109 protein-coding genes and 1 tRNA gene (2 of these 110 cut by a window edge) are annotated in these 115,343 nt (G+C 39.1%); 58 read left to right on the top strand and 52 right to left on the bottom strand.

The window, feature by feature from the left end; all coding sequences use genetic code 11:
- The 6 genes from purE to RB215_RS07625 all read left to right on the top strand — a co-directional run.
- Positions 1 to 162 carry the final stretch of a 5-(carboxyamino)imidazole ribonucleotide mutase gene (gene purE / locus RB215_RS07650; RefSeq protein WP_011328251.1) on the top strand. 321 nt of this gene lie to the left of the window's left edge, so the window shows 162 of its 483 coding nt (coding positions 322-483); its start codon lies beyond the left edge, outside the window; it ends in the stop codon at positions 160 to 162.
- A 2-nt stretch (positions 163 to 164) separates the two neighbouring features.
- Entirely contained in the window at positions 165 to 1,313 is a 1,149-nt protein-coding gene (locus RB215_RS07645; protein WP_309216141.1) for a 5-(carboxyamino)imidazole ribonucleotide synthase, read from the top strand.
- A gap of 57 nt (positions 1,314 to 1,370) precedes the next feature.
- Positions 1,371 to 1,595: a DUF2798 domain-containing protein gene (locus RB215_RS07640; protein WP_309216139.1), complete on the top strand. Its 225-nt coding sequence runs from the start codon at positions 1,371 to 1,373 to the stop codon at positions 1,593 to 1,595.
- Between the two features lie 6 nt (positions 1,596 to 1,601).
- Positions 1,602 to 2,528, top strand: a complete 927-nt coding sequence (locus RB215_RS07635) for a YeiH family protein (RefSeq protein WP_011328248.1) — start codon at positions 1,602 to 1,604, stop codon at positions 2,526 to 2,528.
- Positions 2,528 to 3,700 carry an endonuclease/exonuclease/phosphatase family protein gene (locus RB215_RS07630; RefSeq protein ID WP_197182059.1) on the top strand — a complete coding sequence of 391 codons (1,173 nt, stop codon included), beginning with the start codon at positions 2,528 to 2,530 and terminating at the stop codon, positions 3,698 to 3,700. The genes RB215_RS07635 and RB215_RS07630 overlap by 1 nt, the downstream gene beginning before the upstream one ends.
- 102 nt (positions 3,701 to 3,802) lie before the next feature.
- Positions 3,803 to 6,307, top strand: coding sequence for a prolyl oligopeptidase family serine peptidase (locus tag RB215_RS07625; protein WP_197107947.1), 2,505 nt, complete (start codon positions 3,803 to 3,805; stop codon positions 6,305 to 6,307).
- 55 nt (positions 6,308 to 6,362) lie between these two features.
- Here RB215_RS07625 and rrtA read toward each other — a convergent pair whose 3' ends face one another.
- A complete protein-coding gene (gene rrtA, locus RB215_RS07620) occupies positions 6,363 to 6,947 on the bottom strand; it encodes a rhombosortase (protein ID WP_309216137.1) in 585 nt (194 codons plus the stop codon).
- Positions 6,948 to 7,041: 94 nt separating this feature from the next.
- Between rrtA and ggt the strand changes: the two genes are divergently transcribed.
- From ggt to RB215_RS07605, 3 genes are all read left to right on the top strand, one after another.
- On the top strand, positions 7,042 to 8,820 hold the full coding sequence (gene ggt / locus RB215_RS07615) for a gamma-glutamyltransferase (protein WP_309217146.1): 1,779 nt from the start codon (positions 7,042 to 7,044) through the stop codon (positions 8,818 to 8,820).
- Between the two features lie 151 nt (positions 8,821 to 8,971).
- Complete coding sequence (locus RB215_RS07610; protein ID WP_011328243.1) at positions 8,972 to 10,666, top strand: NAD-dependent malic enzyme; 1,695 nt, start codon at positions 8,972 to 8,974, stop codon at positions 10,664 to 10,666.
- Positions 10,667 to 10,883: 217 nt separating this feature from the next.
- Complete coding sequence (locus tag RB215_RS07605; RefSeq protein WP_309217144.1) at positions 10,884 to 11,594, top strand: SIMPL domain-containing protein; 711 nt, start codon at positions 10,884 to 10,886, stop codon at positions 11,592 to 11,594.
- Between the two features lie 9 nt (positions 11,595 to 11,603).
- Here the strand turns inward: RB215_RS07605 and RB215_RS07600 are convergent, their stop codons facing one another.
- A complete protein-coding gene (locus tag RB215_RS07600) occupies positions 11,604 to 12,950 on the bottom strand; it encodes a DUF2254 domain-containing protein (protein ID WP_309217143.1) in 1,347 nt (448 codons plus the stop codon).
- 121 nt (positions 12,951 to 13,071) lie between these two features.
- On the opposite strand from RB215_RS07600, the gene RB215_RS07595 reads away from it, so the two are divergent.
- The 4 genes from RB215_RS07595 (at position 13,072) to RB215_RS07580 (ending at position 15,274) form a co-directional block, all read left to right on the top strand.
- On the top strand, positions 13,072 to 13,446 hold the full coding sequence (locus tag RB215_RS07595; RefSeq protein ID WP_011328240.1) for an MAPEG family protein: 375 nt from the start codon (positions 13,072 to 13,074) through the stop codon (positions 13,444 to 13,446).
- 8 nt (positions 13,447 to 13,454) lie between these two features.
- Positions 13,455 to 14,087 (top strand): sulfotransferase, encoded by a 633-nt coding sequence (locus RB215_RS07590; protein WP_086996941.1) that lies wholly within the window; start codon positions 13,455 to 13,457, stop codon positions 14,085 to 14,087.
- 87 nt (positions 14,088 to 14,174) lie between these two features.
- Complete coding sequence (locus RB215_RS07585; RefSeq protein ID WP_011328238.1) at positions 14,175 to 14,747, top strand: tRNA-(ms[2]io[6]A)-hydroxylase; 573 nt, start codon at positions 14,175 to 14,177, stop codon at positions 14,745 to 14,747.
- 107 nt (positions 14,748 to 14,854) lie between these two features.
- Complete coding sequence (locus tag RB215_RS07580; RefSeq protein WP_309217141.1) at positions 14,855 to 15,274, top strand: DUF1090 domain-containing protein; 420 nt, start codon at positions 14,855 to 14,857, stop codon at positions 15,272 to 15,274.
- A 1,652-nt stretch (positions 15,275 to 16,926) separates the two neighbouring features.
- Here RB215_RS07580 and RB215_RS07575 read toward each other — a convergent pair.
- Complete coding sequence (locus tag RB215_RS07575; RefSeq protein WP_086994123.1) at positions 16,927 to 17,886, bottom strand: sugar-binding transcriptional regulator; 960 nt, start codon at positions 17,884 to 17,886, stop codon at positions 16,927 to 16,929.
- 237 nt (positions 17,887 to 18,123) lie between these two features.
- On the bottom strand, positions 18,124 to 18,867 hold the full coding sequence (locus RB215_RS07570; protein WP_011328181.1) for a hypothetical protein: 744 nt from the start codon (positions 18,865 to 18,867) through the stop codon (positions 18,124 to 18,126).
- A 426-nt stretch (positions 18,868 to 19,293) separates the two neighbouring features.
- On the opposite strand from RB215_RS07570, the gene RB215_RS07565 reads away from it, so the two are divergent.
- From RB215_RS07565 to RB215_RS07545, 5 genes are read left to right on the top strand one after another with little or no spacing between them, the layout of a single operon-like run.
- A complete protein-coding gene (locus tag RB215_RS07565; RefSeq protein WP_086994129.1) occupies positions 19,294 to 19,677 on the top strand; it encodes a response regulator in 384 nt (127 codons plus the stop codon).
- A 13-nt stretch (positions 19,678 to 19,690) separates the two neighbouring features.
- The gene (locus tag RB215_RS07560) at positions 19,691 to 20,596 is read left to right on the top strand and encodes a MoxR family ATPase (protein ID WP_309217140.1); all 906 of its coding nucleotides are present in this window, start codon (positions 19,691 to 19,693) and stop codon (positions 20,594 to 20,596) included.
- Positions 20,597 to 20,601: 5 nt separating this feature from the next.
- Positions 20,602 to 21,591, top strand: a complete 990-nt coding sequence (locus RB215_RS07555; protein WP_192531917.1) for a DUF58 domain-containing protein — start codon at positions 20,602 to 20,604, stop codon at positions 21,589 to 21,591.
- Positions 21,588 to 23,570, top strand: a complete 1,983-nt coding sequence (locus tag RB215_RS07550) for a DUF3488 and transglutaminase-like domain-containing protein (RefSeq protein WP_309217139.1) — start codon at positions 21,588 to 21,590, stop codon at positions 23,568 to 23,570. The genes RB215_RS07555 and RB215_RS07550 overlap by 4 nt, the downstream gene beginning before the upstream one ends.
- Entirely contained in the window at positions 23,567 to 24,889 is a 1,323-nt protein-coding gene (locus RB215_RS07545; RefSeq protein WP_041454421.1) for a Na+/H+ antiporter family protein, read from the top strand. The genes RB215_RS07550 and RB215_RS07545 overlap by 4 nt, the downstream gene beginning before the upstream one ends.
- Before the next feature lie 198 nt (positions 24,890 to 25,087).
- Here RB215_RS07545 and RB215_RS07540 read toward each other — a convergent pair whose 3' ends face one another.
- From RB215_RS07540 to RB215_RS07530, 3 genes are read right to left on the bottom strand one after another with little or no spacing between them, the layout of a single operon-like run.
- Complete coding sequence (locus tag RB215_RS07540) at positions 25,088 to 25,522, bottom strand: acyl-CoA thioesterase (RefSeq protein WP_011328175.1); 435 nt, start codon at positions 25,520 to 25,522, stop codon at positions 25,088 to 25,090.
- Between the two features lie 5 nt (positions 25,523 to 25,527).
- The gene (locus RB215_RS07535; RefSeq protein WP_182676700.1) at positions 25,528 to 26,346 is read right to left on the bottom strand and encodes a M23 family metallopeptidase; all 819 of its coding nucleotides are present in this window, start codon (positions 26,344 to 26,346) and stop codon (positions 25,528 to 25,530) included.
- Positions 26,339 to 27,196, bottom strand: a complete 858-nt coding sequence (locus RB215_RS07530) for a 6-carboxytetrahydropterin synthase (RefSeq protein ID WP_179807056.1) — start codon at positions 27,194 to 27,196, stop codon at positions 26,339 to 26,341. The genes RB215_RS07535 and RB215_RS07530 overlap by 8 nt, the downstream gene beginning before the upstream one ends.
- A 203-nt stretch (positions 27,197 to 27,399) precedes the next feature.
- On the opposite strand from RB215_RS07530, the gene fabA reads away from it, so the two are divergent.
- Entirely contained in the window at positions 27,400 to 27,915 is a 516-nt protein-coding gene (fabA, locus tag RB215_RS07525; RefSeq protein ID WP_011328171.1) for a bifunctional 3-hydroxydecanoyl-ACP dehydratase/trans-2-decenoyl-ACP isomerase, read from the top strand.
- A 76-nt stretch (positions 27,916 to 27,991) separates the two neighbouring features.
- Here fabA and rmf read toward each other — a convergent pair whose 3' ends face one another.
- Positions 27,992 to 28,162, bottom strand: a complete 171-nt coding sequence (gene rmf, locus RB215_RS07520; protein ID WP_011328170.1) for a ribosome modulation factor — start codon at positions 28,160 to 28,162, stop codon at positions 27,992 to 27,994.
- A gap of 386 nt (positions 28,163 to 28,548) precedes the next feature.
- Here rmf and RB215_RS07515 point away from each other — a divergent pair, with 386 nt between their 5' ends.
- The 3 genes from RB215_RS07515 (at position 28,549) to RB215_RS07505 (ending at position 30,713) form a co-directional block, all read left to right on the top strand.
- The gene (locus RB215_RS07515; protein WP_041454420.1) at positions 28,549 to 29,184 is read left to right on the top strand and encodes a TetR/AcrR family transcriptional regulator; all 636 of its coding nucleotides are present in this window, start codon (positions 28,549 to 28,551) and stop codon (positions 29,182 to 29,184) included.
- Between the two features lie 47 nt (positions 29,185 to 29,231).
- Entirely contained in the window at positions 29,232 to 30,224 is a 993-nt protein-coding gene (locus RB215_RS07510) for an MDR family oxidoreductase (RefSeq protein ID WP_306288027.1), read from the top strand.
- Between the two features lie 72 nt (positions 30,225 to 30,296).
- On the top strand, positions 30,297 to 30,713 hold the full coding sequence (locus RB215_RS07505; protein ID WP_011328167.1) for a VF530 family DNA-binding protein: 417 nt from the start codon (positions 30,297 to 30,299) through the stop codon (positions 30,711 to 30,713).
- Between the two features lie 103 nt (positions 30,714 to 30,816).
- Here RB215_RS07505 and RB215_RS07500 read toward each other — a convergent pair whose 3' ends face one another.
- On the bottom strand, positions 30,817 to 31,260 hold the full coding sequence (locus RB215_RS07500) for a DUF3859 domain-containing protein (RefSeq protein ID WP_011328166.1): 444 nt from the start codon (positions 31,258 to 31,260) through the stop codon (positions 30,817 to 30,819).
- 61 nt (positions 31,261 to 31,321) lie between these two features.
- Positions 31,322 to 33,136, bottom strand: a complete 1,815-nt coding sequence (locus tag RB215_RS07495) for a serine/threonine protein kinase (RefSeq protein WP_309217138.1) — start codon at positions 33,134 to 33,136, stop codon at positions 31,322 to 31,324.
- 214 nt (positions 33,137 to 33,350) lie between these two features.
- Between RB215_RS07495 and RB215_RS07490 the strand changes: the two genes are divergently transcribed.
- Positions 33,351 to 34,868, top strand: coding sequence for a leucyl aminopeptidase (locus RB215_RS07490; RefSeq protein ID WP_309217137.1), 1,518 nt, complete (start codon positions 33,351 to 33,353; stop codon positions 34,866 to 34,868).
- Between the two features lie 119 nt (positions 34,869 to 34,987).
- On the opposite strand, the gene RB215_RS07485 is transcribed toward RB215_RS07490, so the two are convergent.
- Positions 34,988 to 35,341, bottom strand: a complete 354-nt coding sequence (locus RB215_RS07485) for a TM2 domain-containing protein (RefSeq protein WP_011328163.1) — start codon at positions 35,339 to 35,341, stop codon at positions 34,988 to 34,990.
- A 351-nt stretch (positions 35,342 to 35,692) separates the two neighbouring features.
- Between RB215_RS07485 and RB215_RS07480 the strand changes: the two genes are divergently transcribed.
- Entirely contained in the window at positions 35,693 to 36,352 is a 660-nt protein-coding gene (locus tag RB215_RS07480; protein WP_306288030.1) for an SCO family protein, read from the top strand.
- Positions 36,353 to 36,638: 286 nt separating this feature from the next.
- The gene (locus RB215_RS07475; RefSeq protein WP_309217136.1) at positions 36,639 to 37,892 is read left to right on the top strand and encodes a YeeE/YedE family protein; all 1,254 of its coding nucleotides are present in this window, start codon (positions 36,639 to 36,641) and stop codon (positions 37,890 to 37,892) included.
- Between the two features lie 56 nt (positions 37,893 to 37,948).
- On the opposite strand, the gene RB215_RS07470 is transcribed toward RB215_RS07475, so the two are convergent.
- The 3 genes from RB215_RS07470 to RB215_RS07460 all read right to left on the bottom strand — a co-directional run bounded on the left by RB215_RS07470 (position 37,949) and on the right by RB215_RS07460 (position 40,329).
- Entirely contained in the window at positions 37,949 to 38,497 is a 549-nt protein-coding gene (locus RB215_RS07470) for a cytochrome b (protein ID WP_011328160.1), read from the bottom strand.
- A gap of 349 nt (positions 38,498 to 38,846) precedes the next feature.
- Positions 38,847 to 39,656 (bottom strand): hypothetical protein, encoded by an 810-nt coding sequence (locus RB215_RS07465; RefSeq protein ID WP_309217135.1) that lies wholly within the window; start codon positions 39,654 to 39,656, stop codon positions 38,847 to 38,849.
- Between the two features lie 199 nt (positions 39,657 to 39,855).
- A complete protein-coding gene (locus tag RB215_RS07460) occupies positions 39,856 to 40,329 on the bottom strand; it encodes a hypothetical protein (RefSeq protein ID WP_089368262.1) in 474 nt (157 codons plus the stop codon).
- A 260-nt stretch (positions 40,330 to 40,589) separates the two neighbouring features.
- On the opposite strand from RB215_RS07460, the gene nirK reads away from it, so the two are divergent.
- The 3 genes from nirK to RB215_RS07445 are packed head-to-tail and all read left to right on the top strand — an operon-like array spanning position 40,590 to position 43,344.
- On the top strand, positions 40,590 to 41,993 hold the full coding sequence (nirK, locus tag RB215_RS07455; RefSeq protein ID WP_011328157.1) for a copper-containing nitrite reductase: 1,404 nt from the start codon (positions 40,590 to 40,592) through the stop codon (positions 41,991 to 41,993).
- Between the two features lies 1 nt (position 41,994).
- A complete protein-coding gene (locus RB215_RS07450) occupies positions 41,995 to 42,753 on the top strand; it encodes a formylglycine-generating enzyme family protein (RefSeq protein WP_309217133.1) in 759 nt (252 codons plus the stop codon).
- 3 nt (positions 42,754 to 42,756) lie between these two features.
- Positions 42,757 to 43,344 carry an SCO family protein gene (locus tag RB215_RS07445; RefSeq protein ID WP_309217132.1) on the top strand — a complete coding sequence of 196 codons (588 nt, stop codon included), beginning with the start codon at positions 42,757 to 42,759 and terminating at the stop codon, positions 43,342 to 43,344.
- 413 nt (positions 43,345 to 43,757) lie between these two features.
- Here RB215_RS07445 and RB215_RS07440 read toward each other — a convergent pair whose 3' ends face one another.
- The 3 genes from RB215_RS07440 to RB215_RS07430 all read right to left on the bottom strand — a co-directional run bounded on the left by RB215_RS07440 (position 43,758) and on the right by RB215_RS07430 (position 45,903).
- Positions 43,758 to 44,756, bottom strand: a complete 999-nt coding sequence (locus RB215_RS07440) for a transposase (RefSeq protein WP_309217130.1) — start codon at positions 44,754 to 44,756, stop codon at positions 43,758 to 43,760.
- Positions 44,757 to 44,900: 144 nt separating this feature from the next.
- Positions 44,901 to 45,251, bottom strand: coding sequence for a hypothetical protein (locus RB215_RS07435; RefSeq protein WP_309217129.1), 351 nt, complete (start codon positions 45,249 to 45,251; stop codon positions 44,901 to 44,903).
- 337 nt (positions 45,252 to 45,588) lie between these two features.
- On the bottom strand, positions 45,589 to 45,903 hold the full coding sequence (locus RB215_RS07430; protein ID WP_011328152.1) for a DUF6693 family protein: 315 nt from the start codon (positions 45,901 to 45,903) through the stop codon (positions 45,589 to 45,591).
- Positions 45,904 to 46,423: 520 nt separating this feature from the next.
- Here RB215_RS07430 and RB215_RS07425 point away from each other — a divergent pair.
- Positions 46,424 to 47,398 (top strand): DUF1852 domain-containing protein, encoded by a 975-nt coding sequence (locus RB215_RS07425; protein WP_011328151.1) that lies wholly within the window; start codon positions 46,424 to 46,426, stop codon positions 47,396 to 47,398.
- Positions 47,399 to 47,468: 70 nt separating this feature from the next.
- Positions 47,469 to 48,518 carry a methionine synthase gene (locus RB215_RS07420; RefSeq protein WP_011328150.1) on the top strand — a complete coding sequence of 350 codons (1,050 nt, stop codon included), beginning with the start codon at positions 47,469 to 47,471 and terminating at the stop codon, positions 48,516 to 48,518.
- Positions 48,519 to 48,645: 127 nt separating this feature from the next.
- Here RB215_RS07420 and RB215_RS07415 read toward each other — a convergent pair whose 3' ends face one another.
- Complete coding sequence (locus RB215_RS07415) at positions 48,646 to 49,476, bottom strand: sulfite exporter TauE/SafE family protein (RefSeq protein WP_309217128.1); 831 nt, start codon at positions 49,474 to 49,476, stop codon at positions 48,646 to 48,648.
- A gap of 271 nt (positions 49,477 to 49,747) precedes the next feature.
- Here RB215_RS07415 and RB215_RS07410 point away from each other — a divergent pair, with 271 nt between their 5' ends.
- The gene (locus RB215_RS07410) at positions 49,748 to 50,632 is read left to right on the top strand and encodes a LysR family transcriptional regulator (RefSeq protein ID WP_011328148.1); all 885 of its coding nucleotides are present in this window, start codon (positions 49,748 to 49,750) and stop codon (positions 50,630 to 50,632) included.
- Between the two features lie 359 nt (positions 50,633 to 50,991).
- Here the strand turns inward: RB215_RS07410 and RB215_RS07405 are convergent, their stop codons facing one another.
- Together RB215_RS07405 and RB215_RS07400 are read right to left on the bottom strand one after the other, a co-directional pair.
- Positions 50,992 to 52,011: a hypothetical protein gene (locus RB215_RS07405; RefSeq protein ID WP_192532755.1), complete on the bottom strand. Its 1,020-nt coding sequence runs from the start codon at positions 52,009 to 52,011 to the stop codon at positions 50,992 to 50,994.
- 115 nt (positions 52,012 to 52,126) lie between these two features.
- Positions 52,127 to 52,369 carry a hypothetical protein gene (locus tag RB215_RS07400; RefSeq protein WP_089368251.1) on the bottom strand — a complete coding sequence of 81 codons (243 nt, stop codon included), beginning with the start codon at positions 52,367 to 52,369 and terminating at the stop codon, positions 52,127 to 52,129.
- A gap of 488 nt (positions 52,370 to 52,857) precedes the next feature.
- On the opposite strand from RB215_RS07400, the gene RB215_RS07395 reads away from it, so the two are divergent.
- The gene (locus tag RB215_RS07395; RefSeq protein WP_309217126.1) at positions 52,858 to 53,268 is read left to right on the top strand and encodes a hypothetical protein; all 411 of its coding nucleotides are present in this window, start codon (positions 52,858 to 52,860) and stop codon (positions 53,266 to 53,268) included.
- A gap of 69 nt (positions 53,269 to 53,337) precedes the next feature.
- On the opposite strand, the gene RB215_RS07390 is transcribed toward RB215_RS07395, so the two are convergent.
- Positions 53,338 to 53,979: an AbiV family abortive infection protein gene (locus RB215_RS07390; RefSeq protein WP_309217125.1), complete on the bottom strand. Its 642-nt coding sequence runs from the start codon at positions 53,977 to 53,979 to the stop codon at positions 53,338 to 53,340.
- A gap of 422 nt (positions 53,980 to 54,401) precedes the next feature.
- Between RB215_RS07390 and RB215_RS07385 the strand changes: the two genes are divergently transcribed.
- Together RB215_RS07385 and RB215_RS07380 are read left to right on the top strand one after the other, a co-directional pair.
- Positions 54,402 to 55,064 (top strand): transposase, encoded by a 663-nt coding sequence (locus RB215_RS07385; protein WP_375144259.1) that lies wholly within the window; start codon positions 54,402 to 54,404, stop codon positions 55,062 to 55,064.
- Positions 55,010 to 55,555 carry a transposase gene (locus RB215_RS07380; RefSeq protein ID WP_309217123.1) on the top strand — a complete coding sequence of 182 codons (546 nt, stop codon included), beginning with the start codon at positions 55,010 to 55,012 and terminating at the stop codon, positions 55,553 to 55,555. Before RB215_RS07385 ends, RB215_RS07380 begins: the two co-directional genes overlap by 55 nt.
- A gap of 40 nt (positions 55,556 to 55,595) precedes the next feature.
- Here the strand turns inward: RB215_RS07380 and RB215_RS07375 are convergent, their stop codons facing one another.
- The 9 genes from RB215_RS07375 to RB215_RS07335 form a co-directional block, all read right to left on the bottom strand.
- The gene (locus RB215_RS07375; protein ID WP_309217122.1) at positions 55,596 to 56,105 is read right to left on the bottom strand and encodes a hypothetical protein; all 510 of its coding nucleotides are present in this window, start codon (positions 56,103 to 56,105) and stop codon (positions 55,596 to 55,598) included.
- A 135-nt stretch (positions 56,106 to 56,240) separates the two neighbouring features.
- Complete coding sequence (locus RB215_RS07370; RefSeq protein WP_309217121.1) at positions 56,241 to 56,486, bottom strand: hypothetical protein; 246 nt, start codon at positions 56,484 to 56,486, stop codon at positions 56,241 to 56,243.
- A gap of 421 nt (positions 56,487 to 56,907) precedes the next feature.
- A complete protein-coding gene (locus tag RB215_RS07365) occupies positions 56,908 to 57,678 on the bottom strand; it encodes an SDR family oxidoreductase (protein WP_089368245.1) in 771 nt (256 codons plus the stop codon).
- Positions 57,679 to 57,687: 9 nt separating this feature from the next.
- Positions 57,688 to 58,578, bottom strand: a complete 891-nt coding sequence (gene mmsB, locus RB215_RS07360) for a 3-hydroxyisobutyrate dehydrogenase (protein ID WP_086996141.1) — start codon at positions 58,576 to 58,578, stop codon at positions 57,688 to 57,690.
- 4 nt (positions 58,579 to 58,582) lie between these two features.
- A complete protein-coding gene (locus RB215_RS07355; protein WP_011328138.1) occupies positions 58,583 to 59,725 on the bottom strand; it encodes an enoyl-CoA hydratase/isomerase family protein in 1,143 nt (380 codons plus the stop codon).
- Positions 59,725 to 60,522 carry an enoyl-CoA hydratase gene (locus RB215_RS07350; protein ID WP_011328137.1) on the bottom strand — a complete coding sequence of 266 codons (798 nt, stop codon included), beginning with the start codon at positions 60,520 to 60,522 and terminating at the stop codon, positions 59,725 to 59,727. The genes RB215_RS07355 and RB215_RS07350 overlap by 1 nt, the downstream gene beginning before the upstream one ends.
- Before the next feature lie 10 nt (positions 60,523 to 60,532).
- On the bottom strand, positions 60,533 to 61,690 hold the full coding sequence (locus tag RB215_RS07345) for an acyl-CoA dehydrogenase family protein (RefSeq protein WP_011328136.1): 1,158 nt from the start codon (positions 61,688 to 61,690) through the stop codon (positions 60,533 to 60,535).
- Positions 61,691 to 61,817: 127 nt separating this feature from the next.
- Complete coding sequence (locus RB215_RS07340) at positions 61,818 to 63,308, bottom strand: CoA-acylating methylmalonate-semialdehyde dehydrogenase (RefSeq protein WP_011328135.1); 1,491 nt, start codon at positions 63,306 to 63,308, stop codon at positions 61,818 to 61,820.
- An 84-nt stretch (positions 63,309 to 63,392) separates the two neighbouring features.
- Positions 63,393 to 64,574: an acetyl-CoA C-acyltransferase gene (locus tag RB215_RS07335; RefSeq protein ID WP_309217120.1), complete on the bottom strand. Its 1,182-nt coding sequence runs from the start codon at positions 64,572 to 64,574 to the stop codon at positions 63,393 to 63,395.
- 330 nt (positions 64,575 to 64,904) lie between these two features.
- Here RB215_RS07335 and RB215_RS07330 point away from each other — a divergent pair, with 330 nt between their 5' ends.
- The 9 genes from RB215_RS07330 to RB215_RS07290 all read left to right on the top strand — a co-directional run bounded on the left by RB215_RS07330 (position 64,905) and on the right by RB215_RS07290 (position 74,519).
- Positions 64,905 to 65,339, top strand: a complete 435-nt coding sequence (locus tag RB215_RS07330) for a MerR family DNA-binding transcriptional regulator (RefSeq protein WP_011328133.1) — start codon at positions 64,905 to 64,907, stop codon at positions 65,337 to 65,339.
- 39 nt (positions 65,340 to 65,378) lie between these two features.
- Entirely contained in the window at positions 65,379 to 66,554 is a 1,176-nt protein-coding gene (locus RB215_RS07325; RefSeq protein WP_011328132.1) for an isovaleryl-CoA dehydrogenase, read from the top strand.
- A 10-nt stretch (positions 66,555 to 66,564) separates the two neighbouring features.
- Positions 66,565 to 68,172 (top strand): carboxyl transferase domain-containing protein, encoded by a 1,608-nt coding sequence (locus RB215_RS07320; protein ID WP_309217118.1) that lies wholly within the window; start codon positions 66,565 to 66,567, stop codon positions 68,170 to 68,172.
- A 12-nt stretch (positions 68,173 to 68,184) separates the two neighbouring features.
- Positions 68,185 to 68,955 (top strand): enoyl-CoA hydratase/isomerase family protein, encoded by a 771-nt coding sequence (locus RB215_RS07315; RefSeq protein ID WP_011328130.1) that lies wholly within the window; start codon positions 68,185 to 68,187, stop codon positions 68,953 to 68,955.
- An 8-nt stretch (positions 68,956 to 68,963) separates the two neighbouring features.
- Positions 68,964 to 70,970 (top strand): acetyl/propionyl/methylcrotonyl-CoA carboxylase subunit alpha, encoded by a 2,007-nt coding sequence (locus RB215_RS07310; protein ID WP_309217117.1) that lies wholly within the window; start codon positions 68,964 to 68,966, stop codon positions 70,968 to 70,970.
- On the top strand, positions 70,970 to 71,866 hold the full coding sequence (locus tag RB215_RS07305; RefSeq protein ID WP_309217116.1) for a hydroxymethylglutaryl-CoA lyase: 897 nt from the start codon (positions 70,970 to 70,972) through the stop codon (positions 71,864 to 71,866). The genes RB215_RS07310 and RB215_RS07305 overlap by 1 nt, the downstream gene beginning before the upstream one ends.
- An 88-nt stretch (positions 71,867 to 71,954) precedes the next feature.
- Positions 71,955 to 72,653, top strand: a complete 699-nt coding sequence (locus RB215_RS07300) for a CoA transferase subunit A (protein WP_011328127.1) — start codon at positions 71,955 to 71,957, stop codon at positions 72,651 to 72,653.
- A 17-nt stretch (positions 72,654 to 72,670) separates the two neighbouring features.
- Positions 72,671 to 73,327: a 3-oxoacid CoA-transferase subunit B gene (locus RB215_RS07295; RefSeq protein ID WP_011328126.1), complete on the top strand. Its 657-nt coding sequence runs from the start codon at positions 72,671 to 72,673 to the stop codon at positions 73,325 to 73,327.
- 298 nt (positions 73,328 to 73,625) lie between these two features.
- The gene (locus RB215_RS07290; protein ID WP_309217115.1) at positions 73,626 to 74,519 is read left to right on the top strand and encodes a LysR substrate-binding domain-containing protein; all 894 of its coding nucleotides are present in this window, start codon (positions 73,626 to 73,628) and stop codon (positions 74,517 to 74,519) included.
- Between the two features lie 327 nt (positions 74,520 to 74,846).
- Here the strand turns inward: RB215_RS07290 and msrA are convergent, their stop codons facing one another.
- Positions 74,847 to 76,130 carry a peptide-methionine (S)-S-oxide reductase MsrA gene (gene msrA, locus RB215_RS07285; RefSeq protein WP_309217114.1) on the bottom strand — a complete coding sequence of 428 codons (1,284 nt, stop codon included), beginning with the start codon at positions 76,128 to 76,130 and terminating at the stop codon, positions 74,847 to 74,849.
- Positions 76,131 to 76,381: 251 nt separating this feature from the next.
- Here msrA and pxpB point away from each other — a divergent pair, with 251 nt between their 5' ends.
- The 6 genes from pxpB (at position 76,382) to RB215_RS07255 (ending at position 81,417) form a co-directional block, all read left to right on the top strand.
- Positions 76,382 to 77,044, top strand: coding sequence for a 5-oxoprolinase subunit PxpB (gene pxpB, locus RB215_RS07280; protein WP_309217113.1), 663 nt, complete (start codon positions 76,382 to 76,384; stop codon positions 77,042 to 77,044).
- On the top strand, positions 77,041 to 77,979 hold the full coding sequence (locus tag RB215_RS07275) for a biotin-dependent carboxyltransferase family protein (RefSeq protein ID WP_309217112.1): 939 nt from the start codon (positions 77,041 to 77,043) through the stop codon (positions 77,977 to 77,979). Before pxpB ends, RB215_RS07275 begins: the two co-directional genes overlap by 4 nt.
- A gap of 42 nt (positions 77,980 to 78,021) precedes the next feature.
- Complete coding sequence (locus RB215_RS07270; protein WP_303394021.1) at positions 78,022 to 78,102, top strand: hypothetical protein; 81 nt, start codon at positions 78,022 to 78,024, stop codon at positions 78,100 to 78,102.
- On the top strand, positions 78,095 to 78,763 hold the full coding sequence (gene pcp / locus RB215_RS07265; RefSeq protein ID WP_309217111.1) for a pyroglutamyl-peptidase I: 669 nt from the start codon (positions 78,095 to 78,097) through the stop codon (positions 78,761 to 78,763). The genes RB215_RS07270 and pcp overlap by 8 nt, the downstream gene beginning before the upstream one ends.
- Before the next feature lie 157 nt (positions 78,764 to 78,920).
- On the top strand, positions 78,921 to 80,594 hold the full coding sequence (asnB, locus tag RB215_RS07260) for an asparagine synthase B (RefSeq protein ID WP_208834341.1): 1,674 nt from the start codon (positions 78,921 to 78,923) through the stop codon (positions 80,592 to 80,594).
- A complete protein-coding gene (locus RB215_RS07255) occupies positions 80,578 to 81,417 on the top strand; it encodes a PhzF family phenazine biosynthesis protein (RefSeq protein WP_309217110.1) in 840 nt (279 codons plus the stop codon). Before asnB ends, RB215_RS07255 begins: the two co-directional genes overlap by 17 nt.
- 4 nt (positions 81,418 to 81,421) lie before the next feature.
- Here RB215_RS07255 and egtD read toward each other — a convergent pair whose 3' ends face one another.
- Both egtD and egtB read right to left on the bottom strand, forming a co-directional pair.
- A complete protein-coding gene (gene egtD, locus RB215_RS07250; protein WP_086996097.1) occupies positions 81,422 to 82,408 on the bottom strand; it encodes an L-histidine N(alpha)-methyltransferase in 987 nt (328 codons plus the stop codon).
- The gene (gene egtB, locus RB215_RS07245) at positions 82,405 to 83,679 is read right to left on the bottom strand and encodes an ergothioneine biosynthesis protein EgtB (RefSeq protein ID WP_309217109.1); all 1,275 of its coding nucleotides are present in this window, start codon (positions 83,677 to 83,679) and stop codon (positions 82,405 to 82,407) included. The genes egtD and egtB overlap by 4 nt, the downstream gene beginning before the upstream one ends.
- A gap of 496 nt (positions 83,680 to 84,175) precedes the next feature.
- On the opposite strand from egtB, the gene RB215_RS07240 reads away from it, so the two are divergent.
- Entirely contained in the window at positions 84,176 to 85,756 is a 1,581-nt protein-coding gene (locus tag RB215_RS07240; protein ID WP_011328116.1) for a BCCT family transporter, read from the top strand.
- 91 nt (positions 85,757 to 85,847) lie between these two features.
- Here RB215_RS07240 and RB215_RS07235 read toward each other — a convergent pair whose 3' ends face one another.
- The 3 genes from RB215_RS07235 to RB215_RS07225 all read right to left on the bottom strand — a co-directional run bounded on the left by RB215_RS07235 (position 85,848) and on the right by RB215_RS07225 (position 89,626).
- Positions 85,848 to 86,558, bottom strand: a complete 711-nt coding sequence (locus RB215_RS07235; protein ID WP_011328115.1) for a 3'-5' exonuclease — start codon at positions 86,556 to 86,558, stop codon at positions 85,848 to 85,850.
- Positions 86,559 to 86,565: 7 nt separating this feature from the next.
- The gene (locus RB215_RS07230) at positions 86,566 to 88,461 is read right to left on the bottom strand and encodes a putative nucleotidyltransferase substrate binding domain-containing protein (RefSeq protein ID WP_011328114.1); all 1,896 of its coding nucleotides are present in this window, start codon (positions 88,459 to 88,461) and stop codon (positions 86,566 to 86,568) included.
- Between the two features lie 157 nt (positions 88,462 to 88,618).
- Positions 88,619 to 89,626 carry a rhodanese-related sulfurtransferase gene (locus RB215_RS07225; RefSeq protein ID WP_011328113.1) on the bottom strand — a complete coding sequence of 336 codons (1,008 nt, stop codon included), beginning with the start codon at positions 89,624 to 89,626 and terminating at the stop codon, positions 88,619 to 88,621.
- A gap of 196 nt (positions 89,627 to 89,822) precedes the next feature.
- On the opposite strand from RB215_RS07225, the gene RB215_RS07220 reads away from it, so the two are divergent.
- Together RB215_RS07220 and RB215_RS07215 are read left to right on the top strand one after the other, a co-directional pair.
- On the top strand, positions 89,823 to 91,145 hold the full coding sequence (locus RB215_RS07220) for a DEAD/DEAH box helicase (protein WP_011328112.1): 1,323 nt from the start codon (positions 89,823 to 89,825) through the stop codon (positions 91,143 to 91,145).
- A 2-nt stretch (positions 91,146 to 91,147) separates the two neighbouring features.
- On the top strand, positions 91,148 to 91,978 hold the full coding sequence (locus RB215_RS07215) for a S1 RNA-binding domain-containing protein (RefSeq protein ID WP_058373336.1): 831 nt from the start codon (positions 91,148 to 91,150) through the stop codon (positions 91,976 to 91,978).
- 65 nt (positions 91,979 to 92,043) lie between these two features.
- Here the strand turns inward: RB215_RS07215 and RB215_RS07210 are convergent, their stop codons facing one another.
- From RB215_RS07210 to gyrA, 10 genes are all read right to left on the bottom strand, one after another.
- Complete coding sequence (locus RB215_RS07210) at positions 92,044 to 92,418, bottom strand: hypothetical protein (RefSeq protein ID WP_309217108.1); 375 nt, start codon at positions 92,416 to 92,418, stop codon at positions 92,044 to 92,046.
- A 93-nt stretch (positions 92,419 to 92,511) separates the two neighbouring features.
- Positions 92,512 to 93,216, bottom strand: a complete 705-nt coding sequence (pyrF, locus tag RB215_RS07205) for an orotidine-5'-phosphate decarboxylase (protein WP_208834333.1) — start codon at positions 93,214 to 93,216, stop codon at positions 92,512 to 92,514.
- A 45-nt stretch (positions 93,217 to 93,261) separates the two neighbouring features.
- Positions 93,262 to 94,398, bottom strand: a complete 1,137-nt coding sequence (gene lapB / locus RB215_RS07200; protein WP_086996072.1) for a lipopolysaccharide assembly protein LapB — start codon at positions 94,396 to 94,398, stop codon at positions 93,262 to 93,264.
- A 2-nt stretch (positions 94,399 to 94,400) separates the two neighbouring features.
- A complete protein-coding gene (locus tag RB215_RS07195) occupies positions 94,401 to 94,682 on the bottom strand; it encodes a lipopolysaccharide assembly protein LapA domain-containing protein (protein ID WP_011328107.1) in 282 nt (93 codons plus the stop codon).
- 22 nt (positions 94,683 to 94,704) lie between these two features.
- Positions 94,705 to 94,992, bottom strand: a complete 288-nt coding sequence (ihfB, locus tag RB215_RS07190) for an integration host factor subunit beta (RefSeq protein WP_011328106.1) — start codon at positions 94,990 to 94,992, stop codon at positions 94,705 to 94,707.
- Between the two features lie 63 nt (positions 94,993 to 95,055).
- Positions 95,056 to 96,723: a 30S ribosomal protein S1 gene (rpsA, locus tag RB215_RS07185; RefSeq protein ID WP_011328105.1), complete on the bottom strand. Its 1,668-nt coding sequence runs from the start codon at positions 96,721 to 96,723 to the stop codon at positions 95,056 to 95,058.
- A 95-nt stretch (positions 96,724 to 96,818) separates the two neighbouring features.
- Positions 96,819 to 97,529 (bottom strand): (d)CMP kinase, encoded by a 711-nt coding sequence (gene cmk / locus RB215_RS07180; protein WP_011328104.1) that lies wholly within the window; start codon positions 97,527 to 97,529, stop codon positions 96,819 to 96,821.
- Between the two features lie 105 nt (positions 97,530 to 97,634).
- On the bottom strand, positions 97,635 to 98,912 hold the full coding sequence (gene aroA, locus RB215_RS07175; protein WP_011328103.1) for a 3-phosphoshikimate 1-carboxyvinyltransferase: 1,278 nt from the start codon (positions 98,910 to 98,912) through the stop codon (positions 97,635 to 97,637).
- Positions 98,912 to 99,994 carry a 3-phosphoserine/phosphohydroxythreonine transaminase gene (gene serC, locus RB215_RS07170; protein ID WP_011328102.1) on the bottom strand — a complete coding sequence of 361 codons (1,083 nt, stop codon included), beginning with the start codon at positions 99,992 to 99,994 and terminating at the stop codon, positions 98,912 to 98,914. The genes aroA and serC overlap by 1 nt, the downstream gene beginning before the upstream one ends.
- A 323-nt stretch (positions 99,995 to 100,317) precedes the next feature.
- Positions 100,318 to 103,017 (bottom strand): DNA topoisomerase (ATP-hydrolyzing) subunit A, encoded by a 2,700-nt coding sequence (gene gyrA / locus RB215_RS07165; RefSeq protein ID WP_011328101.1) that lies wholly within the window; start codon positions 103,015 to 103,017, stop codon positions 100,318 to 100,320.
- A gap of 177 nt (positions 103,018 to 103,194) precedes the next feature.
- On the opposite strand from gyrA, the gene ubiG reads away from it, so the two are divergent.
- From ubiG to RB215_RS07135, 6 genes are all read left to right on the top strand, one after another.
- Positions 103,195 to 103,905 carry a bifunctional 2-polyprenyl-6-hydroxyphenol methylase/3-demethylubiquinol 3-O-methyltransferase UbiG gene (ubiG, locus tag RB215_RS07160; RefSeq protein ID WP_086996055.1) on the top strand — a complete coding sequence of 237 codons (711 nt, stop codon included), beginning with the start codon at positions 103,195 to 103,197 and terminating at the stop codon, positions 103,903 to 103,905.
- Positions 103,905 to 104,585, top strand: a complete 681-nt coding sequence (locus RB215_RS07155; protein ID WP_309217106.1) for an HAD-IA family hydrolase — start codon at positions 103,905 to 103,907, stop codon at positions 104,583 to 104,585. The genes ubiG and RB215_RS07155 overlap by 1 nt, the downstream gene beginning before the upstream one ends.
- 412 nt (positions 104,586 to 104,997) lie before the next feature.
- Positions 104,998 to 107,280 carry a class 1a ribonucleoside-diphosphate reductase subunit alpha gene (nrdA, locus tag RB215_RS07150; RefSeq protein WP_011328098.1) on the top strand — a complete coding sequence of 761 codons (2,283 nt, stop codon included), beginning with the start codon at positions 104,998 to 105,000 and terminating at the stop codon, positions 107,278 to 107,280.
- A gap of 67 nt (positions 107,281 to 107,347) precedes the next feature.
- Entirely contained in the window at positions 107,348 to 108,478 is a 1,131-nt protein-coding gene (gene nrdB / locus RB215_RS07145; protein ID WP_011328097.1) for a class Ia ribonucleoside-diphosphate reductase subunit beta, read from the top strand.
- The gene (gene yfaE, locus RB215_RS07140) at positions 108,478 to 108,747 is read left to right on the top strand and encodes a class I ribonucleotide reductase maintenance protein YfaE (protein ID WP_011328096.1); all 270 of its coding nucleotides are present in this window, start codon (positions 108,478 to 108,480) and stop codon (positions 108,745 to 108,747) included. The genes nrdB and yfaE overlap by 1 nt, the downstream gene beginning before the upstream one ends.
- Positions 108,748 to 109,020: 273 nt before the next feature.
- Positions 109,021 to 111,387, top strand: coding sequence for a TonB-dependent receptor domain-containing protein (locus RB215_RS07135; protein ID WP_179806587.1), 2,367 nt, complete (start codon positions 109,021 to 109,023; stop codon positions 111,385 to 111,387).
- Between the two features lie 239 nt (positions 111,388 to 111,626).
- Here the strand turns inward: RB215_RS07135 and RB215_RS07130 are convergent, their stop codons facing one another.
- From RB215_RS07130 to RB215_RS07105, 6 genes are all read right to left on the bottom strand, one after another.
- Positions 111,627 to 112,247 carry an FKBP-type peptidyl-prolyl cis-trans isomerase gene (locus RB215_RS07130; RefSeq protein WP_011328094.1) on the bottom strand — a complete coding sequence of 207 codons (621 nt, stop codon included), beginning with the start codon at positions 112,245 to 112,247 and terminating at the stop codon, positions 111,627 to 111,629.
- A 69-nt stretch (positions 112,248 to 112,316) separates the two neighbouring features.
- Positions 112,317 to 112,703, bottom strand: a complete 387-nt coding sequence (locus RB215_RS07125) for a hypothetical protein (protein ID WP_182677654.1) — start codon at positions 112,701 to 112,703, stop codon at positions 112,317 to 112,319.
- 50 nt (positions 112,704 to 112,753) lie between these two features.
- Positions 112,754 to 112,844, bottom strand: a tRNA-Ser gene (locus RB215_RS07120).
- Between the two features lie 151 nt (positions 112,845 to 112,995).
- Positions 112,996 to 113,373 carry a hypothetical protein gene (locus RB215_RS07115; protein ID WP_306288054.1) on the bottom strand — a complete coding sequence of 126 codons (378 nt, stop codon included), beginning with the start codon at positions 113,371 to 113,373 and terminating at the stop codon, positions 112,996 to 112,998.
- Between the two features lie 324 nt (positions 113,374 to 113,697).
- On the bottom strand, positions 113,698 to 114,246 hold the full coding sequence (locus RB215_RS07110) for an NAD(P)H nitroreductase (RefSeq protein WP_089368956.1): 549 nt from the start codon (positions 114,244 to 114,246) through the stop codon (positions 113,698 to 113,700).
- 220 nt (positions 114,247 to 114,466) lie between these two features.
- On the bottom strand, positions 114,467 to 115,343 hold the 3' end of the coding sequence (locus RB215_RS07105) for an FAD-dependent oxidoreductase (protein ID WP_309217101.1). Its footprint extends 1,085 nt past the window's final position; 877 of the gene's 1,962 nt are visible here — the last part of the coding sequence; the start codon falls outside the window, past its right edge — the gene reads right to left on this strand; its stop codon occupies positions 114,467 to 114,469.

The raw sequence follows: 115,343 nt of genomic DNA, 5'->3' as shown, positions 1-115,343 counted from the left end.
GCGGTAGGGACATTAGCTATTGGTGAGCCTGGCGCTGCTAATGCAGGTTTACTTGCAGCGCAAATTTTAGGGTGTCAAAATCCTGAAATATTCGCAAAAATTGAAGCGTTTCGTAAAGAACAAACCGACACTATTTTAGCTAACCCTAATCCTGCAGAGTAATAATGACTATTTTAATTTTAGGTGCAGGGCAATTAGCACGCATGATGAGCCTTGCTGGCGCGCCACTTAATTTAAACGTGGTTGCGTACGATGTAGGCAGCCAAAAAATTGTGCACCCACTCACAGGCGAAGTTTACTCAACCACATTAGAGCAAGCCATAGCAAACGCGGATGCAATTACTGCTGAGTTTGAGCATATACCTGACGATGTATTAAAACTTTGTTGTAATAGCAATAAGTTTTATCCGGGTAAAGCGGCCATTAAAACCGGTGGCGATCGCCAAATCGAAAAAGCACTACTAGATAAAACAGCTGTAGCGTGCGCACCGTATCAACTTATTACTGAAAAAGCGCACCTTGAGCTTGCGGTTAAAAACCTAGGTAAACCTTTAGTTATTAAAACCTGTCAAGCAGGCTACGATGGTAAAGGCCAATGGCGATTAAAGTCTGACGATCAAATTGATGAAATTTGGGCTCAAATGTCTGATTTCATTGCCTCAGGCACAGCACATGCACCTCATACTATTATTGCTGAAAAAATGATTCCGTTCGATCGTGAAGTATCTATTATTGGTGCACGCGATAAACACGGTAATGTTGCAATTTATCCGTTAACCGAAAACCAGCACACCAGTGGTGTATTAACCTTATCGGTAGCAGGTTTAAATAATAGCCATGTAGAGCAGCAAGCTATTGATGCCTTCACTAAATTAGCGAATGAGCTTAATTATGTGGGTGTATTAGCAATTGAGTTTTTTGACGTTAAAGGCACTTTACTGGTAAACGAAATTGCCCCGCGTGTACACAACTCAGGCCACTGGACACAGCAAGGTTGCCATTGCTCGCAGTTTGAAAACCATATGCGTGCGGTTGCAGGGCTGCCTCTGGGTAATACTGAGCTTAAACACGCCACTGCGATGATAAATGTGCTTGGCCAAGCCAGTATTCCTACTGCAGTTTTAGAAGTGACTGATGTCACTAGTCATTGGTACGGTAAAACAGTAAAACCAGGGCGTAAAATGGGGCATATTAATGTCTCAGCTCAAAGTCTACATCAACTAGGTGAACGCTTAGCTGAACTTAGCGAGTGTTTACCAGAACAAGCCTACCCAGGTATTTTAGCCACGAGTACATCTTTGATACTCAACTAAAAATAAGCAATAAATTGGGACATCTCAATTTATTGCTTAACGCCAAAGGCTACACCTATGTTTAACCCTAAATACCGCAATGTTGTGTTTGCATTTTTAATGGCACTATTAATGTCGGGCTTTATGTCTTTTGTGATCTCATTATTTAACGTGGGAATGGTCGATAATATTATAACTATATGGCTCAAAGCATGGGTATTTGCATTTTCTATTGCATTTCCTACAGTTATTCTAGTTGCACCTTTAGTACACAAGTTAACTAATAAAATAATTCGAGCGTAATACAGCATGCCATTAACACTCAAAAAGCCATTGTTTTTAATTCTTTTAGCATTATGTATCACTCCTTTTATTGGCGCTGGTAGTGCACTGGTAATAGGCGCTGCTTTTGCTATGACATTAGGTAATCCGTTTGCCGAGCTTTCGCAAAAAGCCAGTAAGTGGATGTTAAAAGCAGCGGTGGTCGGGCTTGGTTTTGCCGTTGACTTTAATCAGGTAATTGAAGTGGGTAGCAGCTCTTTAGTGCTCACTATTGTGAGTATTACCGCAATAATTGGCTTAGGTGAAATACTTACCCAAGTATTTAAACTTAACCGCAATACCGGCGTATTAATTTCATTTGGCACTGCTATTTGTGGTGGCAGTGCTATTGCAGCTATGGCACCGGTAATTAAAGCAAAAGATCATGAAGTGGCTGTGGCACTTGGCGTAGTATTTATGCTCAATGGCGTGGGCTTACTGTTGTTTCCGGCCATTGGCCATTATTTTAATTTAACCGAGCAGCAATTTGGCATGTGGGCTGCTTTAGCTATTCACGATACCAGCAGTGTTGTAGGTGCATCCGCTACTTATGGCGCTGTGGCACTAAGCATTGCCACCACAGTAAAATTAACCCGCGCTATGTGGATCATTCCTTATACTGCGCTTGCTGGGGTGTTTTTACGCTCAGATGAAAAAGCCAGTATTCCACTATTTATTGTTGGCTTTGTACTCGCCGCACTTATTAATACTTATTTGCCACAGTTTTCACCTGTATGGAGCGTTATTAATATAGTTGCTAAACAATTGCTTATAGTTACATTATTTTTAATTGGTAGTGGCCTATCATTAGCAGTACTAAAACAAGCCGGACTTAAGCCCTTTATAATGGCAATTTTATTATGGATAGTGGTAAGTAGTGTTATTTTATTATTAATTTTAGATGGGTTGATATAATGAAAGGTAATTTAAGTAGTATTACTTTGGGTAGTACGTTGTTTTGTTTACTGCTAAGCAACTACGTTGCAGCGGCGCAACTGCGTGTTGCCACCTTTAATGTAAGTATGGATGCAACTAACTATACACCAAGAAAAACCCCTGTAAAAAGCGATTCTTTGGTTAGCGCGCTTAAAGCAGAGCACTCACAAATTAAGAATATTGCCGAAATAATTCAACGTGTTCGTCCCGATATAATACTATTAAACGAGTTTGACTATGTGCCAAAAGAGCAGGGTATAGCGTACTTTAAAAGCCATTATTTAAACGTGAGTCAAAATAATCAAGCGGCAATAGACTATCCTTATTTTTATATTGCGCCAGTTAATACCGGTTTAGCCACTGAGTTTGATTTAGATAACGACGGTAAAAAAACAGGAATAATGGGCGACGCTCACGGTTTTGGTTTTTTTGAAGGCCATTACGGTATGGCCGTTTTATCTCGTTATCCAATCGATTTAGATAAAGTACGAACGCTGCAAACTTTTAAATATAAAGATATGCCTAATGCGCAAATGCCTATCGATCCAACCACAGGCAAAAACTGGTATAACGAGCAAGAATGGCAAAACATTCGTTTGAGCTCAAAATCTTTTTGGGATTTACCCATATCAGTTAATAATAAAACAGTACATATACTTGCATCGCACCCAACCCCGCCGGTTTTTGATGGCTTAGAGGACAGAAACGGTAAGCGTAACCATGATGAAGTAAGGTTAGTTGCAGACTACATTAATAATGCCGATTATATTTATGACGATAAAGGTAAAAAAGGCGGTTTAAATGCTCAGTCTCGGTTTGTTATTTTAGGTGACTTAAATGCCGCCCCTGAGGGTGATAAACAGCGAACTATAACTACAGATCAGCTACTTAAGCATCCGCTTGTAAACGCCAGTTTTATACCGCAAAGTGCTGGCGCAAAAGAGCAATATCCACAGCACAGCCATGCTAAAAATTACAGTGCAAGTTGGCAAGCACGGGTTGACTATGTTTTGCCATCGCATTATGGGTTAAAAATTATTGATGGTGGGGTATTTTGGCCAACTAAAAATAGCCAGCTAAACCGCTTAATTAAAGACAGAAATGCGTCGAGTGATCATCGACTAGTTTGGCTAGATTTACGCTTAGAATAAGCAACCTAACTCAGTTACACCGGCGTTTGTCTTAAAAAATTGCAATCACCAAAGTGCTTCTGCTTAAATACGGCTTAATTATAATTACCGTTAAGAAGCACTATGATTTTTAATATCTCATCGTCCAAAACATTAATAGCACTGGCTGTTGCCTCAAGTGTTTTTTTAGCAGGGTGTCAAGCAACTGCATCATCTTCAACAGCTACGCAAAATAATGTAACAACGTCTCCTGTTGCTGCCGTTGTTAATACCCCCGCCGATATGGGCTCTACTAAAATAACGTTAGAGCAAGCTATGGCCCATCCCGATTGGCTTGGACGTCAACCAGAGCGCGCATTTTGGGGCAGTGATTCTGCTACCATTATTTATGCACGTAAAGAGCAAGGTAATGAGTTACGTAACTTATTTAGCCAATCAATTACAAGCCAAAGCGCAGAGCAAATAGCACTTAATAAACTGCACACTGTAGGTGCAAATAAAGCTGTTTATTCAAAAAATAAAGCCCTGCAAGCCTATGTATTTGAGGGTAATATATTTGTAAAAAGCGTTACAACAGGTGCAATTCAACAAGTAACGCATACCTCTAGCACTGAATCTAAACCACAATTTTTAAATGATGGCAGCTTAGCTTATCGTCAAGGTAATACATTTTTTAAAGTTGACTTAAGCTCAGGCTTAACCACTGAAATTGCTAATTTAAAACTGGCAGATAAGCCCCAAGGCATTACAGAGCCAAGCAGTTATATTGCTAAAGAGCAGCACAAACTTATTGATTACATAGCGCTAACGCATAAAAACAATAAAGATAAACAAGCACGCAAAGCACAGCTTAAGCAGCAAAATAGCTCAATTGCTAATACTGAGTTTTATTTAGGCAAAGGTAATAGTGTAAAAGACGTGCAGTTATCGCCAAATGGTGATGCTTTATTAGTGGTAGTGCAAGAGCAAAGAGATTGGCGCGATGATAGCGATATAATGCCAAATTATATTACCGATGATGCCCGCATTGAACCTAAAAAAGCGCGCCGCCGAGTAGCTGACGAAAAGTCGCAAACCTCAGAGCTGGTATACATTAATTTAAACGATAAAAGTCAAAATACCTTAAGCTTTGATACCCTACCGGGCTTTGATGAAGACGTATTAGCAGCGGTTAAAAAAGAAAACTATGCCCGTGATGGTAAAACGTATAAGTCTAAAAAATCGCCGCGTGGTATAAATTTAATTAGCGATTGGGGCTGGGATCAAAGCCCTATAATTTGGAACGACGACGGCTCAAACGTAGCAATAATGCTAGAAGCGTGGGATAACAAAGATCGCTGGTTAGCAACCGTCGATTTTAAAAATAATAAGTTAGTGTCGCAACATCGTTTACATGACGACGCTTGGATAGCCTATGCTTTTAACGATTTTGGCTGGCTACACAACTCTAACACCTTATATTATTTATCAGAGCAGTCGGGTTACAGTCAGCTTTATAAAAAGCCGTTAAATGGTAAAGCAACAGCGCTAACAACAGGTAAGTTTGAAGTATCTAACCTTACGCTTACCGACGATAACAGTGCTATTTATTATAAGGCTAACGTTGAACACCCAGGCCTATACGAAATTTACCGTGTAAATCCACTAACCGGTAAAAACGAGCAAGTAACCGACCTTAACGGTATGACCGACTATACACTTAGCCCTGATCAAACCAAGCTGTTGTTAAAGCACTCAACAATTATGTTACCAACTGAGTTGTATGTGGCTGATGCAAAAGCAAACACACAGGTTACCCGGTTAACACATACGGTTTCGGATGAGTTTTTAGCTAAAAAGCTAACAGCCCCTAAAATAATTGCAGTGCCATCTAGCCATACTGATCAACCGATTTACGCAAAAGTGTACTATCCGGCTGATTATGTAGAGGGCGAAGTGGGTAAAAAGCGTAAAGCGGTTATTTTTAACCACGGTGCAGGTTACTTACAAAACTCGCACTTGGGCTGGTCTGGGTATTTTCGTGAGTTTATGTTTCATTCGTTATTAGCTGACGAAGGTTATGTAGTAATGGATATGGATTACCGCGCATCTAAAGGCTATGGACGTGATTGGCGTACGGCAATTTATCGTCAAATGGGTACACCCGAAACCCAAGATTTAGCTGATGGGGTTAAATGGATGGCAGAAAATGCCAACGTAAATACGCAAGCTGTAGGCACGTATGGCGGCTCTTATGGCGGCTTTATGACCTTTATGGCGTTATTTACCGCGCCAGAATTGTTTCAAGCGGGTGCTGCACTTCGCCCCGTTACCGATTGGGCTCATTATAATGCGCCGTACACGGCAAATATATTAAATCATCCGGATGTTGATCCAATTGCATATGAGCGCAGTTCGCCTATTTACTATGCTGAGGGTTTAAACAAACGCTTATTAATTAATGCGCCTATGGTTGACGACAACGTGTTTTTTCAAGATACGGTTAGATTAGTACAGCGTTTAATTGAGCTTGAAAAAGAAAACTTTGAAACGGCTATTTTTCCGGTAGAGCCGCACGGTTTTGTGCAGCCATCGAGCTGGTTAGATGAATATCGCCGTATTTATAAACTGTTTAAAGAAACCCTGTAACGATTAATAACAAGTTACACCTAAAAACGCCACTTTTAAGTGGCGTTTTTTATATTTAGTTTTTGTTTTTAATGTAGTTAACTAATAAAGGTGCAGCTAACAAAGTACCACCAATAGCACCAATTAAGTGCGCGTCAATTGCAACGGTTGAGTTTATAAGCTTACCAATATCGGCATTAGGACCATTTAGCTGCTCAAATATTATTTTAAGCCACACCCCAATAAACAATAAATAGCCCGACTTAAGCTCAAGTGTTGTATCTTTAACTGCGCCCCAAATAATAACGCCATGTAACAGTGCGCTTAGCCCAGTGTAAATATAAATACTGGGGCAAAACCAGTAAACACCTAAGCCGCACCACAGAGCCAATAAGCTAATATTAATAGCGTAGCGTTTAGGCGACGTATATTCGCCATGTAGTAACCAAATTAAAATAATACCGCCGCAGTTTAGCGCCAAATGTGCCCAGTTAGCATGAACAAATTGGCTGCTAAAAACTCGCCACAATTCGCCCTGACTAACTAAATCGCGATTAAATTCGAGTAAGTCATTTAAATCAAAAGTAGCAAAAGTAACGCTTAGCAGCATTAAAAATAAAGGAGGGAGTAAATAACGAGGTTGCACTGGTAAATTAAGCATTTAATTGTAATTTTTAGTATTAATTTTTGCATATTGTGCCTGTTTAACTTTAAGATGCCAATTAACTCCTGATAATTTAGGTTATTTACTCTTTATGAACTTTAAACATCACGCATTACTTGCTATCACATTATGTGCAACGTCTTTTCCTTTATTTGCACAACCCCTTACTCAAATTGAAACGCGCGAGCCAGAAGCCGCAACCGGCTTAGTACATAAACAAGCCGTGAGCGGCAATAAATATATGGTGGTTGCAGCTAACCCGTATGCATCTCGTGCTGGGCAGCAAATATTAGCGCAAGGCGGCAGCGCTGTTGATGCTGCAATAGCAACGCAACTGGTACTGACTTTAGTAGAACCACAATCGTCAGGTATTGGTGGCGGCACCTTTATGCTGTACTACAACAAAGTAAACAACAAATTAACCAGTTTTGATGGCCGTGAAACTGCACCAGAAAACGCCGACGAAACATTGTTTTTAGATAAGCATGGCAAAGCCGTGAAGTGGATTGAAGCCATAGTAGGTGGACGCTCAGTAGGTGTGCCAGGGGTTTTACATGCCTTTGCTAACGCACATAAACAATACGGTAAACTACCTTGGGCTGATTTATTTAAACCAGCCATTGAGCTTGCAGAGCAAGGCTTTGAGGTTTCGCCGCGATTACACGGTTTACTGCAGCGCCAATTAAACCCTGGCGTAATGAGCATGCCAGTAATTAACGACTACTTTTTCCCAAACGGTAAATTAATTGCGATAGGTAGCATCAAAAAAAACCAGCCATTAGCTAATTTATACAAAGAGATTGCTAGTAATGGTATTGATGCATTTTATAAGGGCGCTAATGCCAAACAAATGGTTAATGCGGTACAGCACTCTAAAATAGCGCCTGGCAAATTAAATGAGCAAGATCTGGCTAATTACACTAGCAAAGAGCGCGAGGCGGTATGTATTGAGTACCGTGTTTATAATGTATGTTCTATGGCACCACCCAGTAGCGGCGGGGTAGCTGTGCTGCAAATGCTTGGCTTATTAGAGCATAAAAACATGGGCGCACTGCCAGCAAATGGTGAGCAAGCACTGCATTACTTTAGCCAAGCATCAAGAATTGCGTTTGCCGATAGGGATGTTTACATGGGCGATCCCGATTTTACCCAAGTACCGACCAAGGAATTATTAAATAAAAACTATATAGCCACACGTGCAAAACTAATTACCGAGCAAGATATAACAGCCGTTGCTGGTAACCCAGTTGATTACTTAAGTTATGCCAAAGATGACTCGTTCGAATTGCCATCAACCAGCCATGTGTCGATTGTAGATAGCCAAGGTAATGCAGTGTCTATGACCAGTTCAATAGAAATGGCTTTTGGCTCAACGGTAATGGTAAATGGTTTTATTTTAAATAATCAGCTGACTGACTTTTCATTATCGCCGCGTAAAAACGGCCAGCTTGTAGCAAACCGAGTTGAAGCTGGCAAGCGCCCGCGCAGCTCTATGTCGCCAGTAATGGTATTTAATAAAGATGGAAGTTTACGTTTGGTTGTCGGATCTCCTGGCGGAAGCCGTATTATTAGTTACGTTGCGCAAGTGGTAATTGGCGTGCTTGATTGGGATTTATCTGTTCAAGAAGCAATTAATCTACCACGTACTACTAATCGTAACGACTACACTAGCCTTGAAAAAGGCACTGCGCTTGAAGCATTAGCGCCAGCACTTAGCAAGCGTGGTCATAATGTTAGAATTTTAGATTTAAATTCTGGTTTACATGCAGTTGAAGTAAAAAACAACACATTAATAGGCGGCGCCGATCCTCGCCGTGAAGGGGTGGCTTTGTCTGATTTAACTGATAAAAGCGCCACTTTAAAATTCTAAATTATGTATAATACAAATGCGCTAAGCTAGTGTTTAAAATTAGCGCATTTATATATTCTCAATGGTCTGACAAGGTTAAATAGCATTGCAATTTAGCCTTTAACACCGATAATGGCAGATCATAACTTAAGACTAAGTAAAGCTTGGAAATATGACTACAAATACCGATCCAAATTATCTTTATATTCATCATTCTGGCCCCGGCCTTCTTGAAACGCCATTACTCAATAAAGGCAGTGCATTTAGCCAAAAAGAACGCGAAAACTTTAATATTGCGGGTTTACTGCCTCCTCGTTATGAAACAATCGAAGAGCAGGTAGAGCGTTGTTACCAGCAGTATTCTAGTTTTACCGACAATCTTAATAAGCATATTTATTTACGTGCAATTCAAGATAATAACGAAACACTTTATTATCGTTTAGTGCGTGATCATATTGAAGAAATGATGCCAATAATTTACACCCCAACAGTGGGTGATGCCTGTGAAAAATTCTCAGATATATATCGCAGCGCACGTGGATTATTTATTTCATATGAAAATCGTTTTCAAATAGACGACATTTTACGCAATGCCACCAAAGGTAAAGTAAAAGTAATTGTGGTAACCGATGGTGAACGCATTTTAGGCTTAGGTGACCAAGGTATTGGTGGCATGGGTATTCCTATTGGTAAGCTATCTTTGTATACCGCATGTGGTGGCATTAGCCCTGCGTATACATTACCGGTAATGCTAGATGTGGGTACAAATAACGAGAAGCTATTAAACGATCCTATGTATATGGGGGCGCGTCATAAGCGTATTACTCAAGATGAGTACGATGAGTTTTTAGACTTATTTATTAAAGCAATCAAGCGTCGCTGGCCAAATGTATTATTACAGTTTGAAGACTTTGCTCAGCCAAATGCGATGCCACTGCTGAAACGTTACCGCAATGAAATTTGTAGTTTTAATGACGACATTCAAGGCACAGCTGCAGTAACTGTTGGCTCATTGCTTGCTGCGTGTAGAGTTAAAAACGAACGCCTAGCAGATCAAAAAGTAGTATTTGTTGGTGCTGGCTCTGCGGGTTGTGGTATTGCTGAGCAAATTGTAAGCCAAATGGTTTTTGAAGGTATTAGCGAAGCGCAAGCACGCAGCCAGGTATTTATGGTTGACCGCTTTGGTTTGTTATCGGAAGGTATGGAAGGTCTACGCGACTTTCAGCAAGTTTTAGCGCAACCACAAGCTCGTTTGAGTGAATGGACGTACAGCGGCGAATTTGCGTCATTACTTGATGTAATGCATTGCTCTAAACCCGATATTTTAATTGGTGTTTCGGGCCAACCTGGTTTATTTACCGAACAAGTAATACGCGCTATGTATTCAGGTTGTGCACAACCTATTATTTTCCCATTAAGTAACCCATCAAAACAGGTAGAAGCACACCCAATAGATATTATTAACTGGACCGAAGGTAAAGCACTTGTTGCTACAGGTAGCCCATTTGCCCCAGTTGAATATAATGGTGAGCTTTTCCCAATTCCGCAGTGTAACAACAGTTATATTTTCCCGGGAATTGGTTTAGGGGTTATAGCTGCAAAAGCAACGCGTATTACAGATGCTATGTTAAGTGTTTCTAGCGAAATGCTGGCTGAATCATCGCCGCGTGCAAACACAGGTAAAGGGAGTTTATTGCCGGCACTTACAGAAATTGAAACCCTAAGTAAACGTATTGCATTCGCTGTAGGCAAAAAAGCGATTGAAGAGGGCGTTGCTCTTGATATTTCTGACGACGCACTATGGGCTGCTATCGATAAAAACTACTGGTTACCTAAGTACCGTAACTATAAGCGCAGTAGCATTTAAAGCTGCAACTTAGTATTTAGTAATAATTAAAAAACAGGCTACGGCCTGTTTTTTGTACTTGTTCATCTGTAATTAACCACTTAAAGTGTTTAATAAGCTTAATATATAGCAAGCTGTAAATACTTTTTGTATTAAATTAGTGACCAATAAAGGATTGCGAATTTAATAAAGTTAGTAATATAACCAGTTGTTACGGTTAATATAAAAGGATTCACTTATGAAAACGTTTACTTTATTTTTAGGTGCAGCACTGAGCTTTAATGCATTTGCTGCGGCCACACCCGATACACCGCATATTTATGTTAAAGGTGAGGCAACAATTACCACCATGCCAGACCATGTATTATTAAATGTTGGCATTACCGAAATAGATAAAGATTTAATTGCTGCAAAAAATAAAACCGATATAACCATGGCTAAGGCAATAAAATTAGTAACAGCATTAGGTGTAAGTGATGCAGATATTAATGCCGGGCAAATATCAATAAACCGAGAAAGCCAATATAATCGTGAAAGCGGTGAGCAACAATTTAAAGGTTTTAGGGTTAGCAGATCTTTAACGGTTAAGCTTAATGCCATTAATAAATATCCCGAGTTACTACAAAACTTAGTAAACAATGGTATTAACGAAATTAACCATACGCGTTTTTTAGCAAGCAATTACGATGAACTCTACAAAAAAGCGCAAAAACTGGCTATAAAAGATACTCGCGATGCAGCTAAAGAATTTAGCAGTGAGTTTGGCGTAGAGTTAAAAGGCTTATATAGCGCATCTATGCAGCCATTAAATGTGCAATCAGCCCCTTATATGCGCGCCGAAAAAGGGATGCTCTCAGATAGTACACCGAGTAATTATGTACCCGATGCCTATCATGCAGGTGAAATCATTATAACTGCATCTAGTTATGCAGTTTATTATATAGATTAAGTTTATACATTACTGGCGCTTAAAACGTGCCAGTAATGTATCACCTTGTTGCTTACTAATACGGGCAATTGATTTAAGCATATTATTAATTTCCTGCCTGTCGTACTCATTCGTTACGTGCTCGTTAATGTCATCAACAATAGCATTTAAATAATTAAATAAACTTTCCCTCGCCGCTGAATTTTCGTGAGCAACAAATAAAATATTTTTAAATGCTTCTAACACATTAGTCATTACGTACGCATCGCCTTTAGCGTAATTACGTAGCGGGGTAAAATTATCATGTAGTAATTCATCAAAGCGGGTTTCGTGTATATATAATAATGGCGTATCTTTGCTGTGTTTAAAGCTGTAATTAATATCACTTATTGAAAGTCGTTTAATTAATAAAATACTTAACATATCAATGGCTTTAACTGCTGTACCCGGATCGTTTATGCCTGGGCTCATCGCTTTAACGGCTATTTCTGATATTTGCGTTAAACCATAACGATAATGGTCGCTAATATACTCTTCTATATAAAAAATAAAACAGCTTAAAATTTTAGTAATTAACTCATCATTACTTGAAATATCTTTATTACACTTTAAAAATGGATAACCTTTAACTGTAAAATAACCTTGTTTAACAGTGATATAAAGCTCAATTTCTTCTGCAGATAATAAGGCGCAAAGCTTATCGGTGTGCACTCCTTTGTAGTAGCCTTCAGTTTGACTATTTATAGAATGCCAATCAGTAAAGTCGGGAATATTTTTAAGCGGCGCTTCTTGCTGACTTTTAATAATGGTTTTAATTTCACTTTTTGTTTGGCTAAATAAACCATTTAAAACATTATCTACTTGAATAGCCCGAGATATAGAGTGAATAAAAAATACGAATAGCCCTAACGAAATCAAACCAAAAATAAGCGCAAATAATACCCCAAGTGCCGGTATAGCCATGGCGCCATTCTCGAGTTTATTAATATTTATGAGCATAATTACTGAGTAAATAATACTGCCTAAATAAAAACCTAATACCAGTTGGTGAGATTTCCGGGTTATTAATCCAGGTACTACACGCGGCGATAAACTGGCACTGGCTGAGTTTAATACCACCATTACCATTGAAAAACTAAACACAGTTAACGAAATAATACTGCCGGCTAAGGTACTTAAAACAGTTCGCGCATTTTCGGCGCTATCTACTAATACTACAGATATAAACGACTTTAGCTTTTCAATAATGGGCATATATTCAACCGACATCGTAATAACCGCAAAGGTTAAAAATGCAATTGAAAGTAAAGAAGGGTAAAAGCCAATACTATTTATCATTTCTCGATAACTGTCGGCTACTTTGCGAGGTACAAACATAAAATCCTTATGCTTTATTGTATAAGAGTATTATTAATACTTTAGCATAGTTGTAAACTAAACTTCTGATAATGAACGTTAACTTGTGTGTTATTATTGCCAAAAATATTAGGATAATACTGTGATCATTTCAACATACGCTGCATTACTTGCATTTTACTATATTTACTTAAGCTTTAACGTAATAAACGTGCGCAGGGCAGCGCAAATATCACTTGGTGAAGGCGAAAATCCACAGTTGCAACGGGCAATTCGTGCCCATGGTAATTTTATGGAATATGTACCGTTTGCTATTATTTTGCTTTTTTTAGCAGAATATCAGGGGTTAGCGAGTCATTATTGCCATGCACTTGGTGCAATGCTACTTATAGGCCGCGTTTTTCATAATTTTGGCATAGTAGAAAAAAACCTAAAGTACCGCCAAATTGGTGTTATAGCTACATTTTTAACTATGCTTATAAGTGCTTTAGTTATTTTATTAACCCGCTTTAGTTAAATTTAATTATGAATAACAAAATATTTATTATTGGTTTACCGCGTACAGGCACTACAAGTGTTTGCCATGCTTTTTTAGAGTTTGGTATACCAACAGCGCATACTGCTTACACAAACAATTGTTTTGATAACGCCCATGCAATTGCCGATACGCCAATTTTTAATGATTATAAAGCCCTCGATAAGTATTATCCGGATGCAAAATTTATTTATTTAGAGCGTGAGCTTAACGTATGGCTACCATCAATAAAGCAATTATTATTACGTATGCATACTAATTTAACACGCACTGATGGTGGCTTTAATATTCATATAAAGCATTGTTATTTAAATACATTTAGTAATTTAACAATTGATAATATAAACGATGATAGTTACTTAACGCATTGTTATAACACGCATATCAATGACGCTAAAAATTATTTTAAACACCAAGAGCAACGCTTTTTATCAATAAATATAGCAAAACCGCAAAGCTACAAAATGCTCTGTGATTTTTTAGCGATTAAAAGTAATAAAACAGATTTTGAAAAAATGAATATGGGCGGCAAAGTTACTGCCTGGAACGATATAAAACATCCGCTAAAAGTTGAATCAACAGCAAAAGGGCGCATAGATAAACTGTTACGCTACAAGGTTTAACTTTACAGGCTTAGGAGCATGATTTTTTGCCTAATATACGCTAAAATCTGCGCATTATTTTACACCTTGTTATAAGTAGTACAGAGCATGTTTGAATTAAAATACCACACTCCATTTGAATGGACCGAAGTTGTACTTGATGACTTCGATACTTTTTTACAAGACCACGCCGCAGCCGAAAAAAAAGCATCGGGTATGGCCATGTCTATGCTGTCGCATTACCCCGATAAACGTAAACTGGTTACAGCTATGGCAGACTTAGCACTTGAAGAAATGATTCATTTTAAAGAAGTGCTGAAAATTTTAATTTCACGTGATGTAAATTTAGGTGATGACAAAAAAGACCCTTATATAAAGCAAATACGTGCTTTATTTAGACACGGCCGCGACGGTTTTTTAATGGATCGATTATTAGTCGGTGGGGTTATTGAGGCAAGAGGGCACGAACGTTTTTCACTAGTGGCGCAAGCGTTACCAGAGGGCAAAGAAAAAGAGTTTTACATTGCGATTGCCGAATCAGAAGAAAAACATAAAAACTTATTTGTAGAACTAGCGTATGAGTATTTTGATAAAGAAGAAGTAGACATACGCCTAGAAGAGCTACTAATAGCGGAAGCTAAAATCTGTGAAAGCATTCCGTTTACTGCGGCACTGCATTAATTTAAGCTGTTAATGCAATACTCTAAAAGCGCTAAATTTATATTTGGCGCTTTTTTGTTTGTAACAATTACGCATAATTTAATAATTATTATGTTTGGACAAAGCTGATGATTAATATATTTTCAAAATATAAAGTAATACCAACAACTACAGGTATTCTATTTATGCTGTCATCTACATCGGTTGCTGCATCATTAGCGTGTAGTGATTTGACTGGCTGTGAAAAAAAATTTTGCGAGATAGAAAGCCAGCTTGCCATAGCTAAGGAACATGGCAATAAATACAAGATTGAAGGGTTAAAAAAGGCATTACATGCAGCAAAAGCTAATTGCAGCGAAAAAATATTGAAAGAAGATTTAATAGAAAAAATAAACGATGCTAACAATGATATTGCTGAATATGAAGAAGATCTGCTAGATGCTAAACAAGCAGGTAAAAGTGATAAAGTTAGTAAGTATCAAAAAAAGATTACAGCAGAAAAGCTTAAACTAAAACATCTGAAAGATGAGCTTGGCAAAATTAATTAAATCACCAGTGGCTACTTGTTGTTAACGCTTTAGGTTATCGTTAACAGCAAGTGTACTGCGAATATTATCGGATTAACCATCATATTTAATTACATTATTACGCAACAATAACTATATACAGTGCAGGGCACTTCAATCTTTAAAACTAGCCTAATTAAAATACACTTAAAAATTATACTTAAAAAGTCATACTACAAATAGCAATCAAACATTATGGGGAAGCGCGTTTCCATTACTCTGTTTTATACCAGCTGTCTTTCAACAACTTAGAAGTTCATAGTTAAAACCACTATCAGCAGGGAGTTTTAGTTAAATAACCAAGCGCATTACTGTGATAAACATAATCACACCACAATTTAACATAATTTAAATGACTAATAATTAAACCAAATATAACTAAAACTGAAAATTAAAACCCTACATAATAGGCTATTTAAAGCACCTGCTTATAAAACGAACTAAACCAGCTGATTTATTACTGTTAATAGCGTGATTTTGTAAAACTAGCTATGTAAATACAGGTAAAACCCATGTGTGTAACAGTGATAAACCAGATCTTTTTGAGGTTTATTTATAAAAAACTATTACAACTGATAGCCAAAGTATAAGCATATGGTATATCAATTCAAATATTATGGCCGGATTGTTACTCATAAAGAGTAATAAAACAGCATGGGATTGAAATAGAAATGTTAGTTAGCTATTGGAATAGAAGATAAAATAAAGCGATTAACTAGGTTAAAGACTTAAGCTTATTTATAGGCGTTAATTATGTAGTAAGTTATGGCGCAAATTTAATTGAATTATCACTTAGTTAAAATCACAGTAAGGCTGCTAGTAAATTTATAGATATAAGTTAAATAATAAAGAGAGCAAAGATGTGCATATAGAGATTTATAAGTAACGTGTAGGTATGAAATAGTAGCTGAATATTACCTAAGTTAAATTCGTGATTTATGCATAGCCAAAAAAAGTAATGCTTTAAGGGGCCTGATTCATTAAGCTAGATAAGATAATAATTGCAACATAAGTGTTTATATACAAAGAGTATAAGAAGCCACATAAATAGTAAGCAGCAAAATTCAGTTCTTTGAATTGAAAATATAGCAAAGGCATAACAATATACTTGCAGACTGGTTAGTTATAGATAGGTGCGCTTTATAAACAAGGAGAACTTTAACCGCTAAATTATCAGCGGACTTGCTTTATAGGGCTCATGTAAGTAAAGCATCCATATTTAAAGTTATGTATTCGTAGTAGTAGGAAAGCAGCTGTATTGAATTTACTTAAAAACGTAAAATACACTTAATACACTTAATAATCTCGTAACGAGAAGGCTTACAACACACATAGTTATACTGAATAGCTTATTGCAAACCCTATTTAACATAATATAAATTATAGGAAGTGATATATGTATTAATAAGGATTGTCATATACTCTCTTATTAGCCCTGTAATGTCCAATACTAGACGGTATCGGACATTAAAGAGGTTTTTATCTAAGTTAGTTATTCTCAGTTTGGTACATTTAAATTTAATTAATATTCTCTAATGTATGTAATCTAATGTATGTAATCTAATGTATGTAATCTAATGTATGTAATCTAATGCATGGAATATTATATTTCAGGTTTTCATTTAAAATATAAGTTACTCAATACTTAGTAAACGCTCGGCCGTGTATTCGTTAGTAATAAGCCCACTAATCATTTTAGATCTTAGCGCACCTAAAATGGCTAATACTTTTTCTTCTCCGGCAGCTATGGCAAAAATTTGTTTATCTGAATTAACTTTTAATGGCGTACTTGCTACTCGTTGATTAACATTACAATCTAATAACTTACCATTTTTATCAAACACCCAGCTTATCATTTCTCCTACAGCACCTTGCTGTTGTAACTCTTGGAGTTCGTCAAGGCTTACAAAACCGTCTTTATGAAGTGGCGAATTTAATCCTAAATTACCAACGCCTACAAATGTAACATCTGCATTCGTGGCTAATTTTAAATTACTAGCAACATTCTGCTGTGAATGCAGTTGCTGCTTTTCCTCAATGGTGCGTGGCAAAACTGGTAATGGCATAGGGTAATGTTTGGCATTTATATGTTCCGCCATTCTTACTACTACATCGTATGGCGATGCTGATCCGTCTAATGCCATATTGCCTAACATGGCAACTATTTTATGTTGTTGGCAATCTTGTGTTCGCAGCTCATCTACGCATGCGCGTAAAACTCGCCCAGTTCCCATTGCAATAACTTTTGGTTGTGGTGATTTTAAATGGCGTTCTATTTCAGCCGCACCAGCTTGTGCCAAACCTAATGTAGATGAAGGTTCTGACGGATCACTAGGGACTACATCACAAGAGAGCAAACCAAAACGTGTTTTAATTTGTTCAGCCAAATCCATACATTTAGCAATAGGATGATCGAGTCTTACTTTTATTAATCCTTGGCTAACAGATAGCGCTACCATTCTTTGTGCCGATTGGCGTGAGGTATTAAGCTTTTTAGCTATTTCGTCTTGTGTTTTACCTGCAACATAATACAACCACCCTGCTCTTGCTGCGTCATCGAGTTTTCTAATTTCTGTATTAGATAGCTTGGCCACTGAAACCTCTTAAAATCAAAATAAATAGACTATTAAAATTGATTAACAGCAAAATATTTTTGTTAATTGAACGAATTATTTAATTGTTATTAGCCCTCTAAATATACCATTCATTTAATAAAAGTGTCGAATTTTCATGTTATTGCACTAATAGAAATCAAGTTAACGCTTTCTAATTTCTCACAACATATTTTTTCTATTACAGCTAAGTGCAAGTTATGGCCACAGCTATAAAAATTATAAAAACGTAAATGCGACCTGTAATGCACCTTTATTTTGCGCGGGGTTCCACATAGCTGTTGCCGATATAGGAAAATTATACTCTAGTATTTGTAAGCTCTTGGAGTAAGTAAAACCTAAGTTAACTATATTAGCGTTATCATCATAAAAGTTTTGCTGATCTAAAAAAGAAAAAGCACCACCAATAAATACAGAGACTTGCTCATCTAAGTCATTACCCTTCCACACGGGCATGCTAGCTTCGAGATAGTTAGTGTAAGCTTGTTTGTTTTTTCCTGAACTTTCATCTAAATAGGTATCTATCCCTTGAACTATTACTGAGTAGTAAAGTGATAATGGCATTTCGCCCGCAAAGGTGTAACCAAGGCCGACATCAATAAAGTTTCCGGTTTTATCCGGATCGCTTGAATAGTCAAAAATATCTACATTATTAATCGACGAGTGGTTCCCATGATTAACAATTTCAATGAACAGCTGCTTTGAAAACTTATAAGAAGCAAAATAAGTAAACTCCTGATACTCACCATCAAAAGAGGTCCCACCCCATAAACCTAAGGTGATTTTATTATCCGCCGTTTTATAAGTTAATTCACCAGCAACCATTGGGCCTGGCGTTACAATTGAGCCATGCCATAAGTGATTTGTTTTAAATTCTAACCCTAAATTAAAATCGTTGCTGTGTACCTGGCTACTATAAGTCGCTATTGCTGCCGTTAGTGTTAATACATGTTTAGCTTTCATAAATATGCTTCTTTGGTTGTATAAGCTCTGCGTTTGGCTTGAGTTATATAGTGCTAAATTACAGTGTGGGCATAAGCCCTTCTTGTGGTCATAATCCCAGTAAGAAGTTCGTACGTCAACTATTTAAATAACAAAAAATTCACAATGCGTTGCCTTTCAATAATAAGTCAATTATATCAGTAGGTTAAAACACCATAATTGTTAATTTGTTTTTTATTAATTAAACGTAAATCACTTGCAACGTAAATTTTTACAATATTAAAGGATAAGTAATGCGCGGAGGTTATTTAATAAAACGACAAAGTAGCTAAAAATTATTTAAATCAGTTATTAATGACTGTTTTTTAGTTACTATCTTGAGCTTATGAGGTGGTTAGCTTAGTATTGAAAGTACTCAAATGGTATTAACAATAGAAGTAACAACATATGGAATTTGTGCACCCACTAGAACCTATTTTAATCATTGATGATACAAAAAACAGTCGCGACTATCTAAACCAAATTTTAACGGATCTTGGTTATGAAGATATTCTTGAGTGTGAAGATTTTGATTGTGCAAAACCGCTGCTTAGCGAAAAGTCCCCAAAGGTTATATTTTTAGATGTCGAAATACCTGACTCTGAAGGTAGTGATATTTTAACTTATATAAATAATTGCTATCCGCATATTCATGTTGTTATTTGCTTTGGCCATAACAGTTTCGAAAATGTAGAAAATACGTGGGAACTTGGTGCTAAAGGGGTTATAGCAAAACCGTTTAATGTACAAAAAGTAGATACAGTAATGAAGCGTTTAGAGCTCATTGAATAATAATAAGGTTAGTATGCAAAGTTCTGTTAGTACAATTATCGATGATTTATCTAATGTTATTTTTGGTAAAAAACAACAAATAAAGCTCGCGCTCACCTGCTTATTTAGTGAAGGCCATTTACTAATTGAAGATTTACCTGGCATGGGTAAAACAACGTTATCGCATGCCTTAGCAGCCGTTTTAGGCTTGTCGTATCAACGGATACAATTTACCAGCGACTTACTCCCAGCCGACATATTAGGTACTAATGTATTTAATAGTAATGAACACAGTTTTAGCTTTCATAAAGGGCCTATTTTTAGCCAAGTTGTTTTAGCAGACGAAATAAACAGAGCGGGACCTAAAACACAAAGCGCATTACTAGAAGCAATGGAAGAACAACAAGTTACTGTTGATGGTAAAAAGTATTCTCTTCCTACCCCATTTTTTGTTATTGCTACACAAAATCCATTACATCAATCAGGTACTTACCCTTTACCTGAGTCGCAGCTGGATCGTTTTTTAATGCGTATTAGCCTTGGTTTTCCGCCAAAAGAAGCCGAAAAAAGGCTGTTACTAAATATGCAAAAGCGTGACTACACCCAGCTACCACAACGTATTACTGAGCAACAATTAGCTCAAATTCAAACTGAAATTAGCAATATTATACTAAGTAATCCTGTAATTGATTATATTATTGAATTGGTAAATTATACACGCGAAAGTAATAATTTTGCTGCATCGTTATCGCCACGCGCTAGCATGGCATTAGCAAAAGCTGCTAAATCATGGGCTTATATTGACGGTCGTGACTTTGTTATGCCTGAAGATGTGCAAGCAGTTTTTGCCAGTGTTTGTCAGCACCGTTTAGGGTTACACAATGAGTCGGGCGAAGCGCAAGTTATGCAAATATTAAAAGCTGTTATGGTTCCGGTATAGCATTTATGCCAAATAAAAAAGCTAAGCGCCCTGCTTTATTTAAGTCATTTAAACGTGCCATATTTAATAAATTATTAAAAAATAAACATTTAAAACAGTCAATTACACTTGAACACAAAACTATTTATGTTTTTCCATCAGCCCTTGGCTGCTACTTTATTAGTGTAGCTATTTTAAATTTTGTGATGGGGATTAACTATCAAAACAACTTAATTTTGATCATGGCTTATTTAATGTTTGTGGTAATGATTATTGCTGTACTACTGGGTTACAGCAATGCAAAAGGCCTAACTGTTACTTTTAAAAATTCACTTTCGAGCTTTGCACCACAAAATCCACAAGTTCAGTTTGCTGTACAAAGCCCCTCGATTTGCCAATCTGTGATGCTAATTTATCAAGGCGATCAACAAACGCAAATTAATCATGATGAAATAACCAATACAGCCCAAATGCTAAGCTTACCACTACCCTATAACAAACGCGGATGTTACTCACTACAGCGAATAAAAATTGCCAGTAATTATCCCTTTGGCTTGATCACTGTTTGGAGCTACATTCAACTACAATCAAGTGTTTATATTTACCCTTCACTTGAAAAGGTGTTTAGTGACGCTCAGATAAATAGTCTAGCCGATCAAGCCGAAAACAGTATTGCCAAACAACTCGGTAGTGAAGAGTTTGAAACATTAATACCGCACTTGCCTGAAATGGGATTGCAAAGAATTTCTTGGAAACATTTTGCTAAAACACAGGAGTTATTAGTTAAAGAGTTTGTTGATTTTAAAGCTGCTGATGCATTATTTGATTTTGATTTAATGCATGGCGATACCGAGCAACGCTTAAACCAGCTGTGCTTTTTAGTATGTGAAGCAACAGAGAATAACACCCCCTTTATGTTAAAACTACCAAGTAAAATAATAGCTACCAACGTAGGTGTGCAACATAAAACACTTTGTTTAGAATCACTTAGTACATTTAATGGTTATACAAAGTGACGGCAATAAAAAACATAAAAGTAATAAATTATTCACTGTGTTTTATATACAGCTGCTTAGTCGTGTTTTTTATTGCTCACTTACCAATTGTATTTATTAGTGTACTAGCGCTACTTTGTGCGTGGAACTTTTATGTAACCATAAGTAATAAAACTAAACCTAATGCCTGGTTGGCTAACGCTTTAGCAGCACTTGCTTTAGGGTTAATGCTTTTTAGTGTGGGATTTAGCGACACGGTTATTTTATTTGTGGCTATGTTGTTGCTTTCAAGCTTATTTAAGTTGTTACAGGCGAAAACTAAAAAGCATTATCATGTAATAACTACGCTGACATTTTTTTCGCTTTCGGCGGTTTATTTATTTAACCAAAGTATTTTAACTACTTTAGTAGTGAGTAGTTTGTACATTTTAAATTTTGCCGTACTAGGCTTGTTAGAATCAAAACATAATTTAAAAGTCGCATCTAAACAAAGCGGTAAATTACTATTATTGGCATTACCGCTGGCGGTATTTTTATTAATATTTTTACCAAAAATGCCGGCATTTTGGCAACTACCTGGGCCAAAGTTAGCTAAAACAGGTTTGTCTGAGCAAATAGATCCGTTTGATATTGCCAAGTTATCTAATTCAGATGAACTGGTGTTTAGAGCTAAATTTAATGATCTAGCACCTAAAGCTCCCCTGTATTGGCGAGCCTTAGTACACGATGAGTTTAACGGAAATGCGTGGCTCACTTCCAATTTATTAAAGCATAACAGCGTAACTCAAACTAAAACGCAACAAGTTAGTAGTTTAACAAAATACGACTATTCGATTATTGCCGAGCCCTCGAGTCAAAAGTGGTTATATGGGCTCAACTTTGCAAGCAGTAATAACGATAACGTAGAGAGTGACTCACTGGGCTTACTGCGTAAAAAAAATTACCAAGCTAAAAGTGTGCAATACACAGCAAGCAGCTCTGCACTAACAAATGCTCCTTTATTACAGTGGCAAACTAAGCACTACAAACATTTAGTAAATAACGACAATAACAAAGCAAGTGCTCTTGCCTATAATTTAAAACAAAACTTAACCAGCGACCGTGATTTTTACAATGCATTACTACAGTACTTTATAGACAAAAAATTTAGTTATACGCTTAACCCGACGCCAATGAGCGGCAACAATACTATTGATCAGTTTATGTTTGAGCAACAACGTGGGTTTTGTGGCCACTATGCCAGTGCCGCAGCTTATATTTTTAGAAGTGCGGGTATACCGGCAAGAGTTGTCAGTGGCTATTTAGGTGGTGAGCTTAATACTGATAATAATACTTTATCTGTTCGCCAATATGATGCACATGCATGGGTAGAAGTGTATTTAGATAATGAAGGCTGGCAAATATTTGATGCCACAGCGGTGGTTGCTCCCGATAGGCTTACAGGATCGCTTTCACAAAATAATGAATTAAATAATGAGTTTAAAAGCAATCTCGACTTTGGTTTGGTCAGTTTAAGTAACTTTGCAGCTATTAATTGGCTAAGATTAGAGCTAGAAAACTTAGATTATAATTGGTCTAGCTGGGTACTTGGTTTTGATGATGAAAAACAAAACGACTTTTTAAAGTCTATTTTTGGCAGCAAAAATATTTGGCTGGTACCGCTGGCTGTAATTGTTATTTTAGGGCTAACTTTTGTTAGTTATTTTGTTTATTTAAATTGGCCTAAGCCCGCTACTAAATTAGCTCCTATGGTTAAAGAGTTTGAACAATTAATAAATTGGGCTAAAAAACGTAAACTTAAGATAGCCGATCATTTAACGCCTACTCAACAATTACAACACTTAGCATCGCAAGCGCCGCATGTTGAGCAACAATTACTCGAGTTTAGTCAGTTATTTAACCAAGTACGTTATGCTAAAAAACCATTTAATAAAGAACGTAAAACTCAGGCAAAATATCTGATAAAATTAATTAAATCTACGAAACAGAGAAATCTATGAATGCGGTTGTTATAGGCGTTTTATTAATGCTTGGGCTTACCTTGGTCCGCGTAAATGTTATTGTTGCAATGATAATAAGTGCCCTTGTTGCTGGTTTAACCGCTGGTTTGGGCTTAAAAGAAAGTATAGACGCCTTTAATTCGGGATTGTCGGCAGGTGCTGAAATAGCACTAAGTTATGCCATGTTAGGTGCTTTTGCAGTGGCTATTTCTAAATCAGGTTTAACACGTATTTTAGCCGCAAAATTATTAGCTAAAGTTAATGCACAAAAAAGTGGCAGTGAAACCCTGCTCAGTTATTTTATTTTATTTATAATAATGATCTGCGCCATTTCATCGCAAAACTTAGTGCCGGTTCATATCGCCTTTATTCCTATTCTTATTCCACCGCTGCTGGTAATTTTTAATAAACTTAGGCTGGATAGACGTGCAATAGCTTGTATTTTAACTTTTGGTTTAGCTACTTCTTATATGGTACTACCGTATGGTTTTGGTGGTATTTACTTATATTCAATACTCCATAAAAATTTAGTGGATAACGGTTTAGAAATAATAAATACCCAAGTGCCTATGGCAATGATAATTCCGGCTTTGGGCATGTTTGCAGGTTTATTAATTGCAATATTTTTTAGTTACAGAAAACGTCGCGACTACGCAGCGCTTCCGCTTACCATAGAAAGTAAAGAAACCACGGTAGAAAACCCAAAAAAGGTAATGTTAGTTGGCCTGTTTGCTGTACTTGCTTCACTTATTGCGCAAAACGCTAGCGGTTCAATGATTTTAGGCGGCTTAGTGGGTGTAATGATTTTTAGCGTTTTCGGTATCGTTAAATGGGAAGATAATGGCGACGTATTTAGTAAAGGCGTCGCTATGATGGCAATGATTGGTTTTATAATGATTTCTGCTCAAGGATTTGCAGCTGTTATGCAAGCTACAGGTCATGTGGCTAGTTTAGTACACAGTGGCGCTGAGTTATTTGCTGGGAATAAACCCATTGCGGCAGCGGTTATTTTATTAGTTGGATTGTTTATTACCATGGGTATAGGTAGCTCATTTTCAACCGTGCCAATTATAGCTACTTTATTTGTTCCTTTATGTTTAGAGCTGGGCTTTTCGGTTATGGCCACTGCTGCTTTAGTGGGTACGGCCGGTGCGTTAGGTGATGCAGGCTCCCCCGCTTCTGACTCTACACTTGGGCCAACTTCCGGGCTAAATGCTGATGGCCAGCACGACCACATTTGGGATTCAGTAGTGCCTACCTTTATTCACTTTAATATACCGTTATTAATATTTGGCTGGATAGCCGCCATGGTGCTTTAACCTAATTAATGTAAAACGATAACCTAATAATAGATTAGGTTATCGACCTCCCACCTTGATAATTTTTATTAAAATTGACTCTGCTGTTTAGTTATATCTTTTATAACTAACTAGTATGATGTGTTCTTTAGTGGTATTTAAATAAGCACTACTTAAAGTGCTTATTTTTAATAACATTAAAATACTTTATTCTAATGTTTACTTGTCAAAACCATAAATCATTTTATCGCAAACCACAGGAGTTGGTCGGTGATCATCATTTACTGCAACAAAGGTAAAGCTGCCACTAATAGCAGAATGCTTGTTGTCATTATGCATAGTTTCTAGAAGTATATCGACATCAACCTTTAAACTGGTATTACCTACATGCACTACTTTTGCTATAAGTTCAGCAAAAGTACCTGCAGGAATAGCTTCTTTAAAGTCTACTCGATCTGATGAAATGGTAACTAAAGGCTTACGGCAAAAACGCGTTGCCGCTATAAAAGCAACCTCGTCCATCCAAGCTAAAGCGTCGCCACCAAATAAAGTGTTGTGGTGATTAGTTCGCCCCGGAAACACTGTTTTAGTTACCGATGTGGTGGAATCTTTAATACGTTGCGCGATAATAGCATCGCGCTCTACTTGTGTCATAGTATCTACTTTTTATTAGCTAATTTGTTTTGCATTAATAAGGCCGGATCAAGGCGTTCACCTTGCCAGTTAAAACGCCAATCTAAATGTGGGCCTGTTACCCGCCCTGTTGCACCTATTTCAGCTATTTTACTACCTTGCTCAATTTTATCGCCCAGCTTTACATCAAGCTTACTTAAATGAATATAAGTAGAGGTAACGCCGTGGCCATGGTCTAAAATAAGTGTGCCACCTGAATAATAAATATCCGGCTGCGAAAACACCACTGTACCACTTATAGGTGCATACACAGGTGTCCCCGTTTTATTGGCTATATCTAAGCCAAAATGTGGTCTGCGTGGCTCGCCATTAAAATAACGTTGGCTACCATACACACCAGATATACGCCCTTGTGCAGGTTTTAGCACAGGATCTAAAAAGTACAATAGGTCAGAATTAACCTGGCGCGCAGCTCTAATCGCAGCAGCCTCTTTACTTATACGTGCGCTGAGTTCTTTAGCCGGCGATACATATTTTTTAGCAACGCCGGTAATTTTATCAATTTGATAGTCGCGCTTAGTAATTACTAGGCTTTCACTGTGCTCAACACCAGCTTTATCAACCCATTTAAGTGTGTGATTTGTTGGTGCATCGCGGCCAAAGCCAAATACAAAATCACCCTTACTCGAAAGCTTAAGTGTTTTGTCGTTAAAGCTAACCGACTGCGCGTTGCTAATATTACCGGTTACTAAACCGCCTTGAGTTAATTGCCCTTTTAGCTCAAGTGCCATTGCACTTAAGCTAGTAGAGGAAATTAACACGGCTGCTAATAATGTTTTAAGCATGGCTAATAGACCCTTTGCCTACTCCTTCGTAGGCCGTTATTTTTACCGCTTTTTCAGGATATTGTGCTTTTACCTGACCCGCTAAGTATTCTGCAATGCATTCAACCGTGGTATCGCTAGGTAAAATATCGCAACGCGATTCGCTAATAGCCATTTCAAAATAGCCTTGCGCTGAAGTATATGCAAAACATACATCGCCAGCTTTTGCGCTAACGTGCTGTAACTCGTCTGCCTTAATTTGATCCTCAGCGGTGGCTAGATAAATGTCTTGCCACTTTTGTGACCATTCTTTTTGCAGGCGAGGCATAGAAATACCATCTAAACTAATACCAATTTGAGAACGATGCCCATGAATAATACGTTGGCAATTACCATCATGCTTTTTAAGGCCATGGCTGTAATGGTAATAATAGCTTTGATTATGCTCTGGCTTCAATGACAGCTCAATTTTTTCTATATTATCTGGCAGTTGTGGCAAAATAGTCGCTATTAAAAAATCTGTAACCGATGCAATAGTTACTTCATCTGCGTTAATCATACAATAAGCTTGATGTGGAGCACTCATCGCCAAATGGTGGTTATCACCAAATGTACAATCTAATGTTTTATGGTCGCTAAATTCGCTAACCACGCCATTTAGATTATTAGGTACAGCTAAACGATGATCAATACACTCATCTATAATGCCTTTAATTTGCTTTTTAACTAAGCCAAAGTCTAATACCATAGACTCATCGTTTAGTTTGCCATGCAAAGTTAAATCAACAATCCAGCTCTCGCCAACTGCGCCGCGTTTATTACACAAGTAAGAAAAATCTATCACTGTTAGTGAGTTAACAAAAAGGATCATAAATTTCCTTTAAACAGGTTAAAAGTCAGCGGTAATTATAATGATTTATGATTGTAATTGCGCGGTTTAATCAGGCTAAAATCAATTACACCAATCGATTGATTAAAAAACCTCCTAAATTTAGCTTTTTTAACTGATCCGAGTTGTTCAGCGTACAAGTGTACGCTAAAGTAGTTGGCAATTTATAAGCGAAGATAAGTGTTATGGAACCTAAAAATAGCTATACAAAAGAAGACTTGATCCTATGTGGTGAAGGTAAAATGTTTGGTGAAGGTAACTGCCGTTTACCAAGCGACAATATGTTAATGATGGACCGCATTACCTCTATTACTGCCGATGGCGGAATACACGGTAAAGGCGAAATTGTTGCTGAGCTAGATATTGACCCTAGCTTATGGTTTTTCGACTGCCATTTTAAAGGTGACCCTGTAATGCCCGGTTGCTTAGGTTTAGACGCTATGTGGCAGTTAGTTGGATTTTACTTAGGTTGGTCTGGCGGTCCAGGTCTTGGCCGTGCGCTAGGTGTGGGTGAAGTTAAATTTACCGGCCAAATTTTACCAACCGCTAAAAAAGTAACCTACCGCCTAGTAATGAAACGCGTAATTAAACGCAAATTATTTATGGGTGTTGCCGATGGCACGGTAGAAGTAGATGGCCGTGTAATCTACGAAGCGAAAGATTTAAAAGTAGGTCTATTTCAAGATACCAGTGCATTTTAATTAACTGTTAATAATTAAAATACACATACAAAAATGCCTCCACTTGGAGGCATTTTTGCTTAAATTCAGTTATATACTATGTTTTATAAATATTACGATTGTCTATTGCTTCGCGCCAACCACCTAACCATTCTGATTTTGGATCAACTTGTTGATAGGGACAATGCTCTTTAGAGCGACCTGCTAAACCTGCTTTAAATCCTTGAGAATGTGCTCTCTCTAAACGATCTCTTTTTTGTCTCTTCATCGGTAATATCCTCACCTTTGTATTTATATATTTTGTAGCATTAGTGAAATCTACATGTAATGAATAGCTAATAAAAAAGGTTAATTCAAATTATAAAAGCAATTAATTAGTTTGACTTTAACTAAGCTGCTGATGCAATGATGAATTAGCTTTTTAAAAAGTAAGTGGTCGTACTTGCACTGTATTGACCGGTTTAATCTAACTTAAAAACACGATTAAAAAATCGTTTTATTACACTGTTGTGTATATATTGTGACCGGCTAATTTAGCCTTAGTTCCAAATTAATTTAGTCTGTTTTTTAATTATTTTAAATTTCCTTTAGCTTATTTAATAAACAACACAATTAATGCTTGATTATTTAAAGTCGATCGGTCTAATATGTTGTATGAACAAAAACACACCAACTCCAGTGAGGCGTGGCCGCCCACCCAAAGTAGCCAGAGAAAACGCTGATACCAAAGCGTTACTTATTCGCACAGGCCTAGAAACACTAACCGAGTTTGGTTTTAGCGCAACTGGCCTCGATACCATATTAAAAAAAGCAGCCGTACCTAAAGGCTCTTTTTATCATTACTTTAAAAGTAAAGAAGCGTACGGTATTGCCCTTGTTGATGCTTACGACAGTTATTTTATTGCCAAACTTAATCATTATTTACAACAAAGTGACGTGCCCCCGCTGGAGCGAATAGTCAACTTTACCCAAAGTGCCATTAAAGGGATGAAGAAGTACGATTATAAGCGTGGCTGTTTAGTAGGCAATTTAAATCAAGAACTGAATCACTTAAGTGACGAATTTAAAACCCGCTTATTGCAAAGTTATACTAGCTGGCAAAACTTGGTAGAGGTGTGTTTAAACCAAGCAAAGCAGCAAGGTACAATTGCCAACAGTGTAAACACCCCATTAATGAGTGAGTACTTTTGGATTGGTTGGGAGGGTGCGGTTATGCGTGCCAAGCTCACTAAGTCTAATACTCCACTTACTTTGTATACAGAAATGTTTTTACGCGCATTACTAACCTAATGCGTTTTTTTACCAATTAAAAGACGATCGGTCTAAAAGGATATCCCATGAGTAACCCAATTAAAGCCATTGTTATTAATAAAGATGATAATAACTACAGCGCCTCTTTAAGCAGCATTAAGAATAGTGATCTGCCGAATGAAAATGTCACTATTGATGTGCTATACAGCACTTTAAATTATAAAGATGGCTTAGCAATAACCGGAAAAGGGCCTGTGGTACGCAGTTTTCCTATGGTGCCGGGTATAGATTTAGTAGGCACTGTGAGCCACTCCACCAGCGATGAATTTAAAAGTGGCGATAAGGTAATTTTAAATGGGTTTGGTGTAGGCGAAAAACACTGGGGTGGGCTGGCTCAAAAAGCAGCACTTAATAGCGATTGGTTAATCCCCTTGCCTGCTGGCATTTCACCTAAACAAGCTATGCAAGTTGGCACTGCGGGTTACACCGCTATGCTCAGTGTAATTGCACTCGAAAAACAAGGCATAACACCCGATTCAGGCGAAGTGCTGGTAACCGGTGCTAATGGTGGCGTAGGTAGTTTTGCAATATATTTACTAAACAAGCTTGGCTACAATGTAACCGCAGCTACTGGACGAATGGAGCAAAGTGATTATTTGAAAGAGCTAGGAGCAGCAAATGTAATTAATCGTGATGAGCTTTCAAACCCAGGTAAGCCGCTACAAAAAGAGCGTTTTGCCGCAGCTATAGACTCAGTAGGTAGCCATACTTTAGCTAATATTTGCGCCTCATTAAAATATGGAGGTGTTGTAACCGCATGTGGGCTTGCACAAGGTATGGATTTACCTGGCTCTGTAGCACCATTTATATTACGTGGCATTCGATTAATAGGCATTGATAGCGTAATGCGCCCAAAAGCCGACCGAATTGAAGCATGGGATCGTTTAGCATCTTTAGTAGCAGCTGATTACCTTGATAAAATATCGACTGAAATAACGCTTGAACAAGTAATTGATAACGCCGAGCAGCTTATGAAAGGTAAAATTCGCGGCCGTGTTGTAGTTAATTGCCAAAGTTAAGCTTTTTACACTGTTAAAGCCTCGTTATTAAATTTATAATACAATTTGTATTTTAATAACGAGGCAACACCTATGAGCAACCAAGAACTTTTCAGTAATAACCCACTGCAAGGCGTAAAATTAGAACAAGTGGTTGAAGAGCTGGTTGAACAATATGGGTGGGAACTCCTATACGCTTATTTACAGCTAAATTGCTTTAAAAATAATCCTGATATTAAATCGGCGGTTAAATTTTTACGTAAAACACAGTGGGCACAAGAAAAAGTAGATAACTTTTATTTGTATCGCCTTAAAAACTTACCACGTCCTGATGATGTACAATACGAACTGCCACCGCGTGATCGCGTGATCCCTGCTGATCATAAACCTGGTGAGCCGTGTGAGTTAAGCTTTACTGATGCAAAGCGTATTATGGAGAAAAAAGAGACTAAGCAACGTGCGCGTACCCGTAAACAGCGTGTTAGCTCAACTAATCCTTGGGGCAACTAAAGCACAAGGTTAAACCACTCATTATTAAAGCTGGCATTGCCGGCTTTTTTATTACGCCTTTTTACTCATACCCTATAAGTTAACAGCAACAAAGATATAAAGTTTACTTTAGAGGCTTGTATCCCCTATCTTGCCAAAACTCTACAGCCGAGCGCTCTGTAGGCAGTGCTACATTAAATGTTTTATCCGCTATAAGTTTGCCATTGTACTCTATGGTCATGCGCCAATTACCAAGTTTATTATTAATTGGTGGCCATAAAGTATCACCTAAATAAAAATGCCAGTCGCTGTCTTTAACATACACCACTCCGGAAAAAGGAGGCATTATGTCGCCTTCATCATCGGGTATATTAGGATGATAAATGCTGTAATGTAATTTTTCGCCTTTGGCTTTTTTAATATTTATGATCAAACCAAATTCAACATCAAGAGTAGCGATGACCTCGGTAGTAAATTGCTCTATTTGCGGCAATGCTTTACTCTCGTTATCCCATGTTGAGTAAATACCGTAGCTTTGCAGCGTAATTATCGGTTTTAATTTAGCCATATCACCTAACTTTATATTTAACGTTTATTGTATGCCAGCAGAGTGTGTAAATTTGCCATATTTAAAGTGTCATTTTTGGGTTTTTAGGATAGTAATGATTGCTCTGCTGCTCGCACAAACTAAACTCACGAGTATTTTTGTAAGGTAACTTCATAAAACCGGCTACCCCTACGTCGGTAATATTAACTGCGTATTGCATCAACTTATTAAGCAGCCGCCTAAACTCATCCTCTTTACTGGCATCGAGCAACCGGTAGTAATGATGTATTTTGAGCCTATCGGGCAGCGCTTCAAAAATAATGCAGCCAGTGTGGTGTATTTGATTTAGCTCAAACACACATTTAATTACTTTTTTTGGCAGTTGTAGTTGCTCGTCGGGATCTTTACCATCTTCAAAGTAAGAATGTGGCCGGGTAACATCACTGGCATTTACATTCACCGTTTCAAAATCAAGTTCTGGTAAACTTTCAAACTTAAAGGCGCCGGTTCTATCGCGCTCTAGCTGAATGGTTTTACGTGCGTCAAACAAACAACATTTAAACAGCCCTTTTTGGCTAATTGCTTGTGCCAGCATTACGGTATTATTTACCGCATCGGTAAATGCAGCGGCTAACGTTTCGTTATACAAAATTAGCGATGATTCAACAAACAGTGACTCATCTTTCCAATGAAAGCTTAATCCGCCTACGGCAGGATACTTTGCTAAACGACTAATAGAGGCTAAAAATGCTTTTTCGGTATCTCCGGTATCAAACAAAAACTCTTTGTAGTAACGATCTAATTGGGCATCGTTTACATCAAGCAATTGCTGTTTATGATCGGCTTGGCGTAAAAACTGCTTTCGTGAACTGTATACAACGGTTTCGGGCTCTTCGTCATAACTAAACCAAAACGGAATCGCGGCTTTAACTACTTTTTTAGGTAACTCAGGTAGGTACGCTTTCGCCATACTAGTAATGTTACGCATAAAGTAATCACCTGCGCTATCTCTCACTTGTTTGTTTTTAGAGAGCATACCGTCAATGACTTTAGCCAGCTCTATTGGTATCCCTAAACTGCTGGCAGGAATAACGTCTACTCCAAACCGACAAGACTGTGCAGAAGCAAGTGCGTACAAGGTTGCCGCTACGCCTTGCTCATCAAAGCGTGGAGATGATTGCTCTCCCGACATTTGTGCTTCACCAATAAAGTAAACATCGCCCATACGTGCGTTAGTAGTGCTTAGGTCTGCCGACATTAAATCCATAAAATTACTGGCAATGGGGTTACCGTCACTATCTATTTGCGCGTATACCGAGCTTCCCCAATCCACTAACGATAGTGCATCACTGGCTTCGTCCCATACTAAGTTTGAAGGTTTAATGTCGCCATGCACAATAGGCTGCGCCGTTATACCCGTATTATGATTGCGCAGATCGAGCAGCACGTTTCTGAGTCGCACTGCCAGCGTCATAATTTTTGCAGCGCCAATTCGGCCTTTTTTCAACGATACTTTTTCAAGGTCTTCGCCCATGGCGCGAGCCATCATTAAAATGCCTTGTTTTTTAATTCGTTCAAATGCATAAAATTCAGGTACAAGTGGATTGTTAATTTGCGATAGCATGTAAGCTTCGTCTTCTAGGCGGTCGCGTATACTTTGCGCTAGTGTAATACGCGAAAACTTAAATACCCAAGGTAAGCCGGTATCGTCGTGTCCCGCAAAAACAAAACCAAAAGCGCCTGAGCCAATCATTTCTACATTTTCGTAACCAAGTAAGGTAAGTTTTTTAATACATATATTAAGCCACTGTCTATGCTTTTTAGCATCGTGGTGTGAGAGCAAATAAACAGATTGCTCTTCGTTAATATAAAAGTTACGAATTTCTTTGGCTTGCACTGTATTTTCTCAATTAAGGAAGTGTAACGGCTTAAATTAATAACCCTTTTAGCTGTGTAATACTCTATTTTATTTAAAGTTTTATCTCAAGTAATAGCGCTCGTTTAAATTTTAAGGCTACATATCGCTAGAAATTGCGGATTCAACGTATAGGGCTTAACCTATTGGGCTAAAATAAGGTAAAACAGGGCTTTATATTCTTTTGGGTCAAACAATGACAAACATAATTAAAGCCTCTACTTTAGCTATAGCGCTTTGTGCTGGTATGAGTACGCACGCAGCTGAGTTTACTTTCTCATCAAACATAAACAAAGATGCACAAACATTAGTCGTATTTTACAGCCAAGATGGAAAAAACAAACAATTTAAAGCACTTAATAAAGAGTTTAAACAGCATTTACAGCGCGTAATAGACATTGAAAACTTTAAAGGCGATTACGCCAGTGTTGCCGAACTTATAGCACCACAAAACAGTAAATATGATCGTATATTAGTGGTAGGTACGGGTAAACAAAAAGAACTAGATAAAGCCCGTATTGCAAAATTAGGTGGCAATATACATGCTCGCTTACTCGGTAATAAAGTAACAACCGCAAGTGTAATATTTGATGACGTAACCGGCTTAAATAATAATGCCGAGTTAGCAGCTAACTTTGCTCACGGTGCTAATTTACGCGACCACCGCTTTGAAAAATATAAGCAAAAAGCCAGCACAGAAACTATTAGTTACACATTTGATGTTGCTAACACTAAGCAAACACAAAAAACATATAAGTTGCTACAAAGCATTCAAGCTGGGGTGTTTTTGGCCCGCGACTTAACTTCTGAAGTTGCTACCCACATGACCCCGGTCGACTTTGCCAATGCAGCTAAAGAGTTAGAGTCTCTTGGCGTTACTATTAGCGTACTTGAGCCTGCACAATTAAAAGAGCTAGGTATGGGAGCGCTTGAAGCTGTTGGCCGTGGTAGCGAACAAGGCGCTCGTCTTGTAGTTGCTCATTATAAAGGGTCTAACGACGCACCTATTGCCCTAATAGGTAAAGGTATTACATTTGACTCTGGCGGCTACAGCATTAAAACAGGTGCATCTATTGCACGAATGAAATCAGACATGGCAGGTGCAGCAGCGGTACTGGGTACTGTAAAAGCAATGGCACTTGCTAAAGCAGATAAAAACGTAGTTGCAGTGATGGGTATGGCCGCTAACATGGTGTCGCAATTTGCTGTAGCACCGGGCGACGTAGTACGTACCGCTGAAGGCTTAAGTGTAGAAATACTTAATACCGACGCAGAGGGCCGCTTGGTACTTAGCGATTCAATGTGGTATGCGCGTAAGCACTTTAATCCTGAAATAATGATTGATGTAGCCACATTAACTGGCTCTAAAGTAGGTGCTGTTGGCAATGAATACGCAGCAGTATTTTCACAAGATGATAAATTAGTAACGCAATTAACCTTAGCCGGTAAACAGGTTAACGAAAACTTATGGCGCTTACCTTTAGGGTATAAAGATGCTTTAAAGTCGGATATTGCTGATTTAACCAATGTTGGCTCCAGTGGCCCTGGTGCAACTACTGCAGCAAGCTTTTTAGAGCATTTTGCCGGTGACACTCGCTGGGTACACATTGACATAGCCGGCAATGCATTAGCTAAAAAAGGCAAAGACGAAGTATCTGCAGGCGGTACCGGATTTGGCGTGCGTTTATTGAGTGAATGGCTACTAAGTAATTAAATATACATTAGTTAGCTTTACTAGCTAAACACAAAACGCCAAAAGCACATATATGCTTTTGGCGTTTTTTATTGTTAGTTAAAGCAATATAACCTTTAACCTAGAAGGTCAAACACGTTTTAGTCGTAACCATACTTATTATTAAACGCTTCATCGCTCATGGTTAATAAAATAATAAACTCTACAAATGCAATGATCGCCGGAATAGCTGTCCAAAAGAACAACAGATAAATAAAGCCTAAGCCAATTTGCCCTAAGTAAAACTTATGAACACCAAAGCCACCCAAAAATACCGCAAGCAATGCTGCAGCTATTTTACTCTTACCATTGGGCGCAGTACCACCTAATGAATTAGGTTGCGCTGTTTGTCTTACCCCACATTTAGGACAAATTTCTGCTTTTAAACTAATTACGCCTCCACAGTCCGAACAAAACTTTTCGTCTGCACTTTTTAATGTTGCTGCATCACTCATTAATAACTCTCCATTGTTTATAAATATGCTTCATAGCGTAGTTAAGTAAATGTCAGTATATAAATTATTAGTTTTAATTTTTAGATACTTGAAAATATTTAACAGCTAAAAACTTAGCACAATAGGCAAACCACATTCAACAAAAATAAAACAGCTATTTTACATTTGGGTGCTTATACATGATTTATATAGTGCAAATAAACGATGTGCAGCTATTAAAACTCGATAGTATCAATAATCAACACTAAATAATGTTAACAAAATTTACATTTAGTTAGTTGTTCTGCATAAACCCTTTTTGCTTAATAGCGCAGCACTAAGTTAATTGTGGTTTTTTAATGGAGTATCAAAATGATAAAATTTAAATCGATAACACTATTTGTTAAAATGTGTACTGTTACGGCATTATTAACCAGCTCAGCCGCTTACTCACTAGGCTTCTCACAAACCTACACACAGGCTTACTTACAAGCCTATGCTCAAGCTTCATCTAAAGATAGCAAACAGGCTCCAGCTCAAAACATTCCTCAAAACTCGATATACCAATTAAATAATACGTGGTTAGATCAAGATGGCCACGAGCGTTTATTAAGTAGCTTTAGTGGTAAAAAGCAAATAGTGAGCCTTATTTACACACATTGTGCGCATACCTGCCCTACTATTGTGTCGACCATGCAAGCTATTGAAAATAAGCTTAGTAATGAAGAAAAAAACAATGTTGGATTTATATTAGTCTCGCTTACTCCTGATACAGACACCCCGACGGTATTACAAAGCTTTGCCCAAAGCAGAAAACTAAGTGCACATAATTGGAGCTTATTAACAGGCTCAGCCGATGATGTGCGCAGCTTAGCTGCAGCATTAAACATTAAGTATCAAAATATAGGGAATAGCGAGGTAGAGCACTCTAATATAATGACGGTGCTTGATCAGCAAGGCAGAATCAAGTTTCAAAAAACGGGTGTAATTAGTAATGCAACTTTCACTGCTAAGGAGCTTGCCAATTTTTAAGCTACTCACTATTACTAAAAACACAAATATAAAACACTTTATTAGCAAATAGAGTGTTTATATTATTTTATAAATGTTTACTTAAAATACCTCCCTACCAGTTAAGTCCACTTTTAATCTCTAATATATTTTTAATCAACTACTTCACTTGCTTACAGCATAGAGTATTAATGACGTATATATACCAACAAGTTATAGGGTAGCGTTGGACTTATTTGCAGCACAATAGAATAATCCGCCCTTCACTCACACTTCAGCTTTGTATTATTAATTATTGGGTACTTACGTGAATAAAAAACAAGCCATACTAGGTAGCGCTATTGCTATTTTATCTATTTTGTTAGGGGCACTATTTCTCGAAACATCATCACTGTTTTTACGTCTACTGCTAGGCTTAGCTTTGGGTTTTGCCTTAGCGAAAGGTTCAATTGGTTTTGCTGGCAGCATTAATCGCGCATACCGACGTGGCTCAACACAGCTATTGCAAACTCTTATGTTTATGTTTGTTATTACTGCCATTATAAATGCTGGCTTATTAGTAAATACAGATTCAACAAGTTATAACTTATGGGTTAACCCTATTAATTTAGGCCTGATTATTGGTGGCGTAATGTTTGGTGCCGGTATGAGCTTGTCGAGCTGCTGTGCTACCGGCATGATGGTAGAAATGGTAAGCGATGTACCACGCGCACTAACAACATTGGTATTTTTTGGAGCAGGTGTGTTTTTTGGCTTTCCGCTACAAACAACGCAAAGCTGGATCACGCAAAGTGTAATCTCTACAAGTAGTTATGCTGAGCAAGGTGTTTACCTGCCCGATTTGTTTAGTTGGGGGCCATTAAATGGCTACTTTATTGCTATTTTAGTTACGATTGCTTTTGCTTTAATTGTTGTAGTGCTGGCTAAAAAATATGAGAACTACCGACAAAAAAGTGGATCTTATTTAGGGGTTGACGGTGAAATAGCCCGACAAAACCAGTTATTACACAACAGTACACAACAATTTACATTTTTTAGCACCCACACATATAAACGCTGGATAGGAAACATGTGGGAAATGCGCACTTCTGCTTTAGTAATTGCAATTATATTTGGTGTAATGATGGCGTCAACTGGTTCGGGCTGGGGCGCTTCTACCCCTTTTGGCATATGGTTTGGTAAGCTTGTAATGCAACTTGGCATAAGCGCAAACGATATTGCAAACTATACTCTAAGACCCGAAGTAATGTTTACTACAGGCTTTTTTGATCATGCTATTTCGGTACAAAACTTTGCAATAATGTTAGGCACATTAATAGCCGTGCTGCTTATGGGTAAATTTTCGTTTTCATTTAAAATAAACCACTCAGCTAAACAGTTTGCTTTATTTGCACTTGGCGGGCTACTAATGGGGTTTGGTACGCGTTTTGCCAATGGCTGCAATGTAGGTGCATTATTTACCCCTATCGCTAACTTTTCATTGTCAGGTTGGATTTACCTAATTTTTTTACTGCTTGGTGGAATACTGGGTAATAAGCTGCAACATGCTGTTATTAAATAATACCTTTTATAATTAAAATGCCGACTTAAATTATAAGTCGGCATTTTTACTAACCGTTATTTTTTAAACAGTATACGTTTAAGTGTATTGTCTTTAATAATATAATGATGCAGAAGTGCTGCGCTGGCATGTAATGCAATTAAGTAATAACCAAGTACGCCCGTTGTTTCGTGTAGGTATTTAATTTGTTTTGCCAGATCAGTGTTTTTTGCCGCTAATGCGGGTAATTCAAAACCATAAAAAGGGATTGGCGCATCAAATAAACTCAGCATAAACCAACCTGCCAAAGGCATTGCAAACATAAAAGCATAAAGTGCAATGTGCGTAATACTAGCCGCCATGGTTTGCCATTTTGCTGGACTGGGCGTTATTAATGGTTTAGAACCACTTTTTAAACGAATAAATAGCCGAATAGTAACAAGCAATAAAACTGATAACCCCAGCATAAAATGCCACATTTTAAATAAATCGCGAGTTTCTGTGCCCTTATCAAATAAAACCCGTAGTTCAATAGATGCATACACAGCAATTAATACTAATAACATTAGCCAGTGCAGGATTATTGAGAGTTTATTGTAATGGGTAGATGTGTTTTTTATAGCCATAAAACCTCTAAAAATCTAAGAAATAAATGCGCTCTTTACTTCTCAAGCACACCGTACTTAACCTGAACTCTGGTTAAGAGATTTACTAACATATTGAATCATCGTTATATTTAATTTTATTTTCTCTAGCCAGAGGTTTTTAGTGAAAACAAGGCGAATTTACGCGTCAATAGCTGGCCTATTGCAAGTAAATTCAACGCAGTTAGCGCTGAAAACAGCTGCTTGAGATAAGTTTATTATCCGGAGCTCAGGTTACTTAAGAAGTTTAGCGCGTTTAAAACTTTTACAGTGTTTAAAGTAAGCTTTTAATGATCTAGCACAATGACTATTTAACTTATATTTATCGGCGCTATCTGTATTGATAACTTAAACCAAGACCCGCCCAAAATACATCTTGTAATAATTCATCGTCGGCATAGCGGTTTGAATCTTTATTAATAGCAAAACTATAGTTACTATATGCGTATAACTGCATGTTTTTTATTACTGAGTAAGATAAATTCGCACTAAATTGCACATGATTAGCACCATTATGCCCATCGGCCACATACCCTGAATTAAAGCCAACACTGGTTTTAAAATCAAGCTGTAATACGGGCGTTAATTGATAATGTTTATTTAGCGCAACATCTAAAAAAGCACCTTGTGCATCAAATGAATAATATAAACTACTTATAAGCTGAACCTGCTGTGCAAAAGAGTAAATAAGCTCAAGGCTAACCTCATTATCGTAAGCGTTACTGCTTTCTTCGCGCGAGGCAATTGCACTATACCCACTTAATAGCTCAAGGTTTTTTGATAATACCGTTGCGTATATTATATTTAAATTCACTTCTGAATAATCGGTATTAATGCCTTTAGCAAACCAAGGAATAATTATGAAATTTTCATAATTTAGCTCTGTAGATACTGAGGTAATCCCTTTATTTGCTAAGTTATCACGCCCTTCAGTAACATAGCGGTTTTCCCAGTAGGAATGAATGTGCCAGTCGTAGCTGTTATTAGGTTCAATGTTAGTTAACGTCTCAACTTTTATATGCCCCGCCGCATCTGCTGAAACATTTTGCACAGCACTATACTCTTGCGTAGTTTGCGCTAAAGCAAGGGAACTAAAACAGGCACTAAACGCAAATAAAAAACCGACAATACATAACTTCATTAATAACCTAAATTTTCATAGTAGTATTTAGCTCAGTTACTGAGCTAAAAAGGTCGGCTATACTACTACTCGAATAGGTAAATGAGCAATAAATTTTGTTAACTTTATTAGTTAAATAAAATCACTGCAACTAAGGCTCGCTGCAGTGTTAAAAATACGGGATATAAGGTAGGTAATTTAAAGTTTTATGAAGGTGTTACTAAACCTCTTCGCATTCCCAGCTTGGCTTTTCAAATTTAAACACTGCTAATCCTAAAACCGCTATCATTATTGCAAAAGCTAACCAAGATGATAAAAACTGTGCTGCAAAAAACCAACCCACTGCAGCGGCAATAACACTAATAACAAGCTGAGCCATAAGCGGAACTTTACCTTTGGTACCGTAAGTAAGTTTATAAGCTTTAACTAATTCATCAGCCACAAAAAACTCACAAAGTGTCACGTTTTTAGTTAAACCGTGGGCTTTTAGCCTAATTTTGGCCGGGTTGCCATTTATTTCAAACTGATGAGTAGAGCTAAACTTAAAGTTTTGTGCTTCGCTAACTATCTCACCGTTAACTTTTACAACTTCTTTTCCCGATACGGGCAAGCAGTAATAAGTAACTTCTACGTCATCACTGTAAAACTTAAAATGCATTCCACTTTTGGCCGAAACCTCTACTTTATTTGTCATCATCATCATCCTTATTGATATAAATTTAATTATATAGTTTCCAAAGAAAGTTAAAAGCATGCTTACAACAATAAATCGTTAACTCACTCATAAAAAGCTATACCTCAATAAAAACAAACAATAGATTTAAAATCAAACTCGTTAACATTGCTGATCAGTACTAAACTTTTGCTCATCGGCAGTTAATTGATCTGTATCAAGTCATTTTTGCACTTAAGCGCAATACTAAGTTAATCGTCATTTATAATGGAAAATATAAAATGAAAATACAACCTAATAAGCACACCCTATGGCTCCCTCTAATAGCTATTTTATTTAGTGGTAACCTACTTGCTGCCAGTAATTTAAAAACTGAACAAGCAATACTAACGCCTCCTCCTATGGTGCCGCCCGCCATTAATAGAGATCACAGTGCAAAAGTAGTTATCAACCTAGAAACAAGAGAACAAGTAGGGCGAATTGCCGATGGCGTTGAATATGTATTTTGGTCATTTGGTGAAACCGTACCTGGGAGCTTTATTCGAGTTAGAGAAGGTGATGAAATTGAGTTTAACCTCTCAAATCACCCTAGCTCAAAAATGCCGCACAATATTGACTTACATGCGGTAACAGGCCCAGGTGGTGGCGCGGAATCGTCATTTACGGCCCCAGGACACACCTCAACATTTAATTTTAAAGCACTTAATCCTGGGCTTTATATTTATCATTGCGCCACGGCTCCTGTTGGTATGCACATAGCCAATGGCATGTATGGCTTAATTTTAGTTGAACCAAAAGAAGGCCTTGCGCCCGTAGACCGAGAGTATTATTTAGTACAAGGGGATTTTTATACTAAAGGTGAATTTGGTGAAGCTGGCTTGCAACCTTTTGATATGGCAAAAGCAATAGATGAAGATGCCGACTACGTAGTATTTAATGGCTCAGTAGGCAGTACCACAGATGAAAACTCTTTAACCGCTAAAGTAGGTGAAACAGTTCGATTATATATTGGTAATGGTGGCCCTAACTTGGTTTCTTCTTTTCATGTAATAGGCGAAATTTTTGATACCGTTTATGTAGAAGGCGGCAGTTTAAAAAATCACAACGTACAAACCACATTGATCCCCGCTGGCGGCGCTGCCATTGTGGAATTTAAAGTAGAAGTACCGGGCACCTTTATTTTGGTTGATCATTCTATTTTTAGAGCATTTAACAAAGGTGCACTAGCAATGCTAAAAGTAGAAGGTCCTGACGACCATTCTATTTTTACAGGCAAAACAGCTGAAAACGTATATTTACCAGAAGGCTCAGCAATACAGTCGTTAGACAATACTTTTACTAAAATAACAGCCAACAATAAAGATGAACAAATACGATTCGGCCAACGTGTTTATGAAGCTAACTGTATGGCTTGCCATCAAGCTAATGGCGAAGGTATTCCCGGAGCATTCCCGCCTTTAGCAAAGTCTGATTATTTGAACAACAACCCACTTTTAGGTGTTAATGCGATTATTAAAGGCTTATCGGGTCCGATTAAAGTTAATAACGTTAACTACAACGGCGTAATGCCAGCAATGAACCTAAATGACGAAGATATTGCCAATGTTATTACCTTTGTACTAAATAACTGGGATAACGCCGGCGGAAAAGTCTCTGCTGAACAAGTTGCTAAGCAGCGCAAGTAACATGATTTTTTCTTTATTAACGATGACACTGACACTGGCAGAGCCTCCTAAAATGGTAGCGCTGCCCGCGGGTAACTACAGGCCGCTTTATATGAATAAAAACAGACCACAAACATTTGTGGGCGCTTTTAGCATAGATGTTACGCCTGTGACTAACGCGCAATATTTAACGTTTGTAATAAATAACCCTCGTTGGCAGTCGCAGCAAATACCTAGCATATTTGCAGAGGCTCAATATTTACAACATTGGCAACAAAATCTAACTCCAAAGCAGCCGTCACAAGGGCAATTAAACAGCCCTGTAGTTAACGTATCGTGGTTTGCAGCCCAAGCTTATTGCCATTCACTTAATAAAAGCTTACCCACGGTTGCTCAGTGGGAACGTGTTGCCAGTGCCAGTGCAACCCAGCCCAATGGCAGCCTAGAGAAAAGCTATAACCAACGTATTTTACAATGGTATAGCCGCCCTAGTAGCAAACAGCTCCCCGAGGTTGGTACTAACCCAGCAAACTATTGGGGAGCACAAGACTTACACGACTTAATTTGGGAATGGACAGAGGATTTTAACTCCGCTTTGGTCAGCGGCGAGTCCCGTGGTGATAGTGATATAAATCAAAAATTATTTTGCGCCGCAGGAGCACAAGGCGCTGCTGATCCCAGTGATTATGCCGCATTTATGCGCTTTGGCTTTCGATCTAGTTTGCAGGCCAAATATACTTTACCCAATTTAGGGTTTCGCTGTGCGAAATCAAAGGAATAAAAAATGATAAAATATAACCCGGCTATTATTTCTAATAATATAACACTCAAAATATTAGGGCTGATATGCATGCTTGCCAGCTCATACGCTTACTCGCAAAATATACCACAAAACTCTGTTTATCAGCTTAACAGTACATGGTTAGATCAAAATGCAAATAAACGTACTTTAAGTAGTTTTAGCGGTAAAAAACAAGTAATAAGCCTTATTTATACACACTGCTTACATACCTGCCCTACTATTGTTTCTACCATGCAAGCCATTGAGAATAAGCTGAGTGAGACTGAAAAACAAGACGTAGGTTTTATTTTAGTATCGTTAACGCCCGACACAGATACACCTGCAGTACTAAAAGAATTTGCACAAAGCCGAAAATTAAATTTACAAAACTGGAGTTTATTAACCGGCACACCACAAGACGTTCGTAGTTTAGCCATGGTATTAAATATAAAGTTTCAAAACATAGACAACAATGAAGTTAATCACTCCAACTTAATGACAGGTTTAGACGAGCAAGGACGTATTAAGTTTCAAGAACTTGGAGTAATAAATAACGCAGCAATAGCCGCTGAAAAGCTCGCAAATTTTTAAAGCACGCTACCCTTAACTAAGCTATACAATGAATAAACACTCGCACAAAGCAGAGTGTTTATTTAATTTCAAAAATTTTAATATGGGACAGGCATTTAATTTTTATTAAAAAGCAAATGCACAGTTTATTTATTATTTACTCCAGTGTATGGCTTTCATTGAATTACAACAGTTAAAGTTTATTCGATTTTAGGGAGATTTTAACGAGAGTTAGAGGCTTACACTTCATATGATGGATATTTGCTAACTTAAGCTGACACAGATCTATGAACGACCTCAAATCATTGTTGTTTAGTTATTTAAGTAATCACACCAACTGCTTACTTCCGCCAAAACAATAAGAGTAAATTTTACTGGTTAGAACAAAAAAACAGCGGATGCTCGTATTTATTTTGCATAAAATAACTTACAGATTAACCAACACCTTTGTACCACTTAGCTTGGTTCTGCGCAGCTAAATTCATTAACCTTACTTTACTCCCTGCAAAGTTTGCATATTGCCTACGAAAATGCTGAATTGCGTTTAGCCACTCACCCTCTTCTATATTTAATTTGGCTAATATATTGGGTACATTTTTACTTACTTCCCGTTGTTTATTGCAAGTAAAATAACGACTACTCCAACTTACTAACTCTAAATAGTCTATTAATCTAAATGGGATCGTGTCTGGTTCTGCATTACTACCCAATTTAAGTAATTGCATTGGCTGGCTTTTGTGCTCAAAAAGCTCTGATTTTTGTGCAGGTTGTTTACTATTTTTTGGCGTGTTTTTATATTTATGGATACGCTCTTGAATTGATGTGAAATCACTGTTTTCAAGTTCTGTAGCTATTTTCGCTCTAATTGGATTCAAATCAACATACGCCATACAACTTAAAATGGCCTTATCATCTAATAGTGCTTGGGATTTATAACGCCCTTCCCAGTATTTTCCTGTGCAGTTATCTTCTTTATTTGCTTGCCTGGCAATATATTCATTAAGATTTTTCATATACCAGCTAATATCATAAAGTCGTGCTCGCCATGTTGCTATAATTTCACTAAAAATATATAAGCTAGCCTCATTTAATTTCTCGCCATTTAAAAAGCGTTCAACCAAAGAGTCTCCTTGTTTATATAACTTATACCAACGCCTTATAACCTCTTCAACAGACCAATCAAGCGCCTTGTTTTTATTTACTTTAACCACAACATGATAATGATTACTCATAATAGCGTAAGCAGCTATATCAATGGCAAATACATCGCTCAGTAATTTCATCCGCTTAACAAGCCACTCCCTACGGTGGTCAAAGTTTTTGCCTGAGTATTTATCATCGCCACACAAAAAAGCACGGCGAACACAACGCGCAATTAGGTGGTAATAAGGTGTTGCCGATAAATCTATGAGTGATTTTCTGGCACGGGTCATGTTTAGCACTCTGTTTTTACATGTATATATAAACAGTAGTTCAAAGCGAGGGAATTACCATTTTTTATGCCTGTCTACTATTATATTTACTTGTAAATAAGTTTTATGCCTGTCCCTTATTCGAAGAGGAGATAGTAATAAGCCTTATGTTTCTGCCAAAATATCGCCATCAACAAGGTGAACATTGGTGGTGTAATAAGCTTGGCTGTATTCTATATTTAACGAAAAATACACGCTTTGTTTAAGGTGTTTTTTTATAGATGCCTCTAGCTCAGTACTTAATGCTAATGTAAATTCTTTATTTCGGTGAGACTTAGTTAATAACGATATTGTAATGAGAATATGCGAGTGTTTATATTCTAAGCATGGGTAAGCTCTTGACTTACATACCCCAGCACTGGCGTCTTTGTTATTTATAATCTGCTCTATAACATCAAAAACTGCTTTTGTGTTTATTTTTAAGTTATCTGAATATTTTATTTCTACGTGTGGCATAAATATATGTTCCTGAGCGTATAACGCTTGGTTAATAATAAATCACTGCGTTTGAGTGCAACAATCAACAGTAACTTACCTAATGAGTTTATTCCGCTTGAGCCTGTAATACAGCGTGCTGTATATCTACATAGCATTATTTAAAATTAAACTTTGTTTATAAAACTTCTCTTTTTAAGCATTATAAGGTGCTTACTTATTATGGGGTTAGCTCCTTTATTCGTTTTATGGTATTTACCCTCAACTTTTTTACTTAAAACAAAAAAGCATAACCCTATTAAAGTTATGCTTTTTAATTTAGTTTGTTTAATAAACGAATGCGCCGTATAAAGGCTAATTACTCAATAGTTGTATTATTTAAAGAGTAGTTCCACACCTTATAAAAATAAAAGGCATAACCAAGGCCAAAGGTAAGTATTGAAATTATAATCCAAAGAATTACATGGCCAATGCTGCCAAAAATATCTGTATTACAAACCATTTTTCTTGCATTACCGTGTTCGTCAATTAACTCAGAGCGATTCAAAATAAACTTAGAGAACGAATAAGGAAAAAAGAACGCGCCTATACCAAACGTTATTAGTATTAAAATAAACCACAGTATTAAATGCCCTAAAATATCTATAGTTCCTACATTTGCTTGAATCTTCATATTTAATCCTTGATATGATTTTACTTAACGAGTGTTAAAACCTACTCGCTTTAATTTATTGTTATTACTAAATAAACCATAGCCGAGTTCCTATTTCAGTTCAATTATTTACATAAAACAAAAAGAAGTTTATTTACTTATAAGCAGCTACTACATACTTTTACTTAGCTTTATTAGATTAAATAAACATTATTTCACTTAACTTATTCCTCCTCAAAAATGCACCTCACAAACCTACAGCCACGCTAATAAACGCAGCAAAACTAGCGAGAAAAGCAATCAATGAGAATCCCTCATATATAAATGAAATTAAATCAATTTTATTCATAATAATAACAACGTATAAAATACATTCTTGCTTTTACCTTTAGCCGCACTGCACTTGGTTGCAATTAAGCCTTTAGGTAAAAATAAAAAATACTGTGGTGACTACTGACAGGGAAATCTGAAGATATTACCGAAAACCTCAGAAGTTAAACAAAAAATTCAGCTTTAATTATATAAATGGATACCAAAAATCATGAAAAAAGACTTTAAATTTACTATTAAGAGCACTTCTCTTGATGAAAGTTATCAGCCATCTAACGATACGCGCCTTACAACCAACTTTGCTAACTTGGCAAGAGGAAAATACCGCCAAGCTAATTTGCGCAACGCGTTAAAAATGATTGATAACCGCTTTAATGCTTTAGCGAATTGGGATAACGCTAAAGGAGATCGTTACTCTGTCGAACTCGAGATTATTTCTGTAGATTTAGATATTAAAGGCAGTGGTAATACTTTTCCATCAATAGAAATATTAAAAACAATTATTGTTGATCATAAAACTAATAAACGCATTGAAGGCATTGTAGGTAATAACTTTTCCTCTTATGTGCGCGATTATGACTTTAGCGTATTGCTGCAAAATCATAATAAAAATCAACCTAAATTTAGTATCCCAGATAACTTTGGTGAGCTGCACGGCAAGCTGTTTCAGCATTTTGTTAACTCAAGTACTTACAGACTAAATTTTAATAAACTACCTGTAATATGTATTAGTGTTTCTGATAACAAAACGTATCATCAAACTCAAAACCAGCACCCTATTTTAGGCGTTGAATACCTGCCAAATGAGTCATCTTTAACCGAGCAATATTTCAAAAAAATGGGCTTGCAGGTACGTTATTTTATGCCACCAAACAGTGTAGCGCCTTTAGCATTTTTCTTTTTTGGTGACTTACTTAATGATTACACTAACCTTGAACTTATAAGCACTATTTGTACCATGGAAACATTTCAGAAAATCTATCGACCTGAAATTTACAATGCAAATGCACCTGCAGGAAAGTCTTATCAACCAAATTTGAACAACCAAGATCATTCATTAACGCAAATTGTTTATGATCGAGAAGAGCGTAGCCAAATGGCCAGCCAGCAGGGAAAATTTACCGAAGAGCACCTAATTAAGCCATACCAAACTGTGCTTGAACAATTCTCTGCCAATTACGTTTAAAAGCGGCGCTTAACAGTTTCGCTCAATAGCTAGGTTCAATTATAACTTTAAATATACGGCACTATTTATCATGAAAACACTTATTAGCAATACACTATTACCTACGTCAACTGCGGGCAGTTTGCCTAAACCGGTTTGGCTTGCACAACCACAAACACTTTGGTCGCCTTGGAAATTACAAGACGATGAACTAATTGAAGGTAAGCAAGACGCCCTTCGATTGTCATTACACGATCAGCAACAAGCAGGCATTGATATTGTCAGTGATGGCGAGCAAACCAGGCAACACTTTGTTACCACCTTTATTGAGCACCTCAACGGTGTTGATTTTGAAAAGCGTAAAACCGTTAAAATTCGCGATAGGTACGATGCAAGTGTACCAACGGTTGTTGGCCCTGTTAGTCGACAAAAGCCGGTTTTTGTTGAAGATGCTAAATTTTTACGCCAGCAAACTAACCAGCCAATAAAATGGGCTTTGCCAGGCCCAATGACAATGATAGATACCCTTTATGACGATCATTATAAAAGTCGCGAAAAACTTGCGTGGGAATTTGCCATAATTCTTAATCAAGAGGCCAAAGAGTTAGAAGCTGCAGGGGTAAATATTATCCAATTTGATGAACCAGCATTTAATGTATTTTTTGATGAAGTTAATGACTGGGGTATTGCCTGTTTAGAGCGCGCAATTGAAGGACTAAAATGCGAAACCGCGGTGCATATTTGCTACGGCTACGGCATTAAAGCCAATACCGATTGGAAAAAAACATTAGGCTCAGAATGGCGCCAATACGAAGAAGCGTTTCCTAAGTTACAGCAATCGAATATAGATATTATTTCGCTAGAATGTCATAACTCTCATGTACCAATGGAGCTACTTGAACTTATTCGCGGCAAAAAAGTGATGGTAGGCGCTATTGATGTAGCAACCGACACCATAGAAACACCCGAAGAAGTTGCTAATACCCTGCGCGAAGCGCTTAAATATGTTGATGCCGACAAGCTCTACCCTTGTACCAACTGTGGTATGGCTCCTTTAGCGCGTAATGTAGCAAACGCTAAGTTAAATGCCTTAAGTGCAGGAGCAGAAATAATTCGCAAAGAACTAGCTAACAAAAGTTAGCCCAACAAATAAACCTATATAATCCAACTAATATAAGCACTTCAATATAGTTATGTAAAAGAATGCCCGCCATAGAGCTCCTATGCCGGGCATTCTTTTTTAAACAAACAATGACTAAATTAAAAACCTATAAAAACACTTGCCCTAACATGCGTAAACCAGTAATTAATAGTACACAAGCAAATATCTTTTTCAGTTTACCTGCATCTAGTTTTGCAGCTAACGACGCGCCTACAGGCGCAAACAGTACGGTTAGCGGTACAATACATGCAAAGCCAAATAAGTTAACCAAACCAAACGTACCCGCTGGCGCATCAATTGGCGTACTGCCCAATATCAACATAGTTAGCGCACCAGGCAATGAAATAATTAACCCAATTGCTGCAGCTGTACCAACGGCCTTATGAGCAGGATAGTTATATAAAGTAAGTAATGGCACCGAAATAGTGCCGCCACCAATTCCCACCATAGAGCTTAAAAAGCCAATAAATGCGCCCATAACACTTTGCCCTACTGTACCTGGCAGTTTTTGATACAACGCCGACTTGCCCGCTCTAAACAGCATATTAAGTGCAGATAACAGCGCTATTGCCCCAAACAATATCGTAAGCAACTTGCCATCAACCCGAGTAACTAACCAGCTACCCAGCAATACACCTATAAGAATAAATGCAGCCCAACGTTTTAAAAGGTTAAAGTCCACATTGCCTTTTTTATTGTGAGACCTAATTGAACTAATAGATGTAGGCACTATGGTTGCCAAAGACGTAGCTGTTGCAATTAACATTGCAGATTCGGGCGATACCCCAAAGCTCTGAAACAAAAAAAACAACACAGGCACAATTACAATTCCACCGCCAACACCGAGTAAGCCTGCTAAAATACCAGCAAATACGCCTGTGGCTACCAGTGCCAACAAAGTAGATATATTACTTGTTATAAATTCAATGATATTCATTAATTATTACTTCTATTTTTAATCACAACAAAGACCTTTCAGTCAATTTACGAGGTAATTACAGCCCCTGCTTTTAGGTTTTTAAATAAAACAATCACGTTAGCATGCTCTACAAACTCAGCTCTCGCTAAGTTTAATATAACGCTTTGTTATAATTAGTTATTCCCACCTTAATAGTAAATAAACTTGTTTGCTTGATAAAATGATATAATTTCATCAACCAATGAATATCAGTCATCATTAAAGCTAAATTATAGATAGGAGTTAACTTGTGCTGGAAAGGATCCACTTAGAAATACTAACCGCCATAAAAGAACATGGAACCCTAACTAAGGCAGCAAATTCGTTGTACTTATCGCAATCGGCACTAAGTCACAGTATTAAAAAACTAGAAGGCCAAGTTGGTACGCCAATATGGAAAAAAGACGGTCGAAATTTGCGCCTTACAGCGGCTGGCGAGCATATTCAAACACTGGCAAACAGAGTATTACCGCAGTTTGTACACACTGAGTTATTACTAAATCAAATTGCTAAAGGTGAACTAGGCTCGCTACGCATTGGCATGGAGTGCCACCCTTGTTACCAATGGTTGCTTAGAGTAATTGAGCCCTATTTAGAGCACTGGCCAGACATAGACATTGACGTAAAGCAGGAGTTTCAGTTTGGTGCTTTAGGTGCATTACTAAGTTACGAAATTGACGTACTAATAACTCCCGATCCACTCTTTAAACCTAAAATAAGCTATATACCTGTGTTTAACTACGAACACAGACTCGTAGTTGCTAAATCCCATAAACTTGCTACACAAGAGTTTGTATTACCCGAGCAACTAAGCGAAGAAGTATTGTTTAGTTACCCTGTAGAGCCGCTAAGGCTTGATATTTTTAGCCAGTTTCTTAATCCAGCAAAGTGTTCAGTAAAAAAACACAAAACCATTGAAACAACCGAAATCATGCTACAAATGGTCGCTGCGGGTCGCGGTATTTGTGCTTTACCAGGCTGGCTAGTAGACGAGTATTCTAAAACAATGCCTATCAAAAGCCTAAGGTTTGGAGAGCAAGGTATTAACAAACAAATATTTGTCGGTATTCGTAACAACGAGCAGCATATAGACTACTTAAATGACTTTATTGCCCAAGCAAAAAAAACAACATAACCATAAAAACCCATAACCAAATTAAATGCACAGTGTGGGCTCATAAGCGCGTTATCCTACCCGCATGTTTAGTACAAACCAGCTGTGCAGGCTGGGGTTTTGTTAATAGCTGATTGAATTCAGCACAGTGTATTTTAAGTAACAAAGCCAAAGTAAACCACATAACAGCATTATTAGATCACTGGCATTTAAATAGATAAGGATTGTATTTAGGTGTTAGAAAGGGACAGGCAATATTTTATGCCTGTCCTTTTATTTTTCTTTTTTTAGCTTCGGAAATCAATAAGCTTGAAACACTATTAATTCGCTTAGAAGGCTCAACAAATATACCACCTAACCAGTGTTTATATTCTGATTTGTTATGTGCGCCGCAGGTAATTGTTAAGCTCATCAACCAATTCAAGCGCTTCACTTTTTGTAAGATAAGGCACTTTTATCGTTCGTGCCCAAAAGAAACTTTTACCTGTTTTTGAGCTAACCTCAGAAAAAGGCATAGCCGACACTATATTATCTTTGCGGCTCGGGATAGGAGTTAGAAAATCCACATCTCGATACAAAGTATCGCTGTCTGGAGCTTTGACTTCACCTTTAACTTTTGCAGCAGCTATTAAGCCACACCATTTGTGCGAAAAGAAAACAATATCTCCCACATGAACATGATGAACGAACCTCTTTGCGTCACCATAGGCTTCAAGACGGCTATTATCCATCATTGACCAAATAGAGTTTTCATCCCAACTACGATTTGTGTCAAATAATACACCTTTTACATCACTTGGATTTTTATGTTTATCGTATGGGAGAGCGAAGAACTCAAAGTACTTTTCTCCAGCAAGTTCATAAACTCGATATGGCAAGAAATCAATAGATATTCCATTTTTCTTCCAGTAATCTATGGATGATATTAATGACTCATCGGCTGCACTACCGATAACCAATAGGTGTTGCTTATTATTTATTTCTTTTGGTTCTAATTCATGCTCTAGGTTAAAAGCTTCTCTGTGAGCTTCAACCAGCGACATTTTGCTTTTGCTATATTCTTTGAACTTTCTTTCTAACTTTTGGTAGCTCCATTGGCCTGCGTCTTGTGCGTACCTTAGTGCTTGATGAACAGCATCTTTACCAGCAGATGCACGCTTTAACTCAAATATAACCAATTCACCATTTTCATTGAGTGCATATATATCAGCTTCTGCTTGCCATTGCCTTTCTTGAAAAACAGGCATTAACCTAGCATCCTCAAACAATACATCTAAAATGCTATTTGCAATTAAGTTTTCCAAATCTTTCTCAAGCTTTCCGAAACTAGAAAAATCTTTGAACTCGACTGGTTCTAGTTTTTCAAATACGTCAGCTTGTTCTTCTATTTTGTAGAGCATTTCAACATTCCTTTGAGTACATAACGCCTCATTCAGAGGCAAAAAATTGCTGGCTATAATGTTGAGAAACGAAAACAACTAACTTTTTTTATCCTTATTTAACAGTTTTTTATGTTTAACTACCACCAGAATCTTGATTCTTATCAGGTAAATCATTGCAAACAGCACAATTAATGTTTTTGCGATAATTGTAGAAACGCCTAATAGCAAAAATGGTTACCGATACCCAGGCCCACAAAATACCAAATTCAATAGAGTATTCTAGACTTCTGCCTTTTAAGTATTGAACGCTTGTCAGCAGAGAAAAAACAATTGGTAGAGCTATAGCGTATTGAACAATCCATTTTTTTATTGGCATAAATATTCCATTAACACTCTGAGCTTAAAGTAAAACTAACGCTTAGCTAACAGGCGCAGAGTTTTTTGTGTACGCCCGACATGGGCATCAACTTATAACGTGAATGCCCTCTGAAGGAAGATCACCGTTTAAATAACATACTGTTATTTAACGATAACCACCAGCGAATGGCAAGAGCTAAATAGTGAGAAATAGACCGAAGGAAACCGCATAACAGCATTATTAGATCACAGGCATTTAAATGGATAAGGATCGTGTTTAAGTGTTGAAAAAACGAATACACCCTACGATGAATCAACTTACTTAATCGCATTGAAAAGTAAGGGATCACCGCTGTTAAAATTTGCGGTGGAAAGTGAGCTTTAGTGCTTGCTGTCCACCTCAGGGCGTGTTGTTAAGCGTATTTTGCAATTACACCTTGGAATATTTGGAATATTTGGAATATTCCTGTATTCTATTTTTATTCCAAATATTCCAAGGTGTCTAAAATGCAATTTGAACCAATTATTCAGCAACAGCAACAACAAGTTAGTCGTGAAGAATTAGCACGATCAAAGCAAGCTATCACAGAACTCCAACATCACTATGATAACTATGAATCACAACTCCGCATGCTCCAAAGTAGTATGACCACTGAAGAGGACTCAATAAAATACGCTTCTTTAATGCTTGAATTGAATAGGTGCAGAGATAACCTAAACAGGCATATAAATGCTTACAATCAATTATTACAGTTAGCTAACGTAGAATATCCAACAAACCGATTAGGTGATCAGGCTAAAAAAGAGATTTATCACTTTTACCACTCTGGTCGTTATAACCAAAATCAACTTGCTTCTCAATATGGAGTTCAACAAGGAACAATTAGCAAAATAGTAAATGGTCCTCAACCGAGCTAACCACATATACGCTTAACGCCCACTTAAGCGGACAAAAATAGTTGGTTATAATGTGAAGCGAAGCGGAACCTAACCAACTGTTTTTGTTCCGTTTGAAGTTCTTGTTAGCTGTTCTTCAACTTCTATATACATTGGATCTGTTGTATCGCATATTCTGGATGCTTCACCTGTCACTCCCCAAAACTCATCACTAAACATTTCGATAGCAATTAACAAATGTTCAGCTGCAAGTTTTAAATCAAACTCTTTCGACGGAATATGTAGCCCTTTATTACAACGTGCAAAATATAAGGATTCCTCTCGAAAATTTGAATACTCACCTGACTGATACTTTTGGAAAAACTCTGAAACACGTTCCTTGCCAATACTTTTCTCAAGTCTTTCACCTATGAGGTAGATATCATCAAGTGCAATTTTATGTTTTTTACCATGCTGGAATAATGGATCTTTACTTCGTCTTACTTGCTTTTTTTCACCGCTCCATGAACGCATGTGTCCAGATTTAATTTTTGCGATTTCTTCATATATGGTGATACTTAAAAAAACAGAAGGAGCATAGCTTTTAGCCATGAATAAAATATGCGAAGCACTAATTAACTCTTTAACATGCATAATTGCAGAATTATACTCATCGCGATCTAATAACCCGATGTAGTCATCCGAAATGATTTTCGCAGCATCAGCAGCATAGTGGTAACTCTTTTTTTGCACGGAAACTCCTCAGACAGCTAACGCCCAATTAACAGGCAAAAAATGGTTGGCTAAAATAAGTGAACGAAGTGAACAAAAAGCCAACTATTTTTTGTCCTTGTTTAATTTCTTATAGTTCGACCAAGCCACTTAATTTAAAAGTAACTGACTATTATATTAAGTGGAATATGCTTCTGTTGGTTACGAATATTGAATGACAAACATCCAATGTTTTTAACAAGACGTTCGAGCCAACAGAGCACCTCGATTTCAAAACGCATACTCAGGGATTGCCGACCAAGACTATCTATAAGACCTGCGAGAAACGAGATTTAAGCACATTCCGTCCTTAACTTTAACCGTAGGCGCTATAAAATGAAAGCATATAACGTTGATAATTTTGCTGTACTCATTGGCATAGATTGGGCCGATAAAAACATGATATTTGTGAACACCCAACAGGCACTAATAAATACCATTACACCGTTATTAAACACACACCTGAAGCGTTGCATGAATGGGCTATGGATATTAAACAGCGTTATCCAGAGCAGAAAATAGCGATTGTTTGTGAGCTTAAAAAAGGCCCGCTTATTTATGCGTTAGCTAAATACGACCACCTTACTTTATTTACCGTTAATCCTTGTGCCGTTGCTAAATACCGCCAGGCTTTTACGCCCAGTGGCGCAAAAGATGACCCATCAGATGCCTTTGTACAAGTTGAAATTCTCACGTTACACATGAATAAGCTGTCTGTCATTGAGCCTGAGCCTGCAGCTATGCGAACGCTGTCTCAGCTTGTTGAATATCGCCGAAGTTTAGTGCAAGACAGTGTCGATTTATCCAATAAGATAACGGCGACATTAAAGAATTATTACCCGCAGGCACTTGAATGGTTTAAAGAAAAGGACACGTATATATTCTGCGACTTCATTCAGAAATGGCCGTCGCTCACTGCGGTTAAAAAAGCAAGAAAACAGACTTTACTCGACTTTTTTGAGAGTCATAACTCACACTATTGCACGGTCAATAATGCACGGCTAGAGTCATTGTGCCCAATCAAATGCTCGTTGAAGTGCTTATCACCCAATTTAAAGTGTTATTAAAAGGTATTGAAAAGCTCGATAAAGCAATAAAATCGGCCTATAAAGCCCAGCAGGATAAAAAGATATTTGATAGCTTACCCGGCGCAGGTCCACAACTCGCGCCACGTTTACTTGTTGCTTTTGGGAGTAATCGTGCGCGTTATAATGATGCTGCAGAGCTTCAAAAATACGCTGGTATAGCGCCTGTTATTGAGCGCAGTGGTCAAAAGATGTGGACGCATTGGCGTTATAGTTGCCCCACTTTTTTAAGGCAAACATTTGTAGAATGGGCAGGCTTTTCTATTCGTTATTCATTTTGGGCTAAAGCGTATTATGAGCAACAAAAAGCCAAGGGTAAGCCGCACAACAGCATTATTAGATCACTGGCATTTAAATGGATAAGGATTGTATTTAGGTGTTGGAAAACAAATACACCCTACGATGAATCGACGTATTTAGCAGCATTAAAACGCAGAGGCTCACCACTTTTAAAATTTGCAATTAATAGCTAAATTTTACTAGTCGTCCACCTCAGGGCGTGTTGTTAGGTGTTTAATATTTTTGATAGCCGTCAAGCGACAAACCACCTTCCCCTGATATTTTTAAAATATTACAAACAATTTCAAAATAGTGAGGTTGTATACCTGGTATTTTTTTATGTTTACCATGATCATTTAAAGAGCGGATTGTTTGGAATTTATCCCAACCACCTCTTTCGCTAATTATTTCGTTAACTTCATGGTGCTTTGATAAATCATAATCACGAAATATCTTAATATACTCATTGATTTCGTCATTTTCACTTTTTGAGAGAGGGCTACCTTTAATTACAGATTCAGCAACTTCTTTCATTGATGAATATTCTCGATACAAACACACCATTTTACTAAATCTATCAGCGCCACTAGAAACTAATAACTGCAACTGTTGCCATGTCAATCTAGTGATATTAGTTATATGAATACTGCTCCGGTGACCTTTTCTGTTAGAAACTTGAACAATTTCATTTACAGTGAAATTTGCAATTTTTTTATAAAGCTCCACATCATATTCTATTTTCACAAACACCTCTGGTTCAATGTGACCGAAACACCTAACGCCCAAAGCACGCGCCAAATACCGGAGCTTTGATTTTGTGCGAGTATTTTCCCGCACAAAATTGAAGTGGAGAGTATTTGGTCGCAGTGACTTTGCTTGTTATGCCTTAACCTTACCATGCCAGTAATTACCTTCTGGATCATAAAGATCAATATTACCGTTGCTTTTAAGCTTTCCGTGGTAGAAATTGTTGCCTGAATCGTAAATTTCTATATTTCCATTACTCTTCAGTTTTCCGTGATAGTAGGAATTGCTTGGGCTGTAGAGATCGATATTCCCATCATCTTTAATCTGGCCGTGGTAGTAATTACTGCTGTGATCATAAAGATCAATTTTTTGACTCATGCTGAACTCCTTGTGTGGCATAACAGCTTATTGAACACCACTTTGGGGGGTTATAACACCCCAAAACGGCGTATATTACATGGCTCAATAATTCCACTAAATAACTACAATGTAAACAAGTAATTACGTATGTTATAAAGTCACCGTTATTAAAATACCCTAAAACAAATTTTAATAATGTTATTGGACAAAATACAAGCAACTGTTTATATATACAGTGCCTAATTTAAATAATTGAATATCATTTATGAAGTCTATCTTTCTAACCATGATTAAAGATCATATGTATAGCAAGCCTTATGCAACAAGGCGCTAATGGTGTTATTAGCCCTTTTTCAAGATTATAAACGTCTCTATTTAAAACAAAAAAGCACAACCCACACGAGTTATGCTTTTTTAATTAATCTTAAACCAACTCATTTTACAAACGAATGCCGCCGTCTATTTCTACTACGCGACCGGTAAAAAAGTCGTTTTCGATAATATATTGTGCGGTATGGGCTATTTCTGCAGTTTCACCTAAACGCCCTACTGGAGTTACGCTAAGCATGCGCTCTTTAGCTTCTGGTTTCATTACGTCGGTCATTGCGGTGCTTATAACACCTGGTGCAATTGCGCCTACGCGAATACCAAAACGGCCAAGCTCTTTAGCCCATGTAGTAGTAAGCGCTACAACGCCTGCTTTAGAGGCTGCGTAGTTTGTTTGCCCTATGTTTCCGGCGCGCGCTACGCTCGACATATTTACAATAACGCCACCTTTGCCCGACTCAATCATATGGCTGGCAGCTTCTCGGCCTGCCAAAAACACGCCAGTAAGGTTTACGTCTATTACTGATTGAAATTGCTCAAGCGACATTTTTTTAACTACTATGCCGTCTTTAGCTTTAATAAACATGCCATCGCGTAAAATACCGGCATTGTTGATCAATACACCAATATGGCCAAAGTCGCTATTAATGGTGTTAAATACCGCTTCCATTTCGCTCTCGTTGGTAACGTTAGCGGCGTAGCCTTGAATACGCGTAGTTACGCCGTCAAGTTGACTTAATTGCTCAGTTGCTGTGTTAAGTGCATCTTGCGCCATATCGATTAGGGCAATGTTTGCGCCCATTTTTGCAAACTTTTGCGCCATAGCAAAACCTAAGCCTTGTGCGCCACCGGTTATTACTACCGTGTTATTTTTAATTTCCACGCGTTACCCCTACTTCGAAAATAATTTAAATATGGCACTAAAATCTTCAGTACCCGCACCTTGGTGCTGCAGTGTAGCGTATAAGTCGTTGGCCATTGAACCCATTGGCGTGGCTGATTTACTTTGCTTTGCTGCTTCCATTGCCAAGCCTAGATCTTTCGCCATTAGATCGACCATAAAGCCTGGTTTGTATTCGTTACTTGCAGGAGCCGACTCCATTACACCTGGACACGGGTTATATAACTCTAACGTCCAGTTACGCCCTGAGCTTGCGGTCATTATGTCGCTAAGTACTTTAGGATCTAGGCCATTATTTATGCCCATTTGTAGTGCTTCGCTGGTGCCTGCCATTAAAATGCTCAACAGCATGTTATTACATATTTTTGCTACTTGCCCTGCGCCAATGTCGCCTGCATGAAAAATATTTTTGCCCATATCAACCAGCACAGTATTGGCTTTGTCGAACGCGGCTTTATCGCCACCTACTATAAAGGTAAGTGTGCCGGCGGTTGCGCCTGCAACGCCACCCGATACCGGTGCATCTACAAAGCTAATACCTTGCTGTGCTAACTCTTTACCAACCACGCGCGCCGATTCGGCATCTATGGTTGAGCAATCAATAACTAAGGTGGTTTTGCTTAAGCTGTTAATTAGCCCGTTTTCGCCCAAATAAAGCGCTTTAACATGCTTGCCAGCAGGCAACATGCTAATAAGTATGTCTACGTTGTTGGCACATTGCGTTGCATCTGCGGCTGCGTTTGCACCTTTGCTTTTTAGCTCGTTAACTGTATTTTGGTTTAAGTCGAACACACTTACTGTGTGCCCTGCTTTAATAAGGTTTGCCGCCATGGGCCCACCCATGTTGCCTAAACCAATAAATCCTATATTGAGTTTGCTCATAGCTTTAGCCTTGTTGTAATTGTTTAAGTGGGTGGTTATTGCCATAGCGATCTTCAAAAAAGCTATCTACCACTGAGCTTGGCACGTCGCTGAGTGTTTTGTATTGCCAGTTTGGCGCACCGTCTTTGTCGATTAACAATGCACGTACACCTTCTTGAAACTCACCCACTTCGCCGGCACGTACCGACATACCTAGCTCCATTCTAAAACACTCAGCAAGGCTTTTGCCTTTACTGGTTTTTAATTGGCGGCTTACTAACGCACAACTTAGCGGACAACCATGCTTAAGCGATTTTTGCGCCTTTAGTAGCCATTTGTCGTCTGTGTTTAAGTTTAAAATATAGTCAACCTGTTGTTGTAGCGTAGTAAACTCAGCGAGTTCTTGAATAGTTGCCAAATTTGCTTTGATATTACCTTTAGGTAAACGCCCTGATTGCTGATCTAAATCAGTTAACAGCGTAGTAAGTTTTTCGTGATTTAAGCTGGCCGTTTTACCCCACTTAATGCTGAGTAAACCCGCTAAAAGTGCATCGTATTTGTCTGCTTTTACATAGTGATCGGCAAGGGCAACAAAACGGGCATCGTCGCAATTTATAGACGCTGACGTGAGCCCTAAAAATAATCCAACACTGTGAGGCATTTTATGTAAAAAATAACTGCCGCCAACATCAGGGTATAAGCCAATTGTTTGCTCAGGCATTGCTATACGCGATGTTTCGGTTACTACGCGGTGGCTTGCACCGGCCATTAAGCCTAAACCGCCGCCCATTACAATACCGTTACCCCACACTAATAATGGCTTTTCGTAACAGTGAATTAAATAGTCAAGGCGATACTCTTGCGTAAAAAAATCTTCTACTAAGTCGCTTGCGCTGCCTTGAGCCATAGCGTGGTGCAAACTTACAACATCGCCGCCAGCACAAAAAGCTTTGTCGCCTGCGCCTTTTAATACCACCATGGCAATACTGCTATCTTGCGCCCAAGCTTTTAGTTGCGGCTCTAATAGTTTGATCATTTCAAAATTTAGGGCGTTTAACGACTTTGGTGCATTTAGCGTAGCAAACGCTATTAAAGCACCGTTTGACGCGGTTGCCGTTTCGAATACGACTGCGTCATCTGCATGATTTAATAATGTTAAGCCGCTCATTAGCCGTTCACCCAATTTGCACGACGCTTTTCTAAAAAGGCACTTACACCTTCTTGCTGATCTTCGGTGTCAAATAAGGCCACAAATAACTCACGTTCTAGCGGTAAAATGCTCGCCATAGGCTGATGACGCCCTTTTTGAATCAATGTTTTACATGCTGCAACCGAAGACGGACTTTGATCGGCCACTTGGTTAGCTAGTTTAAGCGCCGCAGCAAAGCTTTCGCCTTGTGGAACAACTTCTTCAATTAAGCCAATTTGCAGTGCTTTGTCGGCTTTTAAGCGCTCGCCACATAAAATCATGCGTTTTGCCCAGCCTTCGCCAACCAGCCATGCTAGGTTTTGTGTACCACCAGCGCACGGTAGTAAACCTACTTTAGCTTCAGGAAGTGCCATTTGTGCTTGCTCTTCAGCAATACGAATATCACACGCGAGTGCTACTTCTAAACCACCGCCCATGGCATAGCCATTAATAGCAGCAACCGACACGCCCCTAAAGTTACTAAGTGCTTCAAATGCTTCGCCAAATACGCGCGACATTTCGGCGGCTACGCCTTTATCGCCACCGGCAAACAAGTTTAAGTCGGCACCGGCACTAAAAAACTTTTCGCCTTCGCCGGTAAGCACTAGTGCATAAATATTTTTATTTTTGTTTAGCTTATTAACGGTGTTTTTTAAGGCAATTAATGTGTCTTTGGTCCAGGTATTTGCTGGCGGGTTTGACATAGTTAATATGGCTACATGACCTTCGGTCGTTAATTCAATGCTAGGATTAGACTTAGTATTTGACTCTGACATAAATAACTCCTTATAAAACTTCGCTGGCTGACTCTGCTAAAATACGACGCGCTATAATAACGCGCATAATTTCGTTAGTGCCTTCTAAAATTTGGTGTACACGTACATCACGTACATGGCGCTCTAATGGGTATTCTTTAATATAACCATAGCCACCATGAATTTGCAGGGCGTCGTTACATACGGTAAAGCCCACATCGGTTGCAAAACGTTTTGCCATAGCACAATACGTGGTTTTTTCGCTGTCGTTATTATCAAGCTTAAACGCAGCCAGCCTTACCATTTGGCGCGCGGCTACAAGCTCGGTGTTCATATCGGCAATTTTAAACTGCAGCGCTTGAAACGCGGCCAGTGGTTTACCAAACTGAGTGCGTTCTTTTAAATATTCGCGAGCCGTATTAAGCGCCGCTTGCGCTGTGCCAATTGAACAGGTTGCAATATTAATGCGCCCGCCATCAAGGCCTTGCATAGCAAATTTAAAACCTTCGCCTTCTGCACCTAATAAGTTATGCGCCGGAATACGCACATCTTCAAAACTAATTAAGCGTGTAGGTTGTGCGTTCCAGCCCATTTTTTCTTCGGCTTTACCGTATTCAACACCTTTAGCGTCGGCAGGTACTATAAAGGCCGAAATACCTTTAGGGCCATCGCATCCGGTGCGCGCCATAACGACTAATACTTCGGTTTCGCCCGCGCCCGAAATAAACATTTTTGAGCCGTTAATTACGTATTCGTCGCCATCGCGTACTGCTTTGGTTTTTAGCGATGCGGCGTCTGAACCTGAGCCTGGCTCGGTTAAACAATACGATGCCAGTAAGTCGCCAGTAACTAGTTGTTCGCAGTATTTGTCTTTAGCGGCGTCAGTACCAAAGCTTGCTACCATCCAAGTGGCCATATTATGTATGGTTAACATGGCTGTTGTTGCGGTACAGCCCATAGCAAGTTGCTCAAAAATAATGCTTGAATCTAAGCGCGATAAGCCAAGGCCACCGGCTTCTTCTGGCGTGTAAAGGCCACAAAAACCTAGTTCGCCTGCCGCTTTAATCGTGTCTTTAGGAAAAATATGTTCGCGATCCCACTTAGCGGCGTACGGTGCGAGTTCTGAGTCAGCAAACTGACGTGCTGTTTGAGCAAATGCTTGCTGATCATCTGATAAATTAAAGTCCATATAGACCTCTTCAATTAGTTATGTGTTGTCTAGGTGATTAGTGAAGAGCAACGAAGGTAATAGGAGTTACCTTCGTGCCCTTCTTTATTATTAATTATGCTTTTTATAAACTATTTATTATGAGTAATTACTTTAAGTTAATGCTCATATTTGGACCCGACGCTATGTCGTCTTCAAACCAACGTGAAGTAATGGTTTTAGTTTCGGTATAAAAACGAATACCTTGCTTACCGTAAGTGTGAGTGTCGCCATAAAACGAGCCTTTCCAACCAGTAAACGAAAAGAACGGCAGTGGCACCGGAATTGGCACGTTAATACCTACTTGGCCTACTTCAATTTCGTGTTGGAACTTACGCGCAACTGCGCCGCTTGAGGTAAACAGCGATGTGCCGTTACCGTATGGGCTGTCGTTTATTAGCGCAATGGCTTCATCTAATGTATCTACAAACATACACGCCAGTACGGGACCAAAAATTTCTTCTTTATATAAGTCCATGTCTTTAGTTACATCGGTAAACAAGGTTGGGCCTACCCAATTACCTTGCTCGTAGCCTTCAACCGTAAAGTTTGAGCCGTCAATTAAACATTTAGCACCTTGCTCTTTACCACCGGCAATAAGCGATAAAATACGTGCTTTGGCAGCCGGTGACGTTTGCGGGCCATACGCTGCACCAGCATCATCCCATACGCCTGGGCGTACACCTTCAAAACCTGCTTTAATTTCATCAACCCAGTCTTTTGCTTGGCCAACAAATACCGCAACCGAAATACCCATACAACGCTGGCCAGCTGCACCAACCGACGCGCCAACTAAGTTATTTACCACATGCGATTTGCTGGCATCAGGCATAATAACCATGTGGTTTTTAGCACCCACACACGCTTGTACGCGTTTAAGATTTGCTGTGCCTTTTGAATAAATATAAGCGCCAACGCCACACGAGCCAACAAACGAAATAGCGCGTACTGCTTTGTCCTCTAGTATGCGATCTACTTGTGGTTTTGTACCATGTACTACTTGTAACACGCCTTTTGGCGCGCCAGCTTCCATAAATAACTCAGCTAAGCGCATTGGCGTAAGTGGATCTTGTTCAGACGGTTTTAAAATAAAGGTGTTACCACACACAATTGCCAGCGGAAACATCCACAATGGGATCATTGCCGGAAAGTTAAACGGCGTAATACCCGCACACACACCTAATGGTTGCATGTAAGAATACGTATCGATTTTACGCGCTACGTTTTCCATGGTTTCGCCCATCATTAATGACGGTGCGTTAGCCGCTTGCTCAACTACTTCAATACCACGCCATACATCGCCTTTAGCGTCTTCAAAGGTTTTACCAAGCTCATGACAAATAATAGTGGCAAGCTCGTCGTGGTGCTCTTTTAATAGCGCAGCGTATTTCATCATAATGCGCGCACGTTCAGTAATTGGCACATCTTTCCACGTTTTAAACGTTTCTGAAGCCGAGGCAATAGCTGCATCCATTTCTGCGTCTGTGGTGCAAGGTACTTGGGCTAGCACTTCTTGGTTGGCTGGGTTTATTACGTCAATAAGTTCTTTTGAGCTTGATTGAATAAATTCGCCATTAATCAGTAGTGGTACTTGGTGCATAATTAAATCCTGTTTTATAAGAGTGTTAGTGCAGCTTTATTATTATAATTAGCGCTGCATTGATTATTATTTTGTGATGAAAAATTAAAGTGTTTCTACTGCCATGGCCACGGCTTCACCGCCACCAATACATAAAGACGCTACGCCTTTTTTAAGGCCACGATTTTTAAGTGCATGAATAAGCGTTACTAAAATACGTGCGCCGCTTGCACCAATTGGATGGCCCAATGCACATGCACCGCCGTTTACGTTTACTTTGTTTTCATCTAGTTTAAGCTCGTTAATAGCAAGCATAGTAACCATGGCAAACGCTTCGTTAATTTCCCACAGGTCAACATCGGCTGTAGTCCAACCGGCTTTTTCTAGTACCTTGTTCATTGCGCCCACTGGCGCTACTGTAAATTCGCTTGGTTTTTGAGAATGCGTGCTGTGCGCTATAATTTTACAAAGCGGGGTTAAGCCCTGCTCTTTGGCTTTTGACTCGCTCATTAAAATAAGTGCTGCGCCACCGTCTGAAATTGACGATGAGTTAGCGGCTGTAATAGTGCCGTCTTTTTTAAATGCAGCACGCAGGCTCGGAATTTTTTCTGGGCGGGCATTACCTGGCTGCTCGTCAATGGCAACGGTAACGTCGCCTTTGCGTGTTTGCATAGTGTGCGGTGCAACTTCGTTATTAAAGCTGCCGTTTTCAATTGCGGCTTTTGCTTTGGTTAGCGAGCTTAGTGCAAAGTTATCCATTTGTTCACGGCCTATACCGTATTCATCGGCGGTGTCTTGTGCAAAACAACCCATAGCTTTGTTGTCGTAAGCATCTTCAAGGCCATCGCTCATCATGTGATCTTTAATTTCGCCATGCCCCATGCGCATGCCGCCGCGAGCTTTGGGAATAAAGTACGGTGCATTACTCATACTTTCCATGCCACCAGCCACTGCTGAGTTTATAGAGCCCGCTTTAATTAGATCATGTGCCAACATTGCCGCTTTTAAGCCAGAGCCACACACTTTATTTATAGTGGTAGCGCCCGTGCTAAGTGCTAGGCCTGCTTTTAACATTGCTTGACGAGCAGGCGCTTGGCCTACACCAGCAGGTAATACACAGCCCATAATTACTTCATCAATAGCATCTGTGCTTAGGCCTGTTTCTGCCAATGCACTAGCAATAGCGGTTGCCCCCAGCTCAGTTGATTGCGCATCATTGAGTGCGCCCATAAATCCACCCATAGGGGTGCGTTTTGCTGCTACAATAACAACGGCTTCAGTAGTCATAAAAAGGCTCCATTTAGTAATTGGCCCCGTGCAATTTAATGCGCTGAACCAAACAATTTATTTATAATCTGTTTACGAGCATACATAATATTTACGTTTACGCCAACGTAAATCTAAAATCAACTTTTAGTTGACTGTAAAAACTGTAAACTTATTTGTATTATGTTTCATTGCACTTCAGTAAAAACGCCTACGCAGGCTTTAAAGCCTAACTTTAATGAAAGTTTACTCGCCATTTTCATTAGTCTAAAGTATTACACAAACATCTTGCTTTACCTTTACGTAAACTTCACTTATATTGGGGTTATTCGAATGAGGTAAAACACTATTATGAAACCAGATAATCAAACAAGCTTTGCAACGTCGGCCACTGTGCCTGCCAATAATGAACAAACTTTTAGTATTAGCGAACTCGCAAAGGAGTTTGACATTACCACCCGCTCTATCCGCTTTTATGAAGACCAAGGGCTTGTTACGCCAAGTAGAAATGGCCAAACCCGTATTTACTCTAAACGCGATAAAGTACGCTTAAAATTAATTTTACGTGGTAAACGCTTAGGTTTTACGCTAGCAGAAACAGGACGTTTGTTTGAACTTTACGACGCCGACAAATCAAGTGCTAAGCAGCTGGTAACTATGCTGGACCTTATTAGCGAGAAAAAAGCCGACCTATCACAACAAATGGACGACATTAAAGTTGTTCTTATGGAATTGGTAACAGCCGAGCGCCGTTGCCGCGACACACTTAATAAAATAGATGAGTAATACGCGGTATTAACTTAATCAATCACACAGGAATGAATCATGAGCACTATTTCACTATATAAAGAAATGAACTTTGGCCTTGGCGAAACCGCCGATATGATCCGCGGACATGTAAACAGCTTTGCCAGCCAAGAAATTGCCCCACTAGCCGAAAAAACTGACCTTGATAACGCTTTCCCAAATCAACTTTGGCCACAAATGGGCGAAATGGGTTTATTGGGAATGACAGTAGCTGAAGAATTTGGCGGTGCTGGTTTAGGTTATTTAGAGCATGTTATTGCCATGGAAGAAATTAGCCGTGCAAGTGCTTCTATTGGCCTAAGCTATGGTGCGCATTCAAACCTGTGTGTAAACCAAATTAATCGTAACGGCACGCAAGCCCAAAAAGAAAAATACTTGCCTAAGCTTATTAGCGGTGAGCACATTGGTGCCCTTGCTATGAGCGAGCCAAATGCGGGTTCAGACGTAGTTTCAATGAAGCTTAAAGCCGAGAAAAAAGGTGATAAGTACATTTTAAACGGTAATAAAATGTGGATCACCAATGGTCCAGATGCGCATACTTTAGTTATTTACGCTAAAACCGATTTAACTGCCGGCGCAAAAGGTATTACTGCATTTATAGTAGAGAGCGACTTTCCTGGTTTTTCAACCGCGCAAAAGCTCGACAAACTTGGTATGCGTGGCTCAAATACCTGTGAACTGGTATTTGAAAACTGCGAAGTACCCGAAGAAAACATTTTAGGTAACTTAAACGAAGGCGTTAAGGTATTAATGAGCGGCCTAGACTACGAGCGCGTAGTACTTGCAGCAGGCCCACTGGGTATTATGCAAGCGTGTATGGATATTGTTGTACCTTATATTCATGAGCGCAAACAGTTTGATACGCCTATTGGTCAGTTTCAGTTAATTCAAGGTAAAGTAGCCGACATGTATACGCAAATGAACGCCGCACGCTCGTATGTATATACAGTGGCTCGCTCGTGTGATCGCGGTGAAACCACCCGTAAAGATGCTGCCGGTGCTATTTTATATGCAGCCGAGCTGGCAACTAAAATGGCGCTAGATGCCATTCAAATTTTAGGTGGCAATGGTTATATAAATGAATACGCAACGGGCCGCCTACTACGTGACGCCAAATTATATGAAATTGGTGCAGGTACCTCAGAAATACGCCGTATGCTAATTGGCCGCGAACTTTTCACTGAAAGCCGTTAAGGATTAAATAATGACGATTTTAACATCGAGCGTTAATCCTCACGATCCAACGTTTGTACAAAACCATAAAAATATGTCGGCGTTGGTAGATGATTTACGTAATAAAGTGGCAACCATTAGCCAAGGTGGCGGCGCTGCATTAAAAGAGCGCCACGAAGGCCGCGGTAAATTATTTGTACGTGACCGTATTAGCACTTTAATTGACGAAGGTTCGCCATTTTTAGAAATTTCGCAATTTGCCGCCTTTGGTGTTTACGAGCAAGAAATTGCGTGTGCCGGTGTAGTAGCAGGTATTGGCCGTATTAAAGGTGTTGAATGCATGATTATTGCAAACGATGCCACGGTTAAAGGCGGTACTTACTTTCCGCTAACGGTTAAAAAGCATTTACGCGCGCAAGATATTGCTGAGCGTTGCCATTTACCTTGCATTTATTTAGTTGATTCGGGCGGTGCAAACTTGCCAGAGCAAGATGATGTATTTCCCGATAAGCTGCATTTTGGCCGTATATTTTACAACCAAGCCCGTATGTCGGGTAAAGGTATTCCACAAATTGCTGTGGTTATGGGTTTATGTACCGCAGGCGGTGCCTATGTACCGGCCATGGCCGATGAAAGCATAATTGTAAAAGATCAAGGCACTATATTTTTAGCGGGTCCGCCTCTTGTTAAAGCTGCAACCGGTGAAGTAGTAACCGCCGAAGAGCTTGGTGGTGCCGACGTGCACTGTAAAACATCGGGGGTTGCCGATCATTACGCGCAAAATGACGAACATGCGTTGTCGATTGCGCGCCAATGTATAGCGCGTATTAATTACACCCGCCCTACTGCGCCGTTGCTAGAGGAAGTTAAAGCACCTCGTTATGATATTAACGAGCTTTACGGCATTGTTGGCACCGATCTTAAAAAGCCATTTGATGTACGCGAAGTAATAGCGCGCACAGTTGATGACTCATCGTTTGACGAATTTAAACGCTACTTTGGCGAAACCCTAGTAACGGGGTTTGCGAGTATTTATGGCCACCCAGTGGGCATAGTCGCTAACAACGGTATTTTGTTTAGTGAGTCGGCGCAAAAAGGCGCGCACTTTATTCAGCTATGTACGCAGCGCAACATTCCTTTAGTGTTTTTACAAAACGTAACCGGCTTTATGGTAGGTAAAAAATACGAAGCCGAAGGTATAGCTAAACACGGCGCTAAAATGGTTATGGCGGTATCGTGCGCCGATGTGCCTAAATTTACCGTACTGATTGGTGGCTCATATGGCGCAGGTAATTACGGCATGTGTGGCCGTGCATTTGAACCTACCATGATGTGGATGTGGCCCAATGCGCGTATTTCTGTAATGGGCGGCGAGCAAGCAGCCGGTGTAATGACGCAAGTTAAGCAAGACGGTTTAGCCCGTAAAGGCCAAAGCATGAACGAGCAAGAAGTAAGTGACTTTAAACAGCCAATTATTGATCAGTACGAAGAGCAAGGACATCCGTATTATGCCAGCGCCCGCTTATGGGATGACGGCATTATTGATCCTGCCGACACACGTAGCGTTTTAGGACTTGCCTTAAGTGCCGCTAGTAATGCACCAGTGCAAGAGTCGAAATTTGGCGTATTTAGAATGTAATCGGAGCGTAAAATGTCAGTTACTCTACAAATAACAAAATCAAATGTGGCGGTACTCGTTTTAAGCCGCCCAGAAAAACGCAATGCATTTAACAGCGAAGTCATTCAAGAGCTTATAAAATGTATTGAACATGCTAATACGCTCGATATTCGCGCCTTGGTGTTAAAAACTGAGGGCAAACATTTTTCAGCCGGTGCCGATTTAGCCTGGATGAAATCGATGGCAGATAACAATGTTAACGATAATTTAGCCGATTCAATGCAGTTAGCTAAATTAATGCAAGTGTTAGCAACAAGCCCGCACCCTACTATTTGTGCCGTGCAAGGCGCTGCGTTTGGCGGCGCTTTAGGTTTAATTGCCTGTTGCGACATTGCAATATGCCAAGACAATGCACAATTTTGCCTAAGCGAAGTAAAGCTGGGGCTTATTCCTGCGGTTATTAGCCCTTATGTAATTAAAGCCATTGGTGAACGTGCAGCGCGTAGATACTTTTTAACTGCTGAGGTGTTTGATGCGCATACCGCTAAGCAACTTGGGTTAATTCATCAAGTAACCGGTAATTTAGAATGTGCACTCGACGCTATGCTGCAAACATTGATTGATAATGGCCCGGTTGCAGTAAAAGCGGCAAAAGCACTTATTAACGATGTAGCAAATAAAGAAATAACCGATGAGCTAATTGAGCTTACCGCTCATCGTATTGCCAAAATTCGTGTATCGGATGAAGGCCAAGAAGGCTTAAGCGCTTTTTTTGACAAACGTCCACCACAATGGCAACTGTAGGATTAATTATGAACGTAAATAAATTACAAAAAATACTCATTGCTAACCGTGGTGAAATAGCGTGCAGAATAATGCGCAGTGCTAAATTAATGGGCTTAACCACAGTTGCTGTGTATTCCGATGCTGATAAACACGCGCAGCATGTAAAAATGGCTGACGAAGCCTACCATATTGGCCCTGCGCCAAGTAAAGACTCGTATTTAGTTGCCGATAAATTACTGCAAGTAGCAAAAGACAGCGGCGCAGATTGTATTCACCCTGGTTATGGGTTTTTGTCTGAAAACAGCACGTTTGCCAACGCATGTGAAGCAAATAATATTGTATTTGTTGGACCACCAGCAAGCAGCATTGAAGCTATGGGCTCTAAAACGCGTGCTAAAGAAATTATGGCCGCGGCTAATGTGCCATTAGTACCTGGTTATTATGGCGACAAGCAAGATCCTGCTTTTTTACAAGCAGAGGCCGAAAAAATTGGCTACCCGGTACTGATCAAAGCAGCATTTGGTGGCGGTGGTAAAGGCATGCGCGTGGTAAATCACGCTAATGAATTTATTAGCGCACTTGAAGGCGCACAGCGTGAAGCCGTTGCTGGTTTTGGCAACGACCTTGTATTGCTAGAGCGTTACGTTAACCAACCACGCCACGTAGAAGTACAAGTGTTTGCCGATAACCACGGTAACTGTGTTTATTTAGGCGATCGTGACTGCTCGTTGCAACGTCGTCATCAAAAAGTAATTGAAGAAGCCCCTGCCCCGGGTTTATCAGACGAGTTGCGCAAAGAAATGGGTGAAGCCGCGGTGCGTTGCGCTCTTGCAATAAACTATCGCGGTGCAGGTACAGTTGAGTTTTTACTGTGTGGCGATGAGTTCTTCTTTATGGAAATGAACACGCGTCTGCAAGTAGAGCACCCGGTTACCGAAATGGTTACTGGTGTTGACTTAGTTACGTGGCAAATTAATATTGCCGGCGGGCAAACACTGCCACTCAAACAAGCAGATATTAAATTGCAAGGCCACAGCTTTGAAGCGCGTATTTACGCTGAAGACCCTGCTAATGAGTTTATTCCGTGCTCAGGCACAATTGAAGCACTTTATACCCCGCTAAACAGTGAGTTTGTACGCATTGATACTGGCATTGCAGCCGGTGACGAAATTAGCCCATATTACGACCCCATGATAGCCAAGTTAATTGTGCATGATGACAATCGCGAACAAGCGCTGAGCCGTTTACAACATGCGCTTGAGCAATTTCACTTAGCGGGCTTTAGTACTAACATTGGCTTTTTACATAACTTAGCTGTGCACCCTAGTTTTAAACAAGGCGCGCCTAGCACTCACTTTATTGCCGAGCAAGGCGATTCGCTAGTGGCGGTTGATCAATCTCTGCGCCAAGCAAGCCAGCTTATTGCAGCTTTTACTTATTTAGAGCAGCTAGTTAGCACCCAAGGAAAAACGCCAAATACAAGCCCTTGGCAACAACTCAGTGGCTTTGCCCTAAATGCACCGCAAAGCGTTAAAATTGCGTTTGTTGATTTAACCTTTAATGCGGTTAAAACGAAAAATGGCTACAGTATTACCCATAATGAGCACGTATTTAATGTTCAAGGCAGTTTAAATAATGGCCTTTGTAGTGTATTTATTAACGGCGAAAAACACACAGCCCACGTAAGTCGCGTTAATAACGTGATTACCGTAATGCACAAAGCACTACAAACTCGCCTAGAGCTAGTAAATAAGCACTATATTAGCGATCACCAAAGTGATGCCCTGCCTTTAGCTGCGCCACTTAATGGTACGGTAGTAAAACACTTAGTTGAGCTGGGCAGTAGTATTACCAAAGGTGACCCTGTGGTTATTATTGAAGCGATGAAAATGGAATATACGCTCAATGCCCCGCACGATGGTATTTTACAAAGCTATTGTTTTGCCGAAGGTGAACTGGTAAGCCATGGCGCGTTACTGGCTATAGTTGAAGATACGACAGTTGCAAGTGACCCTGCTAAGGGAGGCGCATAATGAGCGTTTTTCCGCAAAAAGTGCGTATTGTTGAAGTAGGCGCGCGCGATGGCCTACAAAACGAAAAAGCAGTAACCACTGCCGACAAAGTAGCGCTTATTAACGCGCTTGCTGCTGCGGGTTTAAAAGACATTGAAGCCGGTGCGTTTGTATCCCCTAAATGGGTGCCGCAAATGGCAGACTCAGCTGATGTGATATCAGCTCTTGATTTGCCCGATGTAAACTTAAGTGCGTTAACCCCTAACTTAAAAGGCGCACAAGCTGCGCATGCCTCTGGAATTAAAGAATTTGCCATATTTACAGCGGCTAGCGAATCGTTTTGTCAAAAAAACATTAACTGCAGTATTGAGCAAAGTATTGAGCGTTTTAGCGACGTTATGGAGTTTGCCAAAGCGCATAACATTAAAGTACGCGGCTATGTAAGTTGTGTTTTAGGTTGCCCGTATGAAGGCGAAATAGACCCTCAAGCTGTACTTTATGTTAGCCAAAAGCTACTCGCACTAGGCTGTTATGAAATAAGCCTTGGCGATACCATAGGTGTAGGCACAGCTAAAAAGGTAACTGAGTTACTTACTTTGCTATTACAGCACATTGATAAGTCGCAGCTTGCAGTGCATTTTCATGACACTTACGGCCAAGCGCTCACAAATATTTACGCGGCACTAAACTTAGGTATAGCAACGGTTGACGCGGCAGTAGCAGGCCTTGGTGGTTGCCCTTACGCTAAAGGAGCGTCAGGAAATGTTGCCACCGAAGATGTAGTTTACTTACTGCAAGGGCTTGGCATTGAGCACGCAATTGATTTACAAAGGCTTAGTGATGCAGGATGGCAAATAACAAAAGCGCTTGGCAAACAACCCGTAAGTAAAGTGTCGATTGCATTGCATGCTAAATAACATCCCAAATAATTTTTATACAAAGTATTTATAAACTAACTATCATGTAGTTAGTTAAACAATTTAAGCACACAATGAGGAGTGACTCATGGCCGGATTTGATAAGGTAGTTTCTAGTTACGAAGCTGCAATGGCAGGATTAAAAGACGGCGATACCGTAATTGCCGGTGGTTTTGGTTTATGTGGTATTCCTGAGGGCTTAATTAAACAAATTAAGCAAATGAAAACCAAAGAGCTCACCGTGGTGTCTAATAACTGCGGTGTTGATGACTTTGGTTTGGGCATTTTATTACAAGACAAACAAATTAAAAAAGTAATTGCCTCATACGTTGGCGAAAATGCCCTATTTGAGCAACAGTTACTCAGTGGCGAAATTGACGTAGAGCTTACACCACAAGGCACTTTGGCAGAAAAAATGCGTGCTGGTGGTGCAGGTATTCCGGCGTTTTACACCGCAACAGGTTACGGTACGCCCGTTGCCGAGGGTAAAGATGTAAAAGAATTTAATGGTCGCCCTTATATTTTAGAAGAGTCGATAACCGGTGAATTTGCTATTGTTAAAGCATGGAAAGCCGACCGTTACGGAAATTTAGTGTTTCGTCATACTGCAATGAACTTTAATCCACTTGCCGCAACCGCTGGTAAAATTACGGTAGCCGAAGTAGAAGAAATTGTAGAGCCGGGTGAACTTGAGCCAAGCCAAATTCATACCCCTGGCATTTATGTAAACCGCGTTATTAAAGGCAACTTTGAAAAACGCATTGAGCGTGTTACTACACGAGATTAAGCAGGAGCATTAATATTATGGCATTATCACGTGAACAAGTTGCAATGCGCGTTGCACAAGAGCTAAAAGATGGCTATTACGTTAATTTAGGCATAGGAATTCCGACACTCGTCGCAAACTATGTTCCAGACGATATTGAAGTTATGTTACAGTCCGAAAATGGCTTGTTAGGCATGGGACCATACCCAACTAAAGCAGAGCTAGACGCCGATATGATTAACGCGGGTAAAGAAACCGTGACAGCTGCAAAAGGTGCAGCCATATTTAATAGTGCAGATAGTTTTGCCATGATACGCGGTGGTCATGTAGACTTAACAGTTCTGGGCGCTTTTGAGGTAGATCAAAACGGTAGCATAGCGTCGTGGATGATCCCTAAAAAGTTAATTAAAGGCATGGGCGGCGCAATGGACTTGGTTGCAGGCGCGCAAAATATTATTGTTACCATGACCCACGCCAGTAAGCATGGCGACTCAAAGCTATTAGAGGCCTGCACATTACCGCTTACCGGCGTTAATTGCGTTAAAAAAATAGTTACAGATTTAGCCGTACTAGAAGTTAAAGACGGCGCATTTCATCTGTTAGAGCGCGCTCCGGGCGTATCTGTAGATGAAATTATTAGTAAAACAGCAGGTAAATTACTTGTTGACGGTGAAGTACCAGAAATGGTGTTTTAAGCCCTAGGTTTAAACTTTACCTTGTACCGACCTCATTCCCAGTGCCAATGGCGCTGAGTTACCCAAAATCCCTCTAACGAGGGATTTTTTTTGCCTATTTTCCTGAGTTTTATTATTATTTTAAGGTGCTAAAATTTAGCGCTAACTTGTAACTCCCCTGCACCACCTTGTTACCTTGTTGCACCATTATTGTGAACTTAATGCAGTAAAAGTTTCAACCTTCTGATATTATTGATTTTAATAATTGGTTCAGTTATTGCCTTATATAGGCGACTCAAACAACTTTATATTGGAAAACATGCAAACTCCTATACGTGGTCTTCGCTCATTTTGCTTCGCGGCACGAAGTTTAAGCTTTAAGCATGCAGCAAATGAGCTGTATTTAACGCCTTCGGCTGTAAGCCATCAAATTAAACAACTAGAAGAACAACTTGGCATTGAGCTTTTTGTGCGTAAAACCCGCTCGATTAGTTTAACTGCAGCTGGAAAGGACTTTTTTGAAGCTATATCGCCAATAGTTAGTACGCTTGAGAGCACAATTAATGAATTTAGCCAAATGCAGCAAAATACAAGTTTAACGATTACCTTGCCTGAGTTTTTTGCAAGCGAGTTGCTAATGCCTAGATTGCGCGAATGGACGTCGGCGCACCCTAATATTAATTTACAAATGGATACGCTTAAAACCCGTAAAGAGCTAACCCGACATAGCGACTTATCAATAGTGCTGTCCTCGAATAAGCCAACCGAAGGCGTTGTAACAGAGCTGTTTAACTTAGAGTATATACCTGCTTGCAATAAAAACTTGTTAGCACAATGGAAGGATGATCATTGTAAAGCCCTTAATCAAGTGCCGCTTATATTACACAAAGCACGCCCTTGGGCATGGCATCAGTGGGCCGAGAAAGCTGGAATAGTTGACTTTTCACCAACCCAAATTATACAAATTGACAGCATGTTTGGTGTAGCACGAGCAGCGCAGCAAGGTATGGGGATTGCGCTTATTCCTCTGCCTATAAGCCAAAGCTGGCTAGACGAACTCTGGTTATATAAATTATTCGAGCGCCCGCTGACCACTAAAGACAAGTACTATTTAGTGCAACACGAGCCAAGTAATGTAAATCATCCGCTTGATTTATTTGCTAAGTGGGTTATAGCTACTTTTAAAAATACACAAACCAAACCTATAGATTAATTTATTTCACTCATTGGGTGTATTTTTATCGTTTGTGATTAATGCTCAATAAATCTAAAGTTCACCTATCGAAAGTATTTCAGTTTAATTTAAGGTTTGATAATTAAGCTGGTAAAAGAATCTTATATTGTGTGTGTAAGATGTTGCCAGTGTAAAAAACGGTTCAAGTTAGGTGGTGACTTGGCTTGAACTGTTTTTATTTTTAGGCAATCCACATAATATTTACTAAAAATAAATTAGGCTTTAATACTGCTTTTTAGCTAAAGCCTTAATTAAAAAGCCCAGTAAAAGTTAAGTTTACTGGGCTTTTGTATATCTCACGTATTTTTAATCCCTTGGTATAAATTCAAGAACCGTAGCATTTATACAATAACGGTCTGTACCGCGTGGGCCTTCCCCGGGGAATAAATGCCCTAAGTGTATGCCAGTACTTTTAGAGCGCAGCTCAATACGAGTCATTCCCCAGCTACTGTCGTCATGTTCAGTAACGCTACTTTTTATTGGATGCGTAAACGATAACCACCCAGTTCCAGAGTTAAACCTATCGCGGGTATCAAATAGCGGCTCGCCACTGAGCTTATCGACAAAGGTGCCATCGGGTGTATTTTTAAAAATTTTGTATTCTTTGCAATAAGCGCGATCGGTTTTTGAATTAAATGCAACTTTATAGGCTTCACTATCGCCTAGTTTAAATGCGCCAAGGGCTTTGTAAAACGCCTCTGGGCTTGCATAGCCTTGACGTCCGTATACTTCAGTGCCATTTTCTAAAAATAAAATAGTGGGGGTTGCCCAGGTTGCCGACTTAATGGTTAAACCTTGGAGTTGATCGGCGTGGCGAAAGCTCATAGCAATACTGCCTTTGTAGTCGTTAGCTACAGCGCTTTTAAATTTTTCACAGTATGGACAGTATTCGCGTGAGTCTAATACCACGATTTGTTTACCCATTAATAAAGCGGAGTTATCTACTTGTTCGGGCGGTTTTTTGTTAAACACCACGCCAGTTGAGTGATCGGGACAATAGCCATTTGGATTTTTTTCTAAATAATTTTGATGATATTCTTCAGCTGCATAAAAAGTGTCAAGTGGCTTAATAATAGTGGCTATAGTGCCGTACTCTGCTTGCGTAAGCAGTTGTTGATATTGCGATTTAACTTGCTTTGCTACTTGCGCTTGCTCAGTGGTGGTAGTTAAAATAATTGAGCGATACTGAGTGCCTACATCGTTACCTTGGCGATTTTTTTGTGTTGGGTCGTGGCTTTCAAAGTAGTTTTCGAGTAGCTCCTTTGCGCTAATAATATTGCTGTTATAGGTAACTTGCACAACTTCGGCGTAATTGTCCTCGTCAAAGCGACGTGATTGATTGGTTATATTGCTGTAAGTGGCTTTAAAGCCGTTTCCATCCGCATAACCTGACTCAGCATCAATAACACCATTAAGTGCTTCGTAGCGTTTTTCAGCGCCCCAAAAGCAACCTGAGCCAAGTACTAGTGTTTCTACGTGCATAGTCGCTTGAACATTACTTTGCACGACTTTTTCCATTGATAAAGCAACACTGCTTGCACTAAATAAAATAGCAACGCTAGATAAATAAATTAAACCCTGATACGACATAAACTACCTCTTAAATAAATGCTAAGGCCGGTTACTGTTGCGAATGTATTTTTAACAAAAAATAGTAACAGGCTTTAATAAAGACCTTACCTGTTGAATTATTATTTCAACTTGGTAAGTAATTAAATACGAGTGAGCGGCTTATAAGGTTTATATTTTATCTCTTAATCCATTTTGCTGGTCGCAATGGTGTAAATAAATCAATAGAACTATGTTAGCTTTGAAACATGTTGTATTAACAGGTTTGTTTTATGAGTTCGGCTCCTATAATTTATGCACTTAGTAACAATAGCTTATTGATAGATGCAGCACATTTAGACGCAAACAATGTATTAACTATACAAAAAAAAATTTGGGCTTTAGCTGCGCACTGTAAAAACACCGCAGAGTTTACCGACTTAGTTGCAGGAATGAATTCCCTCACCTTGTATTTAAAGTCATCGGCGGGCTTAACTAAATGGCTAGAGGCATTACCATTATTATGGGATGAGCTTAAAAGCAGTACTTTTACTGGTAAACACCATTTAATAGAGACCCTATACGAGGGTGAAGATCTTGCTTATGTAGCCAGCTTTCATAATTTAAGTATTGATGAGGTAATTAGTATACATAGCAAAGCTCAGTATCACGTTTTGTTTTTAGGCTTTCAGCCCGGATTTGCCTATTTACATGGTTTAGATACACGCCTACATACCCCAAGGCGCGCTGAGCCTCGCATTAAAGTACCTAAAGGTGCGGTGGCTATTGGCGCTACCCAAACCGGTATTTACCCTAGCGACACTCCCGGTGGCTGGCATATTATTGGCCATACCAATACCACATTATTTAATAGCTCTCATTCGCAACCTTGCTTAATGCAACCAGGCGATACCCTTGAGTTTGTAGCGCTAAAAAACCAAGGAGCAGGCGCATGATAAAAGTACTAAAACCAGGCGTACAACTCACTATTCAAGATTTTGGCCGAATTGGCTATCGTCATTTAGGAGTAAGTAAAGCTGGCAGCTTAGACCCCTGTGCACAATTAATAGCTAATCGACTCCTTGGTAATAACGACAACGATGCGGTGCTTGAAGTAACTGTGGGCTTATGTGAGCTTGAATTTAACTGCGATACTGTCATTGCCATCCAAGGCGCTGATTTACAGGCAAAGCTTGATGAACAGCCGATTTACCCAGGTTGGACATACGCTATTAAAAATAAACAAGTATTAAGCTTTGCCACAGGACGAGCGGGGTTAAGAGCATATATTGCAGTAAAAGACGGCGTGCAGTGCCCACTAATAATGGGCTCTCGAGCAACTGATTTAAATGCATGCTTTGGTGGGCTCGATGGCAAAGCACTCAGCAGTGGTGACTGCATTCCAATTAAGCCTTTTAATGGCCCTTTTATAAAAATGGGGGCTATTGCTCCACCGCAACGTAAAATTATCCGCTTGCACCCTAGCCCACACGCAAAGTTATTAGGTAAAACACTTTTGCATAGCTTTACTTCGGGTAAATTTAAAGCCAGCCCTAACAGTAATAGAATGGGCGTAAGGTTAGTAAATAATACAGATAATCTGATGCACACACATTCATTACCTTCTGTGGCTGTAAACCCAGGGAGCATACAATTGCCCCCCAACGGAGAGCCCATAGTATTACTTAATGATGGCCAAACTACCGGCGGCTATCCGCTACTAGGTACAGTGATCAGTGCTGACTTACATCAATTTGCACAGTTTAGAGCAGCCGATAATATAGAATTTGAATATGTAACCCTAGAGCAAGCACGCAGAGCCCAACATAAACAAAATGCTCATTTATATCAGCTCAGTTTGGCACTCAATAATAGCAATAATAAAAAATAGAGAGGTTATGCTCGATTTAAATATAAATAGAAGCATAGTGTAATAAAAGTACAAACTCCTACGGCAGTAACCTTACTCGCCGTTAATATTGTTTTAATGTATAGCGTGGTGTTCAATGACTAAATCAACTTACCCTATGGCGTGCGTATTAATTACCGGTTTTGCTCCTTTTGATGGCGAAACCATTAACCCCTCTTGGCAAGCAGTGCAAAAACTCGACGACCATATAATAATGAAGCATAAAGTATGCGCTATTGAATTATCGTGTGAGTTTAATACCTCTATTGCACAACTACACCAAGCGATAGAGGCCCATAACCCGGCGATAGTTTTATGTGTTGGCCAAGCTGGTAGACGCAGCGAAATATCTATAGAGCGCATTGCGATTAATATAGACGACGCTCGCATTAAAGATAATGCCGGTAAGCAACCTATTGATACCCCAATTGCAAAAAATGGCCCCGATGCTTATTTTAGCAATTTACCAATAAAACGCATGTTAAGCGCCTTACATGAAAGTGATATTCCCGCGGCCATTTCTAATACTGCCGGTACTTATGTGTGTAACCATGTAATGTATGGTTTGCTGCATTATATAAACGAAAACTATACAAAAATGAAAGGCGGCTTTATTCATATTCCTTATTTACCAAGCCAAGCAGTGCACCATAATGGCGCACCAAGTATGAGTGAAGAAGTGGTAATAAATGCGCTAAAAGTAATGATAGCTGAAGCTTTGAGCAATGAGCGCGATGTAAAAATAGCAGCCGGCACCACACATTAATCATTTTGGTGCAATACGAGCTATGTTGGTGCATAAATTATTCTTATTATTTTGTAAATGCGGTGTGACTTACGTTATTAATTCTGCTAAAACAAAGGTGAGTCGCAGAGTTTTTTTGCTCTGCAATACACATAAAAACAAGAATGAGGGGTAGTCTATGTGTTCAATTTTTGGGGTGTTAGATATAAAATCTGATCCCGTACAGTTGCGTACGCAAGCCATCGAAATGTCGAAGTTATTAAGGCACCGCGGCCCTGATTGGTCGGGTGTTTATGCATCGAAAAAAGCAATTTTAGTACATGAACGCCTAGCTATTGTAGGGGTTTCTAGCGGTGCACAGCCTTTATATAATCCAGAAAAAACACATATTTTAGCGGTAAACGGTGAAATTTATAATCATAAAGAATTAGCGGCAAATTTAACCACCGATTTTACCTTTCAAACAGAATCTGACTGCGAAGTTATTTTAGCGCTTTACAAACAAAAAGGTGCCGACTTTTTAGATGATTTAAATGGCATTTTTGCATTTTGTTTATACGATGAAGAAAATGACAGTTACCTTATTGGCCGCGATCATATTGGTATTATTCCGCTTTACACCGGTCACGATGAACACGGTAACTTTTACGTAGCTTCAGAGCTAAAAGCCCTTTCACCAATTTGTAAGCACATTGAAGAATTTCCGCCTGGGCATTACCTAAGCAGTAAAGATGGCGAGCTTAAAGCGTATTACAAACGCGATTGGCAAAGCTTTGACGCCGTTAAAAATAACAGCGCAAAGGCCGAAGATGTTAAAAGCGCACTAGAGGCAGCCGTTAAACGCCAGCTTATGTGCGACGTGCCTTATGGCGTATTACTCTCTGGTGGCTTAGATTCGTCGCTTATATCGGCTATAACCCAGCGTTTTGCGGCAAAACGAATTGAAGATAACGACGAAAGCGATGCATGGTGGCCTAAATTGCATTCTTTTTCTGTTGGCCTTGAGGGCTCACCTGATTTAGCCGCGGCTAAAAAAGTAGCCGATATGATAGGCACTATTCATCACCCTATTATATTTACTATTGAGCAAGGTATAGATGCCCTGCGCGAAGTGATTTACCACATAGAAACATACGATGTAACCACTATTCGTGCCTCTACTCCTATGTATTTAATGGCCCGACAAATTAAAGCCATGGGTATTAAAATGGTGCTATCGGGCGAAGGAGCAGATGAACTGTTTGGTGGCTATTTGTATTTTCATAAAGCGCCGAATGCACAAGAGTTTCATGAAGAGCTTAACCGTAAAGTATCTAAACTGCATATGTTTGATTGCCTACGTGCCAATAAGTCGATGGCAGCATGGGGAGTTGAAGCTCGCGTACCATTTTTAGATAAAGAGTTTGTGGATGTGGCAATGCGTATTAACCCACAAGCTAAAATGTGTACAGAGGGAAAAATAGAAAAGCATATTTTACGCGAAGGCTTTGCAGATTATTTACCAGAGGAAGTATTATGGCGTCAAAAGGAGCAGTTTTCAGACGGTGTAGGTTATAACTGGATTGATACCTTAAAAGAGTTTGTAAACGAGCAAGTGAGCGATCAAGAGCTTGCCAATGCAAAGTTTAAATACCCTATAAATACCCCCGATTCTAAAGAAGCATATTATTACCGCGCTATTTTTGAATCTCACTTTCCTGGTGATGCCGCCGCTAAATGTGTGCCTTATGGCAAATCGGTAGCGTGCTCTACGCCCGAAGCGCTGGCATGGGATGCGTCGTTTCAAAATAATGCTGACCCTTCTGGACGTGCCGCGCTTATTCATAACGATGCGTATGCTAGCAAAAGCTAAGCGAATTTATTTAGCGCCTCACAAGCCAGCATGGCTTGTGAGGCGCTTTATAACACTCACATCGTCTCAAGCTGTTTTTTATAACCACACAGCTAACTTAGCCGGTTCAAGTGCTTTAATTGTTATTTATAAAAAGGGCTTAACCTCTAAATTGATGCAATATATTGCGTCAAAATCGAATCATCCTGCGACTGTATTTTTAAATCAAAATGAGATAACTAAACCTTATTGTAAAATTCGCTGGTTTAACCAAACAAATGAAATTAAGCGCTGTGGGCATGGCACTTTGGCTGCAGCTAACTTTTTACTTCATTATTTTTCTTATTGCCCACAGGTATTTATTACAAGCTGTAATGAGCGTTTTAAAATAAAAATTAACAGGCAACAGGCTCAGTTGGTATTAGCAAGTATTGAGTCGATAAAGTCCCCCTGCTACTGTAAATTACAGCGAGTATTTTCATTATCAATAAAAGCCGCGTACAGCAGTGCCAATAAAAACGGTTACACCTTGTTATTGTTCAATGCAAAAGACGATTTAACACGCTTACAAGTTGATTTTAAAGCCCTAAGTCACCTGCATAAAAATGCGGTTATTGCGCTAACAGTACAAAATACTCAAGCACAAAATGCCATTGCACATTTTAGATACTTTGCCCCGCAGTTTGGTGTAAACGAAGATACCGCAACGGGTTCAGCAGTATCGGTTATTGCACCCTTATTATTTAGACTATACGGTTTAAATAAAGTTACGCTTATACAGCAATCGCCTAATGGCGCGTTGTTAAACTATGAACTTAACAACGGCCAAGTTGTTATTTACTAATAATTTATAGCGGCCTTAATAGGCATAAGGCAAAGTAATTATTATCGTCTTGCCATGTTTGCTCTAAACTTAAATTAGCTTGTGCCGCAAGCTGTTTAAACGATTCTAGGGTGTACTTATGAGAATTTTCGGTATGAATACTTTCACCTTGTTTAAAATTAATTTGTTGGTTATTAATTATCACTGTTTGCTCGCAAAGGCTCACTAAGTGCATTTCTATGCGGTTATGCTGCTCGTTATAACGTGATTCATGGTTAAAATTGGCTAAATTAAATGATCCATTTAGTTCGTCATTGATTCGTTGTAATAAGTTTTTATTAAATGCAGCGGTTACACCGAGTTTATCGTCGTATGCATCTAACAGTACTTGGCGCTGTTTTACCAAGTCAATCCCAATTAAAACATAGCCATTTACACCACATAAATGCTGAAAGTTTCTCATTATTTCAATGGCTTTAAGCGTGTTAAAATTACCTAAGGTGGAGCCCGGGAAATACACTAAATTAGTTTGGCTATCGAGGGCGGTTTCTTTAATAAGCTGTTTAACCATTGCGCTATCGGTAAAGTCGCCTAATAACGGAGCAATAACCAGTTCAGGGAATAATGGCGATAAATGCGCTAATGAATAGTTAAGCATTTCTGTAGATATTTCGAACGGTACAAACGTTTTTACTTTGCTCATATGAGCTAATAAGTGGGCAATTTTTTTGCCTGAACCACAACCGGGTTCTATTATTGATAAGCTTTCAGGTAGGATTTGTGCAATCTCTTTTGAGTACCTTTCTAAAATAGCCAGCTCAGTACGGGTTACGTAATACTCTTGCAGCCTTGTTATTTGCTCAAATAATGCAGCCCCCTTGTCGTCATAAAAATATTTACAGGGGAGTGATTTTTGTTGCTGGGTTAAGCCACTTATTACATCTGTTAAAAACTCACAGTTGCTTATAGAGGTATTTATACTGCACTGCTTTATTGTTGTCATTTGGCTCATGTTTTATCCTTAGCGAGTCTTATACCACTACACATCCAGGCTTGATGGGGATAATAAAAGTTTCTGTAGGTTGTACGTAAATGATTAGCAGGAGTTAACACGCAACCGCCACGTAATACCATTTGATTGCTCATAAACTTACCATTGTACTCTCCTGCCACGCCTGCAATTGGCTTAAAACCTGGGTAAGGTAAATAAGCACTGTTTGTCCATTGCCAGCAGCTATCTGTAAGCTGCCCAATAGCAGCGCTACTATCGGCCATATTTGGCAATAAAAGTGACGTGTGCGCTGTATTACTTGGTGCGTGTTGCTGGGCTGCATATTCCCATTCAAACTCTGTGGGCAGGCGTGCATTAACAAAACTTGCATAAGCGCTGGCCTCATAATAACTAACATGACAAACCGGCGCGGCTAAGTTAAGGGGTAATAATCCGTAATGGGTAAACTCAAACCACTCCCCGTTTATATAATGCCAATACAATGGCTGTGTTAAATTATTAGCCTGTATATGTGCCCAGCCGTCACTTAGCCAATGTTGCGGGTTGCTATAGCCTGAGCTATTAATAAAGCCTAAATACTCTGCATTAGTCACTAATCTATTAGCAAAGCTAAATGGATGAACCAGCACAGAGTGCTTAGGTTGTTCGTTATCGTAGGCAAATTGGTTTTCAGCATTGCTCCCTATATTTATAATTGCTTGGTCAAAGTTTATAAACTTTATAGCGGCACTGGATTGCTGGTTTGGTACTTGAGTTGGCTTTAGTGATTGGTACGCAGGAAATATTGGGTTAATAGAAAAGTTATACTTAATATCCATCAACATTAGCTCTTGGTGTTGTTGCTCGTGATTTAGGCCAAGAGTAATTATTTGCTCTATTTCTGAGGTTATAGCAGTATTTAACACGCTTATAACAGCTTCATCAATATATCGTCTGTATGCTATTACGTCATCAAGACTCGGCCTCGATAGGCTGCCTCTGTTGCCCCGCTTAAATTGCTCACCAATTCCGTTGTAGTAAGAATTAAATAATATTTTAAACTCAGGGTTAAATACTTTGTAATTACGGCTATGAATGCAGAGTAAAAATGTTTCAAAAAACCAACTGGTATGCGCAAGATGCCATTTACTTGGGCTTACGTCGGCCATTGCTTGTAATTGACAGTCTTCTGCACTTAACGCACTAATGAGTGATAGGCTATATTTACGTACCGATTTAAAATGCTCACTAAGCTCATTTTTTCCAACTAAATGTTTAATATCATTAGTCATAGTCGCAATTTACTCCTTTAACTACTTTACTGTTAAAATATAACCTAATGTTAAATCATATACTAAGTATTCCTAGATTAAAGGGGCGTTTATATTAGGCACCTTTAATTAGCAGCTTATTAGTATTTACATACTCCGTGACAGTAATTATTTACCTATGTGTTTTTATAATTCTGATTTCGGATAATATGCGCTGATTTATAAGTGTTCTCGTATATGTATTTGTAAATAGTAAACTAATTTAACAAGTTAGAGAGTGTTTGTTTTTTATACTTAAAAGCAACAAATATCATCATTTTGACTATAATATCAGCAGTCTAAATACAAAATCATTTACATTTAGTATTTAACTCATACACTAGTAAAGTTAATGATCAAAAATCAGATTAGTTAGTCTTCTAATTATTTGTGTTTAAACTAATATAATTACAAGACTAATATAATTAATTACGACACTGGGTAACATCCAGGGTTAGAACAACAAATGAGGTATTGCATGAGCGAAGAGCATGACAAATATAGTATTGATAGTACGGACTATACCGTAGGTCAAGACAACGTACAAAAATGGGGGTTAGATATACATAACTCTGTTTTCGGCATAAGTGCTGGTCTGATTGTCATCTTTTTGATCGCTATTTTAGTTACCGATCCACAAACAGCTAAGTCTGCACTTGATAGTATAAAAACAGATATTATTAATAACTTTGATGCCTTATTTATGTGGGCTGCTAACTTTTTCGTTATTTTTTGTTTAGCACTTATTGTATCGCCTTACGGTAAAATACGTTTAGGGGGAGATGATGCAGTACCTACTCACTCTCGCCTTTCATGGTTAGCTATGTTATTTGCTGCAGGTATGGGTATTGGCTTAATGTTTTGGGGTGTTGCAGAACCGCTTGCTTATTATACTGGCTGGTTTGAAACACCTTTAAATGTAGCTCCTAATACACCAGAGGCAGCAAAACTAGCAATGGGCGCAACTATGTTCCATTGGGGTCTACATCCGTGGGCTATTTATGCAGTTGTCGCACTTTCACTTGCATTCTTTACTTATAACAAAGGCTTACCACTGTCTATCCGTTCTATTTTTTATCCTATTTTAGGTGATAGAGCGTGGGGATGGCCTGGCCACCTTATCGACATTTTAGCTGTGCTTGCAACACTCTTTGGTCTTGCAACTTCACTAGGGCTAGGAGCACAACAAGCCTCTGCAGGTATAGATCATGTATTTGGTACCTCTGGCGGTGTTGGTTCACAAATTTTAGTTATTATTGGGGTTTCACTTTTAGCTATTATTTCGGTAGTTAGAGGGATTGATGGCGGAGTAAAAGTACTTAGTAATGCCAATATGTTAATTGCCTTGGTTTTACTTGTGTTTGTATTTTTAGTTGGCTTTGCTGTTGCTATAGGTAATGTTCCTACTACCATAATGGGCTATGTAGAAAATATTATTCCCTTAAGTAATCCTCATGGTCGTGAAGATGAAACCTGGATGCATGGCTGGACTGTATCGTACTGGGCGTGGTGGATTTCCTGGTCACCGTTTGTAGGTATGTTTATTGCGCGTGTTTCTCGTGGTCGTACTATACGTGAATTTTTAATTGCGGTATTACTAGTGCCTACTGCTGTTACTATTTTATGGATGTCTATATACGGCGGTATTGCTATTGATCAGGTGGTTAATAATGTAGGTGAGCTAGGTACTAACGGCCTTACTGAAGTACCACTTGCTATGTTCCAAATGTTTGATGCATTACCTTTGTCTAACATTTTATCGTTTGTAGCGATTATTTTAGTATTGGTGTTTTTTATTACGTCATCGGATTCTGGTTCATTGGTAATTGATTCGATCACGGCTGGTGGCAAAATTGATGCACCTGTACCACAACGTATCTTTTGGGCTGTAACCCAAGGTGCGGTAGCTGCCGCACTACTTTGGATAGGTGGAACTGAAGCTATACAAGCGCTGCAAGCTGGCGCTATATCTGCCGGGTTACCTTTTACTATTGTATTGTTGTTTATGTGTTTAAGCTTACTGTTGGGCTTACGTACTGAGCCTCGTACTAAAAAGTAACCGTACTTATTACCCTTACTGGTAATTATAAAAAGTACTAATAAAAACGCCGCAAATTATGCGGCGTTTTTTTATAGCTATAAAATAAAGTTTATATCCACAAATCATCTATCGGCGTATCTAAGCGATAATGATGACTCAGCTGCGCTTGTAACAACTCAGCTGTGGCCAATGCATCGGTTAGGGCATTATGGTTATTATAGGCAGGAAGTGAGTAGCGCTTACGACAATCATTTAATCGCAACGAGCCTATTTTAGAGTTAAATAACCGCCCTATTAAACCCTGACGTGCTGTTAATGCTCTTTTTTCAATATCCATAGTGTCAACTAACGCAAACTCTATGCCTTCGTGCAGCCTAAGTAACAACGCATTATTTAAAAATGGCCGCTCAATTGCTGCATAATGTACCACCACGACTTTACCGCTTAGCGCGGCAAGCAAAGGCTCAATAATACGATTAAAGTCTGGTGCATCATCAACCTCTGAGTGCGTAATACCATGAATGATTATTGATTCTTCATGTAAGTTTCTGCGCGGTTGTACTACCCAATGGCGGCTGTGCTTGCAGTATATTCGCTGTAAGTTAAAAGGCACTAAACCCACACTCACTATGTCATCTGCTTCGCTATCTAAGCCGGTGGTTTCAAAATCCATCGCTACAAATGGCACATCAGCTATTGCTGCAGCAGGCTGATTAAAAGCCGATGCATAAAACTGCTGTAACAAGGCATTTTCACTGCTATTTGCTAATTGCTGATACCTAAGCGACCAGTCAACTATTGCTTGCTTTTGCTTGCTCATAGAAAAATCACTTCACATTTGTATTTGAAATAAAGCTAAATTTTAGATAGTTTTGCGCTTTTTCAAGAATCGCAAATGCCTCTTTTAAATTACGCTGCTCAAACGGTGAAAGTTGATGCGGATCTAAATTATTATCGGGCTCTTCACCTTGCTCTATTTGTAATGCTTGATGACGAATTCGCATCATAGCTATATACTCCAGCGCATCTCGTAAATCTTGTGCTTTACCCTCGGGTAAACTTTTTGCGGCAATTATATCCTCAAGGCGGTCAAACGAGTTTTGTTTGCGTGAACCAATCGCTAATGCATGCACCCGTATAACATCCGAAAGTGGTGCGGTACCACGGCGTTTTAAGTTCATTGAGTGCTTATGCTGGCCGTTATGCTCTAAAACAAAACCTTTGAAGAACCCAAGAGGCGGCGTTCGATTACGCGCATTAGCAGCCATATTTGCCAAAAACACCCTATTTGCTTTGCTTTGTTTAGCAACAAAGACTTTGAGCTCATCGGCCCATTTTGTTTTACCCCAAACGCCGTCCAAATCAAAAAATATAGAGCTGTGTAATAACGTTTGTGGTTTTGGTTTTGCTATCCAATCTGCAAATTGCTCAAACCATTGAGAGCGAGTTTTACGCCACTTTTTAAATGACGCCATAATTTCGCCATCACAATAGGTGTAGCCGCATTGTGCTAAACCATCACAAACAAAATCAGCAATGTTTTGAAAGTACTCGTTATGTAACTCATCGTTGTAACTGTCATCTAAAATAAGCGCATTATCTTGATCCGTTACTATCAGTTGCTCATCGCGCGCCATGGAGCCTAAAGCAATAAAACAATAAGGCACGGGAGCTGGGCCATACTTTTCTTCAGCTAATATTAATAACCTTTGCTTAAAAGTACGGCCAATCACTGCCATGGCTGTACCAACCATATGAGAGTTTGCATCTTCGTTAACCATACGCACAAATACATTAGGTAACTGGCGGGCATAATGGGTTAAGTCTTCCACTGATTGCTGGGCCAAAATACCACGCACTAATAACAAGCTACTTTGCGACTCGTAACGTAAAATATCAGACAGTGATATTACCCCAATCGGCCTGCGTTTTTGCACTACCGGCAAATGATGCAGGCTGTCTCTTAACATAGCTAATACAGCTTCGAAAACGTAGGCATTAGCATCTAAAATCACTAAGTTAGTAGACATAATATGCTGTGCTTGAGTATCAAACGACAGCCCTGGCGCAACCACTTTATTACGTAAATCTCGGTCGGTAATTATGCCAACTACTTGGCCATCATCCTCTTCCGGGTCGTCGTTAACGGGCTTATTTATATCTGTAACCAGTACTGATGAAACCGCTTCTTCACTCATTAATTTAGCAACATCTTGCACCGTAGAAGTGGTTAATACTGTCACTACATCGCGATGAATAAGCGACTTTACTTTTGCTGTCGTTAAATCGTTACTGTCGGCTTGCTCAACAATAGCTTGGTGCAAACGTACATTGCCATCGGTTTCAAAGTAATCAGCAAATGCATCAAACTCATCGCAATAACGATTAAACAGTTCAACATTAATGCAGTAAACCAATGTGTCTTCTAGTGCAGTGGCCGGAAAACGCACTTTGCGGTTCATCAATAGGCCCATTTGGCCAAATATTCCACCCACGGCTAAACGATTATAAAGCTCGCCATTACGGCGATACATTTCTACCGAGCCGCTTCTTATAACGTACAAGTCGGCAATATCTTGGCCTAACTGTAAAATCTCTGTTTGCGCTCTAAAGTATGCAACTTCAACTTGTTGCGCCAGCTCGTTAAGCGCTTTAATGGGTAAATCGTTAAAAGGGGGATGCTGTGCTAAAAACTGCGCTATTTCTATTTGTTCGGCTTGCATAGTTGCTTCCTACATAGCGATATTATGATGTGTTTTATACTAATTTAATGCAATTGGTATTACCTAAAGACTAACATTACCAATCTTAGGTTAAAACATATAGTGGATACAAAAAAAGAGTCAATAATGACTCTTTTTAAATTAATTTAATAAAATATTATTTACTACGTTGGGCTTGTTTTTTAGCGTTTTTAGCCTCTTTACGTTGCTGTAAAATAGCTTGTGCTTCATTACCAATGTGGCCTTCGCCACGCGCTTGTGCAAGCTCTATTTGCTTTTGTCGCTCAGCAAAACGTTCTCTCTGCTCATCGCTTACATTATCAATACAATGGTGACACGACACGCCTTCCATATATTCAGCTTTTAACTTTTCGTCTTCGGTGATCGGCATACGACACGCATGACATTGGTCATACGAGCCTTTTTGTAAGTCATGATTAACCGCTACACGATTATCAAATACAAAACATTCGCCTTCCCACATGGTTTCATCTTTTGGTACTTCTTCAAGGTATTTTAAAATACCGCCTTCAAGATGGTACACTTCATCAAAGCCTTGCTCTTTCATATACGCTGTTGATTTTTCACAGCGGATACCGCCAGTACAAAACATAGCTACTTTTTTATGCTTGCTTGGATCAAGGTTTTCTTTAGCCCACTGCGGAAATTCACGGAATGTTTTGGTGTTAGGATCAACTGCGTTTTGAAAGGTGCCTATTTCAATTTCGTAATCGTTGCGGGTATCTATAAGTATCACTTCTGGGTCTGAAATTAATGCGTTCCATTCATTTGGCTTAACATAACTACCCACTACTTTTAGCGGATCGATGCCCTCAACCCCCATAGTCACAATTTCTTTTTTTAGTTTTACTTTGGTGCGGTAAAATGGGCATTCGTCATCGTAAGATTCTTTAGTAACAATGTTATTAAGGCTTGGCTGTTGTTCAAGCCATTTAAGAAGATTATCTATGCCAGCACGTTTAGCTGAAACCGTACCATTAATACCCTCAGAGGCGATTAGTAAAGTACCGCGAACTTCATTTGCCTCCATTACATCTAGTAATGGTTTTCTAAGCGCTTCAAACTCAGGTAATGCTACAAATTTATACAGTGCACACACTATAAAGTGCTCGCTGGTTAAATTGTCTTTATGAACAGCCGTCATATTTATTCCTATTTTGCTTTTTAATATATACCGAATCGTAAATCCGGCGCATCTTGGGCGCGTATTTTACGCTTTTTGTGATTAAATGCAAAAATTAGCCTTATAATTTGCATTTTACTGTTAGCCATACGCCTCTGTGGGCTATAATGCGCCGATAGAATTAAGATATAACTTGCTCATTTTGGAGAAACACACCTTGCACTTTACTGATCTTGGGATTGATAATCGCCTTGAAACACAACTAGCACATCAAGGGATCACCCAGCCTACCGACATTCAAGCACATGCAGTGCCTACAGCACTTGCAGGGCATGACATTTTCGCCCAGTCTAAAACAGGGTCAGGCAAAACCTTGGCGTTTTTATTACCCGCTGTTCAACGAGTAATGAAACAAAAAGCACTCAGTAAACGCGATCCTCGGGTACTTATTGTTGCTCCAACACGTGAGCTTGCTACGCAAGTATTTACACAACTGCGTTTATTAATCGCAGGTACAAACATTAAAGCCGTAAAAATACTCGGCGGCGAAAATTTTAATGACCAAATTAAAGCGCTTAGAAACGATCCGCAGTTTGTAGTTGCAACACCAGGTCGTCTAGCCGATCACCTTACAAAGCGTACGTTACAATTGAGCGGTCTTGAGCTGCTTATTTTTGATGAAGCAGACCGTATCCTAGATTTAGGCTTTACCGAACAACTTAAAATGATTAATGACTTGGCCGATCATCGCCTGCGCCAAACATTATTGTTTTCGGCTACACTAGATCATGCACAAGTAGATGCACTATCACGCAACTTATTAAAAAAGCCTAAGCAAATAATGCTCAGCGCTGCAAACGAGCAACACTCAGATATTAAACAAAGCTTATATCTTGCTGATCATCTTGATCATAAAGAAGCCTTACTTGAGCACTTTTTGAATCAAGACGATGTTGGCCAATGTATTATATTTACAGCTACCCGTGCAGATACCAGCCGTTTGAGCGAAGCGCTTTGCGCTAAAGGTTTTAAAGCACAGCCATTAGCAGGTGATTTAGCACAAAATAAGCGTCTCGATATTATGGATGCATTTAGCCGCGAAAACTTCAAAATATTAATAACCACAGATGTTGCGTCACGTGGCTTAGATTTACTCAGTGTTACCCATGTTATAAATTTTGATTTACCTAAACACGCTGAAGAATATGTTCACCGAATTGGGCGAACAGGTCGAGCTGGTTTTAAAGGCAGCGCACTGTCGTTAGTAGGCCCAAAAGATTGGCCAAGTTATTTAGCAATTAAAGCATTCTTAAATGATGAATTAAAGTTTGATAGCGTTGATGGTTTAAAAGCTAAATTTAAAGGGATTAAAGAAAAGAAACCAGTTGCAGTTTTAGCCACAGAAAAAACAGTAGCAGCTAAAAAGCCAGTGTTTAAACGCAAAGCTAAGCCTAAAAAACCATCTGCACCCATTAAAGCCCCTATTAATATTGATGGCGATACTCCTATGCGCCGTAGAAAAAAGCCTGAACAGGAATAATTATGAGTTACCTTGGAACCACACAAACCTTATTTGTAAAAGAAGTTAGTAACGAAGGTGCTTACCTAGACGGCCACGATTTAGGCGAAGTATTTTTACCAAAACAAGAAATAAAACATGAGCTTGAAGCTGGTGATAGCATTAGCGTATTTATATTTTTAGATAATGCTAATTTACCTACAGCAACAATTAAAAAGCCTCATGCACAAGTAGGTGAATATGCCCTACTGCGTGTTAAAGAAATTAATAGTATTGGTGCCTTTTTAGATTGGGGCTTAGAAAAAGATGTACTAGCGCCGTTTAATGAGCAAAAACCGCGTATGCAAGAAGGTCATTCGTATTTAGTGCGTTTGTACCTAGACAATGCCAGTAAGCGTATTTGTGCATCAAATAACTTTAATCGTTTTTTATCTAAAGATGAGCCGCAATACACCCATTTACAAGAAGTCGATTTGATCATAGCGGGTAAAACTGACATTGGTTACAAAGTCCTTATTGAAGAATCTCACTTTGGTGTTATTTTTTACAATATGGTATTTAAAAGCTTATTTGTAGGGCAAAAACTAAAAGGCTTTATTCAAAAAGTGCGTGAAGATGGCAAAATTGACGTTGTATTAGAAAAACCAGGTATGGCTAAAGTTAGTAATCTTGGCGATGTTATAATGGAAAAGCTAAAAGAGGAAGGTGGCGTTATTGCTTTAGGTGATAAGTCTGATCCTGAAACAATTAAGAAAATATTTTCGACCAGTAAAGCTAATTATAAAAAGGCAATTGGTGGATTATTTAAACTAGGATTAATAGAAATTGAAGCGAAATCCATTCGCTTAAAATAACAATTTATTATTATGCGTTGAGTGTAGCCTAAGTGCTGCACTTAGCGCTTATAACTAACCTTTCACTACCCAATAATATATTTATACGGCAAAGTACATTGTGTATATTGCTTAGCGTAATTGAGCACTTCTTCTTTATTTTGCAAATTTAATGGCGCTAAACGAAATACTTTATCTTCACAATCTCGTTTAAGGCTATCATGGCTATCTACACATTCGTGTGAAGTTACATGCTGTTGACTTAATCTATCCTCATTTTTATAACAAAGGTGATAAGCGTAATTTTGCATTGTTTGTTTAAAATCGAATATATTTACGGGATATATAGCAACAATATCCGTAACTGTCGTTACTCCATCATACACTTTATTAGAAAAAACATATTTGTTTACTGAAAATCCAGCAACAATAATCACTATAGAACCTAACATTAGTCTCAAAATAAAACCCTTACTGCATTTTGATTTTATTAATGTAACATAAAACAAACATCTCGCAAGGGTTCTGGCAATAAAGTCTGAACTTTTGTTAAATTATTCTATAGATTTATTAACATCTGCCAAAACAGTAACAGGATTGTCTGCTTGAGTAATTGGACGTCCGATCACCAAGTAATCGCTGCCTGCATCTATAGCTTGTTTAGGAGTCATAATGCGTTTTTGATCGCCAGCATCACTCCCTACTGGGCGAATACCAGGCGTTACTAGCTTAAAGCCTGCGCCTAACTCTGCTTTTAATTGTTGTGCTTCTTGAGCAGAGCAAACAACACCATCAAGTCCTGCTTCTTTTGCCAGCTTCGCTAAATAAATAACTTGCTCTTGTGGTGTTTTTTCTACGCCTAAACGCTTTAACTCTGTCTCATCCATACTCGTTAGCACGGTAACAGCAATTAATAATGGGGCTTTATCGCCAAATGGAGCTAGTGCTTGTTTAGCTTTGCTCATCATCTCAAAGCCACCACTTGCATGCACATTAACCATCCATACACCCATTTTTGCCGCCGCAGTCACTGCTTTTGCCACTGTGTTAGGAATATCATGAAATTTTAAATCTAAAAACACATCAAAACCTAAATCAATTAACTCTTTTACAAATGCAGGGCCAAAGTAAGTAAACATTTCTTTACCTACTTTAAGGCGACATGAATCGGGTGATAGCTGTTTTACAAAGTCTAAAGCGGCTTGCTGATCATCGTAATCGAGTGCAATAAGAATTTTTTTTGATTTTTCGAAAGGCATAACTATCCTACTTTATAGCGAAAGTGTTATTTGAAAACTAAAAGATTAAAATCCGTCTAAGCCCTTGCTTGGTACAGTAGTTTCCCAATGCTTACAAGAAGGACAATTCCAATAAATTGTATAACTAGTAAAGCCACAATGCTGACATTGAAAGTCTGGTTTGGTGGCAATATAAGAAGTGACCAGTTTATCTATTTGGTCGAGCACCTCTTTAGTATTTTTATCTTGAGCGCCCATTAGTTGTAATAAAAAACTAAACCCGCGTATGGTTGGTTGGCGCTTTAAGCTATCAGTTAAAAACTCAAAAGCTTGCTCTGTATTACCTTGCTCTAACAAAGCTTGGCAATGTTGTATTTTTATTAGCACGCCACCTTTGTCGAGTAACTCACTGATCAGCTGATGAAATTGATGAGTTAAATTTAGATGCTTATAACAATGTGCTAATTTATCGACAAATAAAGGAGCAAAAAATGTAAATTGGCAAATTAATTCGCGCCAATAGTAAATTGCCTTTACGTAGTCTTCTTTAGTATATGCAGACAAACCAAGTTCATATAAAGGACGTATCGCTTTATGATTCAAACTAATGGCTTTGCGCATTAATGAGGGGTTATTATCACTTAACGCCAGCTCACAGTAAAAGTTAGCTATGGCTTTAAAGTGTTGTTCTTTTGAAAATAATTCACTATGCGCTTCAAACATATTAATCCCTTTTTGCCACTCTCGGGTTTGCGAATATAGAGTGATAATAGGATCTAATGCTTCACTGTGGTCCATTTTAACAAGCCAAACTAAATGCTCTTCGGCACTATCTAATAGCCCAGCCATAACATAATCTTCTGCTAATTCTAAACGACTAGCAGCAGCTTGTTGCTCATTAAGGCTTGGGTGTTTTAAAAGGAGTTCGTGAATTTTTATTGCGCGGTCTAGCTCGCCTCTGCGGCGAAACATAGTTGCAAGCGTTGAATAATGTTCAACCGAGTCAGCTGCAACTTCTAGTAAATTAATTAAATGTTCAAGGCCTTGATCTTCTTCCCTGTCGAGTAAAAACTTTAAGCCTTTACTATATTCAGAGGTGATCTGCCGATTAAATTGATGAGCTTGATTTTTAGCACTGTTTTTTCCCATTATCCAGCCGTAACCGGCAGCCACAGGAAGTAGTAAAAATAACAGCTCAATCATAATTATGAGTCTTTATCAGCAGCAGGCTTTTTTTTATTTTGTTCAGGTGCTAACTGTTTTTTTAAACGATAATTTTGCCACTTAAGTTGTGAAAACAATTTAAAGCTTACAAAACAACCAATTACAACACCTAATAAAAAGCAAATACTTATTATAACGGCTAAAGGCAATGTATTGCTGGCTATAATATAGTTTATTTGTACTAATTGTGGATTTTGAGAACCCAATACAAATGCACTGATCAAGCAAAGTGCAACCAGAATAATTTTTAATACCTTAAACAAGTACCCTACTCCAATAAGTTAACTAGGCAATGCTCTCGTTTACACGATCACGTAATTCTTTACCTGGTTTAAAATGTGGTACATGTTTACCATCTAGCTCTACTGTTTCGCCAGTCTTAGGGTTACGACCGGTACGTGGAGCGCGATAATGCAAAGAAAAACTACCAAAACCTCTGATCTCAATACGATCTGAAGAAGATAATGAGCCGGCCATTTGTTCAAGAATTTCTTTTACTGCATTTTCAACATCTTTCACTGGAACGTGTGCATGTTGCTGTGCAAGTGTTTCTATCAGTTCTGACTTAGTCATAGCATTTCCTTAAAAGAAATAATGGAAGGGCATAAACTGCCCTTCCAATTAAAGACTGATTAATTAGTCTTTTTGTGCATTTGCGAAAGCAGCAGCCATTGCGTTTTCAAACACTGGCTCGTCTTTCTTAAGCTTTTCTATTACTTCTTTCTCTTCAGCTTCGAAAAGAGCTTTAACAGATAAGCTTAAAGTGCGGTTCTTGCGATCAACACCAACATATTTAACTTCAATTTCGTCGCCTACAGAAACAACAGTAGTTGCATCTTCAACGCGCTCTTGAGCGATATCAGCTACACGGATGTAACCTTCAACGCCTTCGATAAGTTCAATAGTTGCGCCTTTAGCATCAACTTCAGTCACTTTACCTTTAACAATAGCACCTTTTTTGTTTGCATCAAGGTAGTTATTGAATGGGTCAGCTTCGATTTGCTTAACACCTAGAGAGATACGTTCGCGCTCTGGGTCAACTTGCAATACGATAGCAGTGATTTCGTCGCCTTTCTTGAATTCACGTACAGCGTCTTCGCCAGGTGTATTCCAAGAAATGTCTGAAAGGTGTACAAGACCATCAATACCACCGTCAAGACCGATAAAGATACCGAAGTCAGTGATTGATTTGATCTTACCAGTAACTTGGTCGCCTTTGTTTTGTAGACGAGCAAATTCCTGCCAAGGATTAGCAATACATTGCTTAAGACCAAGAGAAATACGACGACGTTCTTCGTCGATTTCAAGAACCATAACTTCAACGCTGTCGCCAAGGCTAACAACTTTTGAAGGATGGATGTTCTTGTTAGTCCAATCCATTTCAGAAACGTGAACTAAACCTTCAACGCCTTCTTCGATTTCCACGAAACAGCCGTAATCTGTAAGGTTAGTAACACGACCAGAAAGTTTAGAACCTTCTGGGTAACGACCAGCGATAGCTGCCCATGGATCTTCGCCAAGCTGTTTAAGGCCTAGAGATACACGAGTTTTATCTTTGTCGAATTTAAGAACTTTAACTGCGATTTCGTCGCCAACATTAACGATTTCTGAAGGGTGCTTAACACGCTTCCACGCCATATCAGTAATGTGTAGTAGACCATCAACACCACCAAGGTCAACGAATGCACCGTAGTCAGTAAGGTTCTTAACGATACCTTTAACTTCTTGGCCTTCAACAAGGTTAGCAAGAAGCTCTTCACGTTCTTGTGAGTTTTCAGATTCGATAACTGCACGACGTGAAACAACAACGTTGTTACGTTTTTGATCAAGCTTAATTACTTTAAATTCAAGCTCTTTGCCTTCAAGGTGAGTTGTGTCACGTACTGGACGAACATCAACAAGTGAACCAGGTAGGAAAGCACGGATTGAATCAACTTCAACTGTGAAACCGCCTTTAACTTTACCGTTGATAACACCAGTAACAGTTTCTTGCTCTTCACATGCTTTCTCAAGACGGATCCACGCTTCGTGACGCTTCGCTTTCTCACGAGAAAGGATAGTTTCACCGAAACCGTCTTCAATTGCATCTAGTGCAACATCTACTTCGTCGCCAACAGCAACTTCAAGTTCACCAGCAGCATTTTTGAACTGCTCAGCAGGGATAGCACTTTCTGATTTAAGACCAGCATCTACAAGTACAATGTTGTTCTCGATTGAGATTACTGTACCTTTAACGATAGAGCCTTGCTCTGCTTCAAAACCCTTTAAGCTTTCTTCAAATAACTGCGCAAAATTTTCTGACATACGAATATACGTCTCTATATATTATACCAATAAGCAACCATGCTGCATGGGGTTGTTAAAATAGCACTGGCATCCTGCTGGTGCATAAAATGTGTTTAGCTTCGTTTAGGAAGCCGACCTTCAGAGATAGCCGTATCCAATAAAGTTAATACCTTATCATATACTTGCTGTGCATTAAGCTCGCTAGTATCAAGCTCAATAGCATCCTCTGCAGGCACAAGTGGCGCAACGGCACGATTCATATCGCGATCATCACGCTCTTGAATGTCTTTTAATAGACCACTCAGTGTAACATTAAGACCGCGAGCATTCAACTCAACAAAACGTCGTTTGGCGCGTTCTTGTGCACTGGCGGTTAAAAATATTTTTAGCGGTGCATCTTTAAAAACCACAGTACCCATATCACGACCATCAGCAATTAGACCTCGTTCAGTTCTAAATGCGCGTTGGCGACGTAATAACGCTTCGCGTACGCGAGGTAGTGCTGCTACTTTTGATGCTGCAGCCCCTACTTCTTCGTTACGGATTGTGGTGGTTACATCCTCACCTTCTAAAACAACCTTTGCTGCATTAGTTTGACTATCTACCAAAAACTGCACATCTAAGTTAGCAGCTAAGGGAACTAATGCATCTTCGTTATCTAATGCGATTTGATGGTGAAGTGCCGCTAGAGATAAAACGCGGTAAATTGCGCCACTATCAAGTACATCCCATCCCAACTTTTCGGCTAACAAGCGACAAACAGTTCCTTTACCTGAACCACTTGGGCCATCTACGGTGATCACGGGCATTAATAACGCCTGCATTTAAACCTCCTACAATGCACACCTAAGTAAACCGCAATATTATACGTCAGTTATTTAAATAGATCGCTATTAGTGTGTAACTTTTTATTAATTAACATCAAAAACCTACTCACTAACTGATGCTAATACATTGAAAAATGTCGGAAATGTTTTATAAGTACACTTAGGATCATTAATCGTGATTGGCTTTCCACCTACGGCAACCATAGCAAAACACATGGCAATGCGATGGTCATCGTAAGTATCAATTGCCACATCGTTAAAGTGTTTCGGGGGAGTGATTTCTATAAAATCGTGCCCTTCTACAACTTCTGCGCCCACTTTTCTGAGCTCAGTTGCCATAGCGTGTAGTCGATCGGTTTCTTTTACGCGCCAATTATAAATATTACGAATAGCCGTTGGCCCTTTAGCGAACAGAGCCACAGTGGCTAATGTCATTGCTGCATCAGGTATGGCATTTGCGTCAATATCAACACCGTTTAATTGGCCTTTACGAACAACTAAACGCTCATCATACCAATCTATTTTAGCGCCCACTTGTTCCATTACTTTAGCAAAGCCAATATCGCCTTGCACCGATTTAGCACCGACACCTTTAATTTCAATTTCGCCACCGGCAATTGCAGCTGCAGCTACAAAGTAAGATGCAGAAGACGCATCGCCTTCAACCATAATACGTTCAAGTGACTGGTACTGTTGACCACCTTTTACGGTAAAAGTTGCATAATTACTATGCTCAACTTCTATTCCAAAGCGTGCCATTACATCAAGGGTAATATCAATGTAGGGTTTAGATACTAAAGTGCCTTTAATCGTTATTTTGGTATCACCATTAAACAGTGGTGCAGCCATTAGTAATGCAGTTAAAAATTGACTTGATATACTGCCGTCAATTGCAACTTCACCACCGTTAATTTGCCCACCTATAATTTTAAGCGGTGGGTAATCTTTATTTTTGCTGTAAGTAATATCACCGCCAAGTGCTTGCAGCGCATCGACTAAATGCCCTATTGGGCGCTCTTCCATGCGTGGCTCGCCAATCAGTTCGTACTCACCTGCAACCGCAGCAAGTACAGCGGTTAAAGGACGGTAAGCTGTGCCTGCATTACCTAAAAACAAAGGCTCTCTGGGGGTTTTAAATACTCCACCAACACCTTGTACTGTAGCAACTGTTCGCTCTTGGTTTAAACTAACGTTAACACCTAATAATTGTAACGCGCCCAACATATGGCGTATATCGTCACTATCAAGTAAGTTTTCAACAACAGTAGTGCCATTTGCTAATGCCGCTAATAACAATATACGGTTTGATAAGCTTTTTGAACCCGGCAGAGTGACGCTGCCATTAACACGCGAAATAGGTTCTAAGCGTAATTGTTCCATTAGCTATTTTCCTTTGCAAAAGCAGCCATAAAATCAACAAGCGCTTGCACGCCCTCAAGTGGCATTGCGTTGTAAATACTGGCGCGCATTCCACCTACAATTCTATGGCCTTCGAGTGCTAGCAAGCCTGCTTCGTTTGATTGAGCAACAAACTTACTGTTTAAGCTTTCATCATTTAACCAAAAAGGGACGTTCATACGCGAGCGACTATGCTTAGCTACTTTATTAGAATAAAAATCAGAATTATCGATAAAATTATAAAGTAGTTCAGCTTTTGCAATATTTTGTGCTTCCATGGCTTTTACACCACCATTTTGCTCAAGCCATTGGAATACTTCAGCCGCTAAATACCATGCAAATGTTGGTGGCGTATTAAACATACTGCCCTGCTTGGCCTCTAGTGCATAATCTAAAATACCTGGTTTAGGAAGCCCTTCACGTGCTAGTAATGTTTTACGTACGATAACGATTGCAATGCCCGAAGGACCTATATTTTTTTGTGCGCCAGCGTAAATTAAATCAAATTGATTAACGTCAATTTCACGCGATAAAATAGTTGACGACATATCTGCGATAATTGGCGCTGTTGGATGACTCGGTACATCAAAAATCTCTAAGCCATCAACGGTTTCGTTAGGACAATAGTGAATGTACGACGCATCTGCTGGCAACTGCCAGTCTGCCACTGCTTTAATCGAAAATTGACCATCGGTATCGTTACGAACATCGATAGCAGTAGTTTGGGTAAACTTATTTGCTTCATCCGTTGCACTTTTTGACCATACGCCGTTTTCGCAGTAAACCGCTGATTTATTTTCCTGATGTAAATTTAATGGCACAGCACTAAATTGACCGCGACCGCCACCATGCATAAACAGCACTTCAAATTCATCGCTAATATTCATTAAACGACGCAGGCTCGCTTCACATTTTTTAGTGAGCGCTAAAAACTCTTTACTACGGTGACTCATTTCCATCACCGATACACCCAAACCTTGCCAATCTATAAATTCTTGTTGTGCTTTTTTCATTACTGCTGGCGGTAACATGGCCGGCCCCGCACAAAAATTATACTTACTCATTACCTTTTCCTCATTCCAGTAATTAAAAAATTAAACACCCGATTACCATTCAATCAGGTTATACACATTAAATTAAAGCTGTGATCATTAAGTGGGCTATAGCCTCACTCATAGTATTAAAGCCTTCTTACCTATAAAGCTGCATTAATGCAGCAAACAGAGCAATATAAAACAATTACTGAGAACAACTATATATATAAATTAACGTCTTGCAATTGAGTCTTTTTGCTATTGTAAAAATTATTTTATTGCGCAGTATTATTAATATTAATTTTATTCAACACCATTAAAAAAAGCGGCCAAGGCCGCTTTTTTAATCTCAATTATTCTGAAGGAGGATTATCATCCGCTACTTCATCAATAACCGTATCAACTGTTTCGACGTCTTCGATATCAATTAAGTCACTTTCGGTAACTTCAATCTCTTCTATACGTTGTAAACCAACTACTTGCTCTTCGTCAATAGTTCTGATCAAAATAACACCTTGCGTGTTACGTCCAACCGTAGAAACTTCATTAACGCGAGTTCGTACTAAGGTACCACGATTTGAAATAATCATTATTTCATCGTTATCGTCAACTTGTACAGCACCTACAACCGCACCATTACGCTCACTTACTTTAATAGACACTACACCTTGAGTCGCACGACTCTTCGCTGGGTAGTCTTCAAGTAAAGTACGTTTACCGTAGCCGTTTTCAGTCACGGTTAAAATAGCACCATCTGTTTTAGGCACAATTAACGATACTACGCGTTGTCCTTCAGGCATTTTAATACCACGAACACCTGTAGCTGTACGGCCCATAGGACGAACACCTTTAAAGCGAATCTCAGGGTTACCTTCTTCGTCTAGTACTGGGTTACCGTTTTCATCAACAACCGTTGTTTCTTCTGCTTCTTTAAAGCGTACTACTTTACCCGCATCGGTAAACAACATAATTTCGTTGCTGCCATCGGTAACATCAACACCAATTAGGCTATCGCCTTCATTTAGGTTAACCGCAATAATACCGCTTGCACGTTGACGACTGTATGCCGTTAGTGGTGTTTTCTTCACTGTACCAAATGCGGTTGCCATAAAGATGTATTTATCTTCTGCATACTCGCGTACTGGTAATATAGCGGTAATACGTTCATCTGCCTCAAGTGGTAATAAGTTAACAATTGGTTTGCCGCGCGCTGCACGACTTGCAAGTGGTAACTGATACACTTTAAGCCAATATAAACGACCAGCCGTTGAGAAACACAATATAGTATCGTGCGTATTAGCAACTAATAAACGTTCAATGAAATCTTCATCTTTCATCTTCGTTGCCGATTTACCTTTACCACCACGACGCTGCGCTTCGTAATCAGACAGAGCCTGATACTTAACATAACCTTCGTGAGAAAGCGTTACTACTACGTTTTCTTCGGTAATTAAATCTTCAAGGCTGATATCGTGTGCTGCGGCATTTATTTCTGTACGACGCTCATCACCATATTGCGCTTTAATTTCAACTAACTCATCGCGAATAACTTCCATTAAACGCTCTGGTGTTGCCAAAATATGTAAAAGCTCAGCAATTAAATCTAATAACGATTGGTATTCAGTTAGAATCTTTTCGTGTTCTAAACCCGTTAGCTTATGTAAGCGTAAATCTAGGATTGCTTGAGCTTGTTGCTCAGAAATAAAGTATTGACCATCGCGAATACCTAACTCAGCAGCTAACCAATCTGGGCGGGCAACGTTGTCTTCGCCTGCTTTATCAAGCATGGCTTTTACGTTACCTAACTCCCACGAACGCGCTGTTAAAGCAACTTTTGCTTCAGCAGGTGTTGGTGAATTACGAATAAGCTCAATAATTGGGTCGATGTTTGCCAGTGCAATTGCTAAACCTTCTAGCATATGTGCACGGTCACGCGCTTTGCGTAAATCAAAAACAGTACGACGAGTTACTACTTCACGGCGGTGAATAATAAACTCTTCAAGCATTTCTTTTAAATTAAAGCACTTAGGCTGGTTGTTAATTAACGCAACCATATTCATACCAAACACAGTTTGTAACTGCGTTTGCGCATATAAATTATTTAAAATAACTTCGCCTACGTCACCACGTTTAATCTCAATAACGATACGCATACCGTCTTTATCTGATTCATCACGTAGCGCACTAATACCTTCAATTTTTTTATCTTTAACCAGCTCGGCAATTTTTTCAATTAGGCGCGCTTTGTTAACTTGATAAGGTATTTCGTGAACAATAATAGTTTCACGATGCGTTTTTTCATCTACTTCTATTTCAGCGCGGGCACGCATGTACACTTTACCACGGCCAGTTAAATAGGCTTGCTCTATGCCTTTTTTACCGTTGATAATTGCAGCAGTTGGAAAATCTGGGCCCGGGATATAATCCATTAACTCTAAAATAGATAATTCAGGGTTTTGAATGAGTGCTAAACAGCCATTTACCACTTCAGTTAAGTTATGAGGTGGAATGTTTGTTGCCATACCTACCGCAATACCCGATGAACCGTTTACTAATAAGTTAGGAACTCTGGTTGGTAAAACGTCAGGGATTTGCTCAGTGCCGTCGTAGTTAGGAACGAAATCAACCGTTTCTTTTTCAAGATCGGCTAATAATTCATGCGACATTTTTGCCATACGTACTTCTGTATAACGCATTGCCGCTGCTGAATCACCATCAACCGAACCGAAGTTACCTTGACCATCTACTAGCATATAACGCAGTGAGAATGGCTGTGCCATACGTACTATAGTGTCGTAAACAGCACTATCGCCGTGTGGGTGGTATTTACCGATTACGTCACCGACAACACGTGCCGATTTTTTGTAAGGCTTGTTCCAATCATTACTAAGCTCGTTCATTGCAAACAAAACGCGGCGGTGAACAGGTTTTAAGCCATCACGCACGTCTGGTAATGCACGTCCTACAATTACGCTCATTGCGTAATCTAAGTAGGAGTTTTTTAACTCGTCTTCAATATTGACTGGCAGAATGCCATGGGCGAGATCAGTCATTGATATCACATTCCTTCAGTATCAGCTCTTAAACACCCACTATTAGGTATCAAGAGAATTTGTTATTATTGCTAAAGAAACATGCTACCACAATTTATTTAGATTTACAGGCGCAAAACTTTGCGATTTACCAATTTAGCCCTATATAATGCCCCCAGATTGACGAGGAAGTATTTTATGACCGAACATCAAAATGTAGATCACGCAGAAATTGCAAAATTTGAGGCCATCGCAGAGCGGTGGTGGGATTTAGACGGGGAATTTAAACCGCTTCACGAAATAAACCCCTTACGTTTAGACTTTATAGCCAATAAAACTGGCGGTCTATTTGACAAAGAAACACTAGACGTAGGTTGTGGCGGCGGTATTTTAAGCCAAAGCATGGCGCGCATGGGGGCAAAGGTAACCGGCATAGATATGGGCCAAGAGCCTTTAACTGTTGCCAAATTACACAGCCTAGAGACAGGCGTACATGTAGAGTATATTAAAGTACCTGCTGAACAATATGCATCCGAGCACCCTGCTCGCTTTGATGTAGTAACCTGTATGGAAATGCTGGAGCATGTACCCGATCCGGCTTCTATTATTCATGCTGTTGCAGAGCTTGCAAAACCCGGTGCTGATGTGTTTTTTTCAACACTTAATAAAACCCCTAAAGCCTATTTATACGCCATTATTGGTGCAGAAAAGCTATTAAAAATGGTGCCTGAAGGCACTCACGATCATAAAAAGTTTATTAAACCAGCACAGTTAATTGCCTGGGCTGAACAAGCGGGTTTAAAAGTGCGCGCCAGTGCTGGGTTATCTTATAATCCATTATCTAAGCAGTACTCGCTTAATACCGACGTAAGCGTAAATTATATTCTGCATTTTGAGAAGTTAGCGTAATGGCTAGCTCTCAATCAACGTCACCTACTATAGAGTACGATGCTTTTTTATTTGACTTAGATGGCACTTTACTCGATACCGCTGATGACTTAGGTGCAGCTTTAAATACCGTACTGCGTTCGCAGCAATTAGATACAGTAAGTCGTGAGGTATATCGCGCTGCTGCATCTAATGGCGCAGCAGCCTTGTTAGAGGTCGGTTTTAAAGATAAATGGGGTGAGCAACCGCAAGCACAACTCGTTAAGCAATTAATTGATGCCTACGCGGCTAATATAGCCAAACACACCACGTGCTTTGCTGGTATTGAGCCACTACTTATCGAACTGGAGCGAAAAAACATCAAATGGGGGATCATGACTAACAAACCCGGATTTTTAACCGACCCTTTAGTGGCCGCGATCCCTGCTTTAAAAAATGCCTGCGTGGTTATCAGTGGCGATACTTTAGCTGAAGCTAAACCTTCGCCTTTACCTTTACTACATTGTGCCAAACTAATGGGCGTTGCACCAAATCGTTGCTTGTACATTGGCGATGCTTTGCGTGACATTCAAGCAGGTAAAGCGGCAGGTATGCACACCGCAACTGCACTTTGGGGTTACGTGCCTAACTTAACCGAAGTTTTGAGCTGGCAGGCCGATTTTAATTGGCAAAGCCCTATTGAAGGTTTTAACCATATATAGTGCTATGTTAATTATTAAACACTATATATTGTGATTGTGTTAGTTTTCACACAAAGCCTGCTGATAAAAAAAGCAGTCAAAATATATTTTTAAAAAGCGTAAATTTAGTAGATCCTTAGTTGATTTTTGTAAATTTCAACTTAACCGAATGTTCGAAGGTTAATGCTTACTAACACAAATGTGTTATCCCGACGTTATCCACAATTAGGGGCAATTCTGTCCCTTGCAAAACAACGCGGACCACACTATCTTGTGATCTCTAATTTGAACAACACCAGATATTGTGGCTAAATGTTATTCAATAAAATCGCCTGAATTGGTGTAAACAATAATAAATGAATAGATACTCTGTTATTTTGGAGTATTAATCATTGGTCAAAATACTTAATTTCCAAGGAATACAGGCAAAACTATGAACCAACAGTTATCTGTAAGCAAACGTGACGGCCGTAAAGAGCCACTTGATCTTGACAAGATCCATCGCGTTATTGAATGGGCCGCCGAAGGGTTAAATAACGTTTCGGTTTCGCAAGTTGAATTAAAATCACACATTCAATTTTACGACGGTATTCGTACTAAAGATATTCACGAAACCATCATTAAAGCTGCAGCCGATCAGATTTCAAAAGAATCTCCTGATTATCAGTATTTGTCAGCACGTTTAGCTGTATTCCATTTACGTAAAAAAGCGTATGGCCAATTTGAGCCACCACGTTTATTTGATCATGTAACAAAAATGGTTGGCGACAAACGCTACGACGCTCACCTACTGGTAGATTACACCGAGCAAGAGCTTGACGAATTAGACGAATACCTAGATCACAGCCGTGACCTTAACTTTAGTTATGCTGCGGTTAAACAGCTTGAAGGTAAATACTTAGTTCAAAACCGTGTAACCGGTGAGATTTATGAAAGCGCGCAGTTTTTATATATTTTAGTCGCTGCTAGCTTATTTGCTGACTACCCTCGCGATACACGTATTGCGTATATAAAACGTTTTTACGATGCGATTTCATTGTTTAAAATTTCACTGCCTACGCCAATTATGGCAGGTGTTCGTACGCCAACACGCCAGTTTAGCTCGTGTGTATTAATAGAGTGTGGCGACAGCCTTGATTCAATTAACGCCACCTCGTCTGCAATTGTTAAATACGTATCGCAACGTGCCGGCATTGGCATTAACGCAGGTCGCATTCGTGCACTGGGTAGCCACATTCGCAATGGCGAAGCGTACCATACGGGTTGTATTCCTTTTTATAAGCACTTTCAAACAGCGGTTAAAAGCTGTTCGCAAGGCGGTGTACGTGGCGGCGCAGCAACCTTGTTCTACCCGCTTTGGCATTTAGAAGTAGAAAACCTGTTAGTACTTAAAAATAACCGCGGGGTTGATGACAACCGCGTGCGTCATTTAGATTACGGCGTACAGTTTAATAAACTAATGTACTCGCGTTTAATTAAAGACGACTACATTACCTTGTTTAGCCCCTCTGATGTGCCAGGCCTTTACGATGCATTTTTTGAAGACCAAGACGAGTTTGACGCGCTTTACGTAAAATACGAACAAGACGAATCAATTCGTAAAAAACGCATTAAAGCTATTGAACTGTTCTCAATGTTTGCGCAAGAACGTGCAAGTACCGGTCGTATTTACTTACAAAACGTTGACCACTGTAATACGCACAGCCCGTTCATTGCTAAAGTGGCACCTATTCGCCAATCTAATTTATGTTTAGAAATTGCATTACCAACTAAGCCGTTGGATAACGTAAACGACGAAGAAGGCGAAATTGCGCTATGTACACTCTCTGCATTTAACTTAGGGGCTATTGAGTCACTAGATGAACTTGAAGAATTGGCTGAGCTTGCTGTACGCGCTTTAGATAACTTACTTGATTTTCAAGACTACCCAGTACCGGCTGCAAAAAATGCCACTATGGGTCGTCGTACTCTAGGAATAGGCGTAATTAACTACGCATACTACCTAGCTAAAAACGGTAAGCGTTATTCAGATGGCAGCGCAAATGCACTAACGCACAAAACATTTGAAGCGATTCAATACTACTTAATGAAAGCATCAAACGAGCTTGCTAAAGAGCGTGGTGCATGTCCTAAGTTTAACGAAACAACCTACTCTCAAGGTATAATGCCAACAGATACGTACAAGCGAGATCTTGACAAAATTTGTGATGAGCCACTACACCTTGATTGGGATGCATTACGTGCCAGCATTAAAGAGCACGGTATGCGTAACTCAACAGTAAGTGCGCTAATGCCATCAGAAACATCGTCGCAAATTTCTAACGCAACAAACGGTATTGAGCCACCACGTGGCCATATTAGCGTTAAAGCAAGTAAAGACGGTATTTTAAAGCAAGTTGTACCTGAATATGAACGTTTAAAAGATAACTACGAGTTACTGTGGGATATTCCTTCAAACGATGGTTACTTACAACTTGTGGGTATAATGCAAAAATTTATTGACCAGTCTATTTCGGCCAATACAAATTATGATCCTGGTAAGTTTGAAGGCGGTCGCGTACCGATGAAAGTCTTATTAAAAGATTTGCTTAGCGCCTACAAACTGGGTGTTAAAACCTTGTACTATCACAATACCCGCGATGGTGCATCTGATGCACAAGAAGATACACCGGATCTTGAAGATGATGATTGCGCAGGCGGCGCGTGTAAAATTTAATTTTTGAGTTTTTATTTTAAGCGGGCACTAAGCCCGCTTTATTCTGATAGTTTTTTGAGTGATAAACATGTCTTATACTACCTTTAGTCGTAAACATAATAACCAAATGGAAGAGCCAATGTTTTTTGGCCAAACCGTTAACGTATCTCGTTATGATCAACAAAAATACCCTATTTTTGAAAAACTAATTGAAAAGCAGCTTTCGTTTTTTTGGCGCCCAGAAGAAGTAGACGTAAGCAAAGACCGCTTAGACTTTCAAGCATTACCTGATCATGAAAAGCATATATTTTTAAGTAACTTAAAATATCAAACATTGCTTGATAGCGTACAAGGGCGTTCACCAAACGTGGCCCTACTACCTATTGTATCGCTACCAGAGTTAGAAACATGGATAGAAACGTGGGCGTTTAGTGAAACGATTCATAGCCGCTCGTACACGCATATTATTCGTAATGTTACCCAAGCACCTGAACTTATTTTTGATGACATAGTTAGCAATGACAAAATTAGTGAACGTGCCGATGCGGTAACAAAATACTACGATGATTTAATTAACTCAGTGTCGCTTTACAATTTATACGGTGAAGGCAAACATGAGATTAACGGTAAATCTGTTGTTGTTAATTTATTTGAGCTGAAAAAGAAACTTTACCTGGCAATGATGTCGGTAAATATTTTAGAAGCGATTCGTTTTTATGTCAGCTTTGCCTGCTCGTTTGCGTTTGCTGAGCGTGAATTGATGGAAGGTAACGCTAAAATAATCAAGCTTATTGCCCGCGATGAAGCGCTACATTTATCTGGCACTCAGCATATTTTAAATATTATGCAAGACGGTAAAGACGATCCAGAAATGGCGATTGTTGCCGCGCAGTGCCGCGACGAAGCAATTAAAATGTTTGTGGACGCTGCAGAGCAAGAAAAAGAATGGGCCGAGTACTTATTCAAAGATGGCTCAATGATTGGCTTAAATAAACACATTTTATGTCAGTACGTTGAATACATTACCAACGCTCGAATGACAGCCATTGGTTTTCCTGCACAGTTTAAAAACAACAGTAATCCTATCCCATGGATAAACTCTTGGTTGGTGTCAGATAACGTGCAAGTAGCACCACAAGAAGCTGAAATTAGCTCCTACCTTGTTGGTCAAATAGACTCGCAAGTTGATGCCTCTGAATTTGGTGACTTTGATTTATAATGACTGATCGACCTACTGCAAGCATTACGCTTGCAGATAACAGCCAGTGCATAGAATTTAGCACTGGCTGCCCTTCTGTTTTACACTGCCTAGAATCTCAACAGATAGAAGTGGCCTTTCAATGCCGCGAAGGCTATTGCGGTGCCTGCAGAGCGACTTTAGTGTCAGGTAAAGTTGATTATAATGAAGAGCCTCTAGCGTTTGTACGCGACGGCGAAATACTGTTGTGCTGCTGCAAACCTAATGGCGACATACATATTAAACTTTAACTTCATTTAAACCAAACAGTCTAAAAATCACTCTCTAATCAGTTTTAAGTACTTTTAAACCACTTAGTTTAAAAGTACTTTTTAGCCCTTTATAAAAAGCATATTCATAAACTAAATTAACTAACCTTTATAAATCGTTAATAATCAAAGACTTGAAGATTTCCCTGCTAATTAATTACTAAAATCGATAAGGTTATACTATAACATCATTGAACCGTCGCTTTTGTAGTGTTATATTATATCACAACATAACAACCACGAACTTAAAGACTCATGACTAAGCTAACATTAATTTCTTCTGCAATTTTTTCTGTTTTATGCTCTCACTCTGCACTTGCTGCCACTGTTAATGGCAAAGTAACAGATGAAAAAAATCAACCTATTGAAAACGCCACTATTCATGTACACGGTAAATCTCAAAGCGTTAAAACCAACAAGCTTGGCGAGTTTGCCATTGAGCTTGATGCGAGCGGCCAGCTGCATATTAGCAAAGATAACTATAGCGACTCACGCATTACGGTAACCGAGTCATCAAACAATATTGCAATTGCTTTAAAGCCAACCTCTATTGAAACTGTAGTTGTGTTTGCATCGGCCTTGCACAAAAGTAGCTTAGAAATGATTTCTCCGGTAAATGTACTCTCTGGTGATGAGCTAAGAAACAAGTCAAAGCCAACGCTTGGCGAAACCCTAAAAGGCTTACCGGGAGTTAACGCGAGTTATTTTGGCCCTGTTTCATCAAGCCCAATTATTCGTGGCTTAGATGGCCCTCGGGTTAAAATTATGCAAAATGGCTTAGACAGCAGTGATGCATCGCGTATTGGCCCTGATCATGCTACTTCTAGCGACAGCTTAGCTGCTGAACAAATAGAAGTACTACGTGGCCCAAGTACTCTACTGTATGGCTCTGGTGCTATTGGTGGTGTGGTAAACGTAGTTGATAACCGCATTCCTACGAGCAATATAGATGAATTAACCGGTGCAGTAGAATACAGTCACGATTCGGTATCCAACGCGAATACCTACGCTGCAAAGTTAGAGACGGGTTATAATAATTTTAACTTTCATTTTGATGGCACTAAACGCAGCGGCGATGACTATCAAACACCACGATTTAACCAGCTTCACGAAGATGGTGATGTTGAAAGTAAAGATTCTGTAGAAAACACCTTTATCGACAGTGAAACCGTTAACTTTGGTACTAGCTACGTAGGTGAGCATTTAACGGTTGGGTTTTCTTACGGTAAAATAAAAACGGATTATGGTATTCCAGGTCATGAGCATGATCACGGACATGAACACGATCATGCAGCCGACGGCGATGCCCATAGTGATGAAGCACATGAAGAAACACCTGTTTTTGCCCAGTTAGAGCAAGATCGCTGGCAAGGTCTATTAAGCTATGCGCTACATAATAATTGGATTGAAACCATTAATTTGCGCTTAGGCTATACAGATTACTTACACAGTGAAATTGAAAACGGTGAAATAGGCACTACATTTAAAAACAAAACCACTGAAGCACGCTTAAACATAGAACATAAATTAGCTGATTGGCACGGCATGGTGGGTTATCACTACAGTGATTCTGATTATGATGCCAACGGCGAAGAAGCATTTACGCCAGCCAGTGTAACGACCACTAATGCTTTATATTTATTAGAAGAACGTGAGTTTGGTGATGTAACTATTGAGTTAGGTGCGCGAGTTGAAGACTATAAAATAAAAAGCCAAATAGCAACGCATCAGCATAGCCATGATGACACGCAAACAAGCAATGCTGAAGTACTTGACTACACTAAAAGCTTTACTAACCTTAGCGCTTCAATGGGTGCTATTTGGCAATATACCCCTGGATATAGTATGGCAATGAGTCTTTCACACTCAGAACGTGCCCCGCTCTCTGCAGAGCTATTATCTAATGGCTTACACATTGCAACTGGTACCTATGAGCTTGGCCTAGGCTATCATATTGAAGACGGTGAAGCGCATTTTGAACCCGAGAATATCAAACAAGAAACCTCAACCAATATTGATTTAGGTTTTAGACGCTTTAGCGGTGACTTTGGTTACTCTGTAAACTTTTTTTATAATGATATTAAAAACTTTTACTTTCAAGAAAATACTGGCTTAGTATTTGATGAAGAACATGGTTTAGAAGCGGCTGATAACGGCCACGACCATGGTGTGGCGGTGTATCAGTTTACCAGTAAAGACGCCGAGCTGTATGGCTTAGAGTTTGATGCGCATTATAAAGTTAACGCAAGCACCTTGGTTAAAGTATTTGGTGACTCTACGCGAGCAAAACTCAAGCAAGACGATGAAAACTTACCTCGTATCCCTGCTAATAAATTAGGCTCTGAGTTGCAATACAACTTAGGTAATTGGCAATTCGCATTAACCGGTACCCATTATTTTTCACAAACCGATATTACCGCCTATGAGACTAAAACCGATGGTTATACTTTATTTGATGCACAAGCTAACTATCAGCTAGATTTAGGTAACCTTGATACACAACTGTACATCAACGTTGATAATATTACTGATGAGCTTGGCTTTGTACATAGCTCATTTATTAAAGACACCGCCCCATTACCAGGTAGAAACTTCCGCTTTGGTATTCGCGGCTACTTTTAACAATATACTTTAATTACCGCTAATCATTAATAAGCCCCTTGCTATGCTGGGGCATATTTATTGCTTGCTAAAGTGCAGTGTTTTATATCCTCTTTATACATATCTCACTTTAAATACTTTTCACAAAAAGAAAAGAAGAAGCATAAATGAGCAGATAAAAAGTTAAATATACCGGTAAGACACAAAAAAACCGCATTCAATTTAATGAATGCGGTTTTTTATTTATTGCTTAAGAATACTTAAGCAATAATTTCGTGTAACTCAACATCAAATACTAGTGTTGAGTAAGGTGCGATTGCAGCACCGGCACCACGTTCACCATAAGCAAGGTCATGAGGAACGTAAAGACGCCATTTAGTACCCGCTGGCATCATTTGTAATGCTTCAGTCCAGCCTTTGATCACGCCACCTACTGGGAATTCAGCAGGTTGACCGCGCTCGTATGAGCTATCAAAAACAGTACCGTTAATTAATGTACCGTGGTAATCAACACGTACTGTAGACTCAGCTGTTGGCTTGTCGCCTTCACCTGTAGTAATTACTTCGTATTGAAGACCTGATTCAGTCACTGTGATTTCAGGACGTTTTGCATTTTCTTCTAGAAATGCAATGCCTTCAGCAGCAAGTACTTGTGATTCTTGCTCGCGACGAGCTTGAATTTCTTCATTGATTTTTTCAAAAGCAGCTTGGATCTCAGGGATCTCAACTTGAAAAGCGCTACCTGCGTACGCATCTTTCATGCCTTCAAACACTGAATTTAGGTTTAAGCCTTCAAAAGGATTAGACTTAAGTTGCTCACCCATTTGTAAGCCAATACCGTAACTTGCTTTTTCAGCATCTGTAGTAAAATTATCTGACATAATGTGTTTTTCACGTTTTGTTAGTTAAAAGACGCGACTATGCTATCACAAAATAAACCCGCTTTGGGGCTAGTTTTTGCTGTGTTTTACTTTAATTAGGCCAACAATATAGGTACTCACTGGTAAACTGCATAAAATTCCAGCAAGTAGCGCTAAAGTGAGTAATCCACTAGCACCAAATAATAAAAATGGAATTACCACAAGTCCAACTAAACCTATAAATACTGAGCTAATAACTGGCCAAAATTTATCGTATTTAGTAATTAAATGAGCCACTAAAATATTAAAACCGAGGGCATAAACAAAGGCGGTAATAACAGGGTTATTTGGTTGCGCATCAAGTGCCATTTTGACTAATAAACTTATTGCACTTTGATAACAATAAGCAAACACAATCCATAATAAAATGTGTTTAATTAATTGCTGTGAGGTTGAAAGGTTAGTTGATTTTGACATACAAGTTCCACAAAGCAAAAAACCGCCAATAAGGCGGTTTTTTTAAATAATGGTGGAGAGATAGGGATTTGAACCCTAGATGGGCTATAAACCCATGCCGGTTTTCAAGACCGGTGCATTCGACCACTCTGCCATCTCTCCGCACGGCGCGAATAATAGGGGTAAATGACAAACTTGTAAAGGCTTAAAAGCATAAAATCGTTAAAAATAATTTTATGCTTAAAATTAAAGCAATCTATTAAAATACCAATTATTAATTTAGCGACTGCTAAATTTAACAAAGGAGTTTGTTTTAGTAATATTGCTTTGGTCTGCGTGCAATCCAAGAACAAAGCAAACACACAAATAAACTTAAAGTTAAAAATGTTGCACTTTGAAATATTAAATCAAACCGATTTAAATCATCACTAGGCACTACTACAACCAAAAATGCAGGCAATACGGTGAGTAATAACACATAGCAACATATTTTAAATGCACGACCAAAGTCATAGCGTTTAGATTGTTGCATCCACCAGGTTAAAACAACTAACACACCCATTGATGAGGCAACAATAAAATGTGCTTTACTGGTACTCATTGCAATATAAAGGGTTATAAAAGCACCTATGGCGCCCCAAAAAGACCAGGCCAGCCAACTTTCTTTTTCACGTAAAAATAAATTTCCCATTAATTTCGTCTTCTTTATCTTTGTTTTTATTAAGACTTTCCATACTTTATCAAAAAACAATCGATTAAAAAACAAACTGCAGAAGGAGTTTTATAGATTACGCATCCTAGCACTTCTCACAGCTAAACTACTTAACCTGAACTCTGGTTAAGGTATTTACTAACACATTTAATAATAATGATATTTAAACTTATTTTCTCTAGCGTTGAAAATAGCTGCTAGAGATAGATTTATTATCAAGAGTTCTGGTTACTTACACATCCACTCTAACATACAAGCGTTAATGGTGTATGAGTATAAGTAGGGCAAAAAGTTCATCTTATTTTATAAGTAGCTGAAAAAATCAACAGCTTTATGACGAGGCGACTTTTTACACTCAACAGCCGGCGTGCCTAAATACAAATAGCCCACTATTTCGTCTTGCTCATTTAATTTTAATGCCTGTTTAACTGCAGGGCTTTGCGCAAAAAAACCAGTTCGCCAAATACCACTAAGCCCTTGTGCAAAAGCCGCTTGTTGCATAGCAAATACGCTACACCCTGCGCTTTGTATTTGCTCAATTCGCGGGACTTTTGGATGTTCTTGATACTTTGCTATAGCAATAATAATCATAGGCGCGCGCAACGGGTGCTCTTTTGTGCGCTCAATCATTTTTTCGGCTTGTTGCTCTGCAATTGCACTTTGCTGAAAAATGTCGCCTAATTTATGGCGCGCATCGCCTTGTACAACAATAAATTGCCAAGGTGCAATACAACCATGGTCGGGAACACGTAGCGCAGCTTGCTGGATCACCGCGAGTTGTTCTTCATTTGGGCCTGGCTCTGTTAATTTGGCGTCAGATTGACGGGTCAATAATAATTCAATCGCGTTCATAACCATCTCTCAAAATAAAAGCTAGCATAGCATTGATTTAACATAGAAAAATAAAGCGCTGTAATATCAGTGCTTATTTTAGCGAGAATAATAGATAAACAGCCTAAGCTGTATATTAACAGGCGGGATAAACTTATACCCCGCCTAAATAGCGGGGTATAGTATGCAGTAGCCAATTGGTTATAACAAGTTAGACTAGCCTATTGGCTAAGCCAAAATGTTATATTTCTCTGGCAATTTGCAGCGCTTCATAAATAGCACGTTTAGCATCAATTGCGGTGGCAAGCTTAGCGCCCCCAATAACATGCACTTTGGCGTTGTCGCTTTGCTTTGCCAATACTTCATTATTAGAAACCTGACCAATACAGGCAATCACAGTATCTACAGCTAATACTTGCTTATCTCCTGCGACTGTAACGGTTAAACCATTTTTATCAAAACTATGATACTGACAATCAGCAATTTGTTTAACGCTATGTTGTTTAGCTACTTGGCGATGGATCCAGCCTGTTGTTTTACCCAAATCACTACCAAAGCGACCTGCACTGCGTTTTAACATATACAGTTGGCGATCATCTTTATGGGGTTTAGGTTCGCACTCAATACCCCACTGGCTTTTAAAGTCACTAATACTTTGCGACTTTTGCTCGCTTAAAAAAGCCACCATATCAAACCCGATTCCACCGGCGCCTAATATAGCAATTGACTTACCTAACTCTACTTCACCACGAATAACTTCATCGTAGGCAAATACGCGTTTACCATCACTGCATTTAATACTTGCCTCACGCGGCCTTACCCCTGTGGCAAATACAATGTCATCATAGTGTGCAAGCATGCTGTCGTTGTATGCTTTACCTAACTCAACCGTTACGTTTAAACGTTCAAGCTCATTAGTGTAATACGCTAAGGTATGATTAAAGTCTTCTTTCCCAGGTATTTGCATGGCTAAATTGAATTGCCCACCCATTTGCATTTTTTGATCAATCAGCGTTACCGTATGGCCTTTTTCTGCCAAATAACAACTTGATGATAAACCCGCAGGCCCTGCACCAACTACTAATACCTTTTTAGCTTTAGTCGTTTTTTCTAGTGGG

Origin of the sequence: Pseudoalteromonas sp. HL-AS2 (assembly GCF_031198805.1) — a bacterium.
Taxonomy (GTDB): Bacteria; Pseudomonadota; Gammaproteobacteria; order Enterobacterales; family Alteromonadaceae; genus Pseudoalteromonas; species Pseudoalteromonas nigrifaciens.
The sequence above is the reverse complement of the archived record's forward strand: the minus strand, read 5'-3'. Positions and strand labels throughout refer to the sequence as shown.

What these genes read in the sequence shown, in the direction of transcription:
- RB215_RS07465 (WP_309217135.1), bottom strand. Translation starts at nt 39,656, where the DNA reads ATGAAGTTATGTATTGTCGGTTTTTTATTTGCGTTTAGTGCCTGTTTT.
- RB215_RS07430 (WP_011328152.1), bottom strand. Translation starts at nt 45,903, where the DNA reads ATGAAGATTCAAGCAAATGTAGGAACTATAGATATTTTAGGGCATTTA.
- rpsA (WP_011328105.1), bottom strand. Translation starts at nt 96,723, where the DNA reads ATGTCAGAAAATTTTGCGCAGTTATTTGAAGAAAGCTTAAAGGGTTTT.
- pxpB (WP_309217113.1), top strand. Translation starts at nt 76,382, where the DNA reads ATGAGTTCGGCTCCTATAATTTATGCACTTAGTAACAATAGCTTATTG.
- RB215_RS07490 (WP_309217137.1), top strand. Translation starts at nt 33,351, where the DNA reads ATGACAAACATAATTAAAGCCTCTACTTTAGCTATAGCGCTTTGTGCT.
- yfaE (WP_011328096.1), top strand. Translation starts at nt 108,478, where the DNA reads ATGACTGATCGACCTACTGCAAGCATTACGCTTGCAGATAACAGCCAG.
- RB215_RS07640 (WP_309216139.1), top strand. Translation starts at nt 1,371, where the DNA reads ATGTTTAACCCTAAATACCGCAATGTTGTGTTTGCATTTTTAATGGCA.
- serC (WP_011328102.1), bottom strand. Translation starts at nt 99,994, where the DNA reads ATGAGTAAGTATAATTTTTGTGCGGGGCCGGCCATGTTACCGCCAGCA.
- RB215_RS07305 (WP_309217116.1), top strand. Translation starts at nt 70,970, where the DNA reads ATGAGCGTTTTTCCGCAAAAAGTGCGTATTGTTGAAGTAGGCGCGCGC.
- RB215_RS07450 (WP_309217133.1), top strand. Translation starts at nt 41,995, where the DNA reads ATGATTTTTTCTTTATTAACGATGACACTGACACTGGCAGAGCCTCCT.
- rrtA (WP_309216137.1), bottom strand. Translation starts at nt 6,947, where the DNA reads ATGCTTAATTTACCAGTGCAACCTCGTTATTTACTCCCTCCTTTATTT.
- RB215_RS07470 (WP_011328160.1), bottom strand. Translation starts at nt 38,497, where the DNA reads ATGGCTATAAAAAACACATCTACCCATTACAATAAACTCTCAATAATC.
- aroA (WP_011328103.1), bottom strand. Translation starts at nt 98,912, where the DNA reads ATGGAACAATTACGCTTAGAACCTATTTCGCGTGTTAATGGCAGCGTC.
- RB215_RS07460 (WP_089368262.1), bottom strand. Translation starts at nt 40,329, where the DNA reads ATGACAAATAAAGTAGAGGTTTCGGCCAAAAGTGGAATGCATTTTAAG.
- lapB (WP_086996072.1), bottom strand. Translation starts at nt 94,398, where the DNA reads ATGATTGAGCTGTTATTTTTACTACTTCCTGTGGCTGCCGGTTACGGC.
- nirK (WP_011328157.1), top strand. Translation starts at nt 40,590, where the DNA reads ATGAAAATACAACCTAATAAGCACACCCTATGGCTCCCTCTAATAGCT.
- RB215_RS07295 (WP_011328126.1), top strand. Translation starts at nt 72,671, where the DNA reads ATGGCATTATCACGTGAACAAGTTGCAATGCGCGTTGCACAAGAGCTA.
- RB215_RS07600 (WP_309217143.1), bottom strand. Translation starts at nt 12,950, where the DNA reads ATGTTTGTACCTCGCAAAGTAGCCGACAGTTATCGAGAAATGATAAAT.
- egtD (WP_086996097.1), bottom strand. Translation starts at nt 82,408, where the DNA reads ATGAGCCAAATGACAACAATAAAGCAGTGCAGTATAAATACCTCTATA.
- RB215_RS07110 (WP_089368956.1), bottom strand. Translation starts at nt 114,246, where the DNA reads ATGAACGCGATTGAATTATTATTGACCCGTCAATCTGACGCCAAATTA.
- RB215_RS07355 (WP_011328138.1), bottom strand. Translation starts at nt 59,725, where the DNA reads ATGAGCGGCTTAACATTATTAAATCATGCAGATGACGCAGTCGTATTC.
- RB215_RS07510 (WP_306288027.1), top strand. Translation starts at nt 29,232, where the DNA reads ATGAGTAACCCAATTAAAGCCATTGTTATTAATAAAGATGATAATAAC.
- RB215_RS07565 (WP_086994129.1), top strand. Translation starts at nt 19,294, where the DNA reads ATGGAATTTGTGCACCCACTAGAACCTATTTTAATCATTGATGATACA.
- RB215_RS07535 (WP_182676700.1), bottom strand. Translation starts at nt 26,346, where the DNA reads ATGCTTAAAACATTATTAGCAGCCGTGTTAATTTCCTCTACTAGCTTA.
- RB215_RS07395 (WP_309217126.1), top strand. Translation starts at nt 52,858, where the DNA reads ATGCAATTTGAACCAATTATTCAGCAACAGCAACAACAAGTTAGTCGT.
- RB215_RS07485 (WP_011328163.1), bottom strand. Translation starts at nt 35,341, where the DNA reads ATGAGTGATGCAGCAACATTAAAAAGTGCAGACGAAAAGTTTTGTTCG.
- RB215_RS07320 (WP_309217118.1), top strand. Translation starts at nt 66,565, where the DNA reads ATGACGATTTTAACATCGAGCGTTAATCCTCACGATCCAACGTTTGTA.
- RB215_RS07290 (WP_309217115.1), top strand. Translation starts at nt 73,626, where the DNA reads ATGCAAACTCCTATACGTGGTCTTCGCTCATTTTGCTTCGCGGCACGA.
- RB215_RS07610 (WP_011328243.1), top strand. Translation starts at nt 8,972, where the DNA reads ATGACTACAAATACCGATCCAAATTATCTTTATATTCATCATTCTGGC.
- RB215_RS07240 (WP_011328116.1), top strand. Translation starts at nt 84,176, where the DNA reads ATGAGCGAAGAGCATGACAAATATAGTATTGATAGTACGGACTATACC.
- RB215_RS07115 (WP_306288054.1), bottom strand. Translation starts at nt 113,373, where the DNA reads ATGGGAAATTTATTTTTACGTGAAAAAGAAAGTTGGCTGGCCTGGTCT.
- RB215_RS07635 (WP_011328248.1), top strand. Translation starts at nt 1,602, where the DNA reads ATGCCATTAACACTCAAAAAGCCATTGTTTTTAATTCTTTTAGCATTA.
- gyrA (WP_011328101.1), bottom strand. Translation starts at nt 103,017, where the DNA reads ATGACTGATCTCGCCCATGGCATTCTGCCAGTCAATATTGAAGACGAG.
- pyrF (WP_208834333.1), bottom strand. Translation starts at nt 93,216, where the DNA reads ATGCCTTTCGAAAAATCAAAAAAAATTCTTATTGCACTCGATTACGAT.
- RB215_RS07275 (WP_309217112.1), top strand. Translation starts at nt 77,041, where the DNA reads ATGATAAAAGTACTAAAACCAGGCGTACAACTCACTATTCAAGATTTT.
- asnB (WP_208834341.1), top strand. Translation starts at nt 78,921, where the DNA reads ATGTGTTCAATTTTTGGGGTGTTAGATATAAAATCTGATCCCGTACAG.
- RB215_RS07370 (WP_309217121.1), bottom strand. Translation starts at nt 56,486, where the DNA reads ATGAGTCAAAAAATTGATCTTTATGATCACAGCAGTAATTACTACCAC.
- RB215_RS07590 (WP_086996941.1), top strand. Translation starts at nt 13,455, where the DNA reads ATGAATAACAAAATATTTATTATTGGTTTACCGCGTACAGGCACTACA.
- ggt (WP_309217146.1), top strand. Translation starts at nt 7,042, where the DNA reads ATGAACTTTAAACATCACGCATTACTTGCTATCACATTATGTGCAACG.
- RB215_RS07545 (WP_041454421.1), top strand. Translation starts at nt 23,567, where the DNA reads ATGAATGCGGTTGTTATAGGCGTTTTATTAATGCTTGGGCTTACCTTG.
- RB215_RS07630 (WP_197182059.1), top strand. Translation starts at nt 2,528, where the DNA reads ATGAAAGGTAATTTAAGTAGTATTACTTTGGGTAGTACGTTGTTTTGT.
- RB215_RS07530 (WP_179807056.1), bottom strand. Translation starts at nt 27,196, where the DNA reads ATGATCCTTTTTGTTAACTCACTAACAGTGATAGATTTTTCTTACTTG.
- ihfB (WP_011328106.1), bottom strand. Translation starts at nt 94,992, where the DNA reads ATGACTAAGTCAGAACTGATAGAAACACTTGCACAGCAACATGCACAC.
- RB215_RS07230 (WP_011328114.1), bottom strand. Translation starts at nt 88,461, where the DNA reads ATGCAAGCCGAACAAATAGAAATAGCGCAGTTTTTAGCACAGCATCCC.
- RB215_RS07135 (WP_179806587.1), top strand. Translation starts at nt 109,021, where the DNA reads ATGACTAAGCTAACATTAATTTCTTCTGCAATTTTTTCTGTTTTATGC.
- RB215_RS07540 (WP_011328175.1), bottom strand. Translation starts at nt 25,522, where the DNA reads ATGACACAAGTAGAGCGCGATGCTATTATCGCGCAACGTATTAAAGAT.
- RB215_RS07605 (WP_309217144.1), top strand. Translation starts at nt 10,884, where the DNA reads ATGAAAACGTTTACTTTATTTTTAGGTGCAGCACTGAGCTTTAATGCA.
- rmf (WP_011328170.1), bottom strand. Translation starts at nt 28,162, where the DNA reads ATGAAGAGACAAAAAAGAGATCGTTTAGAGAGAGCACATTCTCAAGGA.
- mmsB (WP_086996141.1), bottom strand. Translation starts at nt 58,578, where the DNA reads ATGAGCAAACTCAATATAGGATTTATTGGTTTAGGCAACATGGGTGGG.
- RB215_RS07300 (WP_011328127.1), top strand. Translation starts at nt 71,955, where the DNA reads ATGGCCGGATTTGATAAGGTAGTTTCTAGTTACGAAGCTGCAATGGCA.
- pcp (WP_309217111.1), top strand. Translation starts at nt 78,095, where the DNA reads ATGACTAAATCAACTTACCCTATGGCGTGCGTATTAATTACCGGTTTT.
- RB215_RS07420 (WP_011328150.1), top strand. Translation starts at nt 47,469, where the DNA reads ATGAAAACACTTATTAGCAATACACTATTACCTACGTCAACTGCGGGC.
- RB215_RS07480 (WP_306288030.1), top strand. Translation starts at nt 35,693, where the DNA reads ATGATAAAATTTAAATCGATAACACTATTTGTTAAAATGTGTACTGTT.
- egtB (WP_309217109.1), bottom strand. Translation starts at nt 83,679, where the DNA reads ATGACTAATGATATTAAACATTTAGTTGGAAAAAATGAGCTTAGTGAG.
- RB215_RS07570 (WP_011328181.1), bottom strand. Translation starts at nt 18,867, where the DNA reads ATGAAAGCTAAACATGTATTAACACTAACGGCAGCAATAGCGACTTAT.
- nrdB (WP_011328097.1), top strand. Translation starts at nt 107,348, where the DNA reads ATGTCTTATACTACCTTTAGTCGTAAACATAATAACCAAATGGAAGAG.
- msrA (WP_309217114.1), bottom strand. Translation starts at nt 76,130, where the DNA reads ATGTCGTATCAGGGTTTAATTTATTTATCTAGCGTTGCTATTTTATTT.
- RB215_RS07330 (WP_011328133.1), top strand. Translation starts at nt 64,905, where the DNA reads ATGAAACCAGATAATCAAACAAGCTTTGCAACGTCGGCCACTGTGCCT.
- RB215_RS07130 (WP_011328094.1), bottom strand. Translation starts at nt 112,247, where the DNA reads ATGTCAGATAATTTTACTACAGATGCTGAAAAAGCAAGTTACGGTATT.
- RB215_RS07405 (WP_192532755.1), bottom strand. Translation starts at nt 52,011, where the DNA reads ATGCTCTACAAAATAGAAGAACAAGCTGACGTATTTGAAAAACTAGAA.
- RB215_RS07415 (WP_309217128.1), bottom strand. Translation starts at nt 49,476, where the DNA reads ATGAATATCATTGAATTTATAACAAGTAATATATCTACTTTGTTGGCA.
- RB215_RS07515 (WP_041454420.1), top strand. Translation starts at nt 28,549, where the DNA reads ATGAACAAAAACACACCAACTCCAGTGAGGCGTGGCCGCCCACCCAAA.
- RB215_RS07555 (WP_192531917.1), top strand. Translation starts at nt 20,602, where the DNA reads ATGCCAAATAAAAAAGCTAAGCGCCCTGCTTTATTTAAGTCATTTAAA.
- RB215_RS07645 (WP_309216141.1), top strand. Translation starts at nt 165, where the DNA reads ATGACTATTTTAATTTTAGGTGCAGGGCAATTAGCACGCATGATGAGC.
- RB215_RS07125 (WP_182677654.1), bottom strand. Translation starts at nt 112,703, where the DNA reads ATGTCAAAATCAACTAACCTTTCAACCTCACAGCAATTAATTAAACAC.
- RB215_RS07235 (WP_011328115.1), bottom strand. Translation starts at nt 86,558, where the DNA reads ATGAGCAAGCAAAAGCAAGCAATAGTTGACTGGTCGCTTAGGTATCAG.
- RB215_RS07350 (WP_011328137.1), bottom strand. Translation starts at nt 60,522, where the DNA reads ATGTCAGAGTCAAATACTAAGTCTAATCCTAGCATTGAATTAACGACC.
- ubiG (WP_086996055.1), top strand. Translation starts at nt 103,195, where the DNA reads ATGACCGAACATCAAAATGTAGATCACGCAGAAATTGCAAAATTTGAG.
- cmk (WP_011328104.1), bottom strand. Translation starts at nt 97,529, where the DNA reads ATGCAGGCGTTATTAATGCCCGTGATCACCGTAGATGGCCCAAGTGGT.
- RB215_RS07585 (WP_011328238.1), top strand. Translation starts at nt 14,175, where the DNA reads ATGTTTGAATTAAAATACCACACTCCATTTGAATGGACCGAAGTTGTA.
- RB215_RS07505 (WP_011328167.1), top strand. Translation starts at nt 30,297, where the DNA reads ATGAGCAACCAAGAACTTTTCAGTAATAACCCACTGCAAGGCGTAAAA.
- RB215_RS07440 (WP_309217130.1), bottom strand. Translation starts at nt 44,756, where the DNA reads ATGACCCGTGCCAGAAAATCACTCATAGATTTATCGGCAACACCTTAT.
- RB215_RS07500 (WP_011328166.1), bottom strand. Translation starts at nt 31,260, where the DNA reads ATGGCTAAATTAAAACCGATAATTACGCTGCAAAGCTACGGTATTTAC.
- fabA (WP_011328171.1), top strand. Translation starts at nt 27,400, where the DNA reads ATGGAACCTAAAAATAGCTATACAAAAGAAGACTTGATCCTATGTGGT.
- RB215_RS07155 (WP_309217106.1), top strand. Translation starts at nt 103,905, where the DNA reads ATGGCTAGCTCTCAATCAACGTCACCTACTATAGAGTACGATGCTTTT.
- RB215_RS07225 (WP_011328113.1), bottom strand. Translation starts at nt 89,626, where the DNA reads ATGACGGCTGTTCATAAAGACAATTTAACCAGCGAGCACTTTATAGTG.
- RB215_RS07325 (WP_011328132.1), top strand. Translation starts at nt 65,379, where the DNA reads ATGAGCACTATTTCACTATATAAAGAAATGAACTTTGGCCTTGGCGAA.
- RB215_RS07445 (WP_309217132.1), top strand. Translation starts at nt 42,757, where the DNA reads ATGATAAAATATAACCCGGCTATTATTTCTAATAATATAACACTCAAA.
- RB215_RS07425 (WP_011328151.1), top strand. Translation starts at nt 46,424, where the DNA reads ATGAAAAAAGACTTTAAATTTACTATTAAGAGCACTTCTCTTGATGAA.
- RB215_RS07400 (WP_089368251.1), bottom strand. Translation starts at nt 52,369, where the DNA reads ATGCCAATAAAAAAATGGATTGTTCAATACGCTATAGCTCTACCAATT.
- RB215_RS07315 (WP_011328130.1), top strand. Translation starts at nt 68,185, where the DNA reads ATGTCAGTTACTCTACAAATAACAAAATCAAATGTGGCGGTACTCGTT.
- RB215_RS07310 (WP_309217117.1), top strand. Translation starts at nt 68,964, where the DNA reads ATGAACGTAAATAAATTACAAAAAATACTCATTGCTAACCGTGGTGAA.
- RB215_RS07335 (WP_309217120.1), bottom strand. Translation starts at nt 64,574, where the DNA reads ATGACTACTGAAGCCGTTGTTATTGTAGCAGCAAAACGCACCCCTATG.
- RB215_RS07215 (WP_058373336.1), top strand. Translation starts at nt 91,148, where the DNA reads ATGAGTTACCTTGGAACCACACAAACCTTATTTGTAAAAGAAGTTAGT.
- RB215_RS07435 (WP_309217129.1), bottom strand. Translation starts at nt 45,251, where the DNA reads ATGCCACACGTAGAAATAAAATATTCAGATAACTTAAAAATAAACACA.
- RB215_RS07345 (WP_011328136.1), bottom strand. Translation starts at nt 61,690, where the DNA reads ATGGACTTTAATTTATCAGATGATCAGCAAGCATTTGCTCAAACAGCA.
- RB215_RS07560 (WP_309217140.1), top strand. Translation starts at nt 19,691, where the DNA reads ATGCAAAGTTCTGTTAGTACAATTATCGATGATTTATCTAATGTTATT.
- RB215_RS07255 (WP_309217110.1), top strand. Translation starts at nt 80,578, where the DNA reads ATGCTAGCAAAAGCTAAGCGAATTTATTTAGCGCCTCACAAGCCAGCA.
- nrdA (WP_011328098.1), top strand. Translation starts at nt 104,998, where the DNA reads ATGAACCAACAGTTATCTGTAAGCAAACGTGACGGCCGTAAAGAGCCA.
- RB215_RS07580 (WP_309217141.1), top strand. Translation starts at nt 14,855, where the DNA reads ATGATTAATATATTTTCAAAATATAAAGTAATACCAACAACTACAGGT.
- RB215_RS07625 (WP_197107947.1), top strand. Translation starts at nt 3,803, where the DNA reads ATGATTTTTAATATCTCATCGTCCAAAACATTAATAGCACTGGCTGTT.
- RB215_RS07340 (WP_011328135.1), bottom strand. Translation starts at nt 63,308, where the DNA reads ATGCACCAAGTACCACTACTGATTAATGGCGAATTTATTCAATCAAGC.